Annotated in this window: 97 protein-coding genes (2 of these 97 running past the window's edge); 39 read left to right on the top strand and 58 right to left on the bottom strand. The window is 49.2% G+C overall.

Annotated elements, in window-relative coordinates; translation table 11 throughout:
• Window positions 1-202, bottom strand: partial view of a sulfotransferase family protein gene (locus tag KXJ70_RS11135; RefSeq protein WP_219043576.1) — the beginning only. 986 nt of this gene lie to the left of the window's left edge; only the first 202 of its 1188 coding nucleotides appear in the window; it begins with the start codon at window positions 200-202; its stop codon lies beyond the left edge, outside the window.
• A 45-nt stretch (window positions 203-247) separates the two neighbouring features.
• Window positions 248-1279, bottom strand: coding sequence for a hypothetical protein (locus KXJ70_RS11130; protein ID WP_219043575.1), 1032 nt, complete (start codon window positions 1277-1279; stop codon window positions 248-250).
• Between the two features lie 477 nt (window positions 1280-1756).
• Here KXJ70_RS11130 and KXJ70_RS11125 point away from each other — a divergent pair, with 477 nt between their 5' ends.
• Entirely contained in the window at window positions 1757-4147 is a 2391-nt protein-coding gene (locus tag KXJ70_RS11125; protein WP_219043574.1) for a TonB-dependent receptor, read from the top strand.
• 293 nt (window positions 4148-4440) lie between these two features.
• Entirely contained in the window at window positions 4441-6828 is a 2388-nt protein-coding gene (locus KXJ70_RS11120) for a TonB-dependent receptor (protein WP_369409774.1), read from the top strand.
• 157 nt (window positions 6829-6985) lie between these two features.
• On the opposite strand, the gene KXJ70_RS11115 is transcribed toward KXJ70_RS11120, so the two are convergent.
• The 9 genes from KXJ70_RS11115 to KXJ70_RS11075 all read right to left on the bottom strand — a co-directional run bounded on the left by KXJ70_RS11115 (window position 6986) and on the right by KXJ70_RS11075 (window position 20430).
• The gene (locus tag KXJ70_RS11115; protein WP_219043572.1) at window positions 6986-7993 is read right to left on the bottom strand and encodes a HupE/UreJ family protein; all 1008 of its coding nucleotides are present in this window, start codon (window positions 7991-7993) and stop codon (window positions 6986-6988) included.
• 17 nt (window positions 7994-8010) lie between these two features.
• Window positions 8011-8961 carry a peptidylprolyl isomerase gene (locus KXJ70_RS11110; RefSeq protein ID WP_219043571.1) on the bottom strand — a complete coding sequence of 317 codons (951 nt, stop codon included), beginning with the start codon at window positions 8959-8961 and terminating at the stop codon, window positions 8011-8013.
• Window positions 8962-9056: 95 nt separating this feature from the next.
• Window positions 9057-9791, bottom strand: coding sequence for a helix-turn-helix transcriptional regulator (locus KXJ70_RS11105; RefSeq protein WP_219043570.1), 735 nt, complete (start codon window positions 9789-9791; stop codon window positions 9057-9059).
• Window positions 9792-10310: 519 nt separating this feature from the next.
• Window positions 10311-11876 (bottom strand): long-chain-fatty-acid--CoA ligase, encoded by a 1566-nt coding sequence (locus KXJ70_RS11100; protein ID WP_219043569.1) that lies wholly within the window; start codon window positions 11874-11876, stop codon window positions 10311-10313.
• Between the two features lie 368 nt (window positions 11877-12244).
• Window positions 12245-13414, bottom strand: coding sequence for an acyl-CoA dehydrogenase family protein (locus tag KXJ70_RS11095; protein ID WP_219043568.1), 1170 nt, complete (start codon window positions 13412-13414; stop codon window positions 12245-12247).
• 287 nt (window positions 13415-13701) lie between these two features.
• Window positions 13702-14505 (bottom strand): enoyl-CoA hydratase-related protein, encoded by an 804-nt coding sequence (locus KXJ70_RS11090; RefSeq protein WP_219043567.1) that lies wholly within the window; start codon window positions 14503-14505, stop codon window positions 13702-13704.
• Window positions 14506-14579: 74 nt separating this feature from the next.
• Window positions 14580-15725: an acyl-CoA dehydrogenase family protein gene (locus KXJ70_RS11085; protein WP_219043566.1), complete on the bottom strand. Its 1146-nt coding sequence runs from the start codon at window positions 15723-15725 to the stop codon at window positions 14580-14582.
• Window positions 15726-15921: 196 nt separating this feature from the next.
• Window positions 15922-17808, bottom strand: coding sequence for a DUF3604 domain-containing protein (locus KXJ70_RS11080; RefSeq protein WP_219043565.1), 1887 nt, complete (start codon window positions 17806-17808; stop codon window positions 15922-15924).
• 138 nt (window positions 17809-17946) lie between these two features.
• A complete protein-coding gene (locus tag KXJ70_RS11075; RefSeq protein ID WP_219043564.1) occupies window positions 17947-20430 on the bottom strand; it encodes a TonB-dependent receptor in 2484 nt (827 codons plus the stop codon).
• Between the two features lie 347 nt (window positions 20431-20777).
• Between KXJ70_RS11075 and KXJ70_RS11070 the strand changes: the two genes are divergently transcribed.
• Window positions 20778-21626, top strand: a complete 849-nt coding sequence (locus KXJ70_RS11070) for a bile acid:sodium symporter family protein (RefSeq protein ID WP_219043563.1) — start codon at window positions 20778-20780, stop codon at window positions 21624-21626.
• 57 nt (window positions 21627-21683) lie between these two features.
• On the opposite strand, the gene KXJ70_RS11065 is transcribed toward KXJ70_RS11070, so the two are convergent.
• The 8 genes from KXJ70_RS11065 to KXJ70_RS11030 form a co-directional block, all read right to left on the bottom strand.
• Complete coding sequence (locus KXJ70_RS11065; RefSeq protein ID WP_219043562.1) at window positions 21684-22592, bottom strand: lysophospholipid acyltransferase family protein; 909 nt, start codon at window positions 22590-22592, stop codon at window positions 21684-21686.
• Between the two features lie 4 nt (window positions 22593-22596).
• The gene (locus KXJ70_RS11060; protein ID WP_219043561.1) at window positions 22597-24366 is read right to left on the bottom strand and encodes an arylsulfatase; all 1770 of its coding nucleotides are present in this window, start codon (window positions 24364-24366) and stop codon (window positions 22597-22599) included.
• A gap of 205 nt (window positions 24367-24571) precedes the next feature.
• Window positions 24572-25438 (bottom strand): SDR family NAD(P)-dependent oxidoreductase, encoded by an 867-nt coding sequence (locus KXJ70_RS11055; protein WP_219043560.1) that lies wholly within the window; start codon window positions 25436-25438, stop codon window positions 24572-24574.
• Window positions 25439-25507: 69 nt separating this feature from the next.
• On the bottom strand, window positions 25508-26443 hold the full coding sequence (locus KXJ70_RS11050) for a VOC family protein (RefSeq protein WP_219043559.1): 936 nt from the start codon (window positions 26441-26443) through the stop codon (window positions 25508-25510).
• Window positions 26419-27249 carry an alpha/beta fold hydrolase gene (locus tag KXJ70_RS11045; RefSeq protein ID WP_219043558.1) on the bottom strand — a complete coding sequence of 277 codons (831 nt, stop codon included), beginning with the start codon at window positions 27247-27249 and terminating at the stop codon, window positions 26419-26421. The genes KXJ70_RS11050 and KXJ70_RS11045 overlap by 25 nt, the downstream gene beginning before the upstream one ends.
• Window positions 27250-27322: 73 nt before the next feature.
• Window positions 27323-28534 (bottom strand): acyl-CoA dehydrogenase family protein, encoded by a 1212-nt coding sequence (locus KXJ70_RS11040; protein WP_255558405.1) that lies wholly within the window; start codon window positions 28532-28534, stop codon window positions 27323-27325.
• Between the two features lie 158 nt (window positions 28535-28692).
• On the bottom strand, window positions 28693-29688 hold the full coding sequence (locus tag KXJ70_RS11035) for a Rieske 2Fe-2S domain-containing protein (protein ID WP_219043557.1): 996 nt from the start codon (window positions 29686-29688) through the stop codon (window positions 28693-28695).
• A 32-nt stretch (window positions 29689-29720) separates the two neighbouring features.
• Window positions 29721-30896 (bottom strand): amidohydrolase family protein, encoded by a 1176-nt coding sequence (locus KXJ70_RS11030; RefSeq protein WP_219043556.1) that lies wholly within the window; start codon window positions 30894-30896, stop codon window positions 29721-29723.
• Window positions 30897-31227: 331 nt separating this feature from the next.
• Between KXJ70_RS11030 and KXJ70_RS11025 the strand changes: the two genes are divergently transcribed.
• Window positions 31228-31521, top strand: a complete 294-nt coding sequence (locus KXJ70_RS11025) for a 4Fe-4S dicluster domain-containing protein (RefSeq protein ID WP_219043555.1) — start codon at window positions 31228-31230, stop codon at window positions 31519-31521.
• Between the two features lie 215 nt (window positions 31522-31736).
• Here the strand turns inward: KXJ70_RS11025 and KXJ70_RS11020 are convergent, their stop codons facing one another.
• From KXJ70_RS11020 to KXJ70_RS11010, 3 genes are all read right to left on the bottom strand, one after another.
• On the bottom strand, window positions 31737-32036 hold the full coding sequence (locus KXJ70_RS11020) for a hypothetical protein (protein WP_219043554.1): 300 nt from the start codon (window positions 32034-32036) through the stop codon (window positions 31737-31739).
• A gap of 103 nt (window positions 32037-32139) precedes the next feature.
• On the bottom strand, window positions 32140-33075 hold the full coding sequence (locus tag KXJ70_RS11015) for a LysR family transcriptional regulator (RefSeq protein WP_219043553.1): 936 nt from the start codon (window positions 33073-33075) through the stop codon (window positions 32140-32142).
• 37 nt (window positions 33076-33112) lie between these two features.
• The gene (locus tag KXJ70_RS11010; RefSeq protein ID WP_219043552.1) at window positions 33113-33949 is read right to left on the bottom strand and encodes an SDR family NAD(P)-dependent oxidoreductase; all 837 of its coding nucleotides are present in this window, start codon (window positions 33947-33949) and stop codon (window positions 33113-33115) included.
• Between the two features lie 660 nt (window positions 33950-34609).
• On the opposite strand from KXJ70_RS11010, the gene KXJ70_RS11005 reads away from it, so the two are divergent.
• The 5 genes from KXJ70_RS11005 (at window position 34610) to KXJ70_RS10985 (ending at window position 39788) form a co-directional block, all read left to right on the top strand.
• Window positions 34610-35383 carry an acetoacetate decarboxylase family protein gene (locus tag KXJ70_RS11005; RefSeq protein WP_219043551.1) on the top strand — a complete coding sequence of 258 codons (774 nt, stop codon included), beginning with the start codon at window positions 34610-34612 and terminating at the stop codon, window positions 35381-35383.
• A 160-nt stretch (window positions 35384-35543) separates the two neighbouring features.
• Window positions 35544-36086 (top strand): GTP cyclohydrolase I FolE, encoded by a 543-nt coding sequence (gene folE / locus KXJ70_RS11000; RefSeq protein ID WP_219043550.1) that lies wholly within the window; start codon window positions 35544-35546, stop codon window positions 36084-36086.
• Between the two features lie 11 nt (window positions 36087-36097).
• On the top strand, window positions 36098-37111 hold the full coding sequence (locus tag KXJ70_RS10995; protein WP_219043549.1) for an SDR family oxidoreductase: 1014 nt from the start codon (window positions 36098-36100) through the stop codon (window positions 37109-37111).
• A 33-nt stretch (window positions 37112-37144) separates the two neighbouring features.
• A complete protein-coding gene (locus KXJ70_RS10990; RefSeq protein ID WP_219043548.1) occupies window positions 37145-37828 on the top strand; it encodes an SDR family NAD(P)-dependent oxidoreductase in 684 nt (227 codons plus the stop codon).
• Window positions 37829-38723: 895 nt separating this feature from the next.
• Window positions 38724-39788 carry a Glu/Leu/Phe/Val family dehydrogenase gene (locus KXJ70_RS10985; RefSeq protein ID WP_219043547.1) on the top strand — a complete coding sequence of 355 codons (1065 nt, stop codon included), beginning with the start codon at window positions 38724-38726 and terminating at the stop codon, window positions 39786-39788.
• Window positions 39789-40069: 281 nt separating this feature from the next.
• On the opposite strand, the gene KXJ70_RS10980 is transcribed toward KXJ70_RS10985, so the two are convergent.
• On the bottom strand, window positions 40070-41491 hold the full coding sequence (locus KXJ70_RS10980; protein WP_369409773.1) for an L-serine ammonia-lyase: 1422 nt from the start codon (window positions 41489-41491) through the stop codon (window positions 40070-40072).
• 785 nt (window positions 41492-42276) lie between these two features.
• Here KXJ70_RS10980 and KXJ70_RS10975 point away from each other — a divergent pair.
• Complete coding sequence (locus KXJ70_RS10975) at window positions 42277-44577, top strand: TonB-dependent receptor (RefSeq protein WP_219043546.1); 2301 nt, start codon at window positions 42277-42279, stop codon at window positions 44575-44577.
• A 148-nt stretch (window positions 44578-44725) separates the two neighbouring features.
• Here KXJ70_RS10975 and KXJ70_RS10970 read toward each other — a convergent pair whose 3' ends face one another.
• The 5 genes from KXJ70_RS10970 to KXJ70_RS10950 are packed head-to-tail and all read right to left on the bottom strand — an operon-like array spanning window position 44726 to window position 50427.
• Window positions 44726-45574: an SDR family oxidoreductase gene (locus KXJ70_RS10970; protein ID WP_219043545.1), complete on the bottom strand. Its 849-nt coding sequence runs from the start codon at window positions 45572-45574 to the stop codon at window positions 44726-44728.
• 27 nt (window positions 45575-45601) lie between these two features.
• Complete coding sequence (locus KXJ70_RS10965) at window positions 45602-46771, bottom strand: acyl-CoA dehydrogenase family protein (RefSeq protein WP_219043544.1); 1170 nt, start codon at window positions 46769-46771, stop codon at window positions 45602-45604.
• 29 nt (window positions 46772-46800) lie between these two features.
• The gene (locus tag KXJ70_RS10960) at window positions 46801-48408 is read right to left on the bottom strand and encodes an acyl-CoA carboxylase subunit beta (protein ID WP_219043543.1); all 1608 of its coding nucleotides are present in this window, start codon (window positions 48406-48408) and stop codon (window positions 46801-46803) included.
• A gap of 38 nt (window positions 48409-48446) precedes the next feature.
• Complete coding sequence (locus KXJ70_RS10955; RefSeq protein WP_219043542.1) at window positions 48447-48938, bottom strand: acyl-CoA carboxylase biotin carboxyl carrier protein subunit; 492 nt, start codon at window positions 48936-48938, stop codon at window positions 48447-48449.
• A gap of 1 nt (window position 48939) precedes the next feature.
• Entirely contained in the window at window positions 48940-50427 is a 1488-nt protein-coding gene (locus KXJ70_RS10950) for an acetyl-CoA carboxylase biotin carboxylase subunit (RefSeq protein WP_219043541.1), read from the bottom strand.
• Window positions 50428-51049: 622 nt separating this feature from the next.
• On the opposite strand from KXJ70_RS10950, the gene KXJ70_RS10945 reads away from it, so the two are divergent.
• Genes KXJ70_RS10945 through KXJ70_RS10930 form a run of 4 tightly spaced genes read left to right on the top strand, consistent with a single transcriptional unit; the run spans window position 51050 to window position 53816 of the window.
• Complete coding sequence (locus tag KXJ70_RS10945) at window positions 51050-51853, top strand: SDR family oxidoreductase (RefSeq protein ID WP_219043540.1); 804 nt, start codon at window positions 51050-51052, stop codon at window positions 51851-51853.
• Window positions 51854-51863: 10 nt separating this feature from the next.
• Entirely contained in the window at window positions 51864-52655 is a 792-nt protein-coding gene (locus tag KXJ70_RS10940; RefSeq protein ID WP_219043539.1) for an enoyl-CoA hydratase/isomerase family protein, read from the top strand.
• Window positions 52656-52690: 35 nt separating this feature from the next.
• Window positions 52691-53371: a TetR/AcrR family transcriptional regulator gene (locus KXJ70_RS10935; protein ID WP_219043538.1), complete on the top strand. Its 681-nt coding sequence runs from the start codon at window positions 52691-52693 to the stop codon at window positions 53369-53371.
• 25 nt (window positions 53372-53396) lie between these two features.
• Window positions 53397-53816 (top strand): GFA family protein, encoded by a 420-nt coding sequence (locus KXJ70_RS10930; protein WP_219043537.1) that lies wholly within the window; start codon window positions 53397-53399, stop codon window positions 53814-53816.
• A 143-nt stretch (window positions 53817-53959) separates the two neighbouring features.
• Here KXJ70_RS10930 and KXJ70_RS10925 read toward each other — a convergent pair whose 3' ends face one another.
• Together KXJ70_RS10925 and KXJ70_RS10920 are read right to left on the bottom strand one after the other, a co-directional pair.
• Entirely contained in the window at window positions 53960-54232 is a 273-nt protein-coding gene (locus KXJ70_RS10925; RefSeq protein ID WP_219043536.1) for a BrnA antitoxin family protein, read from the bottom strand.
• 247 nt (window positions 54233-54479) lie between these two features.
• A complete protein-coding gene (locus tag KXJ70_RS10920; protein ID WP_219043535.1) occupies window positions 54480-56111 on the bottom strand; it encodes an AMP-binding protein in 1632 nt (543 codons plus the stop codon).
• A gap of 738 nt (window positions 56112-56849) precedes the next feature.
• Between KXJ70_RS10920 and KXJ70_RS10915 the strand changes: the two genes are divergently transcribed.
• The 3 genes from KXJ70_RS10915 (at window position 56850) to KXJ70_RS10905 (ending at window position 62076) form a co-directional block, all read left to right on the top strand.
• Window positions 56850-58301: a coniferyl aldehyde dehydrogenase gene (locus tag KXJ70_RS10915; RefSeq protein ID WP_219043534.1), complete on the top strand. Its 1452-nt coding sequence runs from the start codon at window positions 56850-56852 to the stop codon at window positions 58299-58301.
• Between the two features lie 37 nt (window positions 58302-58338).
• The gene (locus tag KXJ70_RS10910) at window positions 58339-59499 is read left to right on the top strand and encodes an epoxide hydrolase family protein (RefSeq protein WP_219043533.1); all 1161 of its coding nucleotides are present in this window, start codon (window positions 58339-58341) and stop codon (window positions 59497-59499) included.
• A gap of 1182 nt (window positions 59500-60681) precedes the next feature.
• A complete protein-coding gene (locus KXJ70_RS10905) occupies window positions 60682-62076 on the top strand; it encodes an SDR family NAD(P)-dependent oxidoreductase (RefSeq protein WP_219043532.1) in 1395 nt (464 codons plus the stop codon).
• Window positions 62077-62324: 248 nt separating this feature from the next.
• On the opposite strand, the gene bamJ is transcribed toward KXJ70_RS10905, so the two are convergent.
• Window positions 62325-63032 (bottom strand): BamJ family beta-barrel-assembly machinery protein, encoded by a 708-nt coding sequence (gene bamJ, locus KXJ70_RS10900; protein WP_219043531.1) that lies wholly within the window; start codon window positions 63030-63032, stop codon window positions 62325-62327.
• Between the two features lie 195 nt (window positions 63033-63227).
• Between bamJ and KXJ70_RS10895 the strand changes: the two genes are divergently transcribed.
• Complete coding sequence (locus KXJ70_RS10895) at window positions 63228-64052, top strand: hypothetical protein (RefSeq protein WP_219043530.1); 825 nt, start codon at window positions 63228-63230, stop codon at window positions 64050-64052.
• Here the strand turns inward: KXJ70_RS10895 and KXJ70_RS10890 are convergent.
• Window positions 64049-64558, bottom strand: coding sequence for a TIGR02444 family protein (locus tag KXJ70_RS10890; protein WP_219043529.1), 510 nt, complete (start codon window positions 64556-64558; stop codon window positions 64049-64051). The genes KXJ70_RS10895 and KXJ70_RS10890 overlap by 4 nt on opposite strands.
• 33 nt (window positions 64559-64591) lie before the next feature.
• On the opposite strand from KXJ70_RS10890, the gene KXJ70_RS10885 reads away from it, so the two are divergent.
• Window positions 64592-66484: an ATP-binding cassette domain-containing protein gene (locus KXJ70_RS10885; RefSeq protein WP_219043528.1), complete on the top strand. Its 1893-nt coding sequence runs from the start codon at window positions 64592-64594 to the stop codon at window positions 66482-66484.
• A 44-nt stretch (window positions 66485-66528) separates the two neighbouring features.
• On the opposite strand, the gene KXJ70_RS10880 is transcribed toward KXJ70_RS10885, so the two are convergent.
• Entirely contained in the window at window positions 66529-67188 is a 660-nt protein-coding gene (locus KXJ70_RS10880; protein ID WP_219043527.1) for a glutathione S-transferase family protein, read from the bottom strand.
• Between the two features lie 195 nt (window positions 67189-67383).
• Between KXJ70_RS10880 and KXJ70_RS10875 the strand changes: the two genes are divergently transcribed.
• A complete protein-coding gene (locus KXJ70_RS10875) occupies window positions 67384-68001 on the top strand; it encodes a class I SAM-dependent methyltransferase (protein WP_219043526.1) in 618 nt (205 codons plus the stop codon).
• A 225-nt stretch (window positions 68002-68226) separates the two neighbouring features.
• Here KXJ70_RS10875 and KXJ70_RS10870 read toward each other — a convergent pair whose 3' ends face one another.
• Both KXJ70_RS10870 and KXJ70_RS10865 read right to left on the bottom strand, forming a co-directional pair.
• The gene (locus KXJ70_RS10870) at window positions 68227-68883 is read right to left on the bottom strand and encodes a 2OG-Fe(II) oxygenase (protein WP_369409772.1); all 657 of its coding nucleotides are present in this window, start codon (window positions 68881-68883) and stop codon (window positions 68227-68229) included.
• Between the two features lie 115 nt (window positions 68884-68998).
• Window positions 68999-69892: a hypothetical protein gene (locus KXJ70_RS10865; protein WP_219043525.1), complete on the bottom strand. Its 894-nt coding sequence runs from the start codon at window positions 69890-69892 to the stop codon at window positions 68999-69001.
• Between the two features lie 96 nt (window positions 69893-69988).
• Between KXJ70_RS10865 and argA the strand changes: the two genes are divergently transcribed.
• A complete protein-coding gene (gene argA / locus KXJ70_RS10860; protein ID WP_219043524.1) occupies window positions 69989-71299 on the top strand; it encodes an amino-acid N-acetyltransferase in 1311 nt (436 codons plus the stop codon).
• Window position 71300: 1 nt separating this feature from the next.
• Window positions 71301-72041 carry a 16S rRNA (uracil(1498)-N(3))-methyltransferase gene (locus KXJ70_RS10855; RefSeq protein WP_219043523.1) on the top strand — a complete coding sequence of 247 codons (741 nt, stop codon included), beginning with the start codon at window positions 71301-71303 and terminating at the stop codon, window positions 72039-72041.
• 30 nt (window positions 72042-72071) lie between these two features.
• Here the strand turns inward: KXJ70_RS10855 and KXJ70_RS10850 are convergent, their stop codons facing one another.
• The 6 genes from KXJ70_RS10850 to pilG form a co-directional block, all read right to left on the bottom strand.
• Complete coding sequence (locus tag KXJ70_RS10850) at window positions 72072-72533, bottom strand: chemotaxis protein CheW (RefSeq protein ID WP_219043522.1); 462 nt, start codon at window positions 72531-72533, stop codon at window positions 72072-72074.
• Window positions 72530-77893 carry an Hpt domain-containing protein gene (locus KXJ70_RS10845; protein WP_219043521.1) on the bottom strand — a complete coding sequence of 1788 codons (5364 nt, stop codon included), beginning with the start codon at window positions 77891-77893 and terminating at the stop codon, window positions 72530-72532. Before KXJ70_RS10845 ends, KXJ70_RS10850 begins: the two co-directional genes overlap by 4 nt.
• A gap of 114 nt (window positions 77894-78007) precedes the next feature.
• Window positions 78008-80041, bottom strand: coding sequence for a methyl-accepting chemotaxis protein (locus KXJ70_RS10840; protein ID WP_219043520.1), 2034 nt, complete (start codon window positions 80039-80041; stop codon window positions 78008-78010).
• Window positions 80042-80091: 50 nt separating this feature from the next.
• Entirely contained in the window at window positions 80092-80631 is a 540-nt protein-coding gene (locus KXJ70_RS10835) for a chemotaxis protein CheW (RefSeq protein WP_219043519.1), read from the bottom strand.
• A gap of 19 nt (window positions 80632-80650) precedes the next feature.
• Window positions 80651-81013 carry a response regulator gene (locus KXJ70_RS10830; RefSeq protein ID WP_219043518.1) on the bottom strand — a complete coding sequence of 121 codons (363 nt, stop codon included), beginning with the start codon at window positions 81011-81013 and terminating at the stop codon, window positions 80651-80653.
• A gap of 102 nt (window positions 81014-81115) precedes the next feature.
• Entirely contained in the window at window positions 81116-81508 is a 393-nt protein-coding gene (gene pilG / locus KXJ70_RS10825) for a twitching motility response regulator PilG (protein WP_219043517.1), read from the bottom strand.
• A gap of 244 nt (window positions 81509-81752) precedes the next feature.
• On the opposite strand from pilG, the gene gshB reads away from it, so the two are divergent.
• The 4 genes from gshB to ruvX all read left to right on the top strand — a co-directional run bounded on the left by gshB (window position 81753) and on the right by ruvX (window position 84675).
• On the top strand, window positions 81753-82718 hold the full coding sequence (gshB, locus tag KXJ70_RS10820; RefSeq protein WP_219043516.1) for a glutathione synthase: 966 nt from the start codon (window positions 81753-81755) through the stop codon (window positions 82716-82718).
• Window positions 82718-83602, top strand: a complete 885-nt coding sequence (locus KXJ70_RS10815) for an energy transducer TonB (protein WP_219043515.1) — start codon at window positions 82718-82720, stop codon at window positions 83600-83602. The genes gshB and KXJ70_RS10815 overlap by 1 nt, the downstream gene beginning before the upstream one ends.
• A gap of 61 nt (window positions 83603-83663) precedes the next feature.
• Entirely contained in the window at window positions 83664-84233 is a 570-nt protein-coding gene (locus KXJ70_RS10810; protein WP_219043514.1) for a YqgE/AlgH family protein, read from the top strand.
• Window positions 84234-84249: 16 nt separating this feature from the next.
• Entirely contained in the window at window positions 84250-84675 is a 426-nt protein-coding gene (ruvX, locus tag KXJ70_RS10805) for a Holliday junction resolvase RuvX (RefSeq protein WP_219043513.1), read from the top strand.
• Window positions 84676-84684: 9 nt separating this feature from the next.
• Here the strand turns inward: ruvX and KXJ70_RS10800 are convergent, their stop codons facing one another.
• Together KXJ70_RS10800 and KXJ70_RS10795 are read right to left on the bottom strand one after the other, a co-directional pair.
• Window positions 84685-85842, bottom strand: a complete 1158-nt coding sequence (locus tag KXJ70_RS10800) for a PilT/PilU family type 4a pilus ATPase (RefSeq protein WP_219043512.1) — start codon at window positions 85840-85842, stop codon at window positions 84685-84687.
• A 39-nt stretch (window positions 85843-85881) separates the two neighbouring features.
• Complete coding sequence (locus KXJ70_RS10795; protein ID WP_219043511.1) at window positions 85882-86916, bottom strand: type IV pilus twitching motility protein PilT; 1035 nt, start codon at window positions 86914-86916, stop codon at window positions 85882-85884.
• 241 nt (window positions 86917-87157) lie between these two features.
• On the opposite strand from KXJ70_RS10795, the gene KXJ70_RS10790 reads away from it, so the two are divergent.
• From KXJ70_RS10790 to KXJ70_RS10745, 10 genes are all read left to right on the top strand, one after another.
• Window positions 87158-87865, top strand: a complete 708-nt coding sequence (locus KXJ70_RS10790; protein ID WP_219043510.1) for a YggS family pyridoxal phosphate-dependent enzyme — start codon at window positions 87158-87160, stop codon at window positions 87863-87865.
• A gap of 115 nt (window positions 87866-87980) precedes the next feature.
• Window positions 87981-88799: a pyrroline-5-carboxylate reductase gene (proC, locus tag KXJ70_RS10785; RefSeq protein WP_219043689.1), complete on the top strand. Its 819-nt coding sequence runs from the start codon at window positions 87981-87983 to the stop codon at window positions 88797-88799.
• Between the two features lie 5 nt (window positions 88800-88804).
• On the top strand, window positions 88805-89392 hold the full coding sequence (locus tag KXJ70_RS10780) for a YggT family protein (protein ID WP_219043509.1): 588 nt from the start codon (window positions 88805-88807) through the stop codon (window positions 89390-89392).
• A gap of 12 nt (window positions 89393-89404) precedes the next feature.
• Window positions 89405-89698 carry a DUF167 domain-containing protein gene (locus KXJ70_RS10775; RefSeq protein WP_219043688.1) on the top strand — a complete coding sequence of 98 codons (294 nt, stop codon included), beginning with the start codon at window positions 89405-89407 and terminating at the stop codon, window positions 89696-89698.
• Between the two features lie 91 nt (window positions 89699-89789).
• Window positions 89790-90974, top strand: a complete 1185-nt coding sequence (metX, locus tag KXJ70_RS10770; protein WP_219043508.1) for a homoserine O-succinyltransferase MetX — start codon at window positions 89790-89792, stop codon at window positions 90972-90974.
• Complete coding sequence (gene metW / locus KXJ70_RS10765; RefSeq protein WP_219043507.1) at window positions 90964-91554, top strand: methionine biosynthesis protein MetW; 591 nt, start codon at window positions 90964-90966, stop codon at window positions 91552-91554. Before metX ends, metW begins: the two co-directional genes overlap by 11 nt.
• 22 nt (window positions 91555-91576) lie before the next feature.
• Window positions 91577-92047, top strand: a complete 471-nt coding sequence (locus KXJ70_RS10760; RefSeq protein WP_219043506.1) for a DUF4426 domain-containing protein — start codon at window positions 91577-91579, stop codon at window positions 92045-92047.
• A gap of 3 nt (window positions 92048-92050) precedes the next feature.
• The gene (gene rdgB / locus KXJ70_RS10755) at window positions 92051-92674 is read left to right on the top strand and encodes an RdgB/HAM1 family non-canonical purine NTP pyrophosphatase (protein ID WP_219043505.1); all 624 of its coding nucleotides are present in this window, start codon (window positions 92051-92053) and stop codon (window positions 92672-92674) included.
• Window positions 92675-92676: 2 nt separating this feature from the next.
• Window positions 92677-93312: a 2Fe-2S iron-sulfur cluster-binding protein gene (locus KXJ70_RS10750; protein WP_219043504.1), complete on the top strand. Its 636-nt coding sequence runs from the start codon at window positions 92677-92679 to the stop codon at window positions 93310-93312.
• Window positions 93313-93525: 213 nt separating this feature from the next.
• Window positions 93526-95169, top strand: coding sequence for a TIGR03545 family protein (locus KXJ70_RS10745; RefSeq protein ID WP_219043503.1), 1644 nt, complete (start codon window positions 93526-93528; stop codon window positions 95167-95169).
• A gap of 125 nt (window positions 95170-95294) precedes the next feature.
• Here KXJ70_RS10745 and KXJ70_RS10740 read toward each other — a convergent pair whose 3' ends face one another.
• The 12 genes from KXJ70_RS10740 to KXJ70_RS10685 form a co-directional block, all read right to left on the bottom strand.
• A complete protein-coding gene (locus KXJ70_RS10740; RefSeq protein ID WP_219043502.1) occupies window positions 95295-97118 on the bottom strand; it encodes a long-chain-acyl-CoA synthetase in 1824 nt (607 codons plus the stop codon).
• A gap of 181 nt (window positions 97119-97299) precedes the next feature.
• Window positions 97300-97593: a hypothetical protein gene (locus KXJ70_RS10735; RefSeq protein ID WP_219043501.1), complete on the bottom strand. Its 294-nt coding sequence runs from the start codon at window positions 97591-97593 to the stop codon at window positions 97300-97302.
• 108 nt (window positions 97594-97701) lie between these two features.
• Window positions 97702-98040 carry a hypothetical protein gene (locus tag KXJ70_RS10730; RefSeq protein WP_219043500.1) on the bottom strand — a complete coding sequence of 113 codons (339 nt, stop codon included), beginning with the start codon at window positions 98038-98040 and terminating at the stop codon, window positions 97702-97704.
• Window positions 98041-98187: 147 nt separating this feature from the next.
• Window positions 98188-98658 carry a GFA family protein gene (locus tag KXJ70_RS10725; protein WP_219043499.1) on the bottom strand — a complete coding sequence of 157 codons (471 nt, stop codon included), beginning with the start codon at window positions 98656-98658 and terminating at the stop codon, window positions 98188-98190.
• A gap of 269 nt (window positions 98659-98927) precedes the next feature.
• A complete protein-coding gene (locus KXJ70_RS10720; RefSeq protein ID WP_219043498.1) occupies window positions 98928-99236 on the bottom strand; it encodes a tetratricopeptide repeat protein in 309 nt (102 codons plus the stop codon).
• 1 nt (window position 99237) lies between these two features.
• A complete protein-coding gene (locus KXJ70_RS10715) occupies window positions 99238-100458 on the bottom strand; it encodes a heme biosynthesis HemY N-terminal domain-containing protein (RefSeq protein WP_219043497.1) in 1221 nt (406 codons plus the stop codon).
• Window positions 100455-101591, bottom strand: coding sequence for a uroporphyrinogen-III C-methyltransferase (locus KXJ70_RS10710; RefSeq protein ID WP_219043496.1), 1137 nt, complete (start codon window positions 101589-101591; stop codon window positions 100455-100457). Before KXJ70_RS10710 ends, KXJ70_RS10715 begins: the two co-directional genes overlap by 4 nt.
• A 20-nt stretch (window positions 101592-101611) precedes the next feature.
• Entirely contained in the window at window positions 101612-102409 is a 798-nt protein-coding gene (locus tag KXJ70_RS10705; RefSeq protein WP_219043495.1) for a uroporphyrinogen-III synthase, read from the bottom strand.
• A complete protein-coding gene (gene hemC, locus KXJ70_RS10700; RefSeq protein WP_219043494.1) occupies window positions 102387-103337 on the bottom strand; it encodes a hydroxymethylbilane synthase in 951 nt (316 codons plus the stop codon). Before hemC ends, KXJ70_RS10705 begins: the two co-directional genes overlap by 23 nt.
• Before the next feature lie 84 nt (window positions 103338-103421).
• Window positions 103422-104156 (bottom strand): LytR/AlgR family response regulator transcription factor, encoded by a 735-nt coding sequence (locus KXJ70_RS10695; RefSeq protein ID WP_219043493.1) that lies wholly within the window; start codon window positions 104154-104156, stop codon window positions 103422-103424.
• Complete coding sequence (locus KXJ70_RS19565) at window positions 104153-105229, bottom strand: sensor histidine kinase (protein ID WP_219043492.1); 1077 nt, start codon at window positions 105227-105229, stop codon at window positions 104153-104155. The genes KXJ70_RS10695 and KXJ70_RS19565 overlap by 4 nt, the downstream gene beginning before the upstream one ends.
• Before the next feature lie 104 nt (window positions 105230-105333).
• Window positions 105334-106974: a beta-helix domain-containing protein gene (locus KXJ70_RS10685; protein WP_219043491.1), complete on the bottom strand. Its 1641-nt coding sequence runs from the start codon at window positions 106972-106974 to the stop codon at window positions 105334-105336.
• Window positions 106975-107180: 206 nt separating this feature from the next.
• Here KXJ70_RS10685 and argH point away from each other — a divergent pair, with 206 nt between their 5' ends.
• The 3 genes from argH (at window position 107181) to KXJ70_RS10670 (ending at window position 112908) form a co-directional block, all read left to right on the top strand.
• Window positions 107181-108581 (top strand): argininosuccinate lyase, encoded by a 1401-nt coding sequence (gene argH, locus KXJ70_RS10680; RefSeq protein WP_219043490.1) that lies wholly within the window; start codon window positions 107181-107183, stop codon window positions 108579-108581.
• A gap of 175 nt (window positions 108582-108756) precedes the next feature.
• Window positions 108757-109791 carry an efflux RND transporter periplasmic adaptor subunit gene (locus tag KXJ70_RS10675; protein ID WP_219043489.1) on the top strand — a complete coding sequence of 345 codons (1035 nt, stop codon included), beginning with the start codon at window positions 108757-108759 and terminating at the stop codon, window positions 109789-109791.
• A 3-nt stretch (window positions 109792-109794) separates the two neighbouring features.
• A complete protein-coding gene (locus KXJ70_RS10670; protein ID WP_219043488.1) occupies window positions 109795-112908 on the top strand; it encodes an efflux RND transporter permease subunit in 3114 nt (1037 codons plus the stop codon).
• A 271-nt stretch (window positions 112909-113179) separates the two neighbouring features.
• Here the strand turns inward: KXJ70_RS10670 and KXJ70_RS10665 are convergent, their stop codons facing one another.
• The 3 genes in view from KXJ70_RS10665 to KXJ70_RS10655 are tightly spaced (each overlapping or abutting the next) and all read right to left on the bottom strand, a layout consistent with a single transcriptional unit that may run on beyond the window.
• Window positions 113180-114265, bottom strand: a complete 1086-nt coding sequence (locus KXJ70_RS10665; RefSeq protein ID WP_219043487.1) for a prenyltransferase/squalene oxidase repeat-containing protein — start codon at window positions 114263-114265, stop codon at window positions 113180-113182.
• Window positions 114262-114978: a class I SAM-dependent methyltransferase gene (locus tag KXJ70_RS10660; protein ID WP_219043486.1), complete on the bottom strand. Its 717-nt coding sequence runs from the start codon at window positions 114976-114978 to the stop codon at window positions 114262-114264. The genes KXJ70_RS10665 and KXJ70_RS10660 overlap by 4 nt, the downstream gene beginning before the upstream one ends.
• Window positions 114965-115343 carry the 3' portion of a glycosyltransferase family 4 protein gene (locus tag KXJ70_RS10655; RefSeq protein WP_219043485.1) on the bottom strand. Its footprint extends 941 nt past the window's final position, so 379 of the gene's 1320 nt are visible here — the last part of the coding sequence; the start codon falls outside the window, past its right edge; it ends in the stop codon at window positions 114965-114967. Before KXJ70_RS10655 ends, KXJ70_RS10660 begins: the two co-directional genes overlap by 14 nt.

Genomic DNA, 115343 nt, shown 5'->3' with positions numbered 1-115343 from the left:
GGACTATATCTGCCTTAAGTAGCGCCATGCCCTGCTCACTGAGCGGCATATCTTTCGCAAAACAATCAAGCAATTTTCTTAAAGCCGTTTCAAACTCGAATGGTCCGAAATCTGTCAAACCAGCTAAGCGCTGCGCTTCCACAATCAGCTTACCCGCATCTAACTCTAGGCATTGCGCCTCATACCGCTGTTTATCCAACATATTGAACCCTTAAATTATAATATTTAGATAAAATCCTGCCGCTGATTAAGATCTGGTGTTGATCAGCGCGGTTGATTTCAGCGGCCCCAATTTGGACACCGGCTGAATACCTGGCGGTGCAGCAATAACGTCGGGTATACGGTTGAATAGGCAAGCTGCCGACATATACGAGGAGTCTTCGCGCTCTACTCGCATTCGCGCTTTCGGGTTACCGTTTACCTCCCAAAACATATGCTCAACATCGTCATCCCTAAAATGGCGCACCTCGATTTCCGACTTGGCCGTCACGCCTTCTTCCGTTTCAATTTCTGCAATTATCCGAATACCAACGCAGTTGCCCGCCGGAATAACGCACTCCATAAACTCACTTTCATAATCCTCATCAAACACTGCTGGCTCAACATAGGATTTAGTATTCTTAATGGTGTATCCCAATCCAGCCAAGACGTGTTCGGGAATAGACTTGTACGATTTTGCTATCGGATTTTTACTCAAACCTCTCGCGTGAAATTCCTCAACGGTGAGGGTATTACCAAACGGGTAAGTCTGCTCTTTACTCTCGCACTGAGGAACAATATCAGTTCGACTAGAATGGAAAAGCGAGGTTAATTCCACTGTCGGGCCAGCGACTAACATCCCGGACCAAATACGCGACATATCCCATATTCCCGACCCGGTGAATGTCACGCCACGCTCTTTTGCGAGGGCATCTAACTTAACTGCTAATTCAGGGTTGTTAGCTTTAGGGTAATACGATTCCGTACCATGACAGACCACATTTAAGCCGGCACTCAACAAACGAGTATGCGCTTGGTGATTTACATCTAGTAAGTTGGTTGTCGTTACCACGCCAATATCGGCATCTAGACTTGCGTAATCTACGCTATCGCAATCCTGAACAAGCACACCAAGCGCTTCAATACCCGCCAACTCTCCTACATCTTTACCCACTTTGTCACCAGCGCGATTCACGGCCGCGACTATTGGCCAGCCCTTCTGCACAGCAAAACGTACAACGTGTTTTCCGAACTGGCCGACGCCATAAATTACCAGTCGAGGTTTCTCTGAATTTGTCATATACAGATCTCTACAGTTTTATTTTACTATGCAATTTAACATTCATACCTGCTGCCAAAGCGTGTCCACCTAGCCGCTAAATGCCCTTTTTCTGCAAACAACAGCCACCTCACAACAAGCAGAATCCGCAATATTTTCGCTAAACAATTAATCAGTATTTCGGCTGAATTACTATTCGATTATTGCTCGTATTTGCCATATCGATTCCGCTTTCAGGCCCTAAAACGTCGAGCCGCACGGCATTCCACAATACTCTGGAGCCCCCTCTGATCAAAATGCGATCAGAATGCGAGCTTTAATTAAGCACGTTTTATGGAAAATGAGACGTAGCAATGAGCTACAAAATACTTATGTAACTCAGAGTTCGGTTGTTACCCATATGCCGTGCGAACGACTCGGTCAAGCGCCGCGCCTGTGATTAATTTGATTTCATTGTTCATTATTAGTAACTATAAGAAAGTATTGGTATCACTGCCTATGAAAACAAGTTTACCGCTAGTTATCGCCGCCATATCTTGTCTTCCGACGTGGGTAATCGCGCAAGCCGCAAAAGACACTGACAATGTCAGAAAAAACCGTCTGATCGAAGAGATAGTAGTTACTGCCCAAAAACGCGAGCAAGACTCGCAGGACGTGCCGATTGCAATACAGGCTTTTTCGGGCGACAAACTAGATGCATTCAATATTGAAGATACCGCTGATCTACAACGAATTACGCCGGGAGTTACATTCACGTATACCTATGGATATACATTAATCTATATCCGCGGTGTAGGTAGTGATGCATTTCTACCAAATGCGGATCCCAGCGTGGCAACGTATATCGACGGTATTAATATCCCCGCAAGTCAGGGAAAACAAGACACCTTAGGACCAGTAGAACGGGTCGAGGTTTTAAAAGGCCCACAGGGCACTTTGTTTGGCAGGAACGCCACAGCCGGGGCGATTAGCATTATCACAAAAGACCCGCCGGTGGACGAGATCGTCGGTAGCATTAAGTACGTAGCAGGCAACTACGACGCGCAGCAATTCCAAGCATATCTCGGGCTACCCATCATTGATGGCCTCGGTATTACATTCGCCGGCTTCAAAGATAGCCAGGAGAATTACGGTGATAATTTTAGTAATGGCAATTACTTTCCAATTAGGGAGGACTTTTCTGAGGGCGGCAGAATAAAAATTAAATGGGACAGCGATATATTCTCGGCAACCCTAATCGGATCGTATATTAATCAGTTCAACGGAAATTCATTAGTACAGGAAAATACCCGTCCCTCTTTAATTCTTGGCGCTGGCGCTGAGGTAGACGAAGCAGACCGAAATACTGACACCAATTTCAAAGGGGGAAATGGCACAATCAATACCATGGCTGGCGCTACTCTTGAGTGGCGGCCAGGCCCTGTAGACCTTAAATTTACTTACGGCGACCAGTTAGCCAAGGTCGACTTTGGCCAGTTTGATTATGACTCCACTGATGAAGATCGTGCAGGCTTTTTTACCTACGATCAGTACAACGAACAAAAAACCTACGAGTTACAACTCCTATCCAATCAGTACACGCCTGGCGCAGATAAATTTGAATGGGTTGCGGGCTATTACCGGCTGGAAGCCGAAGGTGGCTTTGGACGTCTATTCTTTTTTCTTAACAACGGCTTTGCTACCGGCCTTCTACCCGAGGAACTTGGCGATATTCTAGCGGGAACCCCAAAGGTAACCTTGGAATCAGGCGGTTTACTTTACACCGAATCTGACGCTATCTATTTCCAGGGAACATATAATTTTAGTAGTGAATGGGGGCTTACTTTCGGCGCGAGATACCAAGAGGAAACTAGAGAAATCGGCAACGCGAACCTCTATCTAGTCGATACCCTTACCCCCGGTATTTCGCAAGCCTATTACGAGGGTAATGATTACTCGCGCAATATTCTCATTTCAGAATTTGATGCACCGCCGCTTGAAGAAGAAACTTTCTCGCCAAAAATTGCCCTGCAATGGTTTCCAAACGAAGCCACTCAAGTTTACGCTTCCTTACAGCGCGGCTATAAGAGCCCGACCTATAACATCGTTAATTTCTTTGGCAACCCGAATGCCGTTGAAGGCGAAGAAGCCACCGCAGCTGAACTAGGTTTTAAATCAGAGTGGCTAGACAAGACCTTGACGTTCAATGCAGCAATTTTTGCATCTAAAACCAAAGACCTTTTAACAGGTATAGTTTCGTTTACGTCTGGCGCAACTGTACGTTATTCCAATGCCGGTACGGCAGAAGCAAAAGGTATCGAGTTTGATTTTCAATGGCAACCGATGCCTGAATTCAATCCCGGCTTAGCCGTGACCGGAGGCGCGACTTACATAAACTCTGAATTTTCCGACTATAAAAATGGCGAAGGCTTCGACGACACAACTGGTCTCTATTTTGGCCCCGGCGGTTTAGAAGATATACCGCTCGCCTTACTGGGCATCGAGCTGCCGCTTCCAATTGGTGACATTGTCAACGGGCCCCGTGATTTCACTGGCAACCGCGTGCCGCGCACGCCCAAATTTTCGTCGTCGGTTTCGGTCAATCAATACGTCAATATTGGCGATGCCAGCGCCATCGAGATTGCAGTAGATTACTCCTACAAAAGCGAGTACTTCACTACGCCGCAAAACTCCCCCTTCTATGTACAAGATCAGTATGAGATCTGGTCTGCGCGTGCTAGTTACTTCTACAACCCCTGGGGACTTCAACTCACTGCCTTCGTTGATAACGCCAAAGACAAAGACTACTTTAGCAGCATTCTTCAACAGGACTTTGGCCGCACGGTTACCCTAGCTCCACCGCGACTTTATGGCCTGAAAATTAAGTGGGATTTTGACATTGATCAATAATTATGGATCACGACCTTTCTCCGATTAGCCACCGCTTGTCTATTTAGTGTTCACGAATGCGATCTTCTGGTGAAAATTCATACTCTATAGAATCATAGTATTGACTCGCTCGCGTTAACTAAATCTCCTCAATTTGGAATAAAAACTAGAACTAGAACTAGAACTAGAACTAGAACTAGAACTAGAACTAGAACTAGAACTAGTAAGTATAAGTAGCCGAAAGCGAAATCATAAATTAGGGCAATCGGGACGCACGATTCCCCGAACATAAAATAATAACTTGAGCAAATCACATGACATCGAAATTTAATGTACGCCCTTGCGTAATAGTTCTTATGTTTTCCGCTAGTTCAATCGCTCTTTCCACGCAAGCTAATCAAGGCAGAGTGCTCGAAGAGGTGATTGTTACTGCTCAAAAGCGAGCCCAGAGCCTTCAAGACGTACCCATGTCGGTCTCGGCTTTATCGGGAGATATGGCTAGCGAAGCTGCAATTGTTGACGCTCAAGACTTAGTACAATATACACCTAATGTTAAATTCACTGCGTCAAACCCGCAGTATAGTTCAACAATGATCCGTGGTTTCGGATCTCCACCGCTGGCAAGAAATATAGAGCCCTCGGTAGGATTAGTGATTGATGGTATAAGCTACGGTCGCAGCACATTCACCAATGACGGCGTATTCGACCTGGAAAGGTTGGAAGTGTTACGCGGCCCCCAGGGAACATTGTTCGGGAAAAACACCATAGCCGGCGTGCTGAACTTCACCACAAAATCGCCATCTTTTGAGCCAGAAGGCTACGTCCAAGTGGCGGAAGAGCGACTCGATGGCAAGCGTTACGAAGCGGCGGTTAGCTTCCCGATTATTGACGATGTTCTTGCTGCTCGCATCAGTTGGCGAAAGCGGGAGAAATATCTTGGGCTATACAATACCGCGCGCAACGACGAAAAAGAGGAATTTAAAGATGAATCAGTACGTGTGCGACTTGATTACCTCCCCCATGAAGACATAGAACTTAAGCTAATCGCCTTTAGCACTGAATATGAGGGCGTAGGTAATGGCTTTCAGAGCTCCCATCTTACAGACACCGCACGCAGCACCTATGCACAGAGAGATCCAAAAATAGAGGATGACGAGTTTAATGACACCCGATCTTCTAATTCTCCAACATATTCTAATCGTGCTAGCGATGCCATTGCGCTGAAAGCGAATATCGATATTGGTGACTTTTTACAATTTCGAAACAGCAGTATCAGCGCCTTGGTCAGCTGGGCCAGAATCGACACCCCTTTTCTATTAGATACAGATTTCAGCCCCATCAATTCCGGCTATTTCCAAACTGACGGCCCTGACCGATATAAGCAACAGCAGTTTGAACTACGTTACAGCGCTGACAGCCTTCCCCTTTTTGGCTGGGGCGAATCAATTGATTGGATGTTTGGGGTTTTCGCAGGCCAAGCGGAGTCCAATGTAAGCCAAAAGACCTTCATTGTGTACGACGGTTTGATCGCATTAGCACCGGTAATTGCAGAGGGGCGCGGAGTGCCACTACCCGCTTTTCTAGGCGGGTTATTTTCTCAACTCGCCGATATCGGCATAACCTCGGGGCTCGCCGAAGATGTTATTATCGAAACTTCTGTCCACACTAAATCAGAGACTTACGCGCTGTTTGGGCAGGCTGACTGGCATCTTTCAGACTCCGTCATCACAACACTTGGCTTGCGGATAGGAACGGAAACCATTGCCGGCGAGCAATCTAACTATTCCGACTCGCCAGTACCCTCCATTACCAATGGCTCCGAAAATTACTACGAGAAAGATCAAATAAATGAGGATGAGTTCTCGCCGAAGATTGCCATAAGTTGGTCGCCGGTAGACGAACTAACGGTATTTGGAAATATATCCAAGGGGTTTAAGAGCGGTGGCTTTTCCGGCCCAGTTATCCACACGAGATACCTACAATATAAACCAGAAGAAGCATTATCCGCCGAGCTAGGTATTAAAAGTAGACTTCTCCAACAAACGTTAGAGGTGAATGCCACCCTTTACAGCATGCAGTTTGACAATCTGCAGCTAAATATTTTTGACGGCACGGCGATATTCACCACAAATGTGGAAGAAGCCGAGTCCTGGGGCGTCGAGGTGGACTTTAACTGGCTGCCGCCAATGCCATGGCTGACAGTACAGGGTAGTCTCGGTTTCAACGAAACGAAATACGGCAACTTCCCCTGCGGCCCGACAACCTGGGATGACAGAGATGCCGCACCCGAATGCGGACAAGACGCGGCGCCATCGCAAGACCTTAGCGGCAAACAACTACCTTATAATCCGAAAATTTCCGCCAGTCTCACCCCGACAATGCGTTTCCCAATTATTCCTAGCTGGGGCTTGGGCGCTATGTTTGCACTCGACGTACTCTATCAAGGCGAGCATTACTTAGACTACGATTTAGACGAAAAGACCTTCCAGGAAGCGACCACCAAGCTCAATGCACGCTTAGCTATTGGCCCGGAAAATAAGCGTTGGGCAGTCATATTCAATGCAAAGAACTTGACCGAGGAACAGGAAAGAATGATGGTGTTAGACACAATAATTCAAGGTGGTAACTACGTTGCGATTACTCATCCAGATGAAACCCAATACTCTATAGATTTCCGCTATAACTTCGGCAACTTAGATTAATCCACATGGGAGGGGAGTCCGCGGCCGCGAGCGAACCCCCTAATCCCATATGGTTGATTTGCACGTAGATAACGGCCTATCGCGAAGTACATCTAATTTATAGCGTACCCTCATCCCTGAATTGTTATTTTAGTGGCAAACAACAAAAGGGAAAACGCTACAAAATTTGGCCCAACATCTCTGTACCACGATCCAGGCACCAATAAACGGAAAATCCGCCCATAGCTAAAATACTTGCAGATCTAAGGAATTGATAAGCGGGTATCGAGCTACGACGCAATATAAAAAATAAACCGGCGACAAACCCAACAAAGACAAGTTGTCCTAATTCAATGCCGACATTAAACGCGAGTAACGCAGATATCACGTCTCCGTATGGGAGACCAATTTCCTGAAGTACTCCCGCAAAACCCAGGCCGTGAACAAGTCCAAACGCGCTGGCCACCAACCATTGATGCCTACGAATATAATGCTGCCCCTCCCCTTCAGTGGGTCGGCTCAACTCCAGGGCAAGAATCAATATTGTTACCGCAATCGAAAATTCAACCAAGGCAGGCCAGTGCGGAATTAACCCAAGACTGACTAGGGCCAATGTAACACTGTGTCCCAGCGTAAAGGCTGTAACTGTTTTAAGCAGCGATCGCCACGAAGTGGCGAGCAACAGCAAGGCAGTTACAAAAAAGAGATGATCTGTACCAACAAGAATGTGCTCGATACCCAACTGAACATACTGAGTAAATACCGAGCCACCACCTTGCCCTTCTGGCACTATATAGTTCGGCGCATCCACCGTGAGTATACGTTGCTGAGGTACGCCACTCAGAGGCTTAAAATTAAGCATCGCGACAGTTCGACTGGCTCCCAAGGAATCAATTCGAATAAGTTTCCCAGCTAAGCCGTCCTGACATACCTCGTGCCAGCGATGCTCAAATGCTGTATTAACAGAAACAACGGTCGCCTTAGTACTCTCGCATGATTCCGGAAAAACCGGCCGAGGTGATACTTCAGCGTTCTTGGGCGTGCGCCATACAATTTGATAAATACCCGTATCGGTTTCGATAATTTTTAGTAGCGACGGAGCTAACTTATGGGCACTCGCACCCACACTGTAAAAGCTACAAAAAATGAGCGTGGCAGAGGTGAACAGTATTTTTATATGCCGCATATCGACTAATGGCATCCTCACTGAAACTTGTACTTATCTAGCAATTTTTCTAGATATCTTTTAAGCGCTTTATTCTCTAATTCCAATACATACTCTTGCTGAAGGATAAATTTTACCTCGTTGAAATCGCGGTAGGATTTGTCCTTAAACGCTATTATTTTTACGAAATGGGACCCATACGCTGAGCCCAGAGGTCCAACCCAAGACGCTAAGTTTCCTGCTGGTTTTTTAGCGACCGCCACTTCGTTTAAAGCTTTGGCGAAATCGTCTCCAAAGGTATCTTTTAATCTGGGCAGCTCTGTCAGCGACATTTTATTACCCAATAAGAAGGGATCTCCGAGCGAATAAGCTTGTTCGTCAGAAATCGAGTTTGACCGTAAAATCTCCTGCAAAGAAGCCACTTTCGACTGAATATTGGGGTTATCTGCACTCAAATAGACATGATGAAATTCAATGCGTGGAGAAATCTTCCATCTATCAAGATGTTCGGCGTAGCGGGCACGCAACGCCCCTTCGTCAACCTCGGGTAGGGGATAGGCTGTAGCGCGCCCTTCTAACTCTATACTTTGCACAAGTCGCCGCCGTATAAGCTCATCACTCTTATGCAAGTCGAGCGCTAATGCGTCGCTGATCTTTTGTGATTCGTCACCTTCAATCCCTAGAAAATCTGCATTTTTAAGCAGACGCTGATAGATAATCGGATCATCAAGATACAAACCGCGCCGCAGGGCCTCAGCGACAGAAACGCGACTGGCAAGTTCTGAATGCCTAATCTCTTGCTGCTGCTCAGCGTTAGGGAATACTCGGTGTTGACGCGCCCAGTCCTGATACTGGACCTGAAGCACTTCATCGCTAGGTGCCTCTATACGATAGCTATTTTGCCATTCTATAAAGTACTTCCCAAACCAAAGTAACATGCCCAGCAATACAAAGTTAAAAATAGGGTAATTGTGCAAAGTAATCTTCATGCCGCTTTCTGTACCAAACTAGGAGGATAAAACACGGTCACTATACAATCTCAGGCAGATAAACAGATAATTCCAACAGGAAAACAAAGAAGTGGCTACGCTAAATTTGCCACGCTAGTTATGATCAATCTTACAACTAATGCCTGACGGTCAACGCCCATCTTCTTAAATACAGACCTAAGATGCGTACGCACCGTCGCATGCGCCATACCAAGAAATTCCGTGATTTCAACTAAACTAAGGCCATCAGCCAATAACACAGCGACACGAGACTCAGTAGGTGAAAGTGCAAAAAGCTCGCTCACAACTGTGATAGGCGCAGATGAGCACAATCCTGCATCGCGAATAAATACAGCTATCGCTGGCGCACCTGGCGATATATCTCGCGCTCCCGCCAACGGTCGTATCGCTAAGCCCATATCTAACGAATGTCCGTCCCGCGAAATACGCATGGTTTCTGATTGGCAGGGAGCATCACTGTGCCGCGCAGCAAGCATGCGAGCTATAATCCCTTCGAATTTTTCTTGAGCAGCAAAGTCATCTATTACGACTCTACCGGTATCAATACAAAGCTCAGGTGTTATGCGCAACAACTTTTCAGCACTCCCGTTAATATGCACTACCAGACCACGTTGATCTAATACTATCGATGCCAGCGAGAATTTATCGATAACATCATGGCAAATATTGCGCTCTATCTCCAGGTGCTCAATGTGATTACATAGACGCATAAACTGTCTTATATGCCGAACGAGAACGCTAATTAGGTCTTTCTCTAAGTCCGAGAAATGATTTAAGCCCCGACCGCGACCTATCTTCAGCAAGGTCATTGCCTCGCCACAATCAAATAGATCAACCGTATACGAATTATAGAAGTCAACCGACTCTAAAAACAGATCATAAATCTTACATTTTTTTGTATCGTCAACAAAAAATGACGCCGGAAATAAAGGTGACTTAGAAACTTGTGCGATTCTGGTCGAGCTCAGTGGGATAACCTGGCCCTCATAAAAGTTTACTTCCCCCAAACTACGCCGACTTACAATTAAGATCTTGCCATTACTTTCCTTTCTGGGCGCACTCAGCACGAGCGAAACCATCTCAGCGTGGAAATATTCGGCTAGCAAAACTAGCAAATCTTGTACCGGACGGTCAGCGGAAAGGCAGTCATATATAGCGCCAACAAGCCACCCAAAATCGCTTCGGCCGTTGTCTAGATGCTCGCTGTTGAATAACTTCCTTGAATGACGCATATCAATTTAGTCTGAGTAAATTAGTAACGTTAGGTCACATATCAAAAACAGGGCAACTTTCTCATTAAGAGAGCGTATACGGAAACGTCTAGAAATCTAATTTATCGCTCTATCACTGCCATCCCAATAGGGTTTACGAATATCCTTTTTAGATATTTTTCCCACACTGGTTGTCGGTAGTGGTTCTGACACAAAGGTCACACTTCTAGGGCACTTATACGCGGTTATCGCCGCACGACAATATTCTATTAATTCACTCTCACCAAGAGAACTAAAAGGGCTAAGGCGTACAACGGCATGAACAGATTCCCCCCACTTTAAGTCGGGAATCCCGATCACCGCGACTTCTAAAACGTCCGGATGTTGAGAAATCACATTTTCTATCTCCGCCGAGAAGACGTTTTCGCCACCGGTAACGATCATGTCCTTTACACGATCAACAAGAAATAAAAACCCATCGTCGTCTAGATAACCGGCATCACCGGTGTGCACCCACCCGTCATTGATTGTTGATTTGGTTTGCTCAGACATTCCCCAATAGCCAAGCATGGTATTCGGACCTTTCACCAAAACCTCACCAACTTCGCCAGCAATCAGCGGTGCGCCATTAGAATCTATAACTTTCATCTCGACAATAACGCTAGCTTGACCTGCAGATCGGACTTTATCTGCACCGTCTCCCTTTAGGACGTGGTGTTCAGGTCGCAGTATCGTAATAACTGGCGCCAGCTCGGTTTGCCCATAGGCCTGATACAAGGCCACGTGAGAAAGTTTTTCCATCGCTTTATGAAGAACACCGAGGGGCATAGGCGACGCGCCATACACTATTTTTCTCAATGAACTTAACTTGGCAGATGCGAACCCTTCATGCTCAAGCAGCATTCCAATCATCGTCGGGACAAGTAACACATCCGTTACTTCAAATTTTGCGATGGCGCTCATCACGGAAGACGGCTCAAATGCAGGTATAAAAACATGGGTATTTCCCGCCAATGTATTGGCCATACCCACGGCGGCGTCAGCAATATGAAACATAGGGGCGGCATGCAAATAACGCACGTCCGGAGTCCTTATCCCCATTTCGCTCATCATAGAAAGCGCGCTGCTGTAAAAATTATTGTGTGACAACATGACACCTTTTGGGAATCCTGTTGTACCACCGGTATAAAAAATGCCCAGCAGATCGTCACCACAGCGACCCGAATCTAATAGCGGTTCACTCACATCCATCATTACATCATAACGCGACATCCATTCAGGGCACGCGCCATCACCTAAGTATATAAATCTAATCACTGCTCCGAGTTCGTCGTTAATTTTCTCTGCCAAACTAACGAACATATCATCAACAAACATGACGCTCGCACCAGAGTCATTCAAGCTGTACAGAAGCTCAGCTAAAGACCATCGTATATTAAGTGGGACTACTACCCCACCAGACCACGGAATAGCAAAAAAAATCTCATAGTATCTATCAGAATTTAAAGCCAGCAATGCAGCGCGATCACCTTCCTTAAAACCACCGTCCACAAGGAAGTGCGCCAAGCAGGATATCCGGTGCTGAGTCTCTGCAAACGTCTGCTTTCTATCACCGCAGATTAATGCCGTATTATTCGGTGTCACTTGTGCAGCGCGTCGAATGGGCTGCGTACAACTCATCATAGTTCATTCCCACTTGTTCACAGACAACACAGAAAAGACGCAAAAAGCACACCGCGCTCGTGTCGACGTATAAAATTATTAGATGATATTTCGCTAGTACTTTTTTATTTTTAGAACAAATTTAATTCTTGCCAATATTATAGTCCAATTGAATTACTATAACCGGCCAGATCTGTAAACACAGAATCTACGCATACAGGCCAATAGCCGACGGCCATCGCTTGCTGAGAAGCTGCGGGCGGGATATGACAGAGCACACTGAAATTTGGAACTGCGTACCACGGCAGATGATGACTATTTAACTAATTCCACACCTCACAACACGGACATCCTTGCGACGCTCGTATTCACATTGCGCATCCGCCACACTATGCCTTCAGCATTTCACCACTTATTATCATTTTACGGACCTCCGTGGTACCTGCGCCGATCTCAAGTAATTTAATAGAACGAAATAGCCGATTAATTTCCGATTCCCATATATATCCACTGCCGCCAAATATCTGCACGGCGTTATTCAGCACTTTATTAGATGTATCTGCACAATACATAACCGACGCAGCTGTTCGCGCGTGAATTTCTCCATGACCTGCTTGGGTCTCATCCACACCCGACACCTCCGATAGCACTGTCCAACAGAAGTTTTTCATCGTTTCCGTCCAAACGTACATATCTGCTAAGCGCGACTGCACCATTTGAAACTCAGCAATTGGCTTTCCGAATTGCTCTCTGGTCTTTGCGTAATTTACTGACAATGCGAGCGCTCGCTCGGCTATACCAACATTAATAGGGCCAATCATCGCGCGCTCAAAGTCCAAGCCACTCATTACCACGCGATGCCCCTCGTGCTCTACCCCCACAATATTCCTAGCAGGAACGCGCATGTCTTCAAAAACGAGCTCCGCCGTTTGACTGCCGCGGAAGCCCATTTTGTTCAGCTTTTGTGCAACTTTGAATCCGGGAGTGTTTGTTTCTACAACGAAGGCAGTAATCCCCTTCGACCCCTTGCCCTGCTCGGTCTTTGCGTATAGCAAACATACGTCAGCAACCGGGCCATTAGTGATATAGATCTTCGTTCCATTGATTACGTAATCGTCGCCGTCACGTATTGCCTTGGTACGCATAGATCCTAGGGCGTCGGAACCGGCCCCGGGCTCAGTTAGACCGAGACAGCCAATCCACTCACCTGAACACAATTTTGGCAAATACTTTTCCTGTATGTACGCGCTACCGTTTTTATAGATATTATTTGCACATAAGTTATCGTGGGCAACCCATGACAATGCGAAGGCATGGTTATATCTAGCCATGCCCTGCAAAATGATACCCGCCTCTAGCAAGCTCATACCGGCACCACCGAACTTTTCTGCGACTGTAACGCCAAGGAAACCAAGTTCCCCAATCTTTCTCATAATTTCCGGTGGCCACCACTCTTCATTGTCCATTCTTTCTGCGAGCGGTAAGAGCTGATCTTTTGCAAACCGATCTACATGATCAAGCAGAGCTTGCTGATCTGCCGTTAGTGAAAATTGGCTCATATCTTGTATCCATCTATACTATTGTCAGGAACTTTGCCCGCCGCAATTACACGGTCCTATATGGCAAAAAGAGTGCTGATATCCATACCGCCATCATTTAGTCGAGTCAGTATAAAGTTTCAGAATACGATCTATTAGGCATTGCAGATAATTTGTATTTTTACAAAGAGTAGCTATAGAAACTCTTGAGATAGGTTTGCGATGGAAAGTTGTATACGCTAAGAAGATGTATAAATGTGCTTATCTTCACCATCGACTTCATTTCACACCAACACTATTCCGTGCTCTCAGTTCTTCGTGACTTGAGCCTGCCAGGCAGGAGGCCGCTTTTCTAGAAAGGCGCTCAATCCTTCCCGCCCCTCATCCGAATCACGAATATCGGCGATAAATTTAACCGTACCGGCAATCATATCATCGTCTATTTCACCGTGAGAAACATCGCTAACGATTTTCTTTACTTTGCTCAGCCCATTGGGCGCGTTAGCTAGAAGCACCGCTGCGAGCTCGGCGATACGCACGTCTAACTGATCTTCTTCTACAAGCTCACTTAAGAAGCCTAGCTTCAGAGCGCTATCAGCGCTCAACATTTCTCCGGTCATAAACAAACGCCTAGCCGCTTTCGGACCAATCGTTTGAACCACGTAGGGGGCTATTGTTGCCGGCACCATACCTAGCTTAATTTCGCTAAGTGCTAGCTTTGCAGCAGGACTGGCAATCGCGAAATCACAACAACAAACCAGGCCAACGCCACCGCCCATTGCAGCGCCGTGTACCCTCGCAATAGTAGGTTTAGGCAAAAAATTAAGGGTCTTCATTAACAATGCAAGGCGGCTAGCGTCCTCGATATTATCTTCATACGTATTGCTGCCCATGCGACGCATGTAATTGATGTCGCCACCCGCCGAAAAGCTCTTGCCTGAGCCTTCCAGAATAACGACTTTTACGGTGGGATCGCTTTGTGCGTAACTTAATGCCTCAATCAAGCTCTGAATTTGGATATCGTCAAACGCGTTATGTACTTCCGGCCGATTCAAGATAATGCGTAAAACGCCAGTTTCTGATTGTTCCTGAATCAACGTCGAATCCGACATAAACACCCCTGAAAATTAGTTTTAGCAATAGTATATTTATAGATTATCGACATAAGCACAGATTAGCTCTACAACTATAATTTGAGCAAAGCCCGACTGATAATCACTTTCATGATTTCGTTAGTGCCGCCATAGATCCGTTGAATTCGCGCGTCGGCCCACGCGCGAGCCACTGGATACTCCCACATATACCCGTAGCCTCCGTGCAACTGCAGGCACTCATCCATAATTTTCCCCTGCAAGTCTGTAGTTAGCAGCTTGAGCTTTGCCGCGGTCACCCGGTCTAATTTTCGGTTTAAATGAAGGGCCAAACATCGATCGAGAAATGCACCGACGGATGTCAACTCTGCGTCCATCTCGGCAAGTTTAAATTGCGTATTCTGAAAAGAAGAAATCGGTTTACCAAACGCGGTACGCTCAGACACGTAATCGACGGTTTTCTCTAAAATATTTTGAGCACTGTGAACCGCTAGTATGCTAGCGCACAAACGCTCCTGCGGCAGTTCTTCCATCAAGTAGGTAAAGCCCTTACCTTCCTCACCGAGCAACGATGCCGCTGGTACGCAGACATCCTGAAAATACAGTTCAGACGTATCCTGCGCCTTCAAACCAATTTTCTTCAGGTTTCTCCCTTTCGTAAAACCAGCGGTACTAGCTTCCACCAGGAACAAACTTATGCCACCTGCGCCAGCACCAGAATCGGTTTTTGCAACAACGATAACGACATCAGCATGCTGGCCGTTTGTAATAAATGTTTTAGAGCCATTTATATAGAAGCAATCACCATTTCGAACTGCTGTTGTTTTTATTCCCTGCAAATCCGATCCGGAAGAGGGTTCAGTCATGGCAATAGCGGTAACGATATCGCCGCTAACGCAAGCCGGCAAATACTTTTTCTTTTGCGCATCTGTACCAAGGCGAACGATGTACGGTACTGCCACATCAGAATGTAAATTCCAGCCTAGCCCCGTAAACCCAGAGCGAGCACATTCTTCATCGAGAATGGCGTTGTAGCGAAAATCAACTCCGACCCCACCGTACTCTTCTGGAACTGTAGGAGCAAGAAAGCCCTGTTCACCCGCCTTCCTCCATAAACCTCTGTCAACTTGTCCGCCTTCTTCCCACTGCTCATGGTAGGGCGCCACTTCCGTAGCCATGAACTTTTTAACTGAATCTCGAAAGATCTCATGTTCAGACTCATAAACCAACGACGTTAACATTCGGTACTTTCTCGCTCACTATATTTAATAATTGGTAGTTAGATTTTTAGCTCCCAGGAATAAATCGCAAATAATTTTTGCGTCTACTTACCTTCTGACGTAACCAAAGTCGAACCGAAGTTATTATCAGGCACTATATAAATTCTCACTTATAAAGATAGTTACCACAGTCGCAGTAGAATCCCGCGACGTGACATCATAGTTTCTCGGAATCTCTCTGCGGTTCATACCAAATAGCGGACGTTACGGCGCGCTCTTGAATCGTAGTAGGTTCAGGTGCGGCGATACCAAGTTTCGCAGAATCGTAGGTCGTCCATCTGGGGGTAGGAATCTCAATCACTCTAGCGTAGTAAAACGCAGTGCTATCTGGGCTAAAGTCTGGATCAGTCCACAGCGACGACAACTGAACATCACCAATACTATTTTCGTAAGTTGCCTCTTCAATGTTTACCGTATTCCCCACATCTGGCACCTGCCCGGTTTTCGGGTTTGGCTTACGACTATCTGACAAGGCAACATCGTATATTTTCTCTTGTGACTTACCACTCTCATCGACCCAGCCCTTAATAATTTGAATACGATCAAGGTTCGCGCTATCTGGATCTTTAAGTGCCCACACGACAAATGTCGGCGCTCCTTCTTTTGCAGACATTGTCTTTGGTAAACTTCCGCCCATAGGTACGCCGGTTTTCTCCGCGACATCAATAGGATCGCTGGCTTGTAATATATCCTCTGGATAATTCCAGCCACCAAAGAATCTTACTGTGATCCTAGGGCCCGAGGTAGCGTAACTCTCCTTGCGGCGGATAGCATCAAAAATAGATTCCCGAGTATTCTCTTCGGCCCATACGGCGGCAAGACCTGACGCTCCCCAGCGTCGAGCAAGCTGATAGTCTTCCGGTAAAATAACGTTCTCACCCATTCTTATGCCAGCACTGCCATCAAATAGCGGAAGTTTTCCAAAATAATTATCTTCTTCAACCGGTGACGCCGCATTGTGAGTATCGGTACTGCCAATAACACCAAAGCGATATGGATTGAATCCCTCATTGTGGGACATCTCAATACCCAACCTCAAGGCATCACGAGCGTATCCGCCCTTTGGCTCTGCGTACCTGATTTTGCCGGATAGGATAGTGTCAAATATTTCAAAGTCGGCAAAGCCATCTTCAGGTGACAGTTCTGGATGGGTTTCAGATTGCCCTTTGACCTGGAATATTTCACTGACCGGCTCATTGCGCATACGTCTTTCAGCATAATCACTATCTATAGGCGTACCATCAAATGCATTGGGGCCATACATCAAGCCACCACTGACATTTCCGTTGTGTGGAATAGCAATATTATCCATGCCTTCCGCGCGCTGCTTTTCAAGCTGCGTCCAAAGGTCTCGCGGATCCTGCGAATCTAGCGAGCTAAACGGAATATCCGGGGCACTACTTCCTTTATAAAGTACAACTCTATGCAAGTTATTCTTTTCAGGCATAGAGGACCATTCGTAGCCTATAAACGTTGTAAAACGACCAGGCTGATAATTTCTTTCAGCGCTCTCGATAATTGATTTCCACGCGGTTGCCGACATTTTGTCACTGTCTTTTATCTCTCCTAAACGCGGATTGAAAATTACCATTGTACGTATCCATGCAATGGTAGTACGTAGCGGACTGTCTTCTATTAATCTTTGGCGAAGTGATCGCGACGATAGTGGCAGCTCTGGGTCTATTTCACGCATTACTCCCAAATACTCTGAGTGATCAGTTACCGCCGCAAAATCCAAAGGTTTTCTAAGATGAATTCCATACCCCGCGCCGTGTTCAATCTCACCTCCTCTCGCATAGACATAAGCGTCATCAGGCAGGGCCCTAACTCCCATAACATGGGCGTCGGTTGATAGACTTGTATGGATGTGAGTATCACCCCAAAGTAAATTTCGCTGAGGGTTTTTCGGTATGAGAGGCATTTCCCGTGGCTTAATTGCGTTGTCCGCGTCGAAGGCCAGATACAAGGTAGGGTCATCTACCGGGCTACACCCAACAACAGCATAAGTGACAAATACGAACGCTAATACACGGGTAAAGATCATAAAATTTCTCTTCTTATGATATGTATTTGATCTAAAAACAAGTTAATTTTGGTGGAATAAAAAGTTATAAAATAGGCTATTTAACGGCGAAAGTAGACTTTTGACAAAGTCGAAAAGTCTACTTAATCGATACCTATATTAGTTGAACTCGTAACTTAGCTCTAAACCGATATTCCGTTCTCTACCCACTGTTATTGAGTTAGAACCAAACCCTGAATAGACCGCGCTTCCAGTAGCAATATACTCCTTGTCAGTAAGGTTATTGCCATAAAGCGAGATGACCAATTTACTGTCATCACTTGGAGTCCAAGAAATACGGGAGGACCAAGTACTAAATCCTTTTATAGTAGCATCATCTCTAAATTCTGCGCGCCCCGCCATCGCGTCCCCGCCGATGAATTGATCATCTCTGGTATTACGACTTAATACAAAATCGAACTCACCGAAATCAGTAGTCAACAACGAGTATCTAGCCGATATGTTGTAAACATATTTAGGAATGAAGGGAAACGGCTCCGAGCTTCTATCTACCGTAACCACCGAGCCCGTTATTGGATCAGTAGCTTTGTCATCAAACTCCTTAAACTCGGCATCAATATAGTTACCAGAGGCCTTTATCATAAAGCTTTCACTAAATAACCACGTTAGCTCAAACTCGATACCCTGCATCAAGGCCAGGCCTGCATTATTAGTACTAATTTCGGGAGCCCCTAAAGCGGGAATATCAGCAACAACAACCTGTATATCTTTATAGTCTGACCTGTATATAGCAGTATTGAAGCGCAAGCGTCGATCAAAGGCGTCTAGTTTCACGCCAATCTCTTTACTAATAACATACTCAGGATCGTAGTGACCAATACCGGATTGAAGAACATTAAATCCACCCGATTTAAAACCTTCACTTGCGGTGACGTAGCCCAACAAGGCATCTACGTTGTCAAAGCTAAAGCTCTCTGACATATCCCAAGACAAACTTGCCATCGGAGATAGGCGTTCGAAGTCCACCTCCTCGCGCCGATTAGCACCGAGGGAGAGCGGGATCTCAGAGCCCTCTAACATATCGAACTGAGCCGCTGTCATTATCGTAACGGGCAATGGGATCGGCAAACCTGCTATTGGCGGTACCGTCGCCGCATCAATCTTGGTAGTGCTTATTTTCCGCTGCTCATACGAATAACGAAGGCCGGCGGTTAACTGGAGTGAGGGTGTTATGTCGTAAGCTGCCTGAGAAAACACCGCATAAGAAGTATTGTCATAAGAGGTAATCGATGAGTTATGCACTCCTCTTACAAAAAGACATTCCAAGGCGGGAATTCCTGCAAGCTCACAAATCATATTGGCAGACGGCAGCCCAGGTAGGCTTTCAAATCCAATCCACCCTTCTTTAGTTGACGCCTGCCCCTCAAGCTGCTTATCCAAAGACTCCCAAGATCCGAATAGCCCGACGGTGTAAGACAATTTATCTTGTAAGGCGCTACCCGAAAACTGCAACTCCTCGCCTAATGTATAACGGCTGCCATCTTCGTCAAAAACACCCTGTCGACGCAATTGATCCCTTACGTGTGTGGTGTTTCTGATCGCCAATAAATCGGTAGCATCGAAATCAAAATCACTGTAATTATCACCTTTCAGCACATACGAGGTGATGCTCTTGAGCGTACCGACGGGGGTATTCCAGGTATACGTTGCACCAAACAGTGCATCAGTCGAGGTGAATTCACCGCCGTAGTTTTCAGTTGATACCTTACCTGTTCCAATTAATTTTTCAGCTTCGGTACACGCTTCGTTATAGTTCTCTGAACGACCCGGCGCACGGGCGTAGCTCAAGGAGCCCTCAAGGGTAACTTGCTGACAATAATGCGGCGGCATGTTTTCGTCTTGCTTGTTAACGTAAGCGATGGTTCTCAATGACATATCATCATTGATATCCCACAGCACTTGCAGAGCAGCCAAAAGCCTATCGTCATCACCCATACCAGCGCCGGTATCAATATCTTCGGCATAACCGTCAGACTTAACCGAGCCCAAGGTCAGCTTGGAAAACAGCTTACCTTCAATTAATGGGATATCGAACGCAACCTTAAAATCGCGCTGCCCCATATCATCAATTTTAGTATTAATATTTACCGCAAATTCGTCGGAGGGATTTTTTGTGGTTACCAATATAGCGCCACCGACGCTATTCTTACCGAACAAGGTGCCCTGCGGCCCCCGAAGAACTTGAACACTTTCCAATGCGAGCGTGTCAATTAGCTGACTGTCATTTCGCGCGAGGAATACACCATCCATGTATACCGCAACACCTGGATCGGCCTGCACTTCGTTAATGCGCGTCTGACCAACCCCACGGATTGAGAATGCGCCCTGCTTCCGGCCCTCTCGCTGGTCCAAACTAGGCGCAATTTTTGCCAAATCAGCAATGGTTGATATATTGTTTGCTGCCATTTCGGCAGTTGAAACAGCGGTAACGGCGACGGGGACCTCTTGCAGGCTTTCGTCTCTTTTACGAGCCGTAACCACCACCTCTTCTATCTGCATTCCTTTCTTTGAGGTTTCTGCAAAAGTAAGGCCGGAAAATGCCATATTTACAGCAAGACCAGCTAACAGGGCTTTATTATTCATCATTTCTCCCACTTAGAATGGGCATATATTTATGGTATTAAAAATACGCCATTTATTATATTTTTAGAGATATTCGAATCTGTATCATTGCAACATTGCACTTATGATTATAAGGAGCTTTTATCAAAGGATAATTAAGCTACTAATAACTCAGCTTACAAACGACCCTTACTACACATACTCTGCATGACGAGCTATAATCCTTATTATCATTAAGGAAGTGTAATTTTTAATAAGCAATCCAGTAAGTCGTATATCGTAATTTATGTGTTTACAATAACCACTCAATCGCTCAGTACAAATATAGTTCTAAACTCAAATTCCAATCAGAGAAAAGATCCAATCCAATGCTCATTCAATCTTTAATTCCACTCGGTCTTTTCTTAATCATGCTGAGTATGGGGCTAGGTCTAACAGTAAATGACTTCAAGGAGCTCTTAAATCGCCCCAAGGCGGTATTCGTTATATTGCTAGTCCAGCTACTTTTTTTGCCTCTACTCGCTATCGCCATAAGTTTGGCGATTGACCTCTCCCCATCGCTAGGTCTTGGCCTTGTATTAATCGCCTCCTGCCCAGGCGGTATCACCTCGAATATGCTAACGCGGCTAGCTAAAGGTGATACCGCGCTATCGATAGGTTTAACGGCAATTACCAGTCTTACTAGCGTTTTCATCATCCCACTGATCATGGGAGCTTTCGCACGTCTTATAGGCGGCGAGCTTGAATCGTTCGAACTCTCATTTTTAAATATTATTCTTCAGATTTCTGCTCTTACCGCACTTCCCCTTGTTATTGGCATGGTACTGCGGAACAAGTATCCTGATGTGGTATCTCACCTTGAGTCCAAGATGGTACTTATCACCGCCCTGTTCTTTATATTGCTGGTGGTACTAACCTGGATAGATCAATGGGAGAATATAAAATCCTCTGTAAATGTAGCCGGCACCGCAGTCGCATTACTACTCGTATTGAGTAATACAGCTGGCTTTCTCAGCGGGAAAATCGCCCGCCTCCAGGAGCAAGAAATCACCACCATGCTTATTGAAGTCGGAATACAGAATGGCGCTATGGCGTTTATGATTGCAGCTACTATTTTAAATAATATGAGCATCGCAATTCCTTCAGCGCTTTACTCTGTCTTCATGATTATCATAGGCATGGTCATTGTCGTGGTCAGACGACCAAACGTTGCATAGCTATCAGACGCGCATCCATACTGAGAAAACTGGCCATCATCAGAAAGAACTCCACGTTTACCGTATAAGTAGACGCCTCAACCAACCCTCTTGCTCTGCATTTTGTGCTCTAGCTAATAGCAAGTCTCGAATTTGCGTTTCTATGCTTGCAGATGTCTCGTTGCGTATTGCCTCAAGTTGATTTTGCGCAAGAGTTTGTCCTTTATACTCACGCAGATAAATCGGTTTTCCAATACTCATATAAAAGCGCTCGGGCTTAGGAATTAATGTACCCCACACGCCCTTAGGAATAGGCGGCAGCAAATCAGTACGCCCATCTCCGCTCAGCACGCCAAGCCTGATAAGTAGTTTTCCCAAAGCTGAGTTATACCACTGTGCGCTTTCCATATAGCGGCCGTAAAATTCATCAGGGCCGATCGTTGCAAAGGGAAGTATGGTGTAGCCATGCATTGCAGCTAGCTTTACAAAGCCATACCGCTCTTTCCATTTAAGCTGGTAGCGCTGATTAGCAGGCTTATTCACTTCATATGATCCACCTGGAAAAACTAGGAGATCTTTCCCAGCCTCCATCATCTTGGCGCAAATCTCAGGATGCCCCAATATTCCACCTTGGCTTATCATCGCTTTTCTCACCGTCGGATTGCCAAACAAAACCCGATCACCCATTGCGCGAACCAAGCGACCAGATTCATGCAGAAATGTCGATTGAATCAACGGTACGTCGAGCGCGAGAAGCGCATGATTACCAACGAGCAGTACCGGTGTGGGGGGTATATTTTCTTGCCCCACAACAGTAGGTGAAAATATACGCCTAAGTATTGAATATAATGTTGTGTGGCGCTGTCGTGCTGCTCCCTCGGCCGCCAGTGAATCTGCAACTATCTCAGCAACGTCAATATCTTTATGATCGTCTTTAGCTAGAGTGGTAGTCTCTATTATTATTTTATCACCATCGTCCATGCTCATATTTTCACTCATCACTAACGAATAGGCTCACCCATAGATCAATTGTAAAATCGACAACACTGACTATTATCTGGCAGTACCAATTACATTCTGTAGTAAATAAGTCTCCGAGAGACACCGAGATTGGCGGGTCAGGCAAGATCACACCAACTCTTTTTTTATAGTTATCGTAATACGCAACTAACTCAGTGAGTTTATCCGGGTATACTTCAGCAAGGTTGTTTACTTCGCTCGGATCCTCACTCAGATCATAAAGCTCCCATTTACCGCTCCCCAACGGAGGCCTCATATTTGTCGCTTTCCAACGATCCGACACTACGGATCTATGTCCGAAAAGCTCTGTGGCAAACGTGCGGCTTTTTTCGTTGCTAATGTCCTTCCAGTTTTCAAATAGTGATTGTCCTTCGGGCCGAATTTTATCTTTGAACAAAATATTTGACGAAGTATTAATACCCGCTAATGCATACAGTGTCGCAGTGAGATCCGTTATGTGCGAGACCTGCTTTGATATTTTATTCTTTTCAACTAAGGGACCGGTCACAATCAAGGGAGCGCGTATTCCTCCCTCGGCAATTGCGCCTTTATACAATTTAAACGGCGACGCCGACACTGACGCCCAATCGCGGCCCATATAAGTGTGAGAACCACGGCGCCCCTGATTTTCTACACCCTGTTTGTACTCATTTAAAAACCATTCCCGCGTACTTCCTGGGTACGACAAAGGTGTCGCGCCATTGGCACCATTGTCAGAAAGAAAGACGATATAGGTATTTTCTAAATGACCAGTACGCTCTAGCTCGTCGATCAGCCGATGAATTTGGTCATCCATATACTCGACCATTGCCGCGTATATCTCCATCGGCCTACTTGCCGATTTATGCGCCACATCATCCATCATTGACCACGGCTTAACATACGCAGGCAAAAATTTCGGAAATGTTGGTGGCGCCCACAATTCAGTACCTTCCGGGATAAAACCTCGATCTAACAGAGCTTGAGCACGTTGTGCCCGAAGCGATTCCGGGCCCTGCTCGTAGACACCAGAATATTTATCAAGCCAAGAATCAGGCACCTGCAATGGGTCATGGGGAGCGGTGTAGGCAACGTAGGCGAAAAATGGCGTTTCTGAATCCAGTGAATTCAGGTAGCCCAACATTTTATCGGTGTAGGCCTTCGAGGAATAAAAGTCGTCTGGCAAGACGGTGACTACGCCATCTGCAAGATATGTCGCCTTCTCTGTACGGTACAGCGGAGCCGCGTCACTAAAATGGCTAGCGCCACCTTCAATCAAAGTAAACGAACGGTCAAAACCTCGATTACTAGGATATTGACTGGCATCCTTGGCCAAGTGCCATTTACCGCTCATCAGCGTAGCGTAGCCTGACGCCTTAAGAGCTTCTGCGACAGTGACAACGTCATCGCGCAGCTGACCTGAATAGGCATCTGAATGGGTTTGATTTTCAGCCTGAACACCCTCCATTGTGCCCAGCCCTGCGAGGTGGCTATCTACTCCCGTCATCAGCATTGAGCGCGTTGGCGAGCATGTTGGAGCAACATAGAAGTTAGTCATTGTTACACCTTGCTCGGCAAGCGAATCTAACGTCGGTGTTCTAATTTCACTACCAAATGCACCAATATCGGACCACCCCATATCATCAGCGACAATGACAATAAAGTTAGGCCGCTCGGTCTTCTCTGCATAAGTATTAGTAGCAAAAACTAACGCAAACAAGGGGTATAGCAATGTGGCGTGGAATCTTGCGAGACTAATCAACAACACGTTCCTCATAGGCACATCAAGAAGAGATCAGTTATGTAAGGCGCCCAAATAGGCTACCAGGTACAGGTCTGCGCTAGTTATCTAACAGTGTATTTATATAAATGCCGTGCAACAATTTATTGTTATATTTTGGTGTAGCGAATACCGAAAACGTGGAATTTAAGGGCAAGATTGCCCCTTAAATTCCACTGTATTCATCCTACATGACAGCAGGATTACTATTTGTAAGAACGCTATCACAGCGCGCCGTAATCATGGCTTGATGACTATCCAGATACGGTCTGATCCAAAAATTATTATTACAAACGCCGTCAAAGCACGCATCAGCTACCTCGACCGGCTCTGTAAGCTGGAACTCAACGTTGGCCCCAAGAGCAGATTTCTTAAGGTCCTCCATTGTCATGTAATCATCAACCTTGACGTCATCCTGAAACTCAGCTTGACGATTACGTTGCGATGCCAAAATCTGCGTGTTAACCATATGCGGCCCAGGGAAAAGCAAATGCACCTTGAGTTTAGAAGACTCCTTGCTTAGCTGAGCGTATAAAACTTCGGTTAGGCTGGTCACCGCCGCCTTAGAGGATGCGTAAATAGGCGTTGTAGGAAATGCGATACAACCACCATTGAAAGAGGTCGTATTGATAATATGGCCCTCAAGGCCTGCGGCGAGCATTTTTGGAACAAAAGCCCGAATACCATTGGCTATCCCCATAACATTCACTGAGTACCCCCAGTTCCAGTCATTTGCAGAGAGCGCCCATATTTTCCGGTCCGCTTCCTTAACGCCCACACCCGCGTTATTACATAGAACATGCACATTACCGAAGCTTCCATACGCCTTGGCAGCTAAATTCTCAACTGAAGCGGCACTTGTTACATCTGTCACAACGCCAATCGCATTTATCCCAGATGACTTAAGTGTGTCGACCGCCTTATCTAAAGCCTTTTGCTCAATGTCTGCTACTACGACATTCATACCTTCTTTGCCAAACCGATTGCAAAGTGCAAAGCCAACTCCGCTTGCTCCGCCGGTGACGACTATCGTTTTTCCTGAAAATTCCTGCATTTAATCCACCATATTATTTTTCTATCTGATTTGAAGAACCGCTTCCGGAATATCCAATCTCCTTGCTAATTACAGCGCGAACTTGTGGCCCCAATGACTTGGTAAGGTGGTTTTCGTTGGCGTGTAATTATCCCAGTCCATTTGCAGCCCTTCGCAGCCAAACTCAAGTGGAAAATCACCCGGCGTCATCATATAAAAAGACAACATATTATCATTGGTATGCCGACCTAATGTTGAGGTGATAGGTATCTCGCGCTCGATAACGCGCTGTAAACACTCCCCCACTTCATCAATCGTTTTAACTTCAAGCATCAAGTGAATACAGCCAGCGAGGCTCTCGCCGCCAAATAACGCAACCGAGTGATGGCGCGGATTGTTCACATGCATAAACTTCAATGCCAAGCCCGGCTCATCCGGGTCATCGCTAAACTTGAAGTGCATATAATCTGAGTCTCCAAATCCCAGTACATTCTTATAAAAGGTATGTGTTTCATCTAAGTTTTCTGCGGGCAGAACAGCATGCCCGAAACCCGACGAGCCAAAATCACCCGTTTCAAACCCTGATATACCTAAAGGTGAAATGAACTTGGCATAATCGAGATCCGCGCCGTGATACAACTCTAAGGTATTGCCCGCTGGATCATTAAAACGCACTAAATCAAGCACACCTCGCATTTTCAAATCAGCTCGACTACCGCGCGTATAGCTAGTTCCGCTAGCTTCTAACTCTTGGATCGCTTTAACAAAATCATTCTCGTCATACAGCTCTAAGCCCAGCAACTTAAGACGGTTCTCCGCACCGGGAACAATCGCAAATCGAAATGGCCGCTCATCTATTTTGAGAAACACATTCTCGTCACCGACTCCTGGAACCTCCATCATCCCAAGTACTTCAGTGCCAAATACTCGCCATTCGCTTGGGTCTTTAGACTCGATAAACGCATAACCTAAACTGCGGATATTCATAATGACGCTACCTTCTATGCCGCGAAAAATTTTAAACATTCACTATTAAAAAGAGCCTCATGCTCGACCATAACCCAGTGACCGCACTCAGATAGAATTATCAACTCTAGATTCGAACAGTTATTCTTAAGTGCCATGATTCCGCTATCTGGCATCATTCGCTCATTAGCGCCCCAAAAGGCCAATACCGGACAGCTCAGCTCACTAAGACGTTCTGCCAAATAGGGTATTTGCATAGTGATCATTACGTGGCCATTCATGAGCCCCATAATTTGGAATCGCTCTGCAACTAACTGATCTGTCGCATATTTCGGGTCGTACATTAAACCGAAGGAAAACAGTTCTTTCATAATCTCCGGAGTAATATCATCACCAGAGCCGTAGACCTCGAACATTTTCTGCATGCCTGGCATGGTGAAGTATTCTTCGGTTTGACTCATGCCACCCGGCGCCAGCAGAACCAACTTTTTAACAAGCTTTGGATGCTCTAGGGCAAGTCCAATCGCAACGGCACCCCCCAGGGAATTACCCACCACAATGCATTCACTCACACCAGCTAAATCCAGTGTTTGCTTAACGCACTCTACGAAGAAGCTTAGCGGATGATCGACATCGTCGGGCTTATCCGAAAAGCCAAAGCCGATTAGATCGGGAACAATGCAACGATACCCCTGCTCAGCGATAAATTGATAATTTTGCTTAAAATTACTGTGACCGCTTGCACCCGGCCCGGAGCCATGAAGAAACACAATGACTGGACCGTCACCTTTATCGATATAATGAATACGGTAGCCGTTGGGGCAGATCGCATAATTTTCATCTGGCAGAACACCATTCATTGTCATTGTCATTCATCCTTCGTGATTTTTTTGCATTTATACAGCGTTGAACCAAATACCATGCTGCCTATCTACTAACTTAAAGCCCCAGCTCAGTGGTTTCATGGCCAAACAATACGCCGCCTAGATTAATCTCGAAGGCATCCGACACGTTTGCAACGTGTGCTTGGCTAGCCAACATATCTAGATGCTTTGCCAGCAACGCACTCTTATTACGAATTGAGCCAGATCCAGAAGCTTTGAGCATTTTTGATGACAATGCGATGCAGCGATCTGCCACCATTGAACTTTCATAACGAAACCGTGCGCGATCAGCCATGCTGATTTCAACACCGGTTCTAGCGCTCTCCAACATAGCGTCAAAATTAGAAATCATGATTAGTTTCATAGTTTCTATTTCTGATTTAACTTGCGCGGCGATACGTTTTGAATCCGCGTCATCTCTCATCATTACACGGCCCGCCAAGCGATTATTGGCGACATGAATATAGTCATCCAGCGCAGCTTCCAGCGCCCCCAATGTGGCCGTGCATACAGCGCGAGAAAAGACCTGCATAAAGGGCAACTGGTATACAGGGCGCTTATTTTTATGTTTATCCGAGCCAACATCACCAAACATAAAATGCGTTCTATGCTCAGGAACAAACACATTATCCACATCGATATCGTGGCTCCCGGTACCCTTAAGACCTACCACATCCCAGTTTTTAATAATCTTGTAGTCTTTGCGCGGAAGTAAAAATGTTCTGTAGTTCTCTATCTCCCAAGAGCCGTCTTCTCCCGGAGCGACCGCGCCAAGATAAACCCAGTCACAATGCTCACAGCCGCTAGAAAAACTCCAGCAACCGCTCAATGTGAAGCCGCCTTCCACTCGCGAAACCAAACCAACTGGTGCATAGGAAGACGAGATAAGCACACTCGGATCATCTCCCCAAACCTCTTTTGCAGCTTCAGGATCGAACAAATTAAGCTGCCAGTTATGCACACCTACAACACTCAATACCCAAGCCGACGACATACACGCTTTCGCGATTTCAATGACGACGGAATAATAAACCTGGGGATCCATTTCATATCCGCCGTAGGCTTCAGACTGAAGAATCTTGAAAAATCCCGCCTCTTTAAAATCAGCGATAGTTTCTTCGGGTACCTTTGCATCTGCAGCACACTTGGCCGCTCTTTCTTTCAGTACCGGATGCAAAGCTCTCGCCTTTTCTAGCAACTCATTTGCACGAGGTGATCCCAAGCTATGCATTGTGGACGTTGAATTACTGATCGACATGCTGTTCATATTGAACTCCCAAAATAATTATTTGTATTTACCGAAAGCTATAATTGCAAAGAACCAATTTAAGTGGCCTCAGGTTATGCCAAATTATTAATATCTTATTATCTCGATAATTTGATAGTTAAAAATAAATAATTTTTTCGCCATCTAAAATATCAAAATCAAACTATTTTCACAGCGTCCGTTACTTCGAAATTATAAAACTGTGAAAAATACTTTCGGAATTTCATGATTGGACCATCGCCATCACACAACACAGGATTCACCAAATGAAATTTGTTATGCCATATAGGAATATCGCCTTCTAGACCTTGCTGGCCATTGGTCGTCGCTATCGAGTACTCCATTACCGCGTCTAGATAGCTCCCCTTTTCATGTATTGGGTAGCTGTACGCAAATCTAACTTCAACCTTCTCTCTAGCGACCGGCGTCACAAGGACCTGTACAAGGTAGTCACCCACCCCTGTAAACCGAGTCCACTTCTGGCCAGCGCCGTTCTGGACGACGCTCACGCTAATTTCTACCTCTTTAACTTCACCGGTCTCATCCGGAATCATATGAGTCCCGGTAACCAAACTACGTCGGATATGACCGTCATATTCGGTTTTACCGAGTGGTACCGCTTCCATTTTGTGTACAAATTGGAAATGCGCTACATCTACACCGTTCTCGGCGATTTCCTGAGGGCAAGAATTGAACTCCCAAAAATACCGACGCTCATGCGTCCAGCTCGGATCATGAGCCTCAGGCAATTCGATTACGTCGTACTCTGGCTTGGTTTCATTGGGGTGATACCAAGCCCAAATAACGCCATTCTTTTCACACACCGGATAGGTTTTTAGACAGGGCTTTCCTTCCCACTTAGGCGGTATACGCGAAGCATAGGGGATTTCGGTAATCACACCCTCGGCATCATAATGCCAGTGATGGAATGGACACCGAATTGACTCCCCCTGCACGGTGCCGCCATGACCGAGATGGGCACCCAAATGAGGACAAACGGGACTGGTCAAGCCGAGCTTCCCCGAAGCGGTTCTAAAAAGAACCATATCGCGTTCAAAATAATGGATATTTTTAACTTCGTTCTTCTCTAGCTCATTGCTAAACCCTACACAAAACCAACCGTAGGGCATAGGCATAGGAAAACGCTCAGTCACGCTGCTATCCTCATCTAATTATTATCTATTATTTACGCAAAAACAGATTTTAAGGGTCCAACCCGCGCCGCAATTTTATTAAGCTCTGCCTCGTCCAAGTTGTAACACTCGATAGCGTTTTTACTTAGCATTAGCGTTAGCTCGTCCTCAGGCACCCCCTTCAAGTACTTAACCATTTTGTCGTGCGTGTTTGGCCAGCTTCCTTCAGGATGGGGATAGTCGGTACCCCACATGACATTGTTTATGCCTATTTCATGCCGCACAGCCGTTGACCCCTCATCAAACAGGGCAGACGCGCCAACCCATACATTCCGCTTAAAATACTCGCTCGGCGCCATAGTTAGATTACTTCTGAAATCACCCAACTTGCCCGATGTGTGCTTAACGGACGCGCGAACATCCATCAACTCCATCAAATGCGGTATCCAGAACTCACTAACTTCCGTTAAAGCAAACTTCAGTCGTGGGAAAAGCTCAAACACACCACCAAAGATCATGAACCACAGCGGACGCGCAGCCCACCACGCAAATTCAGTAACGAACACCCCAATAGCACCTGGCAAAGTGTAGTCATAATCAGGCGATGGGCCAGAATGAGTGTGAACTACAATTCCGTATTCCTGACAGTATTCCCATATTGGGTAATACTTAGGGTGGTTGTAGGCGTCCCGGTCTCCCATCAATGGCGGAATCAGAATTCCACGAAAGCCATTTTTATGCGCCCATTTAATTTCATTTAAGGCCTCATCCACATCGTATAGCATCAACACTATCGCAACACCGATTCTGCGAATCGGATCTTCCTTCATGAACTCCGCCATCCAGCGGTTGTGCGCCCGCGCACCGGCCCACTGCAATTCGGGATCGACACCCCATGGACGAAGCCCTAGATCCGCACCAAATGGAGGTGCGTTCATTTCCGTTATTCCATCTGGAAAGAGTACTTCTGCAGCCACACCGTCCTTATCAATAACCTTATTGCGAACCGCGCCGTCCCATGCGCCGGACAAGTTGTCTTCGACTTGCTCACGCCACTTGTCATTAAAATCTGTTAACAACAGAAACTCTTCGGCCCTGCGAGTCTTTTCTCGCTGGATAGGCAGAGCCTCATCAAAAGCCGCATGATATTTTGATTCAAGATAATCCCTGTAACGCTCCATGGGGAGCCCTGCATGACCATCTGTAGATACGATTAGATAACGATCCATTTTTTATTCTCTATTAACACCAACATCCGCAAACTATAGTTCAGCAAAACAAGTGCGAGAAGAATCTAAACGTAATTACATTGTTCACAATCGAGGGACAATGGACCTCAATAGGATCCACACGACGGTCAATGAATGAAATCACACAAATTAATGAGCGGATTACTCTTTCACAAAGAGTTAGACTTCCGCCGAAACCCAAAAATAAAGCGAAGCATTGTAAAACTTATCACTTGTGCTCTATGATCCAAATTATAATTTTATAAAAGATATATCTGTATTTTTAATACTAATACGATATAAAAATAATACTCACAACGAGATACTAAGCATGAAAGACAAGGAACTTTGTAGCGACATATCAGGCAGAGTAGCACCGGTGGTCAACAGGAACCGCTGCGAAGGAAAGGATGATTGCGTACAGGTGTGCCCATTTGACGTATTTGAAGTCTCCAAAATATCAAAAGAGCAACGCGCCAAGCTTTCTATTATTGGGAAAATAAAGGCGTTTAATCACGGCGGAATGCAAGCATTTGTCGTCAACCCATCAGCCTGCCACGCGTGCAAACTATGTATTGACGCCTGCCCCGAAAATGCCCTGACACTTCAGCCGTACACGCCATAAAACAGGAATATCATATGACGCCAAGAATTGGAAATTACTGATCAAAGTTTTGAGAATATTAGAAGATATCTTTCTAGACCTGTATAACTTTTTATATCCGACGAAGCCCCAACTAACTGAAGTCTAGAGTAAGTCATCGTGAGGTCTTCGCCGGACCATCCATAACCGGGGTTGAAGAAACCACCCGAGAAACGGCAATAGCGAATTAGAACGGCTTACGATGCCCGTTTCCCTTCGACTACATTTTTTCCCATTGGCCCCACCTTTACAGTGCCAGTAAACGCGTCACCCTCAAACAAAACATCAAATTCAAGATTCATAGAAATTGGTTTTGTCACGCCACAGAGCCACGTTCCTTTATCACCATCTAACTTTCCCTCTTTCATAGGAATATTACCCATTGGCGACTGAATCTCGCCAACTATTTCATCCCCATTTAGAGTTACTGTCATCTTGCCTTTCTGCTTGCCCATTGGCGTATTCAGTATAACGTCCCAAGATCCTGCAATGCTCATCGCTATTCTCCTTTTATAATATACATTTTTTTACACTTAGTTCTTCTTGAAAACATTAATCAACCAAAATAGTTCTATAGATTCACCTCTCACGATTTATAAATCACACCTGATGAAATAGACTTTTATTCTCTAGCCATGCTTCACCGGCCATACTTTTACACAAGAAATCGATGAAAAATCGAATTTTCGCTGACAAGTGCTGGTTTCCGGAATAAACCGCCCACGCAGTACGCCAATAAAAGTTCCACGGTCGCGGCAGTCGCACAAGCTGACCAGACTCCACCTCATTCACAACGAAAAAATCTGGCAGCTGAACGATACCTATTCCAGCAACTGCACCCGCCTTAAGCGCCGCACCGTCCTCACTAATCCAGTTGCCGGTGACCCGAACTTTGTTAACCACCCTAGACGAACTAAAATGCCAAACTCGATCGGGGGTACACAGTGAGTTGTAGTGCTGAAGATCTTCAACATTCAACGGCATCCCGTGTTCGTCCCAGTAAGCCGGAGAGGCGTATAGACTCATGGTGTAGCCACCGAGCTTTCTAGCGACCAAGGAGGAATCCTCTAGTTCGCCGTAACGTATAGTTAGGTCGTAACCCTCAGCAATTAGATCAACGTCTCTGAAACTAGAATGCACCGTGATTGACATATCGGGGTGAAGACGAGCAAATGACGCAATCGCACCAGCCATATACTGAACACCAAAGCGGCAATTTATCGCCACCTTAAGAATACCCTTGGGACTATTTTGCATTTCCGATATTACTGATTCGAGATTTTCAAACCTTCTCGAAAGCGTGAGACATTCTTGATAAAAAATTTCACCCACATCGGTCAATGCCAGCTGCCTGGTTGAACGCTGAAGTAATCTTGCGTTCAACCTATCTTCAAGCTTTCCCACCTGCTTGCTGACATAGGACTTTGACACCCCAAGATTCTCAGCTGCAGCAGTAAAGCTTCCCGAAGAAACCGACTGCACAAACTCGTCGATACCATCCCACCTGCCGATTGACGAACTCACGAATTTAGACACACTGCTCCTTTTGCGGGCGCGATTCCCAGCTTTATTGTTAGTCGAATTCTACATCGCTATAGCTAGGATTCTCCCCATTTAGAACTGCGTCTGTCAAACCCTTGTAATATCTATTGAAAGGGTGGGTAAATATCCAAAATTTATTATCTCTAATCGCGCTAAATACAAGCTCTGCACACACATCAGGGGTTATAAAATTTGGATCTCCCGCCACTGTCGCCGCTTTCGCCTCGGCAATCATTTCTGCGCTCGCATCATCACCTAGCGCTCGAGTTATAACGCCTTCAGCAATATTAGTCGCTACAGGCCCCGGGCACAGCAATGACACACCTATTGGGGCTTGCTGTAATTGCAGCTCAACGCTCAAACATTCTGTAATACCGCGAACCGCCATTTTAGATGCAGTGTATTGCGCCATACCGGCCGCAGCGACCAATGAGCCGACCGAGCCGGTGTTTACAATATGAGCGGCTTTTTCCGCCTCGACCATGGCGGGAAGAAATGCATTTATGCCATTCACTACGCCCATGACGTTTATTGATAGCAAACGCTCCCAATCCTCTACACTTTGCTCCCAGGCGCATCCGAGACTGAGAATTCCGGCATTATTAAACAGCAACTCCACTGTGTTAAATCGAGAAAAACACTCGGCAGCAAAACTCTTAACTGACTCTGAGCTGGACACATCTAACTTCTGCGCATATACATTTACGCCCTTTGCTTTTAGCTCGTCAGCCAATATTTCGAGCGCCGATGAATTCATATCTGCTATGCAGACATTCATCCCTTCGCTTGCAGCCTTAACCGCTAAGGCTCGACCAATACCACTTGCCGAGCCAGTTACAACCGCTGTTAATCCCTCAAAATTATCCACACTTACTCCCAATGGCTAGCACTTATTATTCATTGAATTTAGGATCATGCGCTAACCACTTCACCTAATCCAAAGCCAAAATCATTTATTCATGATGACCGGATACTAGCACTCATATATGCAGATAAACCCAATCGTTAATTTTTATTAATTCGGCCCTAGCAACTACATCAACTACTGAATTCACACATTACCGAAACGGAATATGAAATTATCAGTATCTCGGAAATCGTTCACCTACCTGGCCACATTATGACTTCATCAATCGCGCATCTTCCCGGACCACAGATTATTTACAGCATTCGCCTCTCAACCCTACACTGGAGAACCAAGGGTCTCTTCACTTATTATTCTCTATGCCCCTGAGCATTTTCACTTGTGACAATTTGATTGCACGACTTTATCCCGACCCAGTCATAACAATAAAGCACCTAATGTAAACTCATTGTCGCTGAATAGCGCACAATCAACGGGACATAATTGGCCCAAGGCTGAGAACAGTCATATTACGTTTGATTCCTTATAGAACAGAATTCCAAGTGCTAGTATCTCCAGCGTCGACTAAAGAACGCGGCAGTGTAACTTCGAAGCTGGGTGCATTTACATTACCCACATGAAACCCACTTAAAATAATTACCAAATAGATGAGGTCTACTTAACATGACGGATCCCGCAAATGCACCACTGACAACTCCTGGTGAGATTGCCCAATGGCCAATGCTAAAGATTGTGTATCGCACAGACAAAGAAGCCATCGCGAACCTCTTACCACCAGGTATAGATCCCGGTGAAACCCCGAACGTAAATTTAACCATCTACAACCTCCCCGTGAATGAAGAGCCTGAGTATGGCGTTCTCATTACTGTCAATGCGGACTACCAAGGTCAAAGCGGCGAGTACGCGATTGGCTACGGCATTGATCAGGAAGCAGCGATTCATATCAGCGTCATGATGAATGGCCAACCAAAATTCCCGGCTACTACTGAATACTATCGCCTTGGACCGAACGTTACTGCACGTTGTCATCATCAGGGCTATACCTTTCTTAACTTCACTGCCACGGTGGGGGAAGAAGACCAGATCAAGGGCGACCCAGAGCGGTTTGAATGGTGGACAAAATATTCTCGCAAAGTGGGCGGCGAAGAAGGCTATGACTTTCCACCCCATGTCGTTAAAGTGCATGGCAAGTACGGCCCCGGCTACCGCTTGGCCCTCGACGGCAAACTGACGCTGCTTGACAGCCCATGGGACCCGATTGCCACGATGCTACCATTAAGAGAACAGATCTCATCTCATTTATGGTGGCCAGAATATCGAAGCCGGTCAGTCACGATCGCTGGCGAGCTAGATCCAAAAGCATTTTGGCCCTTTGTAGACACCATAGGCGGCAGCAGATGGCCAGGCCATCTAGGTGCACCACCAAAAAATAAGTAACCCTCGACATTCGGTCTATGTGATGTAGACGACTGCGCGGAAAAGTCATCTCCAGCAAGTAGTAGTGATGGAGGTGGCTTTTCCACCATCAATGCAATGTTTCCTCGCTCAATATCTTTAAGCGAAATCAATAAAAACAAGAATAGTAGCCAAGTAACTTATGGAAAGATCCTATTTTGAAATCATCAAGTCAGTCGGTGAAGACGTTAACCGAGACGGTCTGATTGACACACCATTACGCGCTGCCAAGGCAATGCAATACTTGACCGAAGGCTACAGAAAAACCATAGACGAAGTCATAAACGGCGCGCTCTTCACTTCAGACGCCAATGAAATGGTTGTGGTTTCGAACATCGAACTGTATTCACTTTGTGAACACCATTTATTACCCTTTATCGGCAAAGCACATGTGGCCTATATACCAAACGGAAAGGTATTAGGATTATCGAAGATCGCGAGAGTTGTCGATCTCTACTCGCGACGCCTTCAAATTCAAGAACAACTAACCACCCAGATCGCCGACACAATAATGGAAGTAACGAACGCACTCGGTGTTGGCGTTATTATTGAAGCCAGCCATATGTGCATGATGATGCGCGGTGTGCAAAAGCAAAACTCGGTTATGCGCACCTCTGCAATGATTGGTGAATTTAAAACGAATCAAGCCACCCGCAATGAATTTCTCTCGCTAATAAATCTTTGAAGGAAGAACATATGGAGTGCGTACTAGTTACAGGCGCATCAGGCTACCTTGGCCTCCATTGCGTCGCGAAATTATTAGCACAGGGATATTTAGTAAAGGGCACAGTTCGGTCTTTAAGCAGAGAAGCCGAAATACGAGAGTCGCTGTCGAAAGCCAACATTAACCATGAAAATCTGTCGCTATTAGAAGCCGATCTTGCCGACGACGCGGGCTGGAAGGATGCAACAGACAACTGCGACTATGTACTGCACGTCGCATCACCGTTTTTTATCGGCGAACCGAAAGATCCTGAGCATTGGATAAACTTGGCAAGCGACGGTACTTTAAGGGTACTGCGTGCTGCCAGCGCAGCCGGTGTAAAAAAAGTCGTCCTCACATCCTCCTGCGGCGCCATTACCGAAAGTACCAGCAAGGCGGAATCCTTTAGCGAAAATAACTGGACTGACCCAGCATTAGCGAGAGTATCTACCTACTTTAAAAGTAAAACCATGGCGGAACTCGCCGCGTGGGCATTCGTATCAAGCGCTGGAGAAAATTCAAAGATGGCACTGACTGTCATCAATCCGAGCATGATTGTTGGGCCATCTCTAAGCGACGATTTAGGCGTATCAAATGACATCATTAAAAGAATGATCGATGGCTCCACACCTGTAACAATCGCCTTGCACTTTGGCTATGTAGATGTTCGCGACGTCGCCGAAGCCCATGTACTGGCAATGCAAAACGACCACTCAGACGGCGAGCGCTTAATTGTCTCAGAGCGGGAAATGTGGCTCAAAGATGTCGCCAAACTACTCCGAAAAAATGGTTATAAAAAAGCACCCAGCATTGAACTACCCAACTTTCTTACTCAGCTCTTTGGTCTGTTCAATGCAGAAGCCAGAAGCACCACAAAAATCCTAGGGCAGAAACGTATAACATCGGCAAATAAAGCGAAGAACATCTTAGCTTGGTCGCCACGGGATATTAGAAATTCAATTCTTGAATCTGCACGACAAATTACCTCCTTAGAGAAATCTAATTGAGCCCGTCAAATAAATAACACTGGAGATTCACACATGACCCAATTAAACATCATCGTAACCGGAGGGTTTGGCGAACTAGGCACAGCGGTATCACATGCGTTTTCGCTAAATGGTCACAATGTTTGCCGAGTAGACTTTGCCTCGGCGCCAGTAACCATCATTGATCACACGCTGGATCTAGCCGGTGTAGACCTCAACAAACCCCTAGATTGCCAGAAGGTCACGAACGCGGTAAAGGACAAATTCGGCGGCATAGATGTACTGGTAAATATCGCAGGCGGATTCTCCTGGGGGATGCTAGACAACAGTGAACTATCGGACTGGGAGCGGATGTTCGGAATGAATTTGTTAACTGCGGTGTCGATGACCAAAGCGGCACTGCCAGAAATAAAACAAAGTCACGCAGGTAGAATCATCAATATCGGCGCCATAGGCGCATTATCAGCGGATGCAGGTATGGGCGCCTATGCGTCTTCTAAAGCAAGCATACACAAATTCACCGAATCTCTGGCCAAAGAACTGGCAGACACCAATACAACGGTAAACGCTATTTTGCCCAGCACTATCGACACAAAAACGAATCGTGCAGCGATGCCTGACGCCGACACAAGTAGCTGGGTAAAACCTGAATCCATCGCCGACGTGATTCAATTTTTATCTTCAACTGCCGCGCGATCAATATCTGGGGCACTAATACCAATTTCAAAAGGGGGATAATGTAACAGCCGTGTTGATTTAATGGAATGGTCCACCCCTCTCCCCAAGCGGGATGTTTCAGAGGAATATATCAGTTCCCCTAGCAGGCGCAGAGAGGCCAACCATGAAAAAAGCAGCAGCACTGCGTAGAGACCCTGTCCAAATCGAATTATCGTGTCCTCTGCTACCAGCTCACGCAAGCCGCAGCCCACCTGATCACGACCCGAGAGGTCAAAGAAATCCCCAGGCATAAATACCGAACCCTTGCTCTTGTTGATACGGAGCCTGACTCTACTTTTCAACGCTTTGACGCGCATGGCCACCTCCACAAATATACAACATTCACCTACCCAATAAATTTCACTTAAGAGCCTGCCATTGATAAGATTTTATGGATTTTCGACACCTATTTTTACCGAACATTGGAGGCTGTAACACTCTGCGTCCTCTGAGCTTAAAAATCATCGAAAATTCTTCTGCGCAATAATTAAACTAGTGATTCCTTATAGAATGGTATTTCGCTAAAAATAAATCACTACAGAATAAGCAGAGATCTGGCGCATGGCGAAGTATCTACTCGTGAACCGCAATCGTCGGGACTGCAAAGGTACTACCATCAGCGGCTGCGACTAGATTAGCCATCTTCCCTAACAGTCCTTAAAGACAAATATAGAGAACTCTATCCCCACCTTTCGCACAGTCTCACGCAACACGGCAGTCTAAAAAATAAATTAATACCTATTATCGATGTATTAAGAAATAATATTTCACACTCATCGTAAAACCCGTCTTATTTAAACTAAATTATTCAGAAAAACTCGCTAAGATATACCAATAAACAAACATGGACGCACAAGGCATTCGGTTACGATAGTCCGGCGCCTTCAGACCAACAAGTCAAACAACTGGAGTGACAATGAGTACCTTTAGCTGCCCCTCATTTAATCAACACGAACTCGTTGCCTTTAAGGAAGACTCGAAAACAGGTTTGAAGGCAATTATTGCCGTTCACAACACCAATCTTGGCCCCTCTCTCGGCGGCTGCAGAATGTACCCCTACCTCAATGATGATCTAGCGCTTAACGATGTACTGCGACTTTCACTGGGCATGACCTATAAATCTGCGCTTGCCGGACTACCGCTTGGTGGCGGCAAATCCGTCATTATTGGCAACCCCAACACCGAGAAATCGACTGAGTTACTGTTAGCGATGGGTGAGTTTATCGATAGTCTTGGCGGCAAATATATTTCCGCAGAAGACTCAGGTACATGTGTCAGTGACCTTAAAACAATGGGCAGAAAGACCAAGTACGTCGCGGGCGTGTGTGACAATCAAAAATATGGCGGCGACCCATCTCCTTACACCGCCTACGGCGTCTACTGCGGAATACTGTCGGCGCTGAAACATAAAAGAGGCACTGACAGCCTGAAGGGAGTTCGTATTGCCCTGCAAGGTGCGGGCTCCGTCGGCCGCCACTTAATTGACATGTTGGTAAAAAATGGCGCGACCGTCTTTGTATCAGATGTGAATAAGGCAAACCTTGAAAAGGCTACCGCCTTGGGCGCCCAGATTGTTGATAACAACAGCATTATTTCTCTAGATGTAGACGTATTCACCCCCTGTGCAATGGGAGGCGTGATTAATGACGATACGGTCGATCTTATTCGGGCGGAAATTATTGCGGGTGCGGCAAACAACCAATTAGCCGCAAGTGAACACGGCGAAAGATTGCGGCAGCGAGGGATTCTATACGCACCCGACTTCGTTATTAATGCGGGCGGCATTATTGATGTTCACTACCAAAGAGTGGGCGCAACAACTCAAGAGAGCGAAACAAAAACCAAGGAAATCGGCGCGACCTTGGCGGAAATATTTAAACGTGCCGATTCAGAAAAAATGACGACCGCCTCTATTGCAGAAAAGCTAGCAGAAGAAATTTTTATGAACCCGGAAACACAACTGATTAAAGCCGCGTCATAAGTGACGCAAAGTTCCTAACATCTCGACCACGATTCCATTGAGGACTTTGCCCAGCTTTGCTGGGCTTTTTTCGGCCTACGAAATTATCTCGACCACATTTTCCGCAACTTAAAACCAATGCATAAATGGTTAAGCTGATTTTTCGGCCGAACCGCATCCCCACCTAGAATAATTATCGTCCTCATTTGTTGAGCTGTTTTACTCAATGCTCGCGGGTGCTTATGGAAATTACGACGATAAAAAATTTAATATTTTTATAAAATAAGAAAAAATATAAAGCCCTAACACTCAGAAAGCGCAACAGGTACTACCACCGCCAAACCGCCTTGCGAGGTTTCCTTATAGCTACTATGCATGTCTCTTGCGGTATCGGCCATGACTTTGATGGCGGCATCCAATGTCACTTTGGTTTGATACGGATCCCCAGCCAAGGCAAGCTGTGCGGCATTCACCGCTTTAACGGCGCCCATCGCATTTCGCTCTATGCATGGAATCTGCACCAAGCCGGCAACGGGATCACAGGTCATACCAAGATGATGCTCAATGGCGATCTCCGCCGCTATGAGCGCCTGGCGCGGGGTGCCTCCCAAACTTTCGGTGAGTGCCGCCGCGGCCATGGCGGAAGAAACCCCGATCTCAGCCTGGCAGCCGCCCATCGCCGCAGATATTGTTGCTCCCTTCTTAAAGTAAGTGCCAACTTCGCCAGCCACTATTAAAAACCTTCGAATCTCTTCAGCGTTTACCACCTGACCAGAAAAGCAGATGTGGTACATAAGTACAGCGGGGATGACGCCGGCAGCGCCATTTGTTGGTGCGGTGACCACTCTAGCCAAACTCGCATTTTCTTCGTTAACGGCAAGCGCGAAACAACTCACCCAGCGCAGTATTTCGGAGAATGAAAGTTTGCGGCGTTTAATTTCATCGATCCACTCATCAACATTATCTGCATGAAATCCGCTCAGAAGTGACTTTTGCAGCCCCGCCGCTCGACGACTAACGCTCAAGCCACCTGGCAAGGTGCCCACACGCTGACTCCCCCGCCAAATACAATCCTTCATCACGTGCCACAGCCGGTCGAGCTGCGAGTTGATTTCCGCTGAATTTCGCCAAGCCAATTCATTTAATCTCACCAGCGCCGAGATCGATAACAGCTCCCGCTCACAATGTGTTAGAAGTTCATTAGGAGTCTGCGCTGGAAACGGTAAGTTCACAGGGTTGGCAATCACATCGGTGTCATTGCTGCACACGATAAAGCCACCGCCCACTGAAAAATAGCTGGCCTCCAACCACTGCCCTGCGCTACGCACCCGACATGTCATCGCATTCGGATGCTCGGGTAACCTTTGGTCACAGTAAAATTTTATGGCTTGATCAGGATCGAAATTTATTACATTTTCAGCATTCACTTGCAGCGACTTATTTATTTTTAATTCTTTAATAAAACGCGCAATAGAATCAACGTCTATTGTCTCTGGGTCATACCCCAGTAAAGCAAGACATATGGCTGTATCTGTACAATGACCTTTTCCCGTTAGGGCGAGTGAGCCAAACAGAATCACTTCTATCTCATCTATTTTATCTAAATTAGCAAGCTGTTCGCGTTGCCATCGCTGTATCGCTCGCCAAGGCCCAAGCGTATGCGAACTAGACGGACCAACACCTATTTTCAACATATCGAAAATACTTATAGCTTGGGGTAACACGGATTACTTCCTTCATGTTATTGAAATTTGTCTTGCCATTTTGAAATCCGACATAGAATATGACCGTCTTATACAATCAACTGCCGAGCTGCTTAAATTCTCACTAAGAATTATTTTATGCCACTCATCATCTTACCCAATGACTGAGAAATATGACGCCTAATACACAGCAACTCAAACATAACTTATGCAGCCAGTTACGAATACAAACTCATTAGTGAATAGGTATTTCTTGCAGCCAAAATGCTGCTAACAACAATCCCACGCAAACTCGCATCTTAATTTTAGACCACGGCATGCTTGCGCTCCGCAAAGAGTCCGCTGCGGTCATCGCCTGAAAGTCATCCGGTGAGATTCGCAAACCACCGAGAATGGTTGGGGGGCATAGGCACATGAATCACGGCAGCGGCGATAATGACCATCGAAAAGGTTGATAAATAACAGCTCAAGACCCAACCTGATGCCTCGCTTCCCCAGCAAATCTGATGCGAAACTGCTTATCAATGTGGAAAAAACTGCGCACTACTTCACAACGACTGTCCTACCGCGCCAACCTCCATGTCGCCCAAAGTCATAATTACGCACCTGCGAACATGCAAAACACGCCGCGTAGTGCTACCTTGAATAGGCATAAAGCTAACACCCTGTAACTTGCGAAGTTAAAAGCCAAATATAATAACGATGGACGGTCTATGATGCCCCAACAGCACACCCCAACAATGCGCCTTATCAGCAAGGCAATCCGGCTGACAAGCGCCTCAGCACTATTTGCAACTGGAGCAACAATGCTGAGTTCGCCCCTGCATGCGGCGCCGCGTATTATTGAGGAAGTGATTGTGACCGCCAATAAAAAGGCGGAGAGCGCACAGGACGTACCCCTGTCGATTTCGGTCATCGGGGCGGATTTTATTGAAGACTCCGGCCTTTCCGACGTTGGTGAGATCACGCGCTATATCCCCAACGTTAGCTTTGATGCATCCCTGGCCCTGTACACCAGCATTACCATTCGCGGCTTTGGCACACCGCCGCTAGGTGTTGGCTTTGAGCCGTCTATTGGACTAGTTATAGACGATGTGCCCTACGGCCGCTCAACATTTGCACAAGATGCGGTATTTGATATTGATCGTTTAGAAGTACTGCGCGGGCCACAGGGAACACTATTCGGAAAAAATACTCTTGGTGGGGTACTTAACTTTCACACCAAGGACCCGACCTCAGAGCCAGAAGGTTTCATCAAGTATGGCCACGGTGAAAACGTTGAAAGTAACAATATAGAGGGCGCAATTTCTGGCCCCATCGTGGGCGACAGCCTCTTAGGCCGGATCGCATTCCGCTATAATGACGCTGACACCCTTGAATACAATAGCACCCGCGATGAACAGCAAACCCAGGAAGACAAAGCGGTTCGCTTAAAGCTAAGCTGGTTTTTAAGCGATACTCTAACGGCAGATTTTACTGGCCTGTATGCAGAATCACTAACTAAGGGCTATACCCAGTCATTGTTTATTGCCAGCGAACGAAGCTTGCGCGTGTTCCGCGAATACGACCCGAAGACCGAAGCTGATCCCTACGACCAAAACACCTCGACCGATGCCCCAACTCGCTCAGACCGCGAGGTTAAAGCCGCTTCCTTAAGCCTGATCTGGCGACCAGACGAGCTAATGGGTATTACGGCACCGGAACTCACCACTATTGCGTCGTGGTCTGAAGTTATTACCCCCTACTCGCTCGATGTGGATTACTCACCGGTGCCCTTGGTGGCATTCAACGAGCCACCGAAGGGTAACCCCTATACCGCAAAGGCGATAGAAGTTCGTCTCGCTGGCGGATTAGACGCGCCGTTTGATTGGGGTGAAGGCATTGACTTTGTAGTGGGTGTATTTGGTCAAGAATCCACCAACGATGTATTCCAAGATATCGATGTGAGTCTGAACGGCTTGATCGCGTTTGCCCGCGCAGGTGCAATTGTTCAAAACATTCAACTGCCGTTTGATCCACTGTTAATTGACCTGCCAATCTCACTTCCAGATTTGATCCCTGGCATTATTGAGCGCGAGCGCTATATTTCTGCCACCCAGTCCACAACCCAATCCTTTGCTATTTTCTCGCAGTTTAATTGGATTCTGACTGACCGCCTAACGGCAACAGCTGGCATACGTTATGGCGAAGACGAGTCTGAGGGTTCATCTTATTCTCGCGTCGCGGCCGGCGCCAGCATTTCCGGCGGCTCACTTAATCAAAGCGACTTCAGCGCACCAAACCTGAAAAACAAAGAAACCAATGTGTCACCTAAGCTGGCCTTTAATTACGAAATACTGCCAGACATAAATGTCTACGTGAATGCCGCAAAGGGCTTTAAAGCTGGGGGCTTTGATCCCGCGCCACTAAATGACAACAATTTAACTTACAAAGGCGAGGAAACGCTGACATATGAAGCCGGTATAAAATCGCGACTACTCGGCGGATCACTAACATTGAATATGGCGGTATTTGACAGCGATGTTAAGAATCTGCAAATACGCACCTTTTCGGGTGTAACACTAACCACATTTAATGCGCCTGAATCGTCTAGTCAGGGTGCAGAAATGGACTTTTTCTGGCTACCGCCAATCGACGGCGTAAGCTTAGCCGGTAGCCTTGCCTACCTCGACGCCAAATACGATAGCTTTACCGAAGGCCCACCACTATTCACCGCAGAGCAAAATCAAACCCAGGATCTAAGTGGCAAATCATTGCCCTACGCACCGCGCTGGTCGGGCTCACTATCGCCGCGCTGGGAATTTCCGATGTTTGGCAGTTCCGACCTGCTCGGCAGCATTCGAATGAACGTATCTTATAGCGGCGAGCGCTATCTAGATTCCGACATCGATCCCAACACCTTGCAAGAAGCCATTACCCGCATCGATGCCGGCCTTGGTCTACGCTCAGAAACAAACGGCTGGTCAGTTAATTTTCAGGCGCGCAACTTAACCAAAGAACAAGATGCAGTATTGATTCTTGATCAACCGCTTATTCCCGGCAACTACACAAAAACACCGCATCCGGACCAAACGACCTATCAGCTAGACTTTAAAGTTGGATTCTAAGAACAAAGGAAAGTAGCATTGAGCGCAACAGTTCGACCCTATCGAGATTTTCAATAGAGTCGAACTGTTAAAAGACCTATAACGAATCAGAATTTAACGGATAAACCGCCGGCCTAGTCAGGCAACTCTCGCTGTAAATATAATATCTTTAACGAAAGTAATCCGGCCTACCCTGCATCCACAAATCACCCCACAACTGGCCGCCACCATCTAAAGTGAGTACCTCGCCGGTTATAAAGCTGCCGCTGGGGCCACCGAGATAAACACAAGCTTGGGCAATATCCCAGGGTGTGCCGAAACGCTTCATGGGATTCGACTTATCAAACTCGCTCAAGGCTTCCGGTGAGTAGGCCCGCATCCCCTCGCTAAAAATAACGCCAGGCGCGACACAGTTAACGCGGATATTATATTCCGCCCATTCTACCGCGACGGTTTTCGACAGGTGAATTACGCCAGCGCGAGCAGCACAGGTATGCGCGCCGCCACTCATTCCACGCGGCACCACGGCAACAATATTCACAATACTGCCCTGCTGCTTGCGGTCACGCCATTGACGCGCCACGTGCTGCATCATATACCAGCTGCCGTTGAGATTATTATTGACCACGGCATCCCAGCCATTTTTAGAAAAATCGATAGCCGACTGAGGAAACTGGCCACCGGCGTTATTCACTAAAACATCTAGGCGCCCGTGCTCCTCAAAAATTGCCGCATACATTGCGGCAATACCGTCGTAATCGCGAATATCTTGAAGTTTGTAGCTCGCGAGTAAACCCGCATCGCTTAGCGCCGCGACCGTATCAATTAGCTTCTCTTCCGTACGACCTGTAATAATGACGTGAGCGCCAAGACGGGCAAAACACCAGGCGGTGGCCTTGCCAATACCGCTGCCACCACCGCTGACTAATACTACCTGTCCGTTAAAGCCGCCCCCACTAAATGGTAGCGGGGCACTGGCAAAATCAGCGTCACTGGGTACGGACATCGGTTTACTCATTTTCATTCTCTCTACCGACAACCATACTTAGCGCAGTAATTCACCGGCGATAATTAATTTTCGAACTTCGGTGGTACCGGCACCAATTTCTAACAATTTAGTCGCACGGAACAAACGATTAATTTCAGATTCCCAAATATAGCCGCTACCGCCATGCACTTGCACGCCGTCGTCGAGGACTTTGTTTAAGGTATTCGCGACAAACATAATTGCCGCAGCCGTTAGCTTATGAATTTCGCCACGCCCCGCTTCGCCATGTCCCACGCCTTGGCAGGCAGAGAGTGCGCGGTAGGTCATCAATTTCATGGTTTCGACATTGGCATACATATCCGCCAAGCGGCTTTGGACCATCTGGAAGGACGCGATGGGCTTGCCAAATTGTTGCCGGGTTTTGGCGTAATCCACCGACAATTCTAAAGCGCGTTCGGCAATGCCAACGCATATGGGGTTAATCATCGCGCGCTCAAGATCCAAGCCACTCATCACCACGCGATGACCCTGGCCAAGTTCGCCAACGATATTCTCTACCGGTACACGACACTCCTCAAAAACCAACTCTGCTGTTTGGCTGCCACGGAAGCCCATTTTGGTGAGCTTTTGCGCCACTTTAAATCCAGGGAACTCTTTCTCAATCAAAAACGCAGTAATGCCTTTTGAGCCGGCGTCTTTTTCAGTTTTCGCGTACACCAGCAACACGTCGGCAATGGGGCCGTTGGTGATGTAGATTTTGCTACCGTTAAGCACGTAGTGATCGCCGTCTTTTCTAGCCGTTGTGCGCATGGAGCCTAAGGCATCAGAACCTGCACCGGGCTCCGTCAAACCCAGCGCGCCAATTTTAGTTCCCGCGCACACATCAGGTAAATATTTCCTTTTCAGAAACTCACTGCCGTTTGCGTAAATATTATTGGCAAATAAATTGTCGTGAACCACCCAACTTAAACCCAGGGCGTGGTTCCAGCGCGAAAAGGCCTGAGCAATAACACCGCAAGACAAAAAGTCCATACCGGCACCGCCGTACTCAGGGTCCACGGTAACGCCAAGCAAACCGAGCTCGCCGAGCTTGGGGAATAATTCCGACGGCCACCACTCTTCGTTGTCCATACGCTCAGACAGCGGATACAGCATATCCCGTGCAATGCGGTCAGCGTGGTCGAGTAAACCTTGATGTTCTTCGCCGAGCTCAAACATATTGCTCATACACTCTTCCTCAATTCTTTTAATGCCACTTAAATACGCAGTACGCCGTAACGCGGGTCTTCAATCGGCGCGTTCATCGCTGTGGCTATTGCCATGCCCAATGCATTACGAGTGTCGGCAGGATCTATAATGCCGTCATCCCAAATCAGAGAAGAGGTGTAGTAAGCGCTGCTTTGATGCTCGTAGTCGTCAGTCACATCGCTGTATATTTTCGCGCGCTCTTCTTCACTCAGGCTTTTTCCTTCGCGCTCAAGCTGGGTGGTTTTAATGGTCGCCAAGGTTTTTGCCGCTTGCTCGCCACCCATCACCGAGATTTCGCTGTTCGGCCAGCTGAACAAGAAACGACTATCAAAGGCACGACCGCACATACCGTAGTTACCCGCACCGTATGAGCCATTCGTCATAATGGTGAACTTAGGCACTTCACTACCCGCCTGCACCATAATCATTTTCGCGCCGTCTTTAGTAATACCTTCGCGCTCGTATTCGCGACCCACCATATAGCCGGTGATATTCTGCAGAAATACAAGTGGCGTTTTATTCTGGTTACAAAGCTGAATAAAGTGCGCGGCTTTTTTAGAGCTGTCGTTGAACAGAATACCGTTGTTACCGATAACGCCGACCTTATAACCCCAGATATGAGCAAAACCGCAGATCAGCGTTTTACCGTAGGCAGGTTGGTACTCATGGAAACGACTGCCGTCGACTACACGGGCAATCACTTCCATCATATCGAACTGAGTTTTAATGTTAGCGGGGATAATTCCATACAACTCTTTAGGGTCGTAGTAAGGTGCTTCCGGGGCTTGCTGCTGAGCATCCCATTTTTTCTTTTTGCTCCACTGAGCAACAATTTCGCGACCAATCGCAATCGCTTGCTCTTCGGTATCGGCTGGGTAATCGCAGGTTCCGCTTACCGAGGTGTGCATGTCTGCACCGCCCAGCTCTTCAACAGTAACTTCTTCGCCAGTTGCCGCTTTAACAAGTGGTGGACCACCGAGGAATACCGCACCAGTGCCGCGAACAATAACGCTGTAGTCACTCAGCGCAGGCACATACGCGCCACCGGCCGTGCAGTGTCCAAACACCAGAGATAATTGCTTACAACCCATCTTACTTAGAATGGCTTGGTTACGGAAAATACGACCGGCAAAATATTTGTCGCCAAATAATTCTGATTGCAGAGGCAAGAAGCCACCAGCACTGTCGCACAGGTGAATCACTGGCAGGTGATTTTCAATGGCGATATCCATAGCGCGTACAATCTTTTTGATTGTCATTGGATACCAAGCACCACCTTTTACCGTGCTGTCATTGGCATGAATGAGCACTTCGCGACCAGCCACAATACCGATCCCGGTGATGCAGCTGGCCGACGGTGAATCACCATCGTAATGCTCGCCCGCCGCCAGAGTAGACAACTCTAAAAATGGCGTGCCCGGATCGAGCAACATTTCCAAACGCTCGCGCGGCAGCATTTTTCCTTGGCGCGCTAGGCGGTCTAAATCCCGTTGCGGACGCTCGTGACGAGCGGCATTTTGGCGACGATGAAACTCGCCCAAGCGTGCTTCGTTCGCTTTAAGATTTTCTTGGTACTCTGGCGAGTTAATGTTCACTCGCGATTGAATTCTACGCATGGCGATAGTCCAGCCGATTTCTGTGAATGTCTAAGGGTTTAGTCGTCGCTTTCGATCTCAACAAGAACATCGTCCTTGTTGAATTCGGAACCCGCACTAACATGTATGCGGCCAACGACACCGTCGCAGGCGGCCCTAACAGTCGATTGCAATTTCATACTTTCAATCGTCAATAATTTATCGCCTTCAACGACGCTATCGCCTTCGGCTACCAGCACTTCAACCACAACACCGGGCATCGGCGCGCTAATTGCGCCAGCACCCGCGCTAGCACCTGCAGCAGCGGCACAGGGATCAATAGCGGTGACTTTGAAGTAGCTGCCAGACATTTTGATGTAAATGTCATCGCCATCCCGGGCCACCCAAGACTCATAGGATTTGCCATCGAGCGTCAATTGACAACGGCCTTCTTTACCGTGCTCAAACTTAACGTCGCAGTCTTTATCACCAATCGTTAGAACCAACTCATCGGCCAAACTACGCGGTGCAACTTTTACCAGTTCATCACCAATTTTGAATGTGTATCTCAACTCAGTTTCTCCATTCTTTCATGAGACGATATGGATACGGCACGTCATCCATCATCGCCACAAACTGGCGATCACTCAGCGCTGCGGTTGCCAATACAGCTGTTTGCACGTCAGCACTCGCAAGCGACGGCCCTATATCTGCGGCATGCTCTTTAATAAAACCGGTATTAGTTTCACCAGATTTAAATGCGGGATGACGGAGCAAGCGCCCTAAATAATCAGCGTTTGTTTCCACACCCAGTAGCACGAGTTGATCCAACGCCTCACCGGCACGGGCAATGGCCGCATCGCGGTCATCAGCGTGAACAATAAGCTTGGCGATCATTGAGTCAAACGCGGTACCGACTTTTTGACCCTCGTAACTACCGCTATCAAACCGCATGCCTTCGCCAACAGGCGGACGCAACATCAGCACCTTACCGGCGGAGGGCGCAAAGTCATCGTCAGGAATTTCTGCACAAATACGACACTCAATGGCGTGACCTATTTGTTTTATATCTTCTTGCTTAAAGCTCAGCGGCTCACCCATGGCGACTCGCACTTGCTCGGCAACCAAATCGACGCCCGTGACCATTTCGGTAATGGGGTGCTCAACCTGTATGCGCGTATTCATCTCTAAGAAGTAGTAATCGCCGTTTGGCGAGAAAATAAATTCAATGGTGCCTGCGCCGGTGTAATTAGTGGCCTTTGCAATACCCACTGCGGACTCGCAAATATCGCGACGTAACTCTGGGCTCAAGGCCGGTGATGGCGTTTCTTCTATAACCTTCTGGAAGCGGCGCTGAATGGAGCACTCGCGCTCCCACAAATGTACGCAGTTGCCGTGCTCGTCGCCCAAAACCTGAACTTCAATATGGCGGGGGCTTTCAATATAGCGCTCCGCATATACTCGCGGGTCACCAAAGTAACGCTGCGCTTCAACCTTGGCCGTAGCGACTATGTCTCGCAGGCCACCGGCCTCACGGACGATTTGCATACCCTTACCACCGCCACCTGCGGAGGCTTTAATCAACACCGGAAAACCGATCTCGATAATGGCAGCAATAAGCTTGTCTTCGTCACCATCATCAATAACCGAGGGCGCGATGGGAAAACCGCGCTCAGCAACAAAGTCACGCGAGCCGATCTTATCGCCCATCAAATTCATCACTTCTGGACGCGGCCCAATAAAACATACGCCCGCTTCATCTAAAGCGCGGACGAAATTCGCGTTCTCTGCCAAGAACCCATAACCCGGGTGAACGGCATCGACGCCGTGACTTTTACACAAACCAACAATCTGCGGAATATCGAGATAAGCGCCTACCGGCGTATCACCGAATACTTCGTAGGCCTCGTCAGCAAGTGTAAGCGCAGGACTTTCGATTTCCTGACGGTGGTAAAGGACAGCAGACTGCAGCCCCAACTCCTTGAGCGTCCGCAAGATCCGCATGGCAATTTCGCCGCGGTTGGCGACAAGTACTTTTTTAAAACTTCGTACAGCAGACATTGAATTTTCCAGTGTGCTTAGTTATCGACAATATTCAAACAATACAATTGAGCAACACTCAATATAAATACAAAAAAGGACGAACGCAATAAAATATATTTACGAAAATCACGTAAAAATCTTATTAAAATGTAAAATATTACGGATTAACACTATTAGTTATTATTCAATAGAGGAGAGATGAGCTCTAGAAATTGAGCCGCTAGACACCAAAACTCCATATGGCGCCGTACTTTTCGCAACAACCGAGGAAAAATAAAAAAGACCCGCCGTAAACGGCGGGGAAGAGTCGCACCTAATACAATACACCGCGAAAACCCGCTATTGAGCAAAGGTTAATATAGAATATAATGACTAAAAGATCAATATTGATAATGCTCGCAACTTTATTGAGTGGCCACTCCACCTCATTCTCAGCGGATAATAATCGCACCCCTCTCTTATGGATTTACAGCGCAAAATACTGATTTAAAACGAGTTTATTTTTTAAAGGCGAATATAAGCCACACAAGCAATATCGCGGGACAAATTTTACACCCCAAAGACGCACCCCCAACATAATTGAGCTTTACTCAATTATGCGCTAAATTACAATCAAATCTCAGTTAAAGGGAACAGTCTCGTGTTTCAAGAAAATACTCTAGAAGGCAAAGTAGCTTTCATCTCTGGCGGCACCAGTGGAATCAATCTGGGCATAGCCAAATCGATGGCCAGACTCGGTGCAAAAATCAGCGTCATTGGCCGCGATTTAGATAAGGCAGTCAAAGCTGCTGGAGAAATTAGCGCGGAGGGTAAATACGAGGCGATCGCCTTCAGCGCCGATGTCCGCGACTATGCTGCGGTAGACAGTGCGATATTGGCGACCGTTGAAAAATTTGGCCCCCTGGATATCGTGGTCGCCGGCGCCGCAGGTAACTTTTTTGCCCCCGCCATCGATATCAGCCCCAACGGCTTTAAAACCATCATTGATATCGACCTTATCGGCAGCTATCACGTCTTCCGCGCCGCTTTTGACCACTGTAATACGCCCGGCGCGCGTTTTATTGCCATTACCGCGCCGCAAGCCGTCAACCCAACCCCGCTGCAGGCACATGTTTGCGCCGCCAAAGCCGGCGTCAACGCTCTGCTTAAAACGCTGGCCATGGAGTGGGGGCCAGCGGGTATCTGTGTGAACGGTATTTCACCGGGTCTTACGGCGGAGACAGAAGGCCTAAAACGTTTGTTTGCCACCGAACCTGAAGCCGGCCAAAAACTCGTCAACGCATTACCACTGAGGTACCTGGGTTCCGTGGACGATATCGGCGCCGCAGCGGTGTATTTAAGCAGTGATTTGGGCAAATACATTACCGGCACCATTCTCGATATTGACGGTGGCTACCAAATCGGCGATGCCACAATCGACTGCCTAAGTTCTAGCAAAAAGTAAGGATAAGAACATGATTGAAATCAGCGACAACGATTACGTGCGCACCATTGCGCTATATGACCCGAGCTCCTTCAATAGCATTACTGAAGAAATGGCCAATGCTTTGCTGGCAGCATTGAAGGCCGCAGTAGCAGACGATCAAATTCGCGCGGTGCTACTTACTGGCAGAGGCAAACTCTTTAGTGCCGGAGGCAATCTCAAAACCTTTATGAGCCAAGAAGGCCCTTTAGACGACTACGTTAACAAGGTGATCGAAGACACATATAACCCCTTGGCGGAATATCTGATGGCGATGCCAAAACCCGTGGTGTCTGCTATTAACGGCCCTGCAATTGGTGCCGGCGTGGGCTTGGGCTTGAATGCCGATATTGTATTAGCTGCCAAATCGGCCTACTTTTCACTACCCTTTGTTCCCAAGCTTGGCGTGATCCCCGATATGGGCTGCTCCTGGCTGGTCAGCCGCGGATTAAACTATAATCAGGCGCTAGCGCTGTTTTTAACTGGCGAAGCGATGCCTGCCGAAGTTGCCGCACGCAGCGGCATGATTTGGAAGTGCGTAGACGATGCAGAGCTAATGAAGGAAGCGTCGACCTTGGCGGCAAACTTGGCTAAGCTTTCCCCCGCAGCGATACGCAGAACCAAAGAAGCATTGCGGTCCGCCTGCGAAAGTAGCTTTGGCACGCAGCTAAAATTAGAGCAGCAGCTTCAAACCCTAAGCTTTGGAGGCAATGCCTTCCAAGAGGGCTTACGTTCGTTTAAAGAGCGACGCGAAGCAGATTTTATTGCGCACGGAGACGATTAAGTTTCCACGCGATAACACAACGAAGAGATAACAACGTGGTTACTAAAACAAAAAAGCCCGGCACCCGCACTCGCCTGTCACGAGAGCATCGCGAAAAAGAGATTGTCAGCTCGGCCCGCAAAGTCTTCATCAGCCGCGGCTATGAAGACGCGACGATTGCCGAAATAGCGGATGCCGTTGGTGTCGTCGAAGGCACAGTATTGCATTACTTCAAAAGCAAACGCGCGCTGATGGTGAAAGTCATTGAGGAGTTTTACGAGGAGATTACCGCCACCATGGAAGGCGGTGTCAGCGGTATTTCTGGCGCACAAAACAAACTGCGCTACATTATCCACACTCACATGTCGCTGCTAGACAATAACAGCGACCTATGTACGGTTATTCTCAACGAGTCCCGTGGCGCACAGACAGAACTACTGGAAAAGGTTCACGACTTTAATCGTCGCTACAGTAACGTTGTTATCAATGTAGTACGTGAAGGAAAACAAAGCGGCGAAATTACTGAATCAGCATCGCCAGTGCTCATTCGAAATGTGGTGTTTGGCGCGATTGAGCATTATTTGTGGGACATCGTTGCGGGTACAAAACGTGAAAGTAGCGAAACGATAGCAGATCAACTCACCCATCTTGTTTTCAATGGCATTATTAGCAGCCCAGAAAACTCACGCGGCGAAATAAATCATCTTATTAATAAACTCAACAAATTGATCGACTAATAAATAAAATATCGGGAGAATTTTTATGAGCGACCATACGATACATCAAGGCCAGTGTGCCTGTGGCGACGTCCGCTACACCTGCAGCAGCGAACCCGTTAGCGTGATGGCCTGTCATTGCCGCGATTGCCAATATGCGTCTGGCAGCGCCTTTGCCACGGTCGCCTTCTTCCCTGCCGCTAGCTGCGAAATGACCGGCGAATCTAAAGCGTATACCGTGAAGGGCGATGCCGGCTTGACGATAAATCGTCACTTCTGTGGTAACTGCGGCACGCCGCTGTATTCTGTCGCAACTGAAATGCCCGATCTCTTATTCATAAAAGTGGGATCGCTAGACAAGCCAAGCTCAGTCGATCTGCAGGGCCATATGTGGTGCGATTCTATGGTTTCGTGGCTAAAGCTGAATGACGGCTTAGCGCAGCTTCCAGGCAACCCGCCACTGTAAGAAATTCGAACTAAAAATAAGTCATCAAAATTGTCTACAGATGTTGATTCACCCGAAAGCTAAGAAGCATTTGTAGAATATGCTGGTCAGCAACCAATTAGCGTTTATCTGCGGTGCGCAGACGCGAAGTAATTAGCACATCATCAAACATTGCGGCTCTGTTTAACATCATCGGTAAGCCATGACTTGATAAGAGACTGATAGGGCATGTCGCGCTTATTCGCTTCAATTTTTATGCTATCCAGCAAACCCTCGGGTAGTCTGAGCGAAATGGTTTTAATTGACGGCTTCAGTTTTGGCATTGAAACTGATTGCGCCTTCGCCCAATCAATATAATCGCTTGAATCATGCTTCTTCCAAAATGCTCGCTCTTCAGCTTCCGTTTTGAATTCGGGCGTGGGTTTAACTTTGCTCATAAACATTCCTCTCTTTTCGGTGCATATCACGAGCCGAGATTACACGAACCAAAGTATCATTGGCGCGGAGGGTAAACGTTATAAGCAGCAATCTAGCATCGTCGCTCTTCCTCAGCGCGTGGTAAAGCGCTTCATCGTGGCTATGCTATTGCCACCATATACATCCAAGTCAAGTGCTAATAAATTAGCCACCTGCATACGCAATCGACACAGGCAATTTTTTATGACCCGCTGAAGACTATTGCGGCTACATAAACACAACCGTACTTTCGTGCTTCGCCTCAATTTGATCTTTAAAATGCGCAATAATACTTTTTCGTTTGAGCTTCATGGTCGGTGTAAGTAGGCCGTTCATAATCGTCCACTCTGGCGTTATAACAATTTGATTTACTCGCTCATACGCCGCTAGTGTTGCGTTAATACACGACAATGAAGCTTCCAAACTGGCAATCAATTCATCGCGTGACAAACCACGCGCTAACTCTGACAATGTCGCCAACAATAGAGGCTGGTCAAGACCGTGACCACAAACGCAGACTTGCTCTAACTCAATTAACGAGCCGAAATCGTCCTCTAACTTTATCGGCTGTATAAACTTTCCTTTTGTGGTCTTGAAGACTTCACTAATACGCCCGGTAATCCATAAATTTCCATTTTCATCGAGCTTGCCTGTGTCACCAGTGTGGTACCAGCCGTCAACTAAAGCCTCTGCGGTTTTCTCTGGATTTTTATAGTAGCCGGTCATTAGGCCATCACTTTTGAAACACACTTCTTCGTCATCGGTAATTTTAATTTGCACACCCTGCAAAGGTATACCCACACATCCGGCCTGCGGCCGCTCATCCGACAACCAAAATGTTCCGTCGCAAAAATTCTCAGTCATGGAGTATCCCTCACGTAACACCACGCCCATATCGATAAACCAGTTTTGCACGTCACGCGGGCAAGGTGCCGAACCCGTCAACACCATTCGAGCTTTATTTAAGCCGAGCTGCTTTCTAACCTGCTCCTTCTGCTCCTCGCCAAACCCCGCCTGCACAGATGGCGGGATTTTCGCGTCAACCGCCGCTTTAAATTTCACCCACAAACGAGGCACCGAAAAGAAGAAGGTAGGTTCGACTTCTCGCAGCTCCGCGGCAAAGGTCTCCAATCCTTCAGAGAACGAGATGATGCCGTTGCAGTAAAGCGCATTCATTTCAACAATGCAGCGCTCAGCTGCGTGCGACAAGGGCAAGTATGAAATCAGGCGCTCGCGCTCTGGACCGCCACCAATTTTCCAGTCCTTTTGCATACGCGGCAAAATACGCCCTGGCGTACCGTGAACATGCATTACCCCTTTGGGATTACCGGTCGTGCCAGAGGTATACAGAATGGTCATCAAGGCATCGAGATGCGGTGTCGGAGAGTCTGCCATCGGTTCATGACTCGCAATAATGGTTTCTAAATCTGCTTCAACCTCGCAGCTACAGCCTGAAATACCAATTCGTTTAATTCCTGCAGGCAGCACCGTGTCCGCTTGCTCAGCGATATCAAACTGGCCGAGAAAAATTAGCCGGCTTTCACTGTGCTCTAAAATGTATTTAGACGAGGGGGCGTCCTGACCTGGATACAAAGGCACGCTAACGTGGCCACTGAGCATAATTGCAAAATCAACCACTACCCAGTCTGCGCAATTTTTTGCGAACACTGCGATCCGACTGCCGGGCTCGTAGTCTTGAGCGGAAAGATATGTCGCCAGGCGGCGAGCCCGATCAGCAACCTGCGCCCACGTATATTCTGTCCACTGCAAAGCCTTAGGCTGACGCAAAAATACTTGCTCAGCCGCGGTCGACTCCCACTGATAGAGCATTTCTAATGGTGTTTTTATCACATCGCTCATCGCGCTGTACTCCGGCAATCATAATTTTTAAATTCACCAAGCCTTAGGCTTGCTATGTTTTCAAGCTTATTGGACCAAGACCCCATCACCGACTTTGACAATGGCAGTTTGCGGTGGCGCACTACGTTCACCATGACTCTTTCTCGGCATCTATCCATGCCCCAATACGCGCACCCGTCTTCGCTTAGCACGCAAGGGACGAAGGCAGACCTCGCTGGCACGGGTTCATCCCCTGCGTTATGCGGGCCTATATTGATTTGAACATCAATAATGATTAAAGACAACTTTTGACTTAGCTCAGCAGGCAACTCAAATCTTAGGCCATCAACAGTGCAGCCGCTTGGATCAATGAAAGTCTTCTACAAATAGCGTGGAGAAAACTGCATTTATGCTTAGAGTAAAACTGGCCACGCTTAACCAAATACATTCATGCCAAGCGTCGAGAATCGGACGAGATCCACCCCGCCTAAATTTAGAGAACAGTTAGAAACCTGATCGCAGAGAGGGAATGTGCTGCCCGCAGTTATTGACTTAAAGGTCATTAACTGCGAATATCTCATGCAATTAAGCTCGTAGACTGCATTCGGCAATACGTAAATCATCAACAATAAAGCGCAACAAATCTCCGTCGCAGCCTCCATAAATACATATCATTGATCACATTAGACCTATCGTTGTGGCTTAGTAACTCAGCCTTTGCCACTCATTACGATCGCCCTCAACGCGAGGATTAAAAACATGAACAGCGCCCTACTGAACACCCAAGAAGAGAACAGCGATTTTCATTACATTAAGAATTTGGTCGAGTTGCAGCGCAGCAGTTTCATTCAAGACGGCTATCCAAATCTTAAGACCCGGCTCGAACGCCTTGATCGTCTTATTGCGATGCTTCGCAAAAACAAACTAAAGCTGACAACCGCACTGAAGAACGACTACAGCGCACGCTCACATTTCGATAGCGTTGTTTTTGATATTTTAGTGCCAATAGAAAGCCTTAAATACTGCAGAAAAAATACTGCCAAATGGATGAAACCAGAAAAGCGCGGCGCTAAGTTCCCCCTTAATCTTCTGGGCGCTGACGCGCATGTGTTTTATCAACCTATGGGAGTAGTTGGTATAGTCGCTCCGTGGAATTTCCCAATTCAGCTCACATTTTCACCTTTGGGCAATGCAATCTCAGCGGGCAATCGCGCCATCATAAAGCCTTCCGAGCTGACTCCGGAAACCTCCGCTCTGCTACAAGAATTGTTCACTGCCGACTTTGGCCCTGAAGAAATTTGTGTTGTAAATGGCGGCCCCGATGTCGCCGCTGCATTTACTGCGCAGGCCTTTGATCACCTCGTGTTTACTGGCGCACCATCGGTCGCCAAGCACGTTATGCGAGCGGCCGCAGAGAATCTTGTACCACTCACCTTAGAGTTAGGCGGTAAATGTCCGGTTATTATCGGCCAAGGCGCAGATCTAAAAGCCGCTGTTGAGCGCATTTTCACGTTTAAAACCATGAATGCGGGGCAAATTTGTCTCGCTCCCGATTACACCTTTGTACAAGCCGAGGTGCTGCCACAATTTATTGAGCTTGCCAAAAAGTTTGTCGCTGACAACTTCGGCACCTTGGCAGACAACGACGATTACGGCTCGATTATTAATGAGCGTCATCGCGCGCGTATTGCTGGCTATATTCAAGAAGCAATGGACAGGGGCTATCAAACTATCCCACTTAGCGATGATATTGGTTTAGAAAAGTTAGCCCACAACCACAAATTGGCACCGACGCTTGTCATTGACCCTGCCGACGACTGCAAAATCATGACCGATGAGATATTCGGCCCCGCAATGCCAATTAAAACCTATACCGACATCAGGCAAGTTGCCGCCCACATCAATCGCGGTGAACGCCCATTAGCCCTCTACTATTTCGGAAAATCAAAACCTGAAATTAATCTACTAAAAACCAATACCACATCTGGCGGCATGGTCGTCAATGACATCGCCGCCCATGTTCTTCAAGACACTATGCCATTAGGTGGTGTAGGTCATAGCGGCATGGGCTCTTACCACGGCTTCGATGGCTTCCGCCAATTAAGTCACGGCAAAGGTTTTTACAAGCAAGGTATACTAAGCTTAACGCCGTTCTTTAAAGCACCGCACACCGACAAGATGCTCGCACTACTTGAAAAAATGATGGGCTAGTGTAGAGCCTCGTATAAATACATTTTGAGATCAGAATATGGATATTGAACGTTTCGTAATCGACATAGACCAATCACGCCTAGATGACCTAGCGTCACGATTAAAGAATGCACGAATCACTCCTGACTTTGGGAACAGCAATTGGGAATACGGCACCAACACCAATTACTTAACTGAATTAGTTGAGTATTGGCGTGAAGACTACGACTGGCGCAAACACGAAGAAGAAATGAATCGGTTCGAACACTTCAAAACAGAAATAGATGGTCTTACTATTCATTTCCTTTATAAAAAAGGTAAGGGCCCGTCGTCGACACCGCTGCTGCTGAGCCACGGCTGGCCGTGGACGTTCTGGGACTACCAAAAACTCATCGACCCACTTACCGACCCCGCGGCCTACGGCGGCGATGCGGCGGATGCTTTCGATGTGGTCATCCCCTCGCTACCTGGCTACGGCTTTTCTACCCCCCTCACCACCACTGGCATTAACTTTGAGAGCACCGCCGATATTTTCGTAAAACTTATGGACGGTTTAGGCTATAAAAAATTCGCCGCCCATGGCCACGACTGGGGCGCCATCATCACAGCGCAGCTGGGTCACAAGTACGCAGACAAGTTAATCGGCGCTCACTTCACTACTATGATACCGCTTGATGCCTTTAGCGGTGGCACCGTCGATGGATCATTTTTTAGCGAAGAGGAAATGGACATTGCAGAAAAGAATGTAAATTTCTTTACTGATGGGGGTGGCTACTTTGCACTGCAAACGACGCGCCCGCAAACCCTGGCCAATGCCTTGAGTGATTCACCGGTAGGACTGTGTTCGTGGATTTTAGAAAAGCGACGGGATTGGAGCGACTGCGGCGGCAACGTAGAAAGTCGATTCTCAAAAGACGACTTAATCACGACCGTCATGCTCTACTGGCTAACCGACAGCTTTGGCACTTCGGCTAGATACTACTACGAGGCGGCGCACCGGCCGTGGGCGCCATCACATAACCGCGAGCCAGTAGTGGAAGCGCCCTGTGGCATTGCCATTTTTCCAGAAGAAATACTATGCCAACCCGAGGCATGGATAAATCATTACTACAACCTAAAGCAAATATCGCGCATGGAGAGCGGCGGACATTTTGCAGCGATGGAAGAGCCAGAAGTGCTACTCTGTGATATACAGCAGTTTTTTGCGAGCTTGCGCTAGGAACCTATCTTTTGAGTGCCTACATTACCCGGGCACTCTTAAGAATTAGCACAACCCTTAAAGCCGCGCATATCCGATCACAAAATTACCGAACAGCAGAAGTCGCGCCTAGCAAATCACCAACAAGTTTCAAAATATATTTATATAACGTGATAGCCGGTATCTCGACGAACTCTCACTACCGACCCCCAACACCCTAGCATAAGCCTTTATATGCAGCTCCCGCCAAGCCCCAAAAATTTGAAAATAAGAATTTTTAGGTAAAGAAAACCTAACTCCGATTCCAAATTTGGATACATTAAACCCTGAATAAATATTTATTATTTAAATTATATAATTAGTAAAAACACAAACCCCAATGGCAGACAATGCTTTTTATCCAGAGAGACTACTCACAACTATTGGATGCAGGCTGGCAATAATGCATCAAGCCGCGCGTGTTATACAAGGTTTCGATGAATGTCATCAGCACTGCGTTCTATAAGGTATCGAATACTCACGACAATGTTTACTATTACTTGAGATCAGGCGACACAAACATTGCTCCGTCTTGGGACTCAGGGCTATTCCAAATAGTTAACTATTTGTTTTTTCTATTGTTTTCTTAAAACAAATATCTGTGCATGAAAAACTGGAAACGATACCCACCTTTACACAATCAATATTCAGTTCGCCGACAAGTTATGCACCCTTATAAGGCATATATCATGTCGATTAATATATCCACCGCTAGCTCTTATGCGCTGTTGCTATATCAAGCCCTAGATCACGAAAATTTCACGAACTAATACCAAGTAAATCCATGGCCGATCACGCCATAATTTCTAGATAATAATTTAGACACTTCGACAGGAGAGAAGACTATGTCTATTAGCACGGATGACGCTATTCTGAAAAACACACTCAATACACACTTAGCAATTCTCATTGGCATTATGGTCGTACTGACACTTTTTATTCCTGAGATCAGTTAGTTAACACCTAAAGGCGGCATACAAATAATAACTAAGGCCGCCAACACCCCTCCCATCGAAAACCCCATCTCAATCCGCTAAAAACATCGAACTACCACAAAATCGCGCCATCCAGGAATCTTATTGATCCGGAAACTCGGCACACTCGTAACACTCAGCGATACCAACACCCCACCCGTGCACCACGGCGAGCAGCGAGATGACACCGATGAAATACACTCTGAATGAGGCCATCGTCGTAGACCGACCAATCGAAGACTGCTTTGCCTACCTGAAAGATTTTTCAACTATCGAACAATGGGATCCCGGCGTTTATCGCTCGCGCAAACTCACTCCGGGCAGCCCCAAAGTCGGCACCGAGTATGAAATTTTACTCAAGTTGCCAGCGAATAAGCAGGCAGCAATGCACTACCGTCAAATCGCAATTGAACAGCCGCGGCAACTGATATTAGAAGGCGTAGGTGACAATTTCAGCGCCCTCGATACCATTACCCTTACCGCACTTAATAAGAATCGCACGAGTATTGATTACCGAGCCGAACTCGATCTAGCTTGGCTGCAACCGTCTACCCTCTGGATTTTCAAGCCACTGCTAAAGCGCATCGGCACTAAGGCCGTAAACGGACTTCAGGTCGCGCTTAGCAATCCTGACGCTCCCGCCAGCAGACGCCTAAAAAATGACATTTGCGACAAGCTCGTCGTCCCCGCGGCTCTCGGCTTTGGCAAACGCGGCTATCTCTCACAGCCGCGCAAGTCCCACTCCAACAGAATGGACGGCAAGGTCGTCGCGATCACCGGCCCAACCGCTGGCTTAGGCCTAGATGCGGCTTGCGAACTATCGAGATTAGGGGCGACGCTGATCTTAATAGGACGCGACGGAGAGAAACTTCAGCAAGCAGCCACCGATATTCAAAACTTCAGCGGCTGCGAAACAAATTCACTTCATATTGTTGAAGCCGATCTTAGCTCCCTGCATGCTACGTCTGCGGCCGCTAAAGCAATCCTACAAACCCAGCCTCGTATCGACGTTCTTATTAACAACGCCGGCGCATTATTTGCCACACGAGAGGAAACCGCAGAAGGGTTTGAGCAGGCACTGGCGGTAAATTTCCTTGCCCCAGTACTACTTAGCAAATTATTAGACGGCCATTTCACAGATGCCAGCCGCGTTATCAACGTAGTATCTGGCGGTTTATATTTCCAAGGCGTAAATCTCGATGACTTGCAGTTCCGCAACGAAGCATACGACGGCAGCAAGGCCTATGCTCGCGCCAAACGAGCCCTGCTTTACATGAGCCAGGAAAGCACCGGTAAGACGAGTTACTACACCATGCATCCCGGCTGGGCTGCCACACCAGGTGTCGCCAAATCCCTGCCGGCCTTCAATAAAAAATTAAAACACTTTATGCGCGATGGCCGAATGGGGGCCGACACCATGATATGGCTGGCCACCGCACCGGAACTGTCCCGCAGCGACCAAGCTGAACTGTGGTTTGATCGTCAACCTCATACCTGCGACGTTTTGCCAGGAACGAAATCGAGCGCAGCCGAAATCCAGCAACTCCGGAATTGGACATTCGCCACCTTATCTCGCTTTGAATGAACGGTACCGCACAGAGGGCTGCACAAGGAATTTCTTAGCGATGACTCTTGGCGATTACAGAGAACCTCAAGCTACTGATACAGATTAACGCTCACCCTGCACAAGCGATCGCCGATTTAAACAGAGGAATCGAAACTAGGCGGGGGTATTGATGACAGGAGTAAAACCGTGATTACCGCATCACGTGACTAAGCCGAGCATAAAAAAGGCCCACATGGGGCCTTTTCTACTTGAGCAATATCTATCGACTACTCTTTGTCTTCACCGGCAATGCTAATTAATTCAACATCAAAAATTAACGCTGAATTTGGACCAATCATTTGACCCGCACCACCTGGACCGTAAGCCAAGGCTGGTGGAATAAATAATTTCCACTTAGAACCAACTGGCATCATCTGCAATGCCTCAGTCCAACCAGGAATTACACCGCCAACTGGAAAACTTACCGTCTCACCACGCTGATAAGAGCTGTCGAATACCGTACCGTCGAGCAACGTACCGTGGTAATGCACCTCTACTGTATCGTCGGGGCCAGGTTTTGCGCCCTCAGCTTCGGTCAACACTTGATACTGCAAACCACTTTCGGTCGTCTTCACACCTTCCACAGAGGCATTTTTTGCAAAGAACGCATCTGCTGCTGCTTGATTCTCAGAGCCGGCCGCCTGCGCTTCTTCCTGACGAACTGCTAATTGCTTCTGCTGATACTCTTGCAGCGTGCTCATAATCTCTTCTTCGCTCATCTGCAGCTCGCCGCCAGCAAGGGCATCGCGCACACCTGCACTGAAGGCATCTACATCTAAGGGAAGGTCATCACCGAATCGCGCACCAATATTTGCGCCGATACCGTAACTCACTTTCGAAATTTCAGTATTCAAGTCAGCCTTAGACGAAGTTTCACTACCACAAGCCGTTAGCAGACCACTCATTACCACCGCACAAACCAGTGTCTTATTCATGTAACTACCTTATTTATGAAGAAAAAATACTGTCGCGAATTCGACATGCATACTCAGACCGTAGTCTGCCACAAGCGTTCCTGCAGACACAGTGTCCCAAGAGATAAATCCTATTGATTGGGGAGATAGATTCTCTGCGACAAGTTTGTATAATGCAGATTGATGTTTTTTTGAACATTTGTAGGGTTAAATCTCATGATTGGTAATAAAAACAAGAGTAGAACGGCCAAAACCCCACTTGTTGAGCTGCAAAACCTGCAATCCGAATTGCACTCGCTTAGGGAAAAGCACATCGCAGCACTTGAAAAAGAGCTGTTACTTCTTGAAAAGGAAGAGGTTTCTCAAAAATCACGGATAGACAAAACCCGCGACCAGCTAACTCAGGCTAAACAGCGTCTAAAAGAACAACAGGGCGCAAAGCCCAGCATTCAAGCTCGCAACCAAGCTAGCATCGACACCCATCAAGCCAATTTTGATAAATACCAAGCGGAGCTAGCGCATATACGCAGTAAGGTATTTGAACAAAAATTGCTCATCCGCAAAGAAAAAGCCGTACTAAAGGCGATTATCGATACCGAAAAGTCGCTCAAGAAGCCAGAAAAGGCGGCTCCCTCGGCAAAACCAGCGGCAAAATCTAGCAAACCGGCGGCGCCAAAGGCGAAGGCCCCAACAGAGAAGCCAGCAGTAAAAAAACCAAACACGGAGAAACCGCCAGTAGCGAAAGCCCCGGCAGCAAAAGCCGCAGCGGAGAAACCCAAAGCTACCAGTGCGGCCGCAAAACCTAGCGCGTCATCAAAAGAAGAGAAGTCTAGCGAGAAAAATAGTAATGTCACGGCGAGCACCGACACCGATACGCCAGTGACATCGCCACCCCCGCCAGCTGCTGTCAAACAAGTCGTCGCCCCAGTCGAAAAAGAGGACTACATTCCGCCGAAGCGACGAGTGAGACGGATGAGCGATATCCCCAGCCATCCAGATAAGGCCGGCGACCGACTTGCCAGCCTATTCGACGATTTTTAGGGAATATCGGCAAACTTTTCCGCTATTTCTTTAAATTTCGGAGCAAGATCGTATTGACTTACGCCCTTAACCAACGCGGCGTAAGTCAATATATTGTCCAAGTAAGGAGCATCCCCCTCGCTCGCGGCGGTTTTTATCGCTACATGATGACATAGCGCGTCAATCTCCACGCGCTCCGCTTCGATCTCCGCCGCTTTCAGCGCGCCATATAAACCAGCATTGGCCTCGGCCTCCCTGCGTAAAGCGCGCAGCGGCAGCACATAACGCTCGCGAATGGGGGCCGCCAAATCTATCAATTCCCCGCATAGCGAACTTGTCCAGCGCCGCCCTTCGCGGCCGCAAAATCCGGCAGCCAGCAAGATATTCACATCCATTTGATAATGGTCCTGCAAATAATGGCAATGCCGTTGTATTATGGGCTCCGCGTAAGCCGCCAGCGCAAACTCCCATAGAGTACTTTGCGTCTTTTTAGGTGAATTCTCACCGGCATTACATTTTTCGTTCATTACTCGGTACTCACGCTATAATCGCGCCCCATCATGATTGAACTCCAGAACCTCAGTTTACAACGCGGCGGCAAAGCTTTGCTCGAATCGGTCGACCTTCGCGTTAATCCCGGTGAGCATATTGCCCTCGTTGGCGCTAACGGCACCGGTAAATCCAGCTTGTTCCAGCTCATGTGTGGCAAGCTTGTGCAAGACAGCGGCGAGCTTAACATTCCAGCGCAATGGCAAATCGCGCAAATGCGGCAGGAAGTTGATGCCAGCGATCGCTGCGCCATCGACTACGTTATCGATGGCCATCACCGTTTCCGCAATATTGAAGCACAAATAGCGAGCTGCAATGACGATCATCGCCTTGCCGAGTTACACGGCGAATTAGACCTGATCAATGCCTACCAAATTCGCAGCGACGCTGAGCGCTTACTCACCGGCCTGGGTTTCAAGCTAGCAGAGCTGGAACGCCCGGTTAACGACTTTTCCGGCGGCTGGCGCATTCGCTTAAATTTAGCACAGGCGCTGATGTGTCCATCAGATTTGATGTTGCTCGACGAGCCAACCAATCACTTGGACCTCGATGCCAGCCTCTGGCTTGAACAGTGGCTGCACCGCTACGAAGGGACTTTGTTTCTAATATCCCACGACCGCGACTTTATCGACGCATGTTGCGACCACGTAGTTCATTTAGAAAGACAGACCATGACCCGCTACCGCGGCAACTACACCGCCTTTGAGCGCCAGCGCAGCGAACGCCTCGCCCAGCAGCAACAAGCGTTTGAGAAACAACAGGTCGTTCGCGCCCACATGGAAGATTTTGTACGACGCTTCCGCGCCAAAGCCACCAAAGCCAAGCAGGCCCAAAGCCGCTTAAAAGCGCTGGAGCGGATGGCTGATATTGCACCGGCGCATATCGATTCGCCCTTTAACTTTCGCTTCTACGAACCCAAGCAATTCTCTGACCCCTTGCTTTCGCTGTCGCAGGCTACCTTGGGCTACAGCAGTCCAATACTGAATAAGCTGAATATCAGCATTCACCCAGGTACCCGACTTGGGCTGCTTGGCGCCAATGGCGCGGGCAAATCCACCTTAATGAAAACCCTTGCCGGTACTCTGCAGCCCATTCAGGGCGAGCGCCAGCAAGGTGAACACCTGCACATGGGCTATTTTCATCAGCATCAACTGGAGTCTTTAGACTTAAGCGCCAGCCCAATACTGCAATTGCAACGCCTGCGCCCAGATGCACGCGAACAGGAAATTCGTAATTTTATTGGCGGTTTTAATTTCCACGGCAAACATGCCGAGCAGAGCTGCGAGAATTTTTCCGGCGGTGAAAAGGCGCGCCTGGCCCTCGCCATTATTGTGTGGCAACGGCCTAATATGTTGCTGCTCGACGAGCCAACCAACCACCTCGACTTGGAAATGTGTCACGCACTGACCTCAGCGCTACAAAATTTTGAAGGCGCGGTAATTCTCGTCAGCCACGACCGCCACCTACTAAGAAACACCGTCGATGAGTTTCTGCTTGTCGATGCAGGGCAGGCACAACCCTTCGACGGCAGCCTTGAAGACTACCGCCACTGGCTACTTAACCGCGACAAAAGCGCGCCAACAAGCAATGAGGCAACTACCGACAACGACGCGCCACTGGTCGACAAAAAACAAGCGCGCCAACAGGCCGCCGCTCGCCGCGCCCAGCTGGCACCGCTGACATCAAAGCTTAAAAAGCTCGAACAAAGTATGCAAAAGTTCAGCGACCAACTGACTCAAATTGAAGAGCAGCTTGCGGACAGCAACTTATACAATGACAGCAATAAAGAAAAACTGAAGAAATTACTGGCAGAACAAGCCAGCTTGCGCGAACAAAATGACGAAACTGAAGAGCAGTGGCTGGCGATTCAAGAAGAGCTTGAGGCCTTGGAAACCGAACTGTAAAACGGGTAATTTGCGGGCGGCACTTTCGCCGCCCGCAAAGATGCTTATGCCTTGGCTTTGACCGCTTCCAAGAACGACGCCATACCTTCCTGCATTGCTTGATCCAATTGCTTGGATATATCTGAGGCAGCCATCATTTCATCCCATTCGCGAAGACCGGGGACGTCCGCTACCACATCCCACTTATAGATGGCGCCCGTCGCCAATTTGCAGGTCAACAAGCAATAGCGTAGCGCCACATCCGCCATCGTCATTGCTTCACCAAACATATACGGAGCGGGCTTTGCCAACAACGCCAGGGCCTGGCAACCCTTAGTGATTGTTTCGCGAACCTCTGCCTTAACGTCATCGCTCACCTTCTTACCGGCGAGAACTTCAGGGAATAAACGTCGGGCTGGCAACTCAAAATACAATTCTGCCATTTTCATTAACTCGCCCACCTTGGCACGCTGCCACTCATCGGCAGGTAACAGCGGGCGTGCAGGATAAGCCGCCTCAAGGTAACTAAGAATAACGCTGCTCTCCGCTAGGCAGCCGTGCTCTGTTTCAATGCTAGGGACCTTTCCCATGGGGCTTTTACTGTTATACGCGGGATCCATTCCGGGGAAAGTCAGCACTTCCTCAAACTCTACGCCCTTATAAAGCAAGACATGCTTTACCATATTGAAATAATTACTGACTGCAAACCCATACAATTTAAGCATCGCGTTCATCCCGTTAGGTATTATTCTGAATAGGCCAATAGTATACGCAGCATTGATTTCTCTACACCAGTATCAACATCATCCAATTTTCATACCGCCACCCTCGTGTGCGACTGAAAGCTGACAATTTGGTAAGTTGCCGCCACGGCATAAGTTGGCTACTGTTCCCGCTCAGATTTATACGGTACCAATACGATGACTATTACCCTGCCCGCCCACATTAATGACGTTAAGGGCTTTTTGGCCGACGACGAGGCACACGCCCTTTACGGGTACGCACTGTCCGTGGCAGAGCGGGGCCCAGTTCTAGAGGTAGGCAGCTACTGTGGCAAATCAACCATTTATTTGGGCTTGGCCTGTCAGCAAAAAAACAGCGTGGTGTATGCGGTCGATCACCATGTCGGTTCAGAAGAGCACCAGCTCGGCGAAATGTTTCACGACCCCGACCTGTATGATGCTGGCGAAGGACGCTTTGACACCTTCAAAGAATTTCGGCGCAATATCCGCCTAGCCGGATTAGACGACACCGTCGTTCCCATCGTGGCGACATCAGAAGTCAGCGCGCGACACTGGCACACACCACTTGCCATGGTCTTTATCGACGGTGGTCACAGCCTTGATGCCGCACTGTGCGACTACCGCTGCTGGGCGAGCAAAATCATCACCGGCGGCGTACTCGCTATTCACGACCTATTTCCCGCGCCAGAAGAAGGCGGCCAAGCACCCTATGCCATTTACAAAATGGCATTAGCGTCTGGGCTGTTTGAACCCATTGCGCGGGTGAATACGCTGGGTTTGTTGAGGCGGGTTTAGGGCGATTATGCCTAGGCATAATCGCCGTTAATTTGTTGTGGTATGCCGCCATACCCGACACCGATCGGGCATCCAGATGAGCACAGCGATTGTCTTTATTCGACATCCTATCTTGGGCTTATTGCTGTAGATATCTAGAAGCTTTGGTTTAGACCAACCGGGCGAAACCAAAGCTCACAAAGTACGTTAAACATAACAGACTACCAACTCTAGCATTTGGCCGAACTACTGCGGTGGATCAATACGCGCCCCAAGTGTGGCGTTTACCCGAAACCAACCCGCTATGCTGTAACGCAAGCGACTTGCGGTAGTCACTTCGTGGGGGAAGCGATCGCTTAGAAAGACCACCAAGGTGCCCATCAAGGGCGATATTTTTGCGATGGGCTCAACATCATCTTCAAACATCACTAGATGCCCGCCGTCAGTCAGGGCCCAGTTCGGGTTTAAATAGAATACGGTCGAGAGCACACGGTTTGTGCGGCCTTTGAAGGCATCTAAATGCTTTTTATAAAAAGCGCCGGGGACGTAGCGGGCAAAATGGCACTCGTAATCGAATAAGCCCATGAAGAGGCGACGATTCAATCCGGTGCGTAATTTTTCCATCCACCCCAGATAACTCGCCTCAACCTCATCGCTTGCTGCTAACCAGCGGATTTCGTCATTGCGGACAAAAGGGTTTAACTGGAACTCCCCTGCGCGACCAACGCCAGCGGGTTTAAATACCTCGTCTTCAAAACTGGCTATGCGAGTAAAAAGCGCGTCACTCATCGCAATAGGTAGGGCCGCCGGTATAACGACATAGCCTTTTTCGGTTAAAGCATCGGCGATTTGATCAAAAACTCGCTCTGTATCCAGCTCAGATAAGAGTACTTCAGCTTCCACTATGCAGCCCCCGAAAAAACTGCATATTTACTCTTAAGCGCGACGCTGTCACTAATTAATTTTTATTAAGAACGGCATTATTTAGCAGCGAATATACGTCTGCGAATCTCAACACTTATCGGAGGTGACGCAGGGTCATGACTAAATCCGGAATAAACTGCAAATAACTCCCGTACTGCCATAACTGCGCCGATACCGACGGCCGCATTTCGCATTCAACCTTATCTATTAATTTATGCAGACGGCGACGACCCTGTGCACGGCTCACACCCACTTCGATAACGGGAGCCAATACCGGTGTTGCCAAAAACATCACCGCGAAGCCTGCGATAGCGCCGCTAACCGCTACCCACGCCGGCACACCAAACCAGCCCGCCCACAGCGCCGCCCAGACACTTTGTTGACTCAAATACACCGTGCTTGCCGCCGACATACCAATCATCGACGCACTGCCAAAGGTAATTTTATCGCTGACACTCCGGCCTAATAGACCGACACCTAAGAACATCAACACATCTCGACTGCTGTCATGGTGCAAACCCATTTGCGCCACGGCAGCCTGCAAACGCTTGGCGGCGACGTCGCTATCGTAAGGCGCTAAGGCCTCGCGCAAGCGCTCAATATCACCCTGCTGATAATCTGGGTGAGCGCGCAGCTGCTCAAACAACAGCGCCTGCAAAGCAGGCAGATCTAGCACCTGCTCGGCCAATATATCGGCTATCGCCCGCTCTTTGCCGGTCAGTGCTCTATGCACTGTCTGACCTCGCCGCCCGAGGCTGCGCAGTAAACGCCATAGCGCGCGCGGAATATTCATTAAATCTGCGGGCACATCGGCTTTATTTTGCCAATGCCTGGAGGCAACGGCTGAGATGGAGCTGAAATAACGCGCGTGCACATCGTCTACCCTTGCGTGAGCGGCAGCGAAATGCGCGCTAATCGCCTGACGCAGTGCAGCCTGCCACTGCGCCTCGGCATCGCTGATTTCAGTTTCCGGCTGATCTGCGCTCACAAATCCCAACCCCGCATAATGCGCATAAAAATGGCTTGTAAGCCTATGACATTACACACAAAATGAGGGCTTAAACTCATAACATATACCGCTGCCATGTCAGAACATACCGATTACGTAAAATGGTTTCGCAACTCAGCACCTTATATTAATGCTCACCGTGGCAAAACATTTGTCATTATGTTTGGTGGCGAAGCCGTTGCGCACCCCAATTTTGCCAATATTGTGCATGATGTCGCCCTGCTAAACAGCCTAGGTGTAAAACTGGTTTTAGTTCACGGCGCGCGTCCGCAAATAGAAGAGCGGGTGCGCGACGCCGGTATCGAAAGTCGCTACCACAATGATCTGCGTATCACCGACGACATAGAGCTGCGCTGTGTTACCGATGCCGCAGGCTCCTTGCGCGCCCATATCGAGGCACTGCTGTCGATGGGTGTGGCGAACTCACCTATGCATGGCGCCTCTATCAGAGTGTGCTCAGGCAACTACGTCACCGCGCGCCCGATTGGCGTTGTGGATGGTATTGATTTGCGTCATACCGGCGTGGTCAGAAAAGTCGACGCCCAGGCTTTGCAGCAGCAGCTCAACCATCAGCACGTCGTGATGTTATCACCGCTGGGATATTCACCTACCGGTGAGATTTTCAACCTCACCGCTGAAGATGTAGCCGTGCACACCGCTGCAGCCTTAAAAGCCGACAAGCTCATATTGTTTACCGCCGATTCAGGTTTATTAGACAGCGACGGCGAATTAATTCGGCAGTGTGAATACCGCGATGTCGATAAAGAACTAGAGCAGCAAGAGCTATTGCGGCACGATAGCATTGTACAAGCAGTGGTCGATGCCGGCGATCTTGGTATCAACCGTTGCCATATGATTTCCTTCCAAAGCGATGGCGCCCTGCTGCAAGAGTTGTTTAGCCGCGACGGTGCCGGAACGCTAATCACCCAAGAGCACTATGAGCAGTTTATGACTGCCGATATCGATGATGTGGGTGGCTTACTCGCCATCATCGAGCCCTTAGAGGCAAAAGGCGTTTTGCTCAAACGGTCGCGGGAATTATTAGAAAACGAAATTGAGCATTTCAAAATACTCGTCCGCGACGGCATGGTCGTCGCGTGCGCCGCGCTTTACCCCTACCCCGAGCAACGCAGCGGCGAGATCGCCTGCGTAGCGACGCATCCAGATTATCGCGGTGCAGATCGCGCCGAGCGCTTATTGGAATTGCTGGAAAAAGAAGCGCGTAAAAAGGGCTTGGATTCGGTGTTTGTGCTTACCACACAAACCGCGCACTGGTTCCAGGAACAGGGCTATGTAGAATGCCAGATCGACGACTTACCACCGGCTAAAAAGCAACTCTATAATTTTCAGCGCAAGTCTAAAGCCTTTATAAAGACGCTAAATTAATATGCGCGTACCAAGAATATACGTGGAACAAGAGCTGGCCGTCGGCCAGCTTATTTCTCTGGACGAGCGCGCCGCACATTATGTTTCGCAGGTGCTGCGTATGCGAGCTGGGCGAGACTTAATTGTATTTAACGGTGACGGCGCGGCTTATCCGGCAACGATTATTGAAGCGGCAAAAAAATTGCTGCGCTGTCAACTTGGCGACGAAGTACTTAGCTCCGCACCGCCCTCACCGCTTTATATTGAACTCGCCATCGGCATATCCAAGGGCGACCGTTTTGACTGGGTAATTCAAAAAGCAACCGAGCTCGGCGTCAATAAAATTACGCCGCTATTTACCGAGCGCTGCGACGTAAAACTGAGCGGTGAACGACAAGAAAAAAAACAGCGCCACTGGCAGCAAATTATGATCAGTGCCTGCGAACAAAGTGGCCGCAACAACTTAGTCGAGATAGGTGATGCATGTCGCTTAGATACTTGGTGCGCAAGCTTAGGCGAGCAAATCAAATTAGTGCTGTGCCCAAGTTTAAACGCGCAGCTTAGCGTCGATGACGGCGGCGCGAATCACATCACCCTGCTAGTTGGCCCTGAAGGCGGACTGAGCGACGACGAAATCACGTACTCTATTAAACAAGGTTTCCAAGCACTGCAATTGGGACCGCGGGTGCTGCGCACCGAAACGGCCCCCATTGCCGCTATTAGTATTATTCAGCATCGCTGGGGTGATATGGGCTGGGTTTAAATGTGGGTACGGACTATAATTTTGAACTGCCTACAAAACGGCAAGAACTTCCTGCTCAAGCGCATCCCAGTTTGGAATCATAAGTTTTAAGTCTACCGCTCTAACTTGGCTGTGAAGCAGTGGATGTGGGTCGGTATCTAATGGCGTAATATCACTCTCACGCAACCGCACCAGGCGCGGCACGCCGCTCAAGACCACACCAAAATACGGCATTTTCTGCCGATCACTTAAACCGTTGAAGACCGCCATTTGCCGCAATACCAAACCCTCCGGTAAACGGCCATTTAACAATCCTTCAAAGCTAACGACGGGAATTTCCTGTTCGCGCCACGTCATATAGCCAAGCAGGAAGGGTGATGACACGGCTGAACTCAGCTGCCCAGCCAGGACGACTTCGGCCACGCTCGCGTTTGGAAGCAGCAATCCACCACTCACTAAAGGCAGGACAATATTTGCCGATACAGTAGACGGCTTTTCTAGCGTGGTATTCATGCATCCACCAAGTTCGACGTCACTTCATCAATCGCCTTAAGTAACTGTATTTCCTGATAAGGTTTACCAAGGAAGTTGTGCACACCTAAGGTAAGCGCGCGCTGACGATGCTTCTGTCCGGTACGTGAGCTAATCATAATAATGGGAATATCTTTCATCCGCGGATTACCGCGTATCCTGCTCGCGACCTCAAAGCCATCCATGCGCGGCATTTCAATATCGAGCAAAATGACATCTGGCAAGCGCTCACTGTCCTGCAGCTGATTAACCGCGTCTAAGCCGTCCCGCGCTAACGCAACTTCCATATGCTGGCGAACAAGCAACCTTGACGTTACTTTTCTTACCGTCACCGAATCGTCGACTACCATGACCAAGCGCGTATTCTTCCGTGAAATGCTAGGCTGTGGCTGTCGCTGATTACCCGCGAGGCGACGGGCAACATCAGCGCGAATACTAGCTAACATATCTAAAATAACGACCACACTACCGTCGCCCAGCACGGTGGCTCCCGACAAACCCGGCACCGCCGCAAACTGTGGTCCAAGGGTTTTTACCACGACCTCGCGAGACCCCAGCAGCGAGTCAACTTGAATCGCCGTTGGCGGCTCGGCATTGCGGATCAATAATACTGGCCGCGACTCCACCTGGCCCTCAAGGTGAGGGACACGACTCGCGTCGAGCAAATTACCCATATAACGCAAATTATATTGCTGATTAGCGTATTCAAAATCCGGGCCGCCCTCTTGATAATACACATCAAGCTCATAGGGACTGACCCGCACAATACCTTCAATATTATTAAGCGGTACGGCAAATACTTCACCGCCCACACTAACCATCAAGGCGCGGTTTACCGACACGGTGAAAGGCAAGCGGATTTCAAAGCGCGAGCCGCGACCCACTTCGGTGCTAATCTCTATTGCACCACCCAACTGCTTTATCTCGCTGCGCACCACGTCCATACCAACGCCGCGACCAGAAATTTGAGTTACATTTTTTGCGGTACTGAAGCCCGCGTGGAAAATGTATTCAAGCAATTGTCTATCACTGAGCTCTGCATCATCCGAAATTAAGCCCAAGTCTTCGGCGCGACGACGTACCGCCTGCAAGTTTATCCCGCCACCATCGTCGCTGATGACAATCACGACATCACCACCTTGGCGATCAAAGCGCATATTAATTTCACCCACCGCAGGCTTGCCCGCCGCCGCGCGAATGTCAGGTGATTCAATGCCGTGATCTAATGCATTGCGAAGCATATGCTCCAGCGCAGGAATGATCCGTTCCAACACTCGGCGGTCCATCTCGCCATCGGCATTGTAAACGTTAAATTCAACCTGCTTATCCAGCTCAGTAGCAATCTGTCTAATACCGCGTCGCAGGCGCGGCACCATGCGCGAGAAATTAACCAGCTGCGAGCGCATTAAGCCTTCCTGCAGCTCGGTATTTACACGCGACTGCTGAACCAACAGGGTCTCCATGTCACGGCTCTTTTCCAACAGAGTCGCTCGCAAGTCGACAAGGTCTGATGCCGATTCAAGTAGTGAGCGCGACAACTGCTGCAGTTGCGAGTAGCGGTCAAACTCCAGCGGATCGAAACCGTCCGCACCCTCACTTTCAACCTGCTCCTGGCGGAAAATAATTTGCGCTTCGGTCTCAATATCCATGCGCCGCACCTGTCCCTGCAGGCGCTCAACCGTCATTTCCATTTCTTCCAGGGAGAAATGAATTTCGTTCACCTGCTCCTCAACACGACCGCGGGCAATTGAGGTTTCACCCGCCAAATTGATCAGTCGTTCAAGCAGTGGCGACGGTACCTTTATCATTTCTTGAGGAGTCGCGCGGGCCATAGAGGATGCCAGTGAACTAACATCGCCAACATCGCCACCTTTTGGCGTCAATACTGGCAGCGGCGCTTGCTCCTCATGAGCAATTGCCACCTCCGTTGATACGCTTTCAATATGCTCCGGCGTCGCAGGACCTTCCGGGATGCTTTCGGCAAAGTCGTCTATCGGCGCCACAGCCGTAGGGTCATCTATTGCCGCAATACAATTTACTAACTGATCTTGATACTGCTGTACTTGATTGAAAAACTCTTCACTGCCGATATTGCGCTGTGCTATCGCTATTGAAATCGCCGTTTCAAAGTTGTGACTCAAGTCGCCGACCGCAGGCAAGCCAGATAAACGCGCACCGCCTTTCAGGGTATGCAAATAGCGCTGAATATTATCAAGATGAATCACCTCATCCCGCGCACCAGACCAATGGTGAATAGACTCATCGAGGCTTTCTAAAAGATCCGCCGCTTCTTCTAGAAATATTTCTAATATCTCTAGATCAATATCATCCTCTTCAGGCTCTGGCGTCGGCGCCACGACAACGTCATCGGCCGACTCTTCACTAACAGGTTCAGCAAGTTCTAGTTCAACAATATCGCTGCCGTCAATAACTGCTGAGCTGTCAGTGGCAAACGCCGAACCGCTAAGATCGACATTGCGAATGCGATCAATTAAATCGCTATTTTCCGCCACGGTCTGTTCCGCAGCCAACTGATTCAAATAGTCCATCAGCTGTTCTAAGGCTTCATTTACCAGCAAAACAAACTGCACGGGTATGGGATCTTCAGCATGACTAAGTAAAACCTGTAATGCCTGCCCCAATTCAGCAACTGGCTCGCAATTAATATCTTCAGCGCGCTGGGCAAACACGCCCATCGTTTGCGCGTAGTCCACTAGCGTCGCCGCAGCGATGCTCTCCTGCTCATCAAGAATATCGAGCAAGCCCTGAACACTTTCGCTATGGTTAGCTAAAAACGCGTCGAGAGCGCCAGCTGACACTTCACCGTGCTCACTGCGATCAGCGGCAAACTCCGCTTCGTGAATAAGCTGCACAGAAAGAGCGTTGATAGAGGACAGCAAGGTTTTTGGCGTATGCAGTGATGAAACCGGCGTATCAGCCAGCTGTGTCACCATGAGGCGCACCTGACGCACCACATCAGAAATCAGCGCGACTAAGCTCTCGCCCGCCGCGACCCGCATTGAACGAAGTTCTTTTACCAAGCCCTCCAATGGCGTAATGATGTTGGCAACGGGCCACACCTCTGCCATTTTTGATGAGCCTTTTAGGGTGTGCAAGGCGCGCTGCACCTCATCGGTGAGCTGCGCGGGATAGCTATCGACCCCCTCAACATACGCTTCCAACACCCGTAAATGCGTGTCAGCCTCGCCCATAAAGATACCGGTTAAGCCGTCTTCGTCAGTGGCAGAGCTAGAGTTAGACTGGGGAATTTGCTCCTGCGCCAAGGCATCCGCGAAGGTCATTAAGCCGTCTACGGATGATGCCGGCAGCTCACGACCCTGAGCTAAAGCCGCAATCAGATCAGGAAGTAGAGCAGTGACGTTTTCAACCAATTGCAGTCGTGCGTCATCCATTACGAAATGACTATCAACCACCTTGTTTAACATGGCCTCAACCGACCAGGCCAACTCGCCCACTTGAGTCGCGCCGACCATTCGACCGCTGCCTTTGAGCGTGTGGAATGCGCGGCGGACCACTGCTAGGTAATCGTCGGAATCCAAGCGCTCATGCCAAATCGGTAAAGTGTCCTTCAGCAGCGTCAAAACTTCCTGCGCCTCTTCAAGGAAGACATCGGCAATATCTGGGTCTAGGTCAATGCGTTTACCAGCAGCGTCTCCAGATTCGCGCTCATCGCCACCAGCACCCGGCCAATGCAATATATTTTTATCGCTTACCCCTCCGCCGCTAATTGGGTAACCCAAGCGCGCTACGCAGGCCTCCGCCCCCGCTAGCAGAGCGTCATCGTCATACTGACGGCCATTACTGCTGCGCTCGAGGTAATAGTCTACCGAGGTCAGAGCGTCAGCTAAGGCATCTAAGCTTTGCCAATCTGGCACCAGCTGTTGGGCGATAATATTGCTGGCAAGATATTCGGCGCAATTCTCTAATATTAGTGCCGGCGCAGCGAATCCCACCGAGCTCAACTGGCCCGCCAAATCCCGTAACTGATCAGGCACTTGTTGCAAATGCTCACTCTGCCACTGCTCAGACACATAGGCGATAATCGCCTCTTGGGCATCAAACAATACCGAACGGCTTTGCGAGATCACCTTGCCAAAAGAAGCCGCGGCGTCTGCCTCACTCTCTTGCTCTGTGGCTAGCAGGGCAGAATCTGGGTTCGCCGCCAGTCGCTCAGCCAAACGTTGCAATGAGGTTGCCACCGCCTGCATTTGTTGACCGGCCAGCCCGCGCTCAACCTGTTCGATAATCGCTTTTAATGGATACAGTGACTCGACCCATCCGAGCACTGCCAGGGTATCGGCGACGCCTTTGCATCTGCTATACAGTAGTTCATTGTCCGTCACCGCACTGGCGGCCTGCATCAGCTCTGCAACGACCGCCTGTCGCGCGCGCTCTATAAAGTGCTCACTGTTAGCCGCCGACGCAGCACTGCCGTCAAACACACCAGTCAGACCATGCTTTTCACGCTCACTTTCAATATATCGCGACGAGGCGGGACTGCTGGCAATATAGAACAGAATATCTTTTAGCAGCGGCAGCGACACGGCGCGTTGCGCGGCCGCATAGCCATCGCTAGCAAGGACTTTTAACTCCCGTCCTAAGCGACTTAATACATGTCGAACGGCGACATGGTTTGCAATTGACTCATTAAGCAAACCTTCGATTAACGCCAGGGCAGATAACCACAATACTTGCTGTGGGTGTCCACTACACAGTTTGGCAGCGCGCCCCGACACTTTGCCGAGATAGACCAAATTTTGCTTATCGCCATCGCCGCGCGCATAAGCTTGCAATGCGATTTGATACATTTTTAGCAATTTGCCAGCAAGCTCGTTAAAGGTCTGCGCTGACAAATTCGACTCATCGTCCGAGGGCCCGGGATTCAAATCTAATTGCGGATTAAACAGCAGCAACGACGACAAGAGAGGCTGATCATTAGCGGCGCGCAACTCGTTAAATATCATTATTAACGAAGCGGGTAAGGCGCTTTTACTGTCTTTTACTCGCCGTAAATACGCCGGCAATTCATCTGCGCTAGTTTGCACCGCCTCAAGGACACCGCGCTGATGAGTCTCGGTGCATAAACCACCACTTACGGCGGCGACGCTACGCTCCATTTCATCAACTAACAGTGCGGCACCGCTAAACTCAATCATGCGCAAGCTGCCCTGCACCTGATGCATAAGCATGCTGGCGCGATCTAACGATGCGCTGTGGCCATTTTGGATGTAATCATCAATTAGCGGCACACATTGGGCTAAGGCGTCGGCAATCTCTCCGGCGACCCAATCTAGCGCAATATAGTCTCGACGATCAGTCATGTCCTTGGACTCTAGCTTCCCATACCATCGCGATATCCACAGCATTACCAGCCGAGCCGGCAACGACGCTATATCTATAACTGTTACGTGTCACAAACACGACGGCAGCGGCAATCAGAATTGTCGCTCCGGCAGCGTGAAGCCGGCCACCGAGCTACGCAAGTCATTGGTCATTTCCGCCAGCGCACCAATCGATCTAGCCGTCTCAGTAGAGCCCGCCGATGTTTGCGAGGTAATTTGCTGAATGACCTGCATCGTTGACGATATTTGCCCGGCAGAGACAGCCTGGTCAGCAGCGGCGCTAGAGATGTTTTGGATCAGCTCCGCCAGTTCCTGTGATACCGTTTCGATTTCGGTCAGGGCCGTACCCGCGTCCTGTGCAAGCCGCGCTCCTCGCACCACCTCAGACGTGGTTTGCTCCATCGAGATAACAGCTTCATTGGTATCTGACTGGATGGTTTTTACTAGCGCTTCGATCTGTTTGGTTGCACCCGACGAACGCTCTGCGAGCCGCTGAACCTCGTCCGCAACAACCGCGAAACCTCGACCGGCGTCACCCGCCATCGATGCCTGAATCGCCGCGTTCAATGCCAAAATGTTGGTTTGGTCAGCAATATCGTTAATCAAAGAAACGATGTCGCCAATTTCCTGTGAAGACTCACCCAGACGTTTAATACGCTTGGAGGTCTCTTGAATCTGCTCGCGAATATTGTCCATGCCTTTGATGGTGTTCTGCACCACTTCGGCGCCGGTGTTTGCGATCGCCACCGAGCGCTCTGCAACCGCCGCTGACTCGCGGGCGTTTGACGATACCCGATCGATGGTTTGCGCCATTTCGGAAATAGCCGCCGACGCGCCCGCGATCTCTTTGGCCTGACTTTCCGATGCCTGAGCCAGCGTTAACGCTGTGGACTGGGAGCTCTGCGCAGCAGACGATACGTCTACCGCCGTTTCGTTAATCTGCGATACCAGCACCCGCAACTGGTCAATGGTGTAGTTGATAGAGTCGGCGATGGCGCCGGTGAAATCTTCTGTTACCGTGGCAGAGGTCGTAAGGTCACCATCTGCAAGATCGGCTAGTTCGTCGAGGAGACGCAGGATTGCCGTTTGGTTTCTTTCATTGGCGTCGGCTGTTTCACGCAGGCGCATGCGGGTATTGCGCATCGATTGCCACGCCAGCACTCCCAGGCCAATTAATATCACGCCAACAAAGATCAGCGCGCTCGCTAAAGACAGTGGCCGCTTTTCAGACAATTTGCCAATTGCCGACGACAAATTACTTGTCACTTGGGTAAGTTCTGGCACCTTGGCAGCAATCAAAATAGCCGCTTCAGAGGATTTTAAAAGCTCGGGAGAAACCTCGAAAATACTTTCCATTGAACCGCTTAACTGCTGGAAAGACATGGCGATCTCAGCCAGTATTTGTGGTGCTCGGCCCTGAGTTACGCGGTCAACGCCAATAGCACTGTTGCCTTTAAGCATGGCATTTAAGACCGTCGCAAACTCGCTGGCATCAATTGTAAATTGCTCTGCGGCCTGGGTTGCGGCTTCACCGCCGCCAATCATACGGTCGACATGACGACCAATTCGCTCCGCCAACCAAGACTGTCGCTGTGCAATAGCCGCCTGTTTAGCCGATGCGCCGCTTTTCAATAAGATATCGACAACTTTATTATTGTTGTCCTGCAGCTGGGGAAGCTGCTGATTCAAGGTTTCGGCAACTTGATATAAAAAGATAATGCGCTCTTTATTACTCGTAATGGTGTCTGAGGCACTGTTAACCTGCGCCCAAAGCACGTTCAAACGATCGATATCCGTACCGAGCATGGCAGCTGGCGACGGCAGACCTTTGCTGCCATCCACTAACTTGCTGCGCGCCTGTTCAAAATTTCGCTGTGCGCGTGCTAGTGCGTCAAAGCTTTCTTGATCACCCAGCGCTGCCTCCCTTGAGGTATTCGCTATTTGCTGAGCATACAAACGCATTTCACTGGTCAGCTCTAAGTAGCTCTGATCATAATCCGCGTCTCGCAGAATAATGAAGGTATTTAGTCCGACACCAATAAAGCCCGCCAGAATAACTATAACGAGTACACTCACCACTCGACTGGTTCGCAGTCGTGCTAGAGCGCCTTGATTACCTGCTTTCATTTCCCCGAACTCCCAGTGCTAAATATTAGGTATTTTGTGTCAATCCGAGCTTATGCTGCCACGGTATAAAAATTATCATCTTCTATTAATTGAACAGGGCGGAACACGACCCACTGACGTTTTGCGTGCTCGTAGCTGCCCTGAACATAATTCGCTATTGCGGCAACTTGCAGCTCGCCATCTAAACGAAAGGTCTCAGCATTAAAGTGCTGCATGCCAAATACGTCATCGACGATGAGGCCCAAATATATCTCACCCTTTTCAATGACCAAGACCCGGCGCTGACGTTGATCTTGGGCTCCCTGCTCGCCAAGAAATGCACTTAAATCTACCAGCGGAAGCAGTCGCCCCCGCACATTGGCAACACCTCGAACCCAAGGCTTTACGCCCGGAAGACGCGTCGCCGCGGGCTCAGTCAACACTTCAGCAATATCATCCATCGCCGTCACGCAGTGCTGTTTGCCGATACGAAAACCGACACCGCTCCACGTAATTGCACGATTGTCGCGAGCACTCGGCAGTGCCGCAAGACCTGCACGGAATCGAGCATCTAGGTCCTGCAAATAATCAAATGACAGCGTGTTAGACATAACTCACTCAGTTTCTGGGCTAATTTAGTACCGCATCAATCGCATTGAGCAGCCCCTTGCTATCAACTGGTTTCGTTAAATAGCCCTTGGCGCCCTGGCGCTGTCCCCACAGGCGATCGGTTTCTTGATCTTTGGTGGTGACAATAATAACGGGGATGCCACTAGTATCCGGGTCGCGACTTAACTGCCGCGTTGCCTGAAAACCATTTAAGCCCGGCATAACAATGTCCATCAAAACAACGTCCGGCATTTGTTCCTTAGCAATATTCAAGCCCAACTCACCACTTTCGGCCGTAAGGACTTCATAACCATTCTTACTTAGAATTTCTGAAATCTTAAAAATCTCAGTTGGTGAATCGTCAATAATAAGAACCCGTGGCATGTTATTTCCTCATCGAAAGCGCCGCAGCGGCGGCGCATAGAGCGACCTTACACCGACATCAAAACCGGCTTTACATTTTATTAGGCTGGGCAAATGCGCGAATCAAGCGTGGGTAAGATGCACGTGATTCTGAATGGCCTCAAGCAGTTCACCTTTACTGAAAGGCTTAGTCAGGTACTGATCAGAGCCAACAATACGGCCTTTAGCTTTGTCGAATAAGCCATCCTTACTGGACAGCATTATTACCGGCGTAGACTTGAATTCGGTATTATTTTTAATCAAGGCGCAGGTTTGATAGCCGTCAAGGCGCGGCATCATAATATCAACAAAGATAATATCCGGCTTAGTATCGGCAATCTTCGCCAAGGCGTCAAAGCCGTCGACGGCGGTGACAACTGTGCAACCTTCTTTTGCCAATAGGGTTTCAGTGGTACGACGAATCGTTTTGCTATCGTCGATAATCATAACTTTCAAATCGGAAAAATTGACTTCCATAAGAATTGATAACCTTGTGAAGGTTGCATATTGATGCGCCAACAATCCAATGTCTCATCGCAGTGTGTTGGTTTTTTTACCACGTAAAGACCTCTGACACCATCATCCAATACTGTCAGTAAAGCAAAATTGCTCGAATAGACAAACTTTCGCTGTTTTTGCGGTATTCTATCACCGCTAATTATTAACGCAGCTGGCCTTCAGAATACAGCCTAATTACAAAGTTTTCGATACAGGTAACAAAATGACTATTCGCCTTGGCGTCGTAATGGACCCGATTGAGCACGTTACATACAAAAAAGATTCAACTCTCGCCATGCTTTGGGCTGCAGCGGAGCGCAACTGGGAAATTAGCTACATGACCACCGCCGACCTGTATATCAGCGGCGGACAAGCTCGATCGTCAGCGCAGGCATTGCGCGTCTTCAAAGACCCAGCACATTTTTACGAGCTAGATAGCCGCGTCGATATTGCACTTGGCGATCTCGATGTAATTTTAATGCGCAAAGACCCGCCGTTTGATAACGAATTTCTCTACGCCACACACATCCTTGAATTAGCTGAAACACAGGGCGTATGGGTAGTAAACAGACCTCGCAGTCTGCGCGACTGCAATGAAAAGCTCTTTGCTTTGCAGTTCCCACAGTGTGGCCCGGTACACCTCGTCAGCCGCGATCAGGCGCGTTTGCGCGCTTTTCACGCCGAACACGGTGACGTGATCATGAAGCCTCTGGATGGCATGGGTGGCAGTTCGATATTCAGGCTAAAGCCGGATGATGCCAATGTCGGTGTTATTTTAGAGACCCTTACCAATCACGGCCAAACTACCATCATGGCCCAAGTGTACCTGCCGGAAATTCGCGATGGCGATAAGCGGATCCTGCTGATAGATGGCGAACCGGTACCGTATTGCCTCGCCCGCATCCCGGCCAAAGGCGAAACCCGCGGTAATTTAGCGGCGGGCGGCACCGGTCGAGCCCAAGCCCTTAGCGACGCGGACCGCCGCATCGCAGCCGAAGTTGGCCCTGTCGCCCGCGAAAAAGGCCTGCTGTTTGTTGGCTTAGACGTCATCGGCGACTCGCTCACAGAAATTAACGTCACCAGCCCGACCTGCATCCGTGAAATCGACACTCAGTTTGGCACCGATATCGGCGGCCAGCTCATGGACTGTATCGCCGCCAAGCTTGCTGCCGGGAAACATCGTTCATAATGACGGCAGCCACTTTGCCCATGACTGATGATCACACCCCGCCAGAACGGCTGGGGTTTATCATCGTTGTCGCCACGGCAATGCACCTCGCACTCATATTGGGCATTACCTTCGCGGCGCCCGAGCCGAGTGTTAAGTTGCCGAACCTAGAAATCACCTTGGCGCAATACCAAAGCAAAGATGCACCCGAGAACGCTGACTATTTAGCCCAGTACGACCAAATCGGCAGTGGCAACTTGAAAGACAAGGCCGAACTGAGCGCCACCAGCGAAAGTGCCTTCCACGACAATACCGCCAAGGAAGAGGAGGCCCTAAAATTAGCCAAGTCGGTTCCAGAAACGGCGGGTTCCGCACTACTTAGCACCACCGGTGACGCCACTCGCAGCACTAAGCCGCAGCAAACCAGAATGCTTCATCAACAGCAGCAGTGGGACGGCAGCGACGCACAAAACCAACTCAGTGAAAATATTTCGGCTCTTGAAGCGCAGCTCGAAAATCTAAACCAAAGTTACGCGCGCATGCCACGACCTAAGTTCATTACCTCAGTGGCGACTAAAGGCTCCCCCGACGCACTCTATTTAAACCGCTGGGAAAAACGCGTCGAAACGGTTGGCAACGCCAATTACCCCGAGGAGGCCCGCCGCCTAGGAATAGAGGGCGAGCTCAGGCTGCTGCTCATGCTCATGCCGGACGGCCGAATTGATGAAGTCCGCATACTCAGCAGCTCTGGCAACCCGATATTAGACCGAGCTGCTCACCGTATCGTGCGCCTGGCAGCGCCTTATGAAGCCATTCCCAGTGACGTGCTGGACGGCAAAAACCGCCTCGGCATCGTTCGCACTTGGCGTTTTGAGCGTCAATCACTCAAGACAAACCAAGGCTAAATCCACGTTTAATATCCGTAACAAGCTTGTTTTTACTGTAATTTCATCGATACTTAGGGTCATGACCGACACCACCTTCCCATCGTTTAAAAATCACTTTTTGATCGCACTCCCCGCGCTCAAAGACGGCATTTTTACCCATAGCATCACCTATCTCTGTGAACATGACGAACAGGGCGCCATGGGTATTATTATCAATCGGCCGCTGGATATGGACGTCGATGAAATTCTAGAGCAACTCGAATTGGATGGGCATGTCTACAACCACCAGCAACCCGTTTACGCAGGCGGACCGGTGCACACCGACCGCGGCTTTGTCCTGCACCCCCGCGATGGCAAACAATGGGACGCCAGCGTCGACGTGACAGACACCGTTACGCTGACCACCTCACTGGATATTCTCGACGCCATTGCGCGTGATTGCGGCCCCCGCCAATGCCTGATTGCCTTGGGTTACGCCGGCTGGGACGCAGGACAGCTAGAAGAAGAATTGCAGGACAACACCTGGCTAACGGTGCCGGCGAGCGACCATGTTTTGTTTGAGGTCGATGCAGAGAACAAGGTCGATGCCGCCCTCGCCAGCCTAGGCATCCATTTTTCACAAATCGCGCCGGATAGCGGCCACGCCTAAGGATGCGCGCAATACCATGAGCAACGCTCCCCAAACCCTGCTCAGCTTTGACTTTGGTCTGCGCTGGATAGGCTGTGCAATTGGTCAAACCCTGACCGGTACCGCCAGTCCCCAGCCCTCACTGCAAGCCAAAGATGGTATTCCGCGCTGGGAAGATATCGACAAACTCATCGCTGAATGGAAGCCAGACGCGGTGGTGGTTGGGCTGCCATTGAATATGGATGGCAGCGTATCGGAGATGTCCCATAGGGCGCGCAAATTCGGGAACCGCATTCACGGCCGCTTTGGTATTGCAGTGCACTTTGCCGATGAGCGACTCAGCAGTTTTGAAGCTCGTGGCAACATCATTGACGATACCGGTTCCCGCGACTTTAAAAACCAATCGGTAGACAGTCGCAGCGCCGCTATTATTCTGGAAAGCTGGATGCGCAGCTCGTCATAAGCGCCATTACTAGCGGCGATTAATACCCCGCGATGGCGGTTTTTTAGTGCCGTCCTCCTCCATCGTCAAACCGCCCGCCATTTTCCGCATTTGCTCAGGGTTATTGTCGGCACCCAGTTTAATCAGCAAGCGCAAATCATTGGCAGAATCCGCATGAGCGATGGCGTCTTCGTAGGTAATCTCGCCAACCGTATATAAATCGTAAAGCGCCTGATCAAAGGTTTGCATACCGAGTTCGGTAGACTGCCTCATCAAGTCCTTTACACCCGACACATCGCCCTTGCGAATTAAGTCTGATGCCAAGGGGGTGTTCAATAAAATTTCCACACAGGCTCGCCGCCCCGTCCCGTCGCGGGTCGGAATCAACTGCTGGGCAACCATGGCCTTCAGATTTAGAGACAAATCCATCCACAGCTGCTGATGACGCTCGGCGGGGAAGAAATGAAGTATGCGATCCAGGGCTTGGTTGGCATTGTTCGCATGTAGAGTGCAAAGACATAAATGCCCGGTTTCGGCAAAGGTGATCGCCTGCTCCATGGCTTCGCGGGTACGGATCTCACCAATCATGATCACGTCGGGAGCCTGTCGAAGCATGTTCTTCAAGGCCACTTCAAAAGATTCAGTATCGATGCCGACTTCGCGCTGGGTAACTATGCAGCCGCGATGCTGATGCACAAATTCAATGGGGTCTTCTACCGTGATGATATGACCGCGGGAATTTTCATTGCGATGGCCGATCATCGCCGCCAGCGAGGTTGACTTACCCGTGCCAGTTGCACCGACAAAAATAATCAAGCCGCGCTTGGTCATCGCCAGCTCTTTAACCAGTTCCGGCAAGCCCAACTCATCAGTGGTCGGAATATTGGTTTCAATGCGACGCAAGACCATACCGACCAAATTGCGCTGATAAAATGCACTCACTCGGAAGCGGCCGATACCCCGCGCACTGATGGCGAAGTTACACTCTTTGTCGCGCACAAATTCGCGGCGTTGCTGGTCGTTCATTACCCCCATCACCACTTCACGGGTTTGCTCCGGGCTAAGGGCATTGCTGCTCAATGGCACTAACTGGCCATTCACCTTAACTGATGGCGCCACGCCAGCAGAGATAAACAAATCTGACGCGCCCTTTTCTTGCATGATGCGCAGTAATTTTTCAATTTCCAATGTGTAACTCCTCAGCCCAATGTAGCGATTCTAGCAACATCAGAAATTTTCTGGGAAACGGGCTTTAAGACGCGCTGCATCGCGACTTATCAGGCGTTTTTGCAGCAAGTTTTTCAAACACTGATCCATGGTTTGCATACCCACGGCCGCACCAGACTGAATGGCAGAGTACATCTGCGCCACCTTGTCTTCACGAATCAAGTTACGAATCGCGGGGGTGCCAATCATGATTTCGTGAGCCGCGACACGGCCACCCTCGGGGCGTTTAAGCAGGGTTTGTGAAATAACGCCCTGCAGCGATTCCGACAGCATCGAGCGCACCATCGATTTTTCGTCACCGGGGAATACATCCACTACCCGGTCTATGGTTTTTGCAGCAGAGGTGGTGTGCAGGGTGCCGAATACCAAATGCCCAGTTTCTGCTGCGGTGAGTGCCAGCCTAATCGTTTCTAAATCCCGCAACTCACCAACCAGAATAATATCCGGATCTTCACGCAGCGCCGAACGCAGGGCCTCGTTAAAGCCATGGGTATCACGGTGGACTTCACGCTGGTTGAGCAGACATTTTTTTGATTCGTGAACGAATTCAATTGGGTCTTCAATGGTTAAGATGTGATCGAATTTATTGTCGTTGATATAGTCGATCATCGCCGCCAGCGTGGTGGATTTACCCGAGCCCGTTGGCCCAGTGACCAAGACCAGGCCGCGCGGGAACATCGAAATATCTTTAAACACCTGCCCCATACCGAGGTCTTCCAGTGACAAGACTTTAGACGGAATGGTCCGAAAAACCGCACCGGCACCGCGGTTGTGGTTAAAGGCGTTAACCCGGAAGCGCGCCACGCCGGGCACTTCAAACGAGAAGTCAGTTTCTAAAAACTCCTCGTAATCACGGCGCTGGCGGTCATTCATAATTTCATAAATCAAACTATGTACTTCGCGATGCTCCATCGGCGGCAAATTAATGCGCCGCACATCGCCGTCAACCCGAATCATCGGCGGCAAGCCCGCCGACAAGTGTAAATCCGAGGCATTTTGCTTGGCACTAAACGCCAGTAACTCTGTGATATCCATGAACATCCTCAACGGCATCGAAGCATCTGTGGGTGAGCGAACCCACGAAAAATGTCTATTGCACCAAAATTACGTAGCGGGGCTTATGGCAAACAACGCCCAGCAACCAACTTTAGTAAGCTAACTAGTATCAATTCAAAACTGTATAACGCGCAGGGTTTGCCGTACAGCACAAAGTTTTTATTTTAAGATACAACGTAAACATCAACAGATGCAGGCCGCATCAGGCATAATCTTAACCATGAGCAATCAAGCAACCATAATAGCCAATATAGCAGCAATTCAGGCGCGAATAGCGGCCGCCTGCCAACTTTATGAGCGACAATCACCGCCACGGCTCATGGCTGTCACTAAAACCCGCAATGTCACAGAAATTAGCGCTGCTATCGCGGCCGGAATTACTGACATTGGCGAAAACTATCTGCAAGAGGCACTGAGTAAGCAGGCAGAGCTAAGAGTTCAACCAGACGCTTGGCACTTTATTGGCCCTATCCAAACCAATAAAACCCGCGCCATCGCCAGCCACTTCGACTGGGTGCACAGCGTCGACCGCGCCAAAATCATTACTCGACTCAATGAGCAGCGCCCCGCTCAGCGCGGGCCATTAAATATTTGCCTGCAAGTCAACATCAACGATGAAGACAGTAAGGCCGGGGCCAACATCGACGAAGTCGCCGAGCTTGCCAAATTAGTGCTCAGCCAAACTCATTTGCGGCTGCGCGGGCTAATGGCTATTCCCGCCAATACCGACGACCTCCAACAGCAACGACAAAACTTCGCTGCGCTACGCGGTATTTTCACTTCGCTACAAACGCAATTTCCAGAGGCTCCGCTCGACACCTTGTCGATGGGGATGTCATCAGACATGGAAGCTGCGGTTGCCGAAGGCGCCACCATCGTGCGTATCGGCAGCGATATATTTGGCCCACGGATAGCCCAAGTAAAGTGATGCGACTGCCAGTATCAAAACCGGACTGCTATACTGCGGGCGGAATTTTCCAGTCGGCGACTCGTCAGAATCCAAGGCTGGGCATTAAGCGAATTGAGGAACTAGCGTGAAAGAGATGAAAATCGGCTTCATCGGCGGCGGCAATATGGCCTCCAGTATCATCGGTGGGCTCGTTGCCAGCGGCATGGCCGCCAACAATATTTGGGCCAGCGATCCCAATGCCGACAGCCTAGCCAAGCTAAAGAACGTTGCCCCTGTCAACACCGGCAATGACAACCATGCGCTCATTGCCCAAGTCGATGTAATTATTCTGGCGGTAAAACCGCAAATTATGAAAGTGGTGGCGCTAGACATTGCCGCGTCGGTGCAGGTACACCAACCCTTGGTCATCACCATTGCCGCCGGCGTTACCAGCGGCAGTCTGGCAACGTGGCTCGGCGGCGCGCCCGCCATTGTTCGCTGCATGCCCAATACACCCGCACTGGTTCGCAGCGGCGCCACCGGCTTATTCGCCAACTCGCAAGTGAATGACAGCCAACGCCAGCAAGCCACAGCGATATTAGAAGCTGTAGGCGTAGCGCTTTGGGTAGAACAAGAAAATCAACTCGACGCGGTTACCGCCGTATCTGGCAGCGGCCCCGCGTATTTCTTTTTAGTGATGGAAGCCATGCAAGCCGCCGGTCAAAATATGGGCTTAAGTGAAGACGTCGCCAAGCAGCTCACCCTGCAAACCGCGTTGGGCGCAGCCCAAATGGCCGTTAACAGTGATGTCGACGCCGCCGAACTCCGCCGCCGAGTAACCTCACCCAAGGGCACCACCGAACGCGCTATCAATATGTTAGAAGAGGGCGGCCTGCGCCAATTATTCGCGCAGGCACTAGAGGGCGCACGCATCCGCGCCGAAGAGCTAGCCATCGAACTTGAAGGGGAATAAGACACATGTCAGCTGCTGCAGAAATTACCACCATGTTGTTGAACACCGTCATCAGCTTAGCCATTGTGGCTTTTTTACTGCGGATGATTTTGCAATTAGTACGCGCAGACTTTTATAACCCCATCTGCCAGTTTTTAGTTAAAGCCACTAATCCGCTGGTGATTCCACTGCGCAAAATTATTCCCAGCGTCGGTAAAATAGACACTGCCTCGCTACTACTCGCATTCATTGCGCAAGCTGTGGGCATTACCCTGCTATTGCAACTTTACGGCGGCGGCTTTCCCAACCCAGCGCAGTTATTAATTTGGTCGGTGATCGGCCTGTGCAGCGCCGTGTTAAACCTGTACTTCTTTGCGATCATCGCCAATATCATCATGAGCTGGGTCGCCCAGGGCGGCGCTCACCCCGCCGCACAAATTTTGTATCAAATCACTGAGCCGGTGATGGCGCCATTCCGCAAACTGCTACCCACCATGGGCGGCCTGGACTTGTCACCCATTTTGGTTTTTTTGTGTATCAATGTACTCGAAGTGATACTGCGCCATGTGGCAGCCGGCGTCGGCCTCCATCCCGCCCTGATTATGGGGCTGTAAATAGTGGCAGAGATGCCCGCGTTTTGTCGCTGGCAAGGTGATAATTTAATATTGTTCTGCCATATTCAAGCGGGCGCCAGCGCCAACGAGTTTGCCGGCCAACATGGCGACCGTTTAAAAATACGGGTTCGTTCAGCGGCAATCGAAGGCAAGGCCAACGCCAGTTTATGCGCTTTTCTGGCCGAGCAATTTGCCGTAAGCAAACAGGCTGTAGAACTTAGTACGGGCTCACAAAGCCGGCAGAAAACCTTTAAGATTTTGGCGCCCACAACAATACCAAGTGCGCTGAATATAGAACAACCGTAAACCAAGTCCGTTTTAAACGGCCGACACCAAATGCACAAACTGCCGGCAAGACGGTAAAATCAAGCACCGGCCAACAAGGATATCGGTCCACATGACAGAAGCTCCGCCCAGCACACCTACTGCGGATAACGACAGCGTCGGCATTGTCGTGCCGCAAACGCTGCACTTCGATCAGCCGCTGCAGCTAGCCTGCGGCCGCGCGCTGCCAGAGCACGATATTGTTTACGAAACCTACGGCGAACTGAACGCAGAAAAATCCAATGGGATTTTAATTTGTCACGCCCTGAGCGGCCATCATCACGCAGCCGGTAAGCACAGCGCCGACGATCGTAAAACTGGCTGGTGGGACAGCTGCATTGGGCCGGGCAAACCCATCGATACCAATGTTTTCTTTGTATTAAGTATTAACAATATTGGCGGCTGCCACGGCTCAACTGGCCCCACCTCGATCAACCCAACAACCGGCAAACCCTGGGGCCCAGACTTTCCACCGCTGCGCTGTCGCGATTGGGTAGAAAGCCAGTATTTAATGATGCAGCATTTCGGCATTTCGCAATGGGCCGCCGTCATCGGTGGCAGCTTGGGCGGTATGCAAGCCATGCGCTGGGCGCTCGAATACCCGGACGCCCTGCGTCACTGCATCGTGATTGCCTCAGCCATGAAGCTGTCTGCGCAAAATATTGCCTTTAATGAGATTGCACGCCGCGCCATCACCTCAGACGCCAACTTCCACGAAGGTCGCTACCTTGAGCACAACACCCTGCCAAAACAGGGCCTCGGTCTGGCGAGAATGGTCGGCCATATCACCTACCTGTCTGAAGACGGCATGAAGCAAAAATTTGGCCGCGAACTTAAAACCGGCAACCTTGCGCTGGGCGCAGGGTCAGAAACGGCGGTGGAGTTTGAGGTCGAAAGTTATTTGCGCTATCAAGGCGAAGCCTTCTCTGGCAGCTTTGACGCCAACACCTATTTACTGATGACCAAGGCGCTGGACTACTACGACCTCGCCCGCGAATACAATGACGATCCGGTCGAGGCCTTTAAGCACGCCAAGTGTGCATTTTTAGTGGCCTCCTTCACCACCGATTGGCGCTTCGCGCCCGCCCGTTCGCGTGAAATTGTCGACGCCCTTGTCGCCGCCAATAAATCGGTAAGCTACGCAGAAATAGAAGCAGACCACGGCCACGATGCTTTCCTTATTCCCATCCCCCGCTATATGGACGTCTTCCACGGCTATATGAAGCGACTCAAACAGGAGCTTGGCCATGCGTTTTGACCTCACCCTGATTCAGCCGTGGATTAATGCCAATAGCCGGGTGCTCGACCTCGGCTGTGGCGACGGCATGTTGCTGGAAACTTTAGGCAAAGAAAAAAATATCTCTGGCGTCGGTCTTGAGATCGACCCAGACAATATTACCCGCGCGCTCGCCCGCGGCGTCAATGTCATAGAGCACGATCTTAACGTCGGCTTGGGCAATTTCCGCGACGACAGCTTCGATATGGTGGTGATGACACTGGCACTGCAAACCCTGCGCTATCCGCATTTGGTCATCGACGAAATGCTGCGGGTTGGCCGCGAGTGCATTGTTACTTTCCCAAACTTTGGTCACTGGCGCAGCCGCTGGTATTTGGGTCATCGCGGCAAAATGCCTGTGTCAAAATTTTTGCCCTACACCTGGTACGACACCCCCAATATTCACTTTTGTACCGTGAAGGATTTTGAAACACTTTGCGACGAAAAAAATATACGCATTCTAAATAGCAGCGTGATCGGCGCCGACAATAGCCAGTCACCATTAGCTAACCGCTTCCCCAATTTATTGGGCGTGACTGCGGTTTACCACATAAGCAAATAATTCAGCGCACACCGAGTCTAATATGAAAAGAATCACGAACTACACCGCCATCTTCACACTAGTATTTAGCGCGCTATTTAGCGCGGCTGCCAGCGCACAAGAAGCGCCGCCGGTTACCGCCACCAGCTCCAGCTTCGGCAAAGACACGGTGCATTACAGCGTAGTCAACTCCACCTTTCTCACACCGCAAGTCGCCAAAAGCTACGGCATAATTCGCGGTGACAATAAGTTTTTAATTAACGTGTCAGTGCGCCGCCAACTCGACACCACCAACCTTGCTGTGCGAGCCAAAGTTGAAGGCACTAGCTCCGACCTTATTCATCGCACGCCCTTAGAATTTAGAGAAATCATTGAACAAGACGCTATTTACTACATCGCGGAATTTGAAATCAGCAATGACGAGCGCCAAGACTTCCGCCTTTCGGTGAGCGTAGACAATCGTCCCAGCTACGATATTCAGTTCAACAAAATGATATATGTCGATGACGAGTAGACAATGACCACTACACCCTCTTTCGCTGAGAATACCGTGGTTCTTGCCAGCGGCAACCGCGGCAAATTACGTGAGTTAAGTGATTTACTAAACGGCTTAGGCATTACCCTGCGCAGCCAAGCAGATTTCGATGTAGTCGAAGCAGAAGAGAACGGTCTCAGCTTTATCGAGAATGCTATTCTCAAGGCACGCAACGCGGCACGCCAAACCGGGTTTGCTGCACTGGCCGACGACTCAGGTCTGTGCGTTGATGCGTTGGGCGGTGCACCCGGCATTTACTCCGCGCGCTACGCGGGTGCCAACGCACAAGATGCCGACAACAATACCAAGCTATTAGAAACACTAAAGGCACACAGCAATCGCGGCGCGCATTTCCACTGCGCGCTCGCCTTTGTGCGCCACGCCGACGATCCTGCGCCGCTAGTGTGCGAAGGCCAATGGCATGGCGAAATCCTAAGCGCGCCACGCGGCGACAATGGCTTCGGCTACGACCCGCTGTTCTACATCGCCAGTCTAGACTGCTGCTCTGCAGAACTAAGCAAAGAGCAAAAAAACAAAATCAGTCACCGCGCACTGGCACTGCAACAACTGCTACCCAGATTGCGCACCGAATACCTAGGCGCCTAACCATGGTCACGCTAAGTATTGTCGATACCGCACTTAGCCTGACCATCAACAAAGACCAAAATCTGCTTGAACAATGTCTTGCTGCCACTCTGCCGGTTACTCGCAGCTGCCGCAATGGCAACTGCGGGCGCTGTGACAGTAAGCTGCTGCAAGGGCAAGTCAGGCTCCGCAATGGCAATCTTTTACAATCACCAGCGACAGTGCCGCTGTGCATTGCCTATGCCATAGAAGACCTGCAGATCAGCGATATTCCCCTCAGTCAGCTCCCCAGTCACTGGCGCTGTCAGCGGCAAAGCCCTCAACAATTACTTCTGCCGGCAGGCCGACAAACACCGCCGCTGCAAGGGGATATCTGCGCCATACTTTTTGTGAATGGCGTAGAAGTGAATGAGATTGCCCACGTCGCCGGACGCAGCATTGCGCTAACAAATCCCAGCGCCATCACAGCGGAAAACAGTGTTGTCAGCCTAATCACCATAGACCGCGACCACAGCGGCCAATTCACCTTGTGGCGGGAGCATCAAAATCACCGTCAACTGCTGTGGGCCAACATCAATCAAACCACCGCTCTGTCCGCTCAGGCCGCATATCAGCAGAGCTCAGGCGTGGGCAAATATATTGTCAGCAACGATGCCTAGCTAGCCTGTAAAAGCCCTATATTTTAATCCCAGCTCGCGCCGCACTAAAGCCCAACTCGGCGGTCTAAACCGCCAGCGGTTTATGTGACATAGCTAACGCGCTATGCTGGCGATATAGCGCTACACTGCGCACCAAGCCCATTAAATTCAAAATAAATCATGCCGGAAGTTCTGCACCACGGTGTACATTCCGCCAGATGGAGAAGTCGTCTCATGTTCAAACGGATTTTGCAGGGTATTGTCATCCTGCTAGTAGTCGCGGTCATCGGTGTTGTTTTCGCCCTTGAGCCCATTGCCAAATTTGTGATCGAAAGCGAAGGTAGCAAACAAGTTGGCGCCCGTGTCGATGTCGATAGTGTGGATATTAGTTTTTATCCCACCCACGTCGCACTCAACGGCCTTACTGTCGCCAATCCGCAAGAGCCTATGCGCAACCTTCTGCAAAGCGAAAAAGTCTCCGCCGATGTCGACGCCAAAGCCCTGCTGAAAATGCAGGTTATCGCCGACCAAGTAGTGCTATCTGGCCTGCAAATGTATACCGAGCGCAGCACCCCGGGCACCTTAGATGGCAGCATGCCGCCACCTAAGGAAGACAGCGCCAGCGGAATGCCAAGCATAAGCCTGCCCGATCCAAATGCCTTGCTGGCGGAAGAAAAAGCCAACATCCAGGCGGAAGTTACCGAGATTCAAACTGGCTTTACCGACATTGAATCGCGCTGGAAAACCAAGTCCGAGAAAGTCCCTGATCAAACCCAGTTCGACCAGTACAAAAAACGCTGGGATGAGCTAAAAAACAAAAACGTGATCGAGCGTCTCGCCGGTGCAAAAGAATTGCGCGACGACATCAAAGCCGAGCTCCGCCAGTTCGACAATTTAAAAGAAGATTTGAAAGCCGACTCTGCCGCCGTCAAGTCACTCAGCCTACGCGCTGCCAATTTACCGGCAGATCAATCTAAGCGCATGATGTCGAAATACGGTTTAGACCAAGGCACTGAAGGCATGTTGCGCTTTTTACTGGGCGACGAAGTCAATGCCACTGTACAGCGTGGCCTGACCCTTTATAAAGAAACTATGGGCAAAATGGCGAGTGCAGAAGAACCTGCACCTAGCACAGAGCCAGCTGCAGACTTGCCAGTAAATATATTAATTCGCAAAATCCTCATCGACGGTTACCAAGTAATCGGCGGTGAAAAGCTTGCTTACTCAGGCGAAATTAACGACGTCACCGACAAGCAAGACTACTGGAACAAACCCATCACCATGGCGCTGCGCGGTGGCATGGAACAGAAATCACAATTGGTCATCGACGGTATCTTTGATCAGCGCAACGACACCTTAAAAAGTGTTTTCAATATGGGCTTAAAGCAACTCGCTCTATCTGGTGTATCCCTTTCTCAAAGCCCAGAACTGCCACTGCAATTAGAAAAAGGGATTGCTGACATTGCAGCGAACTTTTCTATTGATGGCGACAATCTCAAAGGATCTGTTGCCGGCTTAGTCAATCAAGCAAAACTCCTGGTAGCCAAAACTGCCAGCGACAACAAAACCGCAAACTTACTAGCCGCAGCGCTAGAGGACGTTAGCAAACTCGTTATGGATTTAAGCGTAAACGGCACCGTCAACGACCCCGCCATTAAACTTAAATCCAACCTGGATCGCATCCTGGGTGACGTGCTGGGCGCGGAACTGAAATCACAACTCGCCGATGCGCAGACCAAGCTGAAATCCAAACTGAGCGAAGACTACGGCCCACAAATGGCGCAACTCCAAGACAAGCAAAACATGCTAAGCCAATACCAGGATCTACTGGGTGATCGCGAAGCAGCGCTGCAAGCCTTGATGAAAGAAATGATGTAGGTCTTAATTCAACTTAAGTCGGTAAAAAAGGGCGCGCCTCACATTGAGACGCGCCCTTTTTATTTGTATAAATAACTCTTTGCGAAGGGCACAGCATTGCAGTGCCTGCCCAGTATTTTTACATTTTAGTAGCCATGCTGACCATTAATAATGGACTGGTAAAACTCATTATCTAACACTTCATAGCGGCTAGACTTTGGTTTTAACACATAGATCACATCCTCAACTTCACTAAGATTATATGACTGCTTGCGCAAACTCGCCTTGAATAACTTGAAGGTGACGGTAGTCTCCGCCGCAGGCTGAATCCGTATAAACACGGGTCGTGCGTAGGCTGGCATCTCAGTCATAACGTAGTTTGAAAACTCGTCAGAATCGAATTCCACACCGTGTCTTAAGGTTATTGCCGCCATCCCCGCGCGACCCTCGACGCCCGGAACTTCTACGCCATACACATTAGCGATCTCAATCTGTGAATTCGCATTTAGAATCTCGCCCACTTCATTCGTAGACACGTTTTCTGAGCGCCATCGAAATGTATCACCCAATCGGTCGACAAATTGATAATGCGCTAGGCCGAGGGCGAAACCAACATCAATCTTTTTGATGACATCACCAGTATTAAACCAACGATCACCCTTTTTTCTCACATCTGACAATACTTTACTGTTCGATGCTTTCTTGTCGTTATAACCATCAAATTTAAAACGATCATCAATTTTCATCAGGAGAACACCGGGCTCCCCGTCATTCACCTCAGCCAACTTCCCTTTGGCATCACGAACCATTTCATCCGCATCAAAATCATACTTCACCAACAATATATCGGCCGACGTGGTACCAATCGTTTTATCTTTGTTTAGCAAATTAATAAAAAACGCGTTTCCTTCGCTGGAGCCATAAAACTCCGTTATACGAGGTATTTTGAATCGCTGTCGAAACACATCCCACACATCTGGCCGCAAGCCATTACCGACCATGGTCTGAATCGGATTATTTTTCTCATCGGGGGATTCTTTTTGCATAGCCAAATACCGGCACAACTCCCCAACGTATACAAATAATGTCGTTTGATGCTCCCGAACCTCGGACCAAAAATTACTAGCCGAAAAACGTCGGCGTAGAAATATCGATGCACCGGAGTAAAGACTAGTCCCAACGCCGGGACCTAAACCTGTGAAATGATAGAGCGGCAAGCAAAGATAAATTCTATCTGTTTGCTTGGCACGAAACCCAATACGGGCATACGGCTCTGATGCGGCCAAATACCGACGGTGCAATATAAGCGCGGCCTTAGGCAAGCCCGTTGTGCCAGAGGTAAGTATATAACAGGCCTTTTCGCCCGCTCGAATATCGAGGGTCTCGGGCAAATTATCGCTGGGCATAGTATCTAATGTTGCCATCACATCTAAGGCCCATGAGGGCGCCAAAGAGTCGGGGCCCACCTCAGCAACAGAACTAGTCAGCGCCTCGTCTTTAACCCAAATAAAATCATTGTCTGACAGCGGTAACTCATCTTTAACGTCGGCAATACTGCCTATCAGCTCTTGACCAACAATGCACTTAGTTGCATTAGTAATATTAATACAGTGAACCAGTGACTTGCTTTGCAAGCTGGTATTAATCAATCCCGTCGCCGCACCAAGCTTAGCCAGCGCGAAAAAACAGGCTAGCATCTCGATACGGTTTTCCATTAGAAGACCAACGCAATCACCGCGCTGTACACCCTGACCTTTTAAGGCATGGGCAAGGCGATTAACTAAGATATTGAATTCACCCCAGCTTAATTCACGACCCTCAAAGACAATCGCGGACTTATCTGCATAGCGCGCTGCAGTTTCTTGAAAAAGTCGGCCTAGAGATTTCTTTTCATTGTCTTTCGGAGGTCGATATAAAACCGCCGGCAGCACAGAAACCAAGTCGCGTATTACCCGAGCAAACTCCGTCATCTTTCAACATCCTTTATTGGTATTTGGCAGCGGTAAATCACGCTGTATATATGACTATTCATTAGTGTTGAATTACTACTTATACAACTCCAAACAATATAATCACCAGTAACGACTAATATGTTCACCTATTAAAAGGGCAATAGGACAGGCACTCCAAAATTGTAATGTGCTTTTAAATTTAATCTTCGTGGCCCTCTGATCTCGGTTCACTATATACGACTAAATCGTATTTCCTTTGCAGTATTTCTATTACCTTTTGAACAAGTGAGTTTTGCCTAGTTTCAGATTTAACTTGATGCTTCATAGATGAAAAGGTATCTATCGCTACCTTGTTTTCTCCTTCGTAAATCCATATCCAGGAATCACCTTGGTGGCCAGAATCCACGCGTTCAAAGTGAGCATCGACATATTCAAGTAATGATTGATGAAAATCATCATAGTGTTCTTTGTAATTTAATTCCGCAAATATCATTACTTAAATTCGCCAGCTTGATTCAACACGACGCTGAGATTTTGGGCCCGGAGCGATAGCTAATGCGTCCCAGCAGCACGCTTTTTACGCTGCGACAACACTGCCTTGTCATGCATTGCCCACGCCCATCAGAATGACGAAAGGTATCTCAGCAATTACAGCGGCCACCGGAACCCATATACTAAACTTCATTGCAGTTGTGGCATTGAAATCAAGGCCGAACTTGAGAATCGAGAACGGCACGATAAGATAGAAGAGATACCCTAGCAATGCGTACTCTTGTGGTAACTCAAGAACTCCCAAGCCTATAGAGATAAGAAACATCAGCAGCACCGGAACAAGCACAAAAACAAATGCCATCCACCAATCTATCTCATATTCATTATTTGTCTTTATAAATTTGTAGACACAAATAAGAAGCACTGATGCTATTGCCGCTTGAATCATTATTATCCCTCTAAAAATGCGTAACGCCTAAATTCAGCGGAACTTGAGGCGACGCCTATTTTTGCGCCAGTAAAAATGGGTGGCGGGTCAAAATGTCCGCTGCAATGATTTGTTAGGTGTATTCGCACTTAAGTAAACAATCATGAGCTATTTACCCATAGCAGCCTTATAGCGAGCAATGTTCTGTTCGGACCAGTAATCCGACCGTCTGTAATATTCATCGACTACAAAACGCTCGTTTTCTAGATTGATCCAAGATTGTTTCGACGAAGTAAATATATGTATATCTGGAGGAAAGGCCTGAGGCTTATCAAGCGTTCCCATCCGTACGAACCTTATCGCGTCTTTCGCCGCACTGTAATTACTCCATAGCGCAATGCGGCAGATAGAGCACCGAGTGATTTGTTGCCCACCGCCACTATTAGACGGCGTATCAATTACTTCAGGCTCACCTCTAAGCAATTGAACTTCAACTGCTTCAATTAGTCCGTTTACTGCAAATGCTGAACCAGACTCCCTTTGGCACCAGCAGCAGTGACAGCAATGCACAATCATCGGGCCACGCATCAATTGATATCGGGTTTCGCCACAGCTGCAACCCCCTTGGTAAGTCGCCATGCTCTTGCCTCAATTGGGTAGGGTTAACTCAGATATTTCAAATACGCCCAACAGCTAAATATACGTCTAGACGACTTGATTAAACACGTCACTTTGACGTATACCTCCGATTAAGTGTTTAATTTTATAGTCATATCCATATGTACACTAAACTCCTTCCCTGCTCGTATTTAAAATTCACTCCCTGAAATTATCACATCAGCGAATTACTTTTTATCGCTAGTCTAAAGCACTTAACCGAAACAACTAACAAAATACAAGGAATAGATTTACTTCTTCAGCTTTTTCAAAAAAACCGTAATTTCTTTTTCGGTTTGTTTATCGCCTTTTCGCACAGCCACATCCAAGCCTGACTGCCAGACCGTTTCTGCTGAGGCTTTGTCACCCAACTGCAAATGGGCTTTACCGAGCAAATTCCACGCCGCTGAATAGTCAGGGTCTTGTTCTACGCAATGTTGTAAATGCGTTATGGCGTCGTCTGGCTTTTTATTATCGAGGTAGGCCTTACCCAAACCGAAACGCAGCATGGCGCTGTCGTTGCCTTTGGCGAGCATTTTTTCTAGTGCGTCGATATTCATATTAATAACCGGCCAAACGCGGCTGCGGAAGTTCTGGCAAAGCTTGCCCCTGCAGCTGCAGGGCTTCCAGGGTGTAGCGTTCGGCCTCGGCCTGATTACCCATATTGCTGAGCAAACGGCCTAGTTCAAAACACAGTTCTGCATTTGGACTGCGGCGATAGCCTTGTTCAAAATATTCTTTGGCCTTACCCCATAATTCATTGCGTAGGGATAAGCGACCTAAACTAAGCAGCAGCGCTGGGTCGTCACCGTGCTCCTTTAGCCATGTTTCTGCGGTGCTTAGCTGTCGCGTGATATCGGCGCCTGCAATTAAGCCGTAGAGCGACACCAAATTCGGCGACCAGTTCTGCTTGAGCATTTGCTGCAAGACTTTCTCTGCCGCCGCTTGATCATTTAAGACCACTAGGTTTCTGCAATACGCTAAGCAGAGATCCACGTCGCGCTGCCAGGCACGGGAGAGATGCTTCCACCACTGCTGTAAGGCGGCAACGTCACCCTGACCTGCGGCGTGTTCTAGCTGACCCATTAAGGCCACACGCTCTAGGCGGTCGATTTCTTCGGCGGCTAGGATATTGTGCTTACGCAAATCGGGCAGCAATTCTAACAGCGACTTCCAGTCGCGAAGGCCGGAGTACACTTTTTCTAATAAGCTCAGTACGGAAGGGTGACGTTCGGCATTGCGGCGAGCGCGGGTCAGGGTTGCCAGCGCTTCTTCCAGGCGGCCCCTGTCAACCTGCATTTCCGCTTGGGTGAGCGCTACGGCAATACTGGCTTTGGCGCTGGTTTCCTCTGCCAAACCTAAATAGTGGCGACTTGCTGCCGCATCACCCAGGGCATGACTGGCACGGGCCGCTAATAAATAATTCACTAGCGGCGCTTCGCTGCCCTTTATGGCATCGGTTAGAAGACGGCGCGACTTTTCCCAATTGCCTTCTATAAAGGCAATCATGCCCAAGGTGGTGTGACTGCGACCGCGGTTAACTTTGCGGTCACTCCAAAAGCTGGCAATTTTGTCAGACACTTTTGCACCACGGCGCAAACTGATAAATACAATCGTAAACAATAGTAGAACGGCTGCAAGAACTGCGACGCCAACCCATATTGTCATTTCGATGGTGGTTTTGCCGTAGGCGATAAGAATATAACCAGAGTCGTGCTGAATCCCCGCTGCCAAAATCGGCGCGACAAGCAACACTATTAAGACTGCAATAAATATTTTCATTGGCGAGCCTCTTTCTGCCAACGATTACTTTTTATATATTCTTTCAGGCTTTTTAATGAGCCAGAAATATCCGCGATTTCTGAGTTCACCCGCACTTTTGACAGGGTATTAATTTCATCCAACAGCGCGTCGCGGTGTTCATCTAATTGGTAGTATCGGTTCAACCAGTCTGTCGCTTTTTGCAAAGAGCGCTGATACAAACGCGGTTGATTTGCCAGCAGTGCTAACTGGGCTTGTTCAAACATAAGCTGCAAGCTCACCCGCAGCGCGCCTTCTTGTTCAGGGACTATTTGTGCGCGGAAATTTTCGTCGTGCTCGCGAACCCGAATATAGCTCTGCAGTTTTTCCCATGCCGCAGCGAAGCCCACTTGCAGGCGCTGTTTCCAATCTGTCGCTTGTGTCTCAGTTGGTGCGGGCTGATAACTCGGCGCTTGGTAGATTTTTAGTTTAGCCACTTCGTTTGCTAACGCCTGTAGCGCCAAGTAGCTGCCTTCCACATCGCGCTCGGCGCTGCTTTGCAGGGCGGCTATTTCTCTGGCGATCTCTGCGCGCACCGGATGCAAGGCCGCGTCGTCTAAGTCTTGTAATATTTCATCTGCGCTCGCCAGCAATTGCGCGGCTGAGCGGGCGTCGCCACTTAATTGCGCGCGCTGATTGGCGACCCGCAGTAAATATTCTGCCTCTGCCAACAGCCAATCTTGGCGGTCTACGGTGGCTAATGACTGCACCGAGACTTCGAGATCCTGACTGCGGCGGGCCAGCGCATCTAGACGTGTACTGCTGTCGCTACGCAATTGGGAAAGCGCTTCGCGCTGAGCGCTGAGCAAGGACGTGAGCTCTGACTGCGAGTCAGTCAATGCGCGCAGCTCGGCTCTAAAACCGGCGCTAGTGCTTTTTTCTTGTGCGGCTAGCAACTGGCCTTGCTGGTACATCCACCCCGCCAACACCAAGGCGCCGAGTGCAATTAATAGCGCCAACAAGCCCAGCACATTGCCGCCGCCACTCTTTTTAGCGGCGGGCTTTTCCTTGGTCTTCTTATTATTCGACGGCGGCTCGGACGCGCTAATTACCGATGGCTTTTGCGCTGCTACCGTCGCTGTGTCTTTATTATCTTCCGGTTTATCGCCGCTCATTATGTTCTCTCAAAATCTATTTAATGATGGATAGAGGAATTGCTTTCCGCATAACGCCTTAAAGCGGCAAGACTTGCTGCCGTGCCGGCATTGTCGGCCTGAATCACGATTTGATAGCCCTGCGCTCTCGCTAAGTCTGCGACACGATCACCCGGCACCAACACGGGGTAAGTCAACGCCGCCTCACCCATTAAGTCACTGAAATGAGCCAGGGTCTCGCCGCTATTTAATGCCACTATATTTATGCTGTGTTTTAACAGCAATGACCGCAGTTGGCCACCGTCAATATCTGGTTTGCAGCGCTGATAGCACTCTGCGTAATCTACCGCGGCGCCTCGCTGCCTAAGTTGCTCGGCCAAATGCTCACGGCCACCCACGCCCCGGATGATTAATATTTTGGAATGGCTGATGTGCTGAAGGTCGGCGCAGGCCAGCAGGCTTTCGCTATTCATTGCCTGAGCGCTGTGGTGTACGGCGATATCTCGCTCGGCAAGGGCCGCTGCCGTCGCCGCGCCAATGGCATAAACCTGGATACCCAGCGGCCATTGCGGCCAGTATTGGTCAATTTGATCTAGGCCGTAGTGCACGGCGTTGACGCTGATAAAAATAATCTGCTGATAGCTATCGAGGTTCATCAACAGGCTGCGACTTTTCTGCATTGCCTCGCTGTGCTCTGGAGACGACAGCGGCGCTATATCCAGCAGCGGCTGTAAGCTCACCGTAGCGCCCGCCTCCGTTAAGGCGGCGGCAAATTCCGCGCTTCGATCCGCCGGCCGCGTCACCAGCACCCGCAAATTATTCAGCTTTGCTGTCGCCATACACCGCCTGCAAAATAGCGCCTGCACCCTGCGCCAGCAAGGACTCTGCCACAGCAATACCCAAGGCTTCGGCCTGATCACGGGGGCCGCGCTGCTCTGCGGTCAAAATGGTTTTGCCATTGGGCTCGCCCACTAAAGCACGCAGCCAAAGTTGGTCGGCGTTATCTGGGTCGGGAATCGCATAGCCCGCTATCGGTACCTGACAACCGCCCTCTAAACGGCGGTTCATTGCCCGCTCCGCCATCACTTCTTCCGCCGTAACGCGGTTGTGAAGCGGCGCCAATAGCGCGATAACCCGAGCGTCATCTAAGCGGGTTTCAACACCCACCGCGCCCTGACCACAGGCTGGCAAGCTCGACTCGACCGCCATCAAGGCGGCGATTCGATCTTCTAATTTAAGACGAATTAATCCGGCAGCGGCGAGAATAATTGCGTCGAACTCGCCTTCATCTAGCTTGCGCAAACGGGTTTGCACATTGCCACGCAAACTCGAAATCTGCAGATCTGGGCGCTGAGAGCGCAGCTGGCACTCGCGGCGCAGGCTGGATGTACCGACCCTCGCACCCTGCGGCAAATCATTCACCGAAGAAAAGTGATTACTTACAAAGGCATCCCTTGGATCTTCCCGCTCACAAATAATGGCCAGTCCCAAGCCTTCTGGAAACTCCATCGGCACATCTTTCATAGAGTGCACCGCGATATCTGCGCGGCCATCCATGAGCGCCTGTTCAAGCTCCTTAACGAACAGCGCTTTGCCGCCGATTTTGGACAGGGGTGAATCTAATAATTGATCGCCGCGGGTGGTCATACCCAGTAACTCAACTTGGATACCGGGGTGGGCTGCTTCTAGCTCGGCCTTAATAAACTCTGCCTGCCAAAGCGCCAATAGACTCTCGCGGGTAGCGATGCGGATGATATTGTCGGACATGAATATTTCCGTAGTACTCCGTGGGGTCACCATGATACGTCAGCGAGCGCGCTGACAAAACCGAAAACCTAGCACTACAATGGACTAAATGCCTTTACTAAGGCGAGCGCGCAGGGCAGGTAAATAACGCCGACTAATCTGCGGCCCCACTGCCACTCCCTGTAATTTCACCCGATAAGCCGCTACGCCGTGACGTTCCATGCCCTGCAAATACCGCAGCGCGACGAGGGCGTTGCGGTGAACGCGCAAAAACTGACTGGCAAACTCCTGCTCTAAGTCACGCAGGCTATCATCGATTAGTAATTCACCATCTGGGTGCACCGCGCTTACGTATTTATTGTCGGCGTGAAAATAACGCACCGCAGACACCGGCAGCACGCTGATACCCTGCGGGCCAGAGGACGATAGCTGGCTGCGTTGAGCCGGTGTATCTAAGTCTGCAAGTGCGGCTATTTGGGCTTTGTTTAAGCGCGTCAGTCGGCTGAATACCGCCGCCAACTTCTCCCGCTGAATAGGCTTTAGCAGATAGGCCACCGCCTGTGCGTCAAACGCCGCAAGCGCGTATTCGTCATAGGCAGTGCAAAACACAATCGCGGGAGATGACTCGCGCTCAGCCAATTGCCGCGCTAAGTCGATGCCACTGATACCGGGCATGGCAATATCTAAAAGCAGGGCATCGGGTTGCAGGCGCTCTATTTCTGCCAGCGCCTGTTCGGCGTTCGCCGCCTCGCCCACCAACTCAATACCGCCTAACTCCTGCAATAATCGCGCGGCGCGTTGGCGAGCCAAAGACTCATCGTCAACGATTAACACTTTCACGCGGAGGCTGCCTGTGTCAGCTTTTTCATCGGGAAAACCGCTCGCACCTGGTATTGCCCCTCCGATCGCTGGCAGGTAAATCTGGCCTGGTCGCCAAATAGGGCTTGCAAACGAAGACGAATATTGTCGCTGGCGATGCCGTTACCCTCGACCACATCGGCAAATTCAGGCACGGGATTTTGAACCTCAATCTCCACCATTCCCTCCGCAACATGAGCGCGAATACTTACCACACCCCCTTCTTGTAAACGCTGAATACCGTGGGTGATGGCATTTTCTATCAGCGGTTGCAGCAGCAGCGATGGCACCGCGATATCGTCACTTATATCATTATCTTGCCAGTCAACTTGCAGGCGCTCATCTAAGCGGGCGCGCTCAATTCGCAAATAGCGTTCACATAGTTCGCGTTCATCGACCCAGCGCACCACGCTCATACCGCTTTGCAAATTAGCGCGAAACAGCGCCGCCAAATCCTCGACAGCTTGCTCGGCTTTATCGGGAGCAACGCTGATTAAACTGCTAATACTGTTTAGCGTATTGAATAAAAAATGGGGCCGAATTCTGGAATGCAGCGCGTCTAAGCGCGCGTGTAAACTACTTTGCTCGCGCAGGCGGTATTGCAAACTCAAATAGGCATAGCGCATACCCACACCGAGCAATATCGTCGCGACCGCTAAAATTTCTGCCAGCGCCCAGCCGTCGAACAGCCACACCTCGTTTTGCAATCCGCCACGTGCAAACCACTGCGCAAACACAGTAACGCAGGCAACCCATATAAGGCACACCACAAAGCTCAAACCGGCCGTCACCGCCGTCGACATTTGTGCAAACACAGGTTTAAGAAGCTGAAGCACGGCTGCCGCACCCAGCAAGCACCAAATGGTGAACAGGCCAGACATACCGAGTAAGACCCAGTCGAAATTCTGCAAGCCTGATTTCAACACGGTGAATAAAATGGCGAGCAGACTCGCCAGCAAGACAATAAGCAACAGCGATTGCGGACTAGACAGATTGCCGATAAACGACACCTGCTGAGAATTTAGCTGCGCTTCATTTTGCTGCCTACGCGACACGGCACCCATCCTAGATTTGTATTCACAAAGCATAGCAGGCTGTCGGCGGAGCGGATACGTATTACAGGGCCGGACTCGCTAACCCGGTAATACGCTATAAAAGTCTAATTTAGGGGAAAGGCAGTCCAGCCATCTGTCCAGCTGCTGCCAACACCGGGACGCATAGCGCCCCGATAATTCGCGGCTTCGTCCCAAAACTCACCCTGTGGCACTGCGACGGCATTATTCTTTGCTGGCGAAGACGCCGCTACGCGATAATCCGGCTCACTTTCACTTTGGGTGACTTTTAAAAATTGCGGGCTAGTGCCAAGACTGGCGTACTGCGAAAAATAAGCGGCCTCGTCAAAGCCGCCATCGTCGTCGTGCCCGCCAATCTCTTCAGCAAAATAGTGCTTACCGTCCGCCGCAATATCCGCAATCAGCAAACCGCCGAAACTCATTTTCCCCTCTTGAATACGGGCAACGGTTTCACTGTCTTTAATGTCGATGGCTTCGCCAGAGAAACCGGCAATTACCATATTATTGAAATGCCCGCCGGTGCCACGGCGCAGAGTCATAGCGCGCTGGTATTTTTCGCGGCTATTCATGCCAAGCAAGGTCACGTTATATAAAGTCGGTTCAGAAACGGGTTCAGCTTGATAATTGCCTTCTCGATTATCCGCCTCAAGGCCATTATCGCCTACCCCCGCGTACTGCTGAATCTGCAAAAATTGCACGCGGCCAGTCCAGCCCATATCCCAATCCAGAGAATCGTCGGCGGCACCGGTAATAAGAATATGGCGCAAATCCACATTGCCACCAAATACCTCAATACCGTCGTCGAGGGCTCGATGCACCTGTACATTGCGAACAATGGTTTTGCTGCCGCAGCCGCCGAGTGTTAATCCGTTCAGCTCATTGTTGGCGTAAACCTCAAAGCCCGCAAATTCGATACGAGCATATTCGAGCACGCCGCAGTTATCGCTGGCATCTGTGCCCCCGAACATGCCGCGGGTATCACCGGCAACCAAGCCTTCAATTTGCGCATCGGCGGTATTCACAGGTGCATTGCCCAGCATCACAATGCCACCCCAATCACCGGCCTGACGCTTACCGGCTAGGGCCGAGCTGGTAAACACGATCGGCGCCAAGGCTGTACCCCTCGCTAATATACTGGCGTCGCGGGTTACCAATAAGGCACTGCCAGGACGTCCTTTTACTGTGGTTCCCGCCTCAATGACCAATCTGGCACCCGCCTCGACATAGACTGTGCCTTCTAAAATCCAGGTCTTATCATTAGTCCATATTTGCTCGCCGCGCAGGGAGCCACTCACTATCTGTGTACCCGCAAAGGCCTGTTCAAGATCCTTGCTAAAAATGGCCGCGACAATAACGCCAATTAGCAGTACGCCAATTATTGCTACCAGCCGCATTTTCATCGAGCGTTGCGGGGGCTTTGCTGATGCGATCTTATAGCCAACGGTCTCGGCGACATCAGGATTAACAGCACCCAGGGTTCGATCATGACGACCTTGAGTCAGCGGACCATCGGTATTAATCGTTAAAAGACCAACGCCGAGTTCACGAATATCAGGGTTGCTGCTAACCACAGCTTGGTCGATCAATTCCTTGCGGTAGGCCGGATCATTCAAAAGAGTATTAAAATGGATATAACGCACACCTTTGTCGCCCTGCTTGTCGTAGATCTTTTTAAGTTGCCACAGCATTTCAACCAATTTGGCACGGGGGGACGTGACGTCACTCATGGGGATTCCTCTGCTCGACGGTCCTATTTTTAGGAACAGCAGTATGGCGGCCACATATGACAGCGGTATTACTTCTAGCCGTCATTGTGAGCGTGTCTGCCGACGCATCGCGAAGCCCACTAAAACTGCTATAATGGCGGCCTTTTAGGCGCCGGGTGACCACGGCATCCACGCCACGCCAATCAGCAATACGGGAACACAGTGCAATGAGTGATAAAGATCCGAGCATCAAACCTTGGGGCGGCCGCTTCAGCGAACCCACTGACCAGTTTGTAGAGCGCTTCACTGCCTCTGTCAGCTTTGATCAACGCCTTTATCATCACGACATCAATGGTTCACTCGCGCACGCGGCGATGCTGGAAAAAGTCGGTGTGTTAACCGCGCAAGAACTGGCAGACATTCAACAGGGGCTTGAAGAAATTCGCGCAGAAATTCGCGCTGGCACCTTTGAGTGGTCGGTGAGCCTTGAAGATGTGCACATGAATATCGAGGCGCGCTTAACCGATAAAATCGGCATTACCGGCAAGAAGCTGCACACCGGTCGCTCGCGCAATGACCAAGTCGCCACCGATATTCGCCTCTATGTACGCGACGAATTAACCCTAATTTGCAAAGAGCTGAGCCGCTTACAACTGGGCCTGATTACCCTCGCCAAGCGCGAAGCCAAAACCATCATGCCGGGCTTCACCCATTTGCAAACCGCGCAACCCGTCACCTTCGGCCACCACATGTTGGCGTGGAATGAAATGCTAGAGCGTGACTACAGCCGCTTCCAGGACTGCGCTGCGCGCTTGAATCAATGCCCGCTGGGCGCGGCTGCACTGGCCGGTACCACCTACCCCATTGATCGTCATTACAGCGCAGAATTATTGGGCTTTGACCGCCCCACGGAAAACTCATTGGACTCGGTGAGCGACCGCGATTTCGCGATTGAATTTGCCGCGGCGGCAAGCGTACTGATGACACATATGTCGCGCTTCAGCGAAGAATTGGTGCTGTGGACCTCTGCCCAATTCAAGTTTATTGAATTGCCCGACCGCTTCTGCACCGGCTCGTCAATTATGCCGCAGAAGAAAAACCCCGATGTGCCAGAGTTAATTCGCGGCAAAGTGGGCCGGGTAAACGGCCACCTGGTGAGCTTGCTCACGCTGATGAAATCGCAACCCTTGGCTTACAACAAAGACAATCAAGAAGACAAAGAACCCATCTTTGATATTATCGACACGGTGAAAGACTGCTTAAAAGCCTATGCCGATATGGTGCCGGCGATTACCGTAAATGAAGACGTGACCCGAGAAGCGGCCATGCGCGGTTTTTCAACTGCAACTGATCTAGCGGATTATTTAGTGCGTAAAGGTTTACCATTCCGCGACGCTCACGAAGTGGTAGGTAAGTCAGTTGCCTATGGCATTGCAGAGGAAAAAGACCTGTCAGAAATGAGCTTGGACGAATTGCGCTCATTTAGCACCGATATCGAAGCCGATGTCTTTGACGTGCTCACTCTGGAAGGCTCGGTGAATGCCCGCAACCACATTGGTGGCACGGCACCACAGCAAGTTCTAGCTGCGGCAGAGCGCGCCGAAATGCGTCTAAACCAGCGCGCTTAAAATCTCGTCATGACCTCCCGCCAATGCGATGCGCATCGGCGGGTAACATCGCAAAACCGTTTGTTTTTTCATCATCTTATTAAAAGGGTGATTGTTCGCTAGTCAGCCGTTACATTACCCATCATATCCACTAAGACCCATCCAAAACGGACAATGTGCATAACGGAGTACTACCTTGATAAGCGCAACATTTAAACTGCTGGCACTCGGCAGTATCGCTACCTTGCTAGTTGCCTGCAGCCCGGCAGAAAATCCCGCCGCCATGGCGAGACCCGCACCCTTCGTAAAAGTAAGCACTTTAAAAACCGAGCCCGTGCAAAACCGCATGCAGGCACTGGGCACTTTACTCGCGCAAGAATCCATTGATATCAGCAGCAACGTCACTGAAAAAATTACCGCACTGCATTTTAATGATGGCGATGCCGTCACCAAGGGCCAGCTGCTTATCACCCTGCAGCAGGACGAAGAAGCCGCGCAGCTCAGTTCCGCGAAAGCCGACTTGGCCGAGGAAGAGCGCGAGTTAGCCCGCTTGAAAGGGCTTATCGCCACGCAATCTGCCGCGCAAACGGAATACGATCAACGCAAAACCGCAAAGCTGCGGGCCGCAAGTAAAATTGCAGAAATAGAAGCCTTGCTCGCCGAGCGCAATATTCGCGCACCGTTCAGTGGCGTTATTGGCCTGCGCGAACTTAGCCCCGGCGCACTGGTAAGCCCTGGTACCAGCATCGCCACTCTCGACGACCTCAGCGTCATGCGCATGGACTTCCAGCTGCCCAGCCTAAGCCTAACTGCCATCACCACAGGTCAAAGCGTTATTGCCCACAGCGAAGCACTAGCCGAAGACTTTAATGCCACCATTTCGGCGATCGCCAGTCGCATTAACCCCGTTGATCGCAGCATCACCGCCCGCGCGCTTATCCAGAATCCAGACCATAAATTAAAACCCGGCATGCTAATGCTGGTATCGCTTGTGACCAAGGAGCACGACGCGATCTTAGTGCCTGAATCTGCGCTGCAAAGCATTCAGCTACAGCACTATGTCTGGATTATGAATAGCGAACACAAAGCCGAGCGTCGCACTGTCGAACTTGGCACGCGCAAACCTGGCTTTGTGGAAATTCGCAGCGGCATCCGCGTTGGCGAACAATTAATTTACGAAGGCTTTACCGCCCTGCAACCCGGTGTCACCGTCTCGCCGCAGGAGGGCTAAACTATGCTGCTTTCTGATACGGCGATAAAACGGCCAGTATTCGCGACGGTCATAAGCCTGCTACTGGTAGCTTTTGGTTTGCTCGCTTTTGAGCGTTTACCACTGCGTGAATACCCAGACATAGACCCTCCAATTGTGTCTATTCGCACAGTCTATGTTGGCGCCTCAGCCGAGGTGGTTGAATCTAGAGTCACACAAATTATCGAAGAACGCATCGCCGGTATCGAAGGAATAAAGACCATCGACTCCAGCAGTCGCGACGGTTTTTCATCTATTAATATCGAATTCAAATTAACACGTGATATCGACGCCGCTGCCAATGATGTGCGCGACCGCGTGTCCGGTGCCTTAGCCGACTTGCCCGAGGAGGCCGATCCACCAGAGGTACAAAAGACCGACGCCGATGAGCAGGTCATCATGTGGCACAATTTAACCTCCGACGAAATGAGCATTGTCGCCCTGGTCGACTACGCCCAGCGCTATATCGTCGATCGCTTCGCTGTCATCGATGGTGTTGCGCGGGTGCGCATTAGTGGCGGCCCCGAATACGCGATGCGAATTTGGCTCGATCGCGAATCCCTCGCGGCGCGGCAGCTCACCGTTGGTGACATTGAAAACGCGCTGCGACGCGAGAATGTTGAACTGCCCGCCGGCACCTTAAAATCATTAGACCGAGACTTTGTTGTAAAAATTAATCGCCACTTTCTCAGCCCTACCGATTTTGAAGGCCTGGTTGTAAAGCGCGATGAACGGGGCTACCTCACCCGGCTAGGCGACGTGGCCAGAGTCGAATTAGGTGCCGATGAACATCGCAAAGCATTCAATGGCAACGGCGTACCGATGGTCGGCGTTGGTATAGTTAAACAAAGCGTATCAAACACCTTGGCAGTTGCTGAAGCAGTCCGCGTCGAAGCGGAGAAAATTCGCAAAACCCTGCCGGACAACATAAATCTTCATTCCAGTTACGACAGCTCAGTTTTCATAGATCGCGCTATCTCTGAGGTATACAGCACCTTGTTTATTGCCGCCTCGCTGGTGGTGTTAGTTATATTTCTGTTTTTGGGCGACTTCCGCGCCATGCTGGTTCCCGCCATCACGGTACCGGTTTCACTCATTGCGACATTTACAGTTCTCTACGCGCTGGGCTATACCGTCAATTTGCTCACCCTGCTGGCACTGGTGTTAGCAATAGGACTAGTGGTTGATGACAGTATTGTCGTGCTTGAAAACGTGCACCGTCGCTTACTCAACGGCGAGCCACCGCTGGTCGCAGCCTATCGCGGCAGTCGCCAGGTAGGCTTTGCCGTTATTGCCACTACTGCCGTATTAGTCGCCGTGTTTGTGCCTATCAGTTTTTTAGAGGGCGACGTTGGCCGTTTATTTGGCGAGTTCGCGGTGGCCATGGCGGTTGCGGTCATGTTCTCTAGTATTGTCGCCCTAACACTGTCACCGGTAATTTGCTCTAAAGTGCTAAACCGCGAGGCTATGCACGGCGGACTTGCGAGCTTTGTTGAAAAACTCCTGCACCGCATGGAAAACCACTACGGGCACGTATTAGCGCGCAGCATGAAACATCCCTTCATAGCTGCCTTAGCCTTAGTCCTCACCATTGGCTCCTGCGTTTTTTTCCTGCAAAAAGTTCCCGCCGAGTTTGCGCCCAAGGAAGATCGCGGCGTCGTATTTATGATTATTCGCGGCCCAGAAGGCGCGTCATTTAATTATGTGAAGCGCCACCTGGCCGAGATCGAGCAGCGCCTCATGCCCATGGTAGACAATGGCACGATCAATCGCCTATTACTTCGCGCACCGGGCGGTCGCGGCGGTGCCGACGTTTTCAATGAAGCCACAGGCATCTTGGTATTAACACCCTGGGGAGAACGCCAACCCATTGCCGAGGTGGTCGGCGAAATTCGCAAACGACTCGCCGGTTTTACGGGCTTGAGTGTTTACCCTATTACGCCGCAATCGCTGGGCGGCGGATTCACTAAACCACTAGCGTTTGTTATTGGCGGCAGCAATTACGAAGAGCTAGCCCAGTGGTCTGAGCTACTAATAAACGAAGCAAAAAATAACCCCGGCCTGCTCGGTATTGATAGCGACTTCCGCCAAACTAAACCGCAATTAGCCGTCACGATTAACCGTGACCGGGCCGCGACACTGGGAGTGGATGCCAGCGAAATAAACCGCAGCTTGGAGACCCTGTTAGGTTCGCGGCGAGTCACCACCTTTATGATGGCGGGTGAAGAGTACGATGTGATTGTAGAGGGCGAACCCGACACACAACGCAGTCCAGAAGATCTCAGCAATATTTATGTGCGCTCGGCCACTACCGACAGTCTCATTCCGCTCGGCAACCTTGTGACGTTACAAGAACGTGGCGACGCTGCCGTGCTCAATCGCTACAACCGCGTGCGCGCTATTACCATCGACGCCAACCTTGCTGATGGCTACTCGCTGGGAGACGCGCTGAGTTATTTCGAAAATCTCGTGGCGGAAAAAGTCCCCGCCGCCACCATAGATTACAAAGGCGAATCACTGGATTATCACGAGTCAGGCAATTCCGTGTATTTCACCTTCGCCCTGGCGCTGCTGGTGGTCTACCTTGTACTCGCCGCGCAATTCGAGAATTTCATTCACCCCTTTATTATTCTGCTTAGCGTACCGCTGGCCATAGCGGGTGCCTTGATCGGCCTCTACTTCACGGGACAAAGCCTAAATATTTACAGCCAGATTGCGCTGATTATGCTGGTCGGGCTGGCGGCAAAGAATGGTATTTTGCTGGTGGAATTTGCCAACCAACTACGGGATCAAGGCCTGGAGTTTGACGAGGCCATTTTGCAATCCGCTCGCCAGCGGCTGCGCCCCATTGCGATGACCGCCATCACCACCATCATGGGTGCGGTGCCACTGGTACTCTCATCTGGACCTGGCAGTGAGTCACGTTACGTTATTGGTATTGTTGTCGTCTTTGGTGTTAGCTCAGCCACGGTATTAACGCTACTTGTTATACCCATGGCGTATCGTCTATTGGCCGGAAACAGCAAATCGCCACAAACTGTCACGCGACTGTTAGAAGCTCAGCTTGCAGAAAATGAGGACAAGGAAAAGTACAGCTAGTACTCTTTCAATTTGAAAATGACGTGTGGCTCTGTAGCTTGGGTTGAGCGGTAGCGACAAATTTGTGTGGAACAAATTTGGGCAGCTCTGCTGGCCCTTAGGCCGAGGCGCGGATGCGCCGAGTCGTACCCAACAAGCGGTGGTAGACCGTCCCACCATGTTGGGTTTGATAAACCACTTCAGAAATGCTTACCATGTTCTGAAGTGAGCTTGACTGCAATAACAAGACAAGAGCGGCTCAGAAGCACTCCGTATTTATTATAATTTGCAACTAGGACGAGCGCGCGCGACCCTTCTCTGCCACGTTGTTCACCGATTTAACGTCCAGCAAACGAACCTGATTAAATAAGTGGTGGGCAGCGGTGTGCTCAGTTAGCGCATCTGCCGCCAACAAAATAGCCGCCGCTGTCCACGTTGGCCGCTCATCTGGCCACAGCACGTCTTCCACAAACTGATAGCCAGTCCAATATTCGCCGTTGCTTTCCCGCCACTGGTGCAGCCAGCTGTACACCATTACGGCGCGGGCGTGATCTCCCGCTGCCAACAGCGCCATCGTTAACTCGCAGGATTCCGCGACCGTTACCCAGGGTTGATCTGACACGCAGCGGCAACCTAAGCCCTGCTCGACAAAATCACCCCAGCGCTTTTGTAAATGGGCGCTGGCTTTTGGTGTTGGCACCGCACCCGTTAGCACAGGGTAAAACCAATCCATGGAGTAACGCGATTTACTTTCCCAAGTTCGATCAAATCGTTCAGGCTTATTGCGCAAGGCGTCGCCCAGCGCCACTCTGGCATCGCGCCAATCTACCCGCGGATCACCAATCACCACCGAGATATTCACGGCGCATTCAAGGCTTTTGTAAATTGACGAGCAACCCGTAATGAGAGCGTCTTCCATAGGCTCGCCCCGCGTATCCACTGCCCAATTTATTTCGCCGTGACGGGACTGCTGGGCGAGAACGAAGCCTATAGCGCGACGAACACAGGGCCACATCTCGCGCAAAAACGCGCGGTTCTCGCTTATTAAATAATGGTGCCAAACACCGGTGGCAATATAAGCCACAAAATTCGTTTCACGACGCTCGCGATTATCTACTTGGCCGGCACGATAAGCAGCCCACCAACTACCGTCTTCCAGCTGTGCATTTTTAAGCCATCGATAGGCATTCTCCGCCGCGCTATATTCGCCGCCAATGCTCAAGCCCATAGCCGACTCAACGTGATCCCAGGGGTCGCAGTGACCGCCGTCAAACCACGGAATGCTGCCGTCGGCCTGTTGAGCACGCAGTAAAAAATCCACAGTCGGCCTAAAAAATTCCTGCGGGAAAAGGCCTTTGCTTAAAAACAGTCCGCTCATGCTGCCTTCGCCTTTTCAAAATACATGACTACCGATTTACCGAGTACGGGATTCAAGCTCGCTTCCAAGGTCCGCGTAAATAAGGGGCGGTCCATCAGATCCCACACCAAAAACCGATGGTATTGCTTGATGATAGGGTTTGAGTCCTGGTTCTTCCAAAACGCGCACTTCAACCACCAATAGGGGGAATGCAAGGCGTGTGCCCAGTGCCGGCGATAAAAGCGAAATCCTAATCCCTGAATTTGCTTGCGCAAGTCGCTGGCCTTAAAAATACGCAGATGGCCACCCTCAACTTCGTGGTAGGCGTCGCTCAATGCCCAGCAGATTTTTTCTGGCCAAGCTCGCGGTACGCTGGCGCAAAACAAACCGCCCGGCTTAAGCACACGCTCAATTTCTTTTAATACCGCTTGGTAATCTGGAATATGCTCCAACACTTCTGAGCATATAATTTTGTCGAAGGTGTTATCTGCAAAGGGCAGCTGCATGGCGTCGCCATTGGCTAGACCAAAGGCTTTCTCTGCCTGTTCGTCACCACAAAACTCACTGAAGCGGCTTTGCGCGGTTTGTAAATCTTTAAGACAAAGATCAACCCCGACTGCGGTGACGTCTGCTTCGACATAAGCAGAAATTACATGGCGGCCTTCGCCGCAGCCCAAATCTAGAATTTTGTCGCCACGATTAAGGTGGAAATGACGAAAATCAACCGTTTTCACGTTGTATCACCTGCCAGTAGTAGTCCGTCATTTGCTGTGCGGCGCGAGTCCAACAAAACAATTCTTCAATACGTTTGCGACCTGCCGCAGCTAATTCGTCACGCCACGCGGGCGACGCCAACAGGGTTTCCAGCACTTCGGCGATGGCCTTGCTGTTCCGAATTGGCACTTGAATCGCCGCATCACCGACCACTTCGGGCAAGGCACCGCCATCGGTAGAAATAAGCGCCGTACCACAGGCCATTGCTTCGCCAGCAGGGAGACCAAAGCCTTCATAAATTGAGGGGACGACTACCACCGAAGCTTCGTTATAATAGCGCACCAAATCTTCCGTGCTGATGCCACTAACAGCGCGAATATGCTTG

The sequence above is a fragment of the Zhongshania aquimaris genome (genome assembly GCF_019312595.1).
GTDB classification, from domain to species: domain Bacteria; phylum Pseudomonadota; class Gammaproteobacteria; order Pseudomonadales; family Spongiibacteraceae; genus Spongiibacter; species Spongiibacter aquimaris.
This window is presented reverse-complemented; position numbering and strand designations above follow the sequence as displayed.

Coding starts and splice junctions, on each gene's coding strand:
- KXJ70_RS10940 (WP_219043539.1), top strand. CDS start 51,864: ATGATTGAAATCAGCGACAACGATTACGTGCGCACCATTGCGCTATAT.
- KXJ70_RS10845 (WP_219043521.1), bottom strand. CDS start 77,893: ATGACTGATCGTCGAGACTATATTGCGCTAGATTGGGTCGCCGGAGAG.
- KXJ70_RS10750 (WP_219043504.1), top strand. CDS start 92,677: ATGGTCACGCTAAGTATTGTCGATACCGCACTTAGCCTGACCATCAAC.
- KXJ70_RS10835 (WP_219043519.1), bottom strand. CDS start 80,631: ATGTCTAACACGCTGTCATTTGATTATTTGCAGGACCTAGATGCTCGA.
- folE (WP_219043550.1), top strand. CDS start 35,544: ATGGAAAGATCCTATTTTGAAATCATCAAGTCAGTCGGTGAAGACGTT.
- KXJ70_RS11100 (WP_219043569.1), bottom strand. CDS start 11,876: ATGATGAGTTGTACGCAGCCCATTCGACGCGCTGCACAAGTGACACCG.
- KXJ70_RS10855 (WP_219043523.1), top strand. CDS start 71,301: ATGCGCGTACCAAGAATATACGTGGAACAAGAGCTGGCCGTCGGCCAG.
- proC (WP_219043689.1), top strand. CDS start 87,981: ATGAAAATCGGCTTCATCGGCGGCGGCAATATGGCCTCCAGTATCATC.
- KXJ70_RS10830 (WP_219043518.1), bottom strand. CDS start 81,013: ATGCCACGGGTTCTTATTATTGACGATTCACCAACTGAGATTTTTAAG.
- metX (WP_219043508.1), top strand. CDS start 89,790: ATGACAGAAGCTCCGCCCAGCACACCTACTGCGGATAACGACAGCGTC.
- KXJ70_RS10720 (WP_219043498.1), bottom strand. CDS start 99,236: ATGAATATCGACGCACTAGAAAAAATGCTCGCCAAAGGCAACGACAGC.
- KXJ70_RS10745 (WP_219043503.1), top strand. CDS start 93,526: ATGTTCAAACGGATTTTGCAGGGTATTGTCATCCTGCTAGTAGTCGCG.
- KXJ70_RS11050 (WP_219043559.1), bottom strand. CDS start 26,443: ATGTTTAAAATTTTTCGCGGCATAGAAGGTAGCGTCATTATGAATATC.
- argH (WP_219043490.1), top strand. CDS start 107,181: ATGAGTGATAAAGATCCGAGCATCAAACCTTGGGGCGGCCGCTTCAGC.
- KXJ70_RS10790 (WP_219043510.1), top strand. CDS start 87,158: ATGAGCAATCAAGCAACCATAATAGCCAATATAGCAGCAATTCAGGCG.
- KXJ70_RS10775 (WP_219043688.1), top strand. CDS start 89,405: ATGCCCGCGTTTTGTCGCTGGCAAGGTGATAATTTAATATTGTTCTGC.
- KXJ70_RS10920 (WP_219043535.1), bottom strand. CDS start 56,111: ATGAGCGATGTGATAAAAACACCATTAGAAATGCTCTATCAGTGGGAG.
- KXJ70_RS10730 (WP_219043500.1), bottom strand. CDS start 98,040: ATGATTCAAGCGGCAATAGCATCAGTGCTTCTTATTTGTGTCTACAAA.
- KXJ70_RS11090 (WP_219043567.1), bottom strand. CDS start 14,505: ATGTCGGATTCGACGTTGATTCAGGAACAATCAGAAACTGGCGTTTTA.
- KXJ70_RS10905 (WP_219043532.1), top strand. CDS start 60,682: ATGAAATACACTCTGAATGAGGCCATCGTCGTAGACCGACCAATCGAA.
- KXJ70_RS10995 (WP_219043549.1), top strand. CDS start 36,098: ATGGAGTGCGTACTAGTTACAGGCGCATCAGGCTACCTTGGCCTCCAT.
- KXJ70_RS11125 (WP_219043574.1), top strand. CDS start 1,757: ATGAAAACAAGTTTACCGCTAGTTATCGCCGCCATATCTTGTCTTCCG.
- hemC (WP_219043494.1), bottom strand. CDS start 103,337: ATGTCCGACAATATCATCCGCATCGCTACCCGCGAGAGTCTATTGGCG.
- KXJ70_RS10670 (WP_219043488.1), top strand. CDS start 109,795: ATGCTGCTTTCTGATACGGCGATAAAACGGCCAGTATTCGCGACGGTC.
- KXJ70_RS10685 (WP_219043491.1), bottom strand. CDS start 106,974: ATGAGTGACGTCACGTCCCCCCGTGCCAAATTGGTTGAAATGCTGTGG.
- KXJ70_RS10705 (WP_219043495.1), bottom strand. CDS start 102,409: ATGGCGACAGCAAAGCTGAATAATTTGCGGGTGCTGGTGACGCGGCCG.
- KXJ70_RS11025 (WP_219043555.1), top strand. CDS start 31,228: ATGAAAGACAAGGAACTTTGTAGCGACATATCAGGCAGAGTAGCACCG.
- KXJ70_RS10925 (WP_219043536.1), bottom strand. CDS start 54,232: ATGAGCAAAGTTAAACCCACGCCCGAATTCAAAACGGAAGCTGAAGAG.
- KXJ70_RS10890 (WP_219043529.1), bottom strand. CDS start 64,558: ATGAACGAAAAATGTAATGCCGGTGAGAATTCACCTAAAAAGACGCAA.
- KXJ70_RS11040 (WP_255558405.1), bottom strand. CDS start 28,534: ATGAACAGCATGTCGATCAGTAATTCAACGTCCACAATGCATAGCTTG.
- KXJ70_RS10840 (WP_219043520.1), bottom strand. CDS start 80,041: ATGAAAGCAGGTAATCAAGGCGCTCTAGCACGACTGCGAACCAGTCGA.
- KXJ70_RS11080 (WP_219043565.1), bottom strand. CDS start 17,808: ATGATCTTTACCCGTGTATTAGCGTTCGTATTTGTCACTTATGCTGTT.
- KXJ70_RS11065 (WP_219043562.1), bottom strand. CDS start 22,592: ATGAGCATGGACGATGGTGATAAAATAATAATAGAGACTACCACTCTA.
- KXJ70_RS10780 (WP_219043509.1), top strand. CDS start 88,805: ATGTCAGCTGCTGCAGAAATTACCACCATGTTGTTGAACACCGTCATC.
- ruvX (WP_219043513.1), top strand. CDS start 84,250: ATGAGCAACGCTCCCCAAACCCTGCTCAGCTTTGACTTTGGTCTGCGC.
- KXJ70_RS11075 (WP_219043564.1), bottom strand. CDS start 20,430: ATGAATAATAAAGCCCTGTTAGCTGGTCTTGCTGTAAATATGGCATTT.
- KXJ70_RS10810 (WP_219043514.1), top strand. CDS start 83,664: ATGACCGACACCACCTTCCCATCGTTTAAAAATCACTTTTTGATCGCA.
- KXJ70_RS10915 (WP_219043534.1), top strand. CDS start 56,850: ATGAACAGCGCCCTACTGAACACCCAAGAAGAGAACAGCGATTTTCAT.
- KXJ70_RS10875 (WP_219043526.1), top strand. CDS start 67,384: ATGACTATTACCCTGCCCGCCCACATTAATGACGTTAAGGGCTTTTTG.
- KXJ70_RS10960 (WP_219043543.1), bottom strand. CDS start 48,408: ATGCGTAGAATTCAATCGCGAGTGAACATTAACTCGCCAGAGTACCAA.
- KXJ70_RS10970 (WP_219043545.1), bottom strand. CDS start 45,574: ATGAGTAAACCGATGTCCGTACCCAGTGACGCTGATTTTGCCAGTGCC.
- KXJ70_RS11085 (WP_219043566.1), bottom strand. CDS start 15,725: ATGTTAACGTCGTTGGTTTATGAGTCTGAACATGAGATCTTTCGAGAT.
- KXJ70_RS11070 (WP_219043563.1), top strand. CDS start 20,778: ATGCTCATTCAATCTTTAATTCCACTCGGTCTTTTCTTAATCATGCTG.
- gshB (WP_219043516.1), top strand. CDS start 81,753: ATGACTATTCGCCTTGGCGTCGTAATGGACCCGATTGAGCACGTTACA.
- KXJ70_RS10665 (WP_219043487.1), bottom strand. CDS start 114,265: ATGAGCGGACTGTTTTTAAGCAAAGGCCTTTTCCCGCAGGAATTTTTT.
- KXJ70_RS10990 (WP_219043548.1), top strand. CDS start 37,145: ATGACCCAATTAAACATCATCGTAACCGGAGGGTTTGGCGAACTAGGC.
- argA (WP_219043524.1), top strand. CDS start 69,989: ATGTCAGAACATACCGATTACGTAAAATGGTTTCGCAACTCAGCACCT.
- KXJ70_RS11110 (WP_219043571.1), bottom strand. CDS start 8,961: ATGAAGATTACTTTGCACAATTACCCTATTTTTAACTTTGTATTGCTG.
- KXJ70_RS11045 (WP_219043558.1), bottom strand. CDS start 27,249: ATGACAATGAATGGTGTTCTGCCAGATGAAAATTATGCGATCTGCCCC.
- rdgB (WP_219043505.1), top strand. CDS start 92,051: ATGACCACTACACCCTCTTTCGCTGAGAATACCGTGGTTCTTGCCAGC.
- KXJ70_RS10910 (WP_219043533.1), top strand. CDS start 58,339: ATGGATATTGAACGTTTCGTAATCGACATAGACCAATCACGCCTAGAT.
- KXJ70_RS11095 (WP_219043568.1), bottom strand. CDS start 13,414: ATGAGCCAATTTTCACTAACGGCAGATCAGCAAGCTCTGCTTGATCAT.
- KXJ70_RS10815 (WP_219043515.1), top strand. CDS start 82,718: ATGACGGCAGCCACTTTGCCCATGACTGATGATCACACCCCGCCAGAA.
- KXJ70_RS10950 (WP_219043541.1), bottom strand. CDS start 50,427: ATGTCTGCTGTACGAAGTTTTAAAAAAGTACTTGTCGCCAACCGCGGC.
- KXJ70_RS10965 (WP_219043544.1), bottom strand. CDS start 46,771: ATGAGCAATATGTTTGAGCTCGGCGAAGAACATCAAGGTTTACTCGAC.
- KXJ70_RS11020 (WP_219043554.1), bottom strand. CDS start 32,036: ATGAGCATTGCAGGATCTTGGGACGTTATACTGAATACGCCAATGGGC.
- KXJ70_RS10740 (WP_219043502.1), bottom strand. CDS start 97,118: ATGACGGAGTTTGCTCGGGTAATACGCGACTTGGTTTCTGTGCTGCCG.
- KXJ70_RS10735 (WP_219043501.1), bottom strand. CDS start 97,593: ATGATATTTGCGGAATTAAATTACAAAGAACACTATGATGATTTTCAT.
- bamJ (WP_219043531.1), bottom strand. CDS start 63,032: ATGAATAAGACACTGGTTTGTGCGGTGGTAATGAGTGGTCTGCTAACG.
- KXJ70_RS11120 (WP_369409774.1), top strand. CDS start 4,441: ATGACATCGAAATTTAATGTACGCCCTTGCGTAATAGTTCTTATGTTT.
- KXJ70_RS10985 (WP_219043547.1), top strand. CDS start 38,724: ATGAGTACCTTTAGCTGCCCCTCATTTAATCAACACGAACTCGTTGCC.
- metW (WP_219043507.1), top strand. CDS start 90,964: ATGCGTTTTGACCTCACCCTGATTCAGCCGTGGATTAATGCCAATAGC.
- KXJ70_RS10885 (WP_219043528.1), top strand. CDS start 64,592: ATGATTGAACTCCAGAACCTCAGTTTACAACGCGGCGGCAAAGCTTTG.
- KXJ70_RS11055 (WP_219043560.1), bottom strand. CDS start 25,438: ATGCAGGAATTTTCAGGAAAAACGATAGTCGTCACCGGCGGAGCAAGC.
- KXJ70_RS11005 (WP_219043551.1), top strand. CDS start 34,610: ATGACGGATCCCGCAAATGCACCACTGACAACTCCTGGTGAGATTGCC.
- KXJ70_RS11030 (WP_219043556.1), bottom strand. CDS start 30,896: ATGGATCGTTATCTAATCGTATCTACAGATGGTCATGCAGGGCTCCCC.
- KXJ70_RS10895 (WP_219043530.1), top strand. CDS start 63,228: ATGATTGGTAATAAAAACAAGAGTAGAACGGCCAAAACCCCACTTGTT.
- KXJ70_RS10930 (WP_219043537.1), top strand. CDS start 53,397: ATGAGCGACCATACGATACATCAAGGCCAGTGTGCCTGTGGCGACGTC.
- KXJ70_RS10975 (WP_219043546.1), top strand. CDS start 42,277: ATGCTGAGTTCGCCCCTGCATGCGGCGCCGCGTATTATTGAGGAAGTG.
- KXJ70_RS10710 (WP_219043496.1), bottom strand. CDS start 101,591: ATGAGCGGCGATAAACCGGAAGATAATAAAGACACAGCGACGGTAGCA.
- KXJ70_RS11105 (WP_219043570.1), bottom strand. CDS start 9,791: ATGACCTTGCTGAAGATAGGTCGCGGTCGGGGCTTAAATCATTTCTCG.
- KXJ70_RS10850 (WP_219043522.1), bottom strand. CDS start 72,533: ATGAATACCACGCTAGAAAAGCCGTCTACTGTATCGGCAAATATTGTC.
- pilG (WP_219043517.1), bottom strand. CDS start 81,508: ATGGAAGTCAATTTTTCCGATTTGAAAGTTATGATTATCGACGATAGC.
- KXJ70_RS10880 (WP_219043527.1), bottom strand. CDS start 67,188: ATGCTTAAATTGTATGGGTTTGCAGTCAGTAATTATTTCAATATGGTA.
- KXJ70_RS10795 (WP_219043511.1), bottom strand. CDS start 86,916: ATGGATATCACAGAGTTACTGGCGTTTAGTGCCAAGCAAAATGCCTCG.
- KXJ70_RS11130 (WP_219043575.1), bottom strand. CDS start 1,279: ATGACAAATTCAGAGAAACCTCGACTGGTAATTTATGGCGTCGGCCAG.
- KXJ70_RS10725 (WP_219043499.1), bottom strand. CDS start 98,658: ATGGCGACTTACCAAGGGGGTTGCAGCTGTGGCGAAACCCGATATCAA.
- KXJ70_RS10715 (WP_219043497.1), bottom strand. CDS start 100,458: ATGAAAATATTTATTGCAGTCTTAATAGTGTTGCTTGTCGCGCCGATT.
- KXJ70_RS10760 (WP_219043506.1), top strand. CDS start 91,577: ATGAAAAGAATCACGAACTACACCGCCATCTTCACACTAGTATTTAGC.
- KXJ70_RS11115 (WP_219043572.1), bottom strand. CDS start 7,993: ATGCGGCATATAAAAATACTGTTCACCTCTGCCACGCTCATTTTTTGT.